General features: G+C 60.9%; 109 protein-coding genes and 1 riboswitch (2 of these 110 running past the window's edge). Of the genes, 45 read left to right on the top strand and 64 right to left on the bottom strand.

Annotated features, from left to right (window positions below):
- Positions 1 to 377: the beginning of a SpoIIE family protein phosphatase gene (locus BUS06_RS24705; protein ID WP_167379428.1), read on the bottom strand. It extends 856 nt beyond the left edge of the window; the window shows 377 of its 1,233 coding nt (coding positions 1–377); its start codon is at positions 375 to 377; the stop codon falls past the left edge of the window.
- Positions 378 to 632: 255 nt separating this feature from the next.
- On the opposite strand from BUS06_RS24705, the gene BUS06_RS24700 reads away from it, so the two are divergent.
- From BUS06_RS24700 to BUS06_RS24685, 4 genes are all read left to right on the top strand, one after another.
- A complete protein-coding gene (locus BUS06_RS24700; protein WP_074267042.1) occupies positions 633 to 1,574 on the top strand; it encodes an aldo/keto reductase in 942 nt (313 codons plus the stop codon).
- Positions 1,575 to 1,709: 135 nt separating this feature from the next.
- Positions 1,710 to 2,525 (top strand): helix-turn-helix transcriptional regulator, encoded by an 816-nt coding sequence (locus BUS06_RS24695; protein ID WP_074267041.1) that lies wholly within the window; start codon positions 1,710 to 1,712, stop codon positions 2,523 to 2,525.
- Positions 2,526 to 2,640: 115 nt separating this feature from the next.
- Positions 2,641 to 3,717 carry a threonine aldolase family protein gene (locus tag BUS06_RS24690; RefSeq protein ID WP_074267040.1) on the top strand — a complete coding sequence of 359 codons (1,077 nt, stop codon included), beginning with the start codon at positions 2,641 to 2,643 and terminating at the stop codon, positions 3,715 to 3,717.
- A 353-nt stretch (positions 3,718 to 4,070) separates the two neighbouring features.
- Entirely contained in the window at positions 4,071 to 4,703 is a 633-nt protein-coding gene (locus tag BUS06_RS24685) for a nucleotidyltransferase domain-containing protein (protein WP_074267039.1), read from the top strand.
- Between the two features lie 25 nt (positions 4,704 to 4,728).
- Here BUS06_RS24685 and BUS06_RS38340 read toward each other — a convergent pair whose 3' ends face one another.
- The 3 genes from BUS06_RS38340 to BUS06_RS24670 form a co-directional block, all read right to left on the bottom strand.
- Positions 4,729 to 5,712, bottom strand: a complete 984-nt coding sequence (locus BUS06_RS38340; protein ID WP_167379427.1) for a tetratricopeptide repeat protein — start codon at positions 5,710 to 5,712, stop codon at positions 4,729 to 4,731.
- 67 nt (positions 5,713 to 5,779) lie between these two features.
- Positions 5,780 to 6,361, bottom strand: coding sequence for a nucleotidyltransferase family protein (locus tag BUS06_RS24675; RefSeq protein ID WP_074267037.1), 582 nt, complete (start codon positions 6,359 to 6,361; stop codon positions 5,780 to 5,782).
- Positions 6,358 to 6,939: a GNAT family N-acetyltransferase gene (locus BUS06_RS24670; protein ID WP_083611582.1), complete on the bottom strand. Its 582-nt coding sequence runs from the start codon at positions 6,937 to 6,939 to the stop codon at positions 6,358 to 6,360. The genes BUS06_RS24675 and BUS06_RS24670 overlap by 4 nt, the downstream gene beginning before the upstream one ends.
- A gap of 14 nt (positions 6,940 to 6,953) precedes the next feature.
- Here BUS06_RS24670 and BUS06_RS24665 point away from each other — a divergent pair, with 14 nt between their 5' ends.
- Complete coding sequence (locus tag BUS06_RS24665; protein WP_074267035.1) at positions 6,954 to 7,856, top strand: DMT family transporter; 903 nt, start codon at positions 6,954 to 6,956, stop codon at positions 7,854 to 7,856.
- Between the two features lie 22 nt (positions 7,857 to 7,878).
- Here the strand turns inward: BUS06_RS24665 and BUS06_RS24660 are convergent, their stop codons facing one another.
- Positions 7,879 to 8,583 (bottom strand): alpha/beta fold hydrolase, encoded by a 705-nt coding sequence (locus BUS06_RS24660; protein ID WP_074267034.1) that lies wholly within the window; start codon positions 8,581 to 8,583, stop codon positions 7,879 to 7,881.
- Positions 8,584 to 8,714: 131 nt separating this feature from the next.
- Between BUS06_RS24660 and BUS06_RS24655 the strand changes: the two genes are divergently transcribed.
- Complete coding sequence (locus BUS06_RS24655) at positions 8,715 to 9,257, top strand: GNAT family N-acetyltransferase (RefSeq protein WP_074267033.1); 543 nt, start codon at positions 8,715 to 8,717, stop codon at positions 9,255 to 9,257.
- A gap of 44 nt (positions 9,258 to 9,301) precedes the next feature.
- Complete coding sequence (locus tag BUS06_RS24650; protein ID WP_074267032.1) at positions 9,302 to 9,817, top strand: P-loop nucleotide/nucleoside kinase family protein; 516 nt, start codon at positions 9,302 to 9,304, stop codon at positions 9,815 to 9,817.
- Between the two features lie 45 nt (positions 9,818 to 9,862).
- On the opposite strand, the gene BUS06_RS24645 is transcribed toward BUS06_RS24650, so the two are convergent.
- The gene (locus BUS06_RS24645; protein ID WP_074267031.1) at positions 9,863 to 10,888 is read right to left on the bottom strand and encodes an AraC family transcriptional regulator; all 1,026 of its coding nucleotides are present in this window, start codon (positions 10,886 to 10,888) and stop codon (positions 9,863 to 9,865) included.
- Between the two features lie 136 nt (positions 10,889 to 11,024).
- On the opposite strand from BUS06_RS24645, the gene BUS06_RS24640 reads away from it, so the two are divergent.
- The 3 genes from BUS06_RS24640 (at position 11,025) to BUS06_RS24630 (ending at position 14,287) form a co-directional block, all read left to right on the top strand.
- Positions 11,025 to 11,957: a 3,5-dioxohexanoate:acetyl-CoA acetone transferase gene (locus tag BUS06_RS24640; protein WP_074267030.1), complete on the top strand. Its 933-nt coding sequence runs from the start codon at positions 11,025 to 11,027 to the stop codon at positions 11,955 to 11,957.
- 118 nt (positions 11,958 to 12,075) lie between these two features.
- Positions 12,076 to 13,419, top strand: coding sequence for an MFS transporter (locus BUS06_RS24635; RefSeq protein ID WP_074267029.1), 1,344 nt, complete (start codon positions 12,076 to 12,078; stop codon positions 13,417 to 13,419).
- Between the two features lie 76 nt (positions 13,420 to 13,495).
- Positions 13,496 to 14,287, top strand: a complete 792-nt coding sequence (locus tag BUS06_RS24630; RefSeq protein WP_074267028.1) for an SDR family oxidoreductase — start codon at positions 13,496 to 13,498, stop codon at positions 14,285 to 14,287.
- Positions 14,288 to 14,312: 25 nt separating this feature from the next.
- Here BUS06_RS24630 and BUS06_RS24625 read toward each other — a convergent pair whose 3' ends face one another.
- From BUS06_RS24625 to BUS06_RS24615, 3 genes are all read right to left on the bottom strand, one after another.
- Complete coding sequence (locus BUS06_RS24625) at positions 14,313 to 14,846, bottom strand: cytochrome b (RefSeq protein ID WP_074267027.1); 534 nt, start codon at positions 14,844 to 14,846, stop codon at positions 14,313 to 14,315.
- Positions 14,843 to 15,904 carry a catalase family peroxidase gene (locus BUS06_RS24620; protein ID WP_074267026.1) on the bottom strand — a complete coding sequence of 354 codons (1,062 nt, stop codon included), beginning with the start codon at positions 15,902 to 15,904 and terminating at the stop codon, positions 14,843 to 14,845. The genes BUS06_RS24625 and BUS06_RS24620 overlap by 4 nt, the downstream gene beginning before the upstream one ends.
- Positions 15,905 to 16,143: 239 nt before the next feature.
- Positions 16,144 to 18,741, bottom strand: a complete 2,598-nt coding sequence (locus tag BUS06_RS24615) for a DNA-binding protein (RefSeq protein WP_074267025.1) — start codon at positions 18,739 to 18,741, stop codon at positions 16,144 to 16,146.
- Between the two features lie 504 nt (positions 18,742 to 19,245).
- Between BUS06_RS24615 and BUS06_RS24610 the strand changes: the two genes are divergently transcribed.
- The 3 genes from BUS06_RS24610 (at position 19,246) to BUS06_RS24600 (ending at position 24,257) form a co-directional block, all read left to right on the top strand.
- A complete protein-coding gene (locus BUS06_RS24610; protein WP_074267024.1) occupies positions 19,246 to 20,568 on the top strand; it encodes an MFS transporter in 1,323 nt (440 codons plus the stop codon).
- A 55-nt stretch (positions 20,569 to 20,623) separates the two neighbouring features.
- Positions 20,624 to 21,511, top strand: coding sequence for an isocitrate lyase/PEP mutase family protein (locus tag BUS06_RS24605; protein ID WP_074267023.1), 888 nt, complete (start codon positions 20,624 to 20,626; stop codon positions 21,509 to 21,511).
- Positions 21,512 to 21,776: 265 nt separating this feature from the next.
- The gene (locus BUS06_RS24600; RefSeq protein WP_074267022.1) at positions 21,777 to 24,257 is read left to right on the top strand and encodes a penicillin acylase family protein; all 2,481 of its coding nucleotides are present in this window, start codon (positions 21,777 to 21,779) and stop codon (positions 24,255 to 24,257) included.
- A gap of 45 nt (positions 24,258 to 24,302) precedes the next feature.
- Here the strand turns inward: BUS06_RS24600 and BUS06_RS24595 are convergent, their stop codons facing one another.
- Together BUS06_RS24595 and BUS06_RS24590 are read right to left on the bottom strand one after the other, a co-directional pair.
- On the bottom strand, positions 24,303 to 25,355 hold the full coding sequence (locus BUS06_RS24595) for a glycoside hydrolase family 191 protein (RefSeq protein ID WP_074267021.1): 1,053 nt from the start codon (positions 25,353 to 25,355) through the stop codon (positions 24,303 to 24,305).
- A 100-nt stretch (positions 25,356 to 25,455) separates the two neighbouring features.
- Entirely contained in the window at positions 25,456 to 26,616 is a 1,161-nt protein-coding gene (locus BUS06_RS24590) for an iron-containing alcohol dehydrogenase (protein WP_074267020.1), read from the bottom strand.
- A 53-nt stretch (positions 26,617 to 26,669) separates the two neighbouring features.
- Here BUS06_RS24590 and BUS06_RS24585 point away from each other — a divergent pair, with 53 nt between their 5' ends.
- Positions 26,670 to 26,954, top strand: a complete 285-nt coding sequence (locus BUS06_RS24585) for a hypothetical protein (RefSeq protein WP_074267019.1) — start codon at positions 26,670 to 26,672, stop codon at positions 26,952 to 26,954.
- Positions 26,955 to 27,013: 59 nt separating this feature from the next.
- Here the strand turns inward: BUS06_RS24585 and BUS06_RS24580 are convergent, their stop codons facing one another.
- The 6 genes from BUS06_RS24580 to BUS06_RS24555 form a co-directional block, all read right to left on the bottom strand.
- Positions 27,014 to 27,721, bottom strand: coding sequence for a YceH family protein (locus BUS06_RS24580; RefSeq protein ID WP_074267018.1), 708 nt, complete (start codon positions 27,719 to 27,721; stop codon positions 27,014 to 27,016).
- Positions 27,722 to 27,937: 216 nt separating this feature from the next.
- Positions 27,938 to 28,996, bottom strand: a complete 1,059-nt coding sequence (locus BUS06_RS24575; RefSeq protein WP_143787651.1) for a YncE family protein — start codon at positions 28,994 to 28,996, stop codon at positions 27,938 to 27,940.
- Between the two features lie 63 nt (positions 28,997 to 29,059).
- The gene (locus tag BUS06_RS38580) at positions 29,060 to 29,782 is read right to left on the bottom strand and encodes a TonB family protein (protein WP_083611581.1); all 723 of its coding nucleotides are present in this window, start codon (positions 29,780 to 29,782) and stop codon (positions 29,060 to 29,062) included.
- 1 nt (position 29,783) lies between these two features.
- Positions 29,784 to 30,182, bottom strand: a complete 399-nt coding sequence (locus BUS06_RS24565; protein WP_074267016.1) for an ExbD/TolR family protein — start codon at positions 30,180 to 30,182, stop codon at positions 29,784 to 29,786.
- A 2-nt stretch (positions 30,183 to 30,184) separates the two neighbouring features.
- Positions 30,185 to 30,874 (bottom strand): MotA/TolQ/ExbB proton channel family protein, encoded by a 690-nt coding sequence (locus BUS06_RS24560; protein WP_074267015.1) that lies wholly within the window; start codon positions 30,872 to 30,874, stop codon positions 30,185 to 30,187.
- 12 nt (positions 30,875 to 30,886) lie between these two features.
- A complete protein-coding gene (locus BUS06_RS24555; RefSeq protein WP_074267014.1) occupies positions 30,887 to 33,058 on the bottom strand; it encodes a TonB-dependent receptor in 2,172 nt (723 codons plus the stop codon).
- Between the two features lie 283 nt (positions 33,059 to 33,341).
- Here BUS06_RS24555 and BUS06_RS24550 point away from each other — a divergent pair, with 283 nt between their 5' ends.
- From BUS06_RS24550 to BUS06_RS24525, 6 genes are all read left to right on the top strand, one after another.
- A complete protein-coding gene (locus BUS06_RS24550) occupies positions 33,342 to 34,064 on the top strand; it encodes a response regulator transcription factor (RefSeq protein WP_074267013.1) in 723 nt (240 codons plus the stop codon).
- A 13-nt stretch (positions 34,065 to 34,077) separates the two neighbouring features.
- Positions 34,078 to 35,424, top strand: a complete 1,347-nt coding sequence (locus BUS06_RS24545) for a sensor histidine kinase (RefSeq protein WP_074267012.1) — start codon at positions 34,078 to 34,080, stop codon at positions 35,422 to 35,424.
- Positions 35,425 to 35,503: 79 nt separating this feature from the next.
- Positions 35,504 to 36,421, top strand: coding sequence for a transcriptional regulator GcvA (gene gcvA / locus BUS06_RS24540; RefSeq protein WP_074267011.1), 918 nt, complete (start codon positions 35,504 to 35,506; stop codon positions 36,419 to 36,421).
- A gap of 106 nt (positions 36,422 to 36,527) precedes the next feature.
- Positions 36,528 to 37,001 (top strand): RidA family protein, encoded by a 474-nt coding sequence (locus BUS06_RS24535; protein WP_074267010.1) that lies wholly within the window; start codon positions 36,528 to 36,530, stop codon positions 36,999 to 37,001.
- A 31-nt stretch (positions 37,002 to 37,032) separates the two neighbouring features.
- Complete coding sequence (locus tag BUS06_RS24530) at positions 37,033 to 38,229, top strand: aminotransferase class V-fold PLP-dependent enzyme (protein WP_074267009.1); 1,197 nt, start codon at positions 37,033 to 37,035, stop codon at positions 38,227 to 38,229.
- A gap of 62 nt (positions 38,230 to 38,291) precedes the next feature.
- Entirely contained in the window at positions 38,292 to 38,786 is a 495-nt protein-coding gene (locus BUS06_RS24525; RefSeq protein WP_074267008.1) for a cupin domain-containing protein, read from the top strand.
- 33 nt (positions 38,787 to 38,819) lie between these two features.
- Here the strand turns inward: BUS06_RS24525 and BUS06_RS24520 are convergent, their stop codons facing one another.
- The 5 genes from BUS06_RS24520 to BUS06_RS24500 all read right to left on the bottom strand — a co-directional run bounded on the left by BUS06_RS24520 (position 38,820) and on the right by BUS06_RS24500 (position 42,757).
- Positions 38,820 to 40,112, bottom strand: a complete 1,293-nt coding sequence (locus BUS06_RS24520; protein ID WP_074267007.1) for an EAL and HDOD domain-containing protein — start codon at positions 40,110 to 40,112, stop codon at positions 38,820 to 38,822.
- A gap of 215 nt (positions 40,113 to 40,327) precedes the next feature.
- Complete coding sequence (gene flhD / locus BUS06_RS24515) at positions 40,328 to 40,648, bottom strand: flagellar transcriptional regulator FlhD (protein WP_429287457.1); 321 nt, start codon at positions 40,646 to 40,648, stop codon at positions 40,328 to 40,330.
- Between the two features lie 352 nt (positions 40,649 to 41,000).
- Positions 41,001 to 41,585 carry a YceI family protein gene (locus BUS06_RS24510; protein ID WP_074267006.1) on the bottom strand — a complete coding sequence of 195 codons (585 nt, stop codon included), beginning with the start codon at positions 41,583 to 41,585 and terminating at the stop codon, positions 41,001 to 41,003.
- A 26-nt stretch (positions 41,586 to 41,611) separates the two neighbouring features.
- Positions 41,612 to 42,172, bottom strand: coding sequence for a YceI family protein (locus BUS06_RS24505; protein WP_074267005.1), 561 nt, complete (start codon positions 42,170 to 42,172; stop codon positions 41,612 to 41,614).
- Positions 42,173 to 42,202: 30 nt separating this feature from the next.
- On the bottom strand, positions 42,203 to 42,757 hold the full coding sequence (locus tag BUS06_RS24500; protein WP_074269266.1) for a cytochrome b: 555 nt from the start codon (positions 42,755 to 42,757) through the stop codon (positions 42,203 to 42,205).
- A 340-nt stretch (positions 42,758 to 43,097) separates the two neighbouring features.
- Here BUS06_RS24500 and BUS06_RS24495 point away from each other — a divergent pair, with 340 nt between their 5' ends.
- The 5 genes from BUS06_RS24495 (at position 43,098) to BUS06_RS24475 (ending at position 49,752) form a co-directional block, all read left to right on the top strand.
- Positions 43,098 to 44,261: a porin gene (locus tag BUS06_RS24495; protein WP_074267004.1), complete on the top strand. Its 1,164-nt coding sequence runs from the start codon at positions 43,098 to 43,100 to the stop codon at positions 44,259 to 44,261.
- Between the two features lie 261 nt (positions 44,262 to 44,522).
- Complete coding sequence (locus tag BUS06_RS24490; protein WP_083611579.1) at positions 44,523 to 45,317, top strand: MipA/OmpV family protein; 795 nt, start codon at positions 44,523 to 44,525, stop codon at positions 45,315 to 45,317.
- 210 nt (positions 45,318 to 45,527) lie between these two features.
- The gene (locus BUS06_RS24485) at positions 45,528 to 46,298 is read left to right on the top strand and encodes a DUF4118 domain-containing protein (RefSeq protein WP_074267003.1); all 771 of its coding nucleotides are present in this window, start codon (positions 45,528 to 45,530) and stop codon (positions 46,296 to 46,298) included.
- A 54-nt stretch (positions 46,299 to 46,352) separates the two neighbouring features.
- A complete protein-coding gene (locus tag BUS06_RS24480) occupies positions 46,353 to 47,180 on the top strand; it encodes an alpha/beta hydrolase (RefSeq protein ID WP_074269264.1) in 828 nt (275 codons plus the stop codon).
- Between the two features lie 109 nt (positions 47,181 to 47,289).
- Entirely contained in the window at positions 47,290 to 49,752 is a 2,463-nt protein-coding gene (locus BUS06_RS24475) for a penicillin acylase family protein (RefSeq protein ID WP_074269263.1), read from the top strand.
- A gap of 78 nt (positions 49,753 to 49,830) precedes the next feature.
- On the opposite strand, the gene BUS06_RS24470 is transcribed toward BUS06_RS24475, so the two are convergent.
- From BUS06_RS24470 to BUS06_RS24460, 3 genes are all read right to left on the bottom strand, one after another.
- Positions 49,831 to 50,661, bottom strand: coding sequence for a 4'-phosphopantetheinyl transferase family protein (locus BUS06_RS24470; RefSeq protein ID WP_074267002.1), 831 nt, complete (start codon positions 50,659 to 50,661; stop codon positions 49,831 to 49,833).
- A 199-nt stretch (positions 50,662 to 50,860) separates the two neighbouring features.
- Positions 50,861 to 51,631: a class I SAM-dependent methyltransferase gene (locus BUS06_RS24465; protein ID WP_074267001.1), complete on the bottom strand. Its 771-nt coding sequence runs from the start codon at positions 51,629 to 51,631 to the stop codon at positions 50,861 to 50,863.
- 78 nt (positions 51,632 to 51,709) lie between these two features.
- Positions 51,710 to 52,276 (bottom strand): GNAT family N-acetyltransferase, encoded by a 567-nt coding sequence (locus BUS06_RS24460; protein WP_083611577.1) that lies wholly within the window; start codon positions 52,274 to 52,276, stop codon positions 51,710 to 51,712.
- Positions 52,277 to 52,474: 198 nt separating this feature from the next.
- Between BUS06_RS24460 and BUS06_RS24455 the strand changes: the two genes are divergently transcribed.
- From BUS06_RS24455 to BUS06_RS24445, 3 genes are all read left to right on the top strand, one after another.
- Positions 52,475 to 53,026 carry a hypothetical protein gene (locus BUS06_RS24455; RefSeq protein WP_074266999.1) on the top strand — a complete coding sequence of 184 codons (552 nt, stop codon included), beginning with the start codon at positions 52,475 to 52,477 and terminating at the stop codon, positions 53,024 to 53,026.
- Positions 53,027 to 53,323: a winged helix-turn-helix domain-containing protein gene (locus tag BUS06_RS24450; RefSeq protein WP_074266998.1), complete on the top strand. Its 297-nt coding sequence runs from the start codon at positions 53,027 to 53,029 to the stop codon at positions 53,321 to 53,323.
- A 132-nt stretch (positions 53,324 to 53,455) separates the two neighbouring features.
- Positions 53,456 to 54,064, top strand: a complete 609-nt coding sequence (locus BUS06_RS24445; protein WP_143787650.1) for a hypothetical protein — start codon at positions 53,456 to 53,458, stop codon at positions 54,062 to 54,064.
- Positions 54,065 to 54,120: 56 nt separating this feature from the next.
- On the opposite strand, the gene BUS06_RS38575 is transcribed toward BUS06_RS24445, so the two are convergent.
- The 5 genes from BUS06_RS38575 to BUS06_RS24420 all read right to left on the bottom strand — a co-directional run bounded on the left by BUS06_RS38575 (position 54,121) and on the right by BUS06_RS24420 (position 56,809).
- Complete coding sequence (locus BUS06_RS38575) at positions 54,121 to 54,552, bottom strand: rubredoxin (RefSeq protein WP_074266996.1); 432 nt, start codon at positions 54,550 to 54,552, stop codon at positions 54,121 to 54,123.
- A gap of 269 nt (positions 54,553 to 54,821) precedes the next feature.
- Positions 54,822 to 55,325: an SRPBCC family protein gene (locus tag BUS06_RS24435; protein WP_074266995.1), complete on the bottom strand. Its 504-nt coding sequence runs from the start codon at positions 55,323 to 55,325 to the stop codon at positions 54,822 to 54,824.
- The gene (locus BUS06_RS24430; RefSeq protein WP_074266994.1) at positions 55,322 to 55,660 is read right to left on the bottom strand and encodes an ArsR/SmtB family transcription factor; all 339 of its coding nucleotides are present in this window, start codon (positions 55,658 to 55,660) and stop codon (positions 55,322 to 55,324) included. Before BUS06_RS24430 ends, BUS06_RS24435 begins: the two co-directional genes overlap by 4 nt.
- Before the next feature lie 4 nt (positions 55,661 to 55,664).
- Positions 55,665 to 56,126: a VOC family protein gene (locus BUS06_RS24425; RefSeq protein ID WP_074266993.1), complete on the bottom strand. Its 462-nt coding sequence runs from the start codon at positions 56,124 to 56,126 to the stop codon at positions 55,665 to 55,667.
- 107 nt (positions 56,127 to 56,233) lie between these two features.
- Complete coding sequence (locus BUS06_RS24420; RefSeq protein WP_074266992.1) at positions 56,234 to 56,809, bottom strand: helix-turn-helix domain-containing protein; 576 nt, start codon at positions 56,807 to 56,809, stop codon at positions 56,234 to 56,236.
- Between the two features lie 529 nt (positions 56,810 to 57,338).
- On the opposite strand from BUS06_RS24420, the gene BUS06_RS24415 reads away from it, so the two are divergent.
- Positions 57,339 to 58,757, top strand: a complete 1,419-nt coding sequence (locus tag BUS06_RS24415) for an aminotransferase-like domain-containing protein (protein ID WP_074266991.1) — start codon at positions 57,339 to 57,341, stop codon at positions 58,755 to 58,757.
- Between the two features lie 103 nt (positions 58,758 to 58,860).
- Positions 58,861 to 59,694 (top strand): class I SAM-dependent methyltransferase, encoded by an 834-nt coding sequence (locus BUS06_RS24410; RefSeq protein WP_074266990.1) that lies wholly within the window; start codon positions 58,861 to 58,863, stop codon positions 59,692 to 59,694.
- 78 nt (positions 59,695 to 59,772) lie between these two features.
- On the opposite strand, the gene BUS06_RS24405 is transcribed toward BUS06_RS24410, so the two are convergent.
- The 7 genes from BUS06_RS24405 to BUS06_RS24375 form a co-directional block, all read right to left on the bottom strand.
- Entirely contained in the window at positions 59,773 to 60,306 is a 534-nt protein-coding gene (locus tag BUS06_RS24405) for a GNAT family N-acetyltransferase (protein WP_074266989.1), read from the bottom strand.
- Positions 60,307 to 60,425: 119 nt separating this feature from the next.
- A complete protein-coding gene (gene pip, locus BUS06_RS24400; RefSeq protein WP_074266988.1) occupies positions 60,426 to 61,358 on the bottom strand; it encodes a prolyl aminopeptidase in 933 nt (310 codons plus the stop codon).
- A 118-nt stretch (positions 61,359 to 61,476) separates the two neighbouring features.
- Positions 61,477 to 61,848, bottom strand: a complete 372-nt coding sequence (locus tag BUS06_RS24395) for a VOC family protein (RefSeq protein ID WP_074266987.1) — start codon at positions 61,846 to 61,848, stop codon at positions 61,477 to 61,479.
- Positions 61,849 to 61,953: 105 nt separating this feature from the next.
- Positions 61,954 to 64,560: a valine--tRNA ligase gene (gene valS, locus BUS06_RS24390; RefSeq protein ID WP_074269262.1), complete on the bottom strand. Its 2,607-nt coding sequence runs from the start codon at positions 64,558 to 64,560 to the stop codon at positions 61,954 to 61,956.
- A 506-nt stretch (positions 64,561 to 65,066) separates the two neighbouring features.
- A complete protein-coding gene (locus BUS06_RS24385) occupies positions 65,067 to 66,938 on the bottom strand; it encodes a M3 family metallopeptidase (protein ID WP_074266986.1) in 1,872 nt (623 codons plus the stop codon).
- 146 nt (positions 66,939 to 67,084) lie between these two features.
- Positions 67,085 to 68,473 carry a cysteine--tRNA ligase gene (gene cysS, locus BUS06_RS24380; protein ID WP_074266985.1) on the bottom strand — a complete coding sequence of 463 codons (1,389 nt, stop codon included), beginning with the start codon at positions 68,471 to 68,473 and terminating at the stop codon, positions 67,085 to 67,087.
- A gap of 249 nt (positions 68,474 to 68,722) precedes the next feature.
- A complete protein-coding gene (locus tag BUS06_RS24375; RefSeq protein ID WP_143787649.1) occupies positions 68,723 to 69,589 on the bottom strand; it encodes a tetrahydrofolate dehydrogenase/cyclohydrolase catalytic domain-containing protein in 867 nt (288 codons plus the stop codon).
- Positions 69,590 to 69,759: 170 nt separating this feature from the next.
- Positions 69,760 to 69,842: riboswitch (ZMP/ZTP riboswitch) on the bottom strand.
- 92 nt (positions 69,843 to 69,934) lie between these two features.
- Between BUS06_RS24375 and BUS06_RS24370 the strand changes: the two genes are divergently transcribed.
- Positions 69,935 to 71,179 carry an MFS transporter gene (locus tag BUS06_RS24370; RefSeq protein ID WP_074266984.1) on the top strand — a complete coding sequence of 415 codons (1,245 nt, stop codon included), beginning with the start codon at positions 69,935 to 69,937 and terminating at the stop codon, positions 71,177 to 71,179.
- A gap of 13 nt (positions 71,180 to 71,192) precedes the next feature.
- Here the strand turns inward: BUS06_RS24370 and BUS06_RS24365 are convergent, their stop codons facing one another.
- The 4 genes from BUS06_RS24365 to BUS06_RS24350 all read right to left on the bottom strand — a co-directional run bounded on the left by BUS06_RS24365 (position 71,193) and on the right by BUS06_RS24350 (position 75,024).
- Positions 71,193 to 72,380, bottom strand: coding sequence for an aromatic ring-hydroxylating oxygenase subunit alpha (locus BUS06_RS24365; RefSeq protein WP_074266983.1), 1,188 nt, complete (start codon positions 72,378 to 72,380; stop codon positions 71,193 to 71,195).
- Between the two features lie 129 nt (positions 72,381 to 72,509).
- The gene (locus BUS06_RS24360; protein WP_074266982.1) at positions 72,510 to 73,961 is read right to left on the bottom strand and encodes a glycosyltransferase family 2 protein; all 1,452 of its coding nucleotides are present in this window, start codon (positions 73,959 to 73,961) and stop codon (positions 72,510 to 72,512) included.
- Positions 73,962 to 74,041: 80 nt separating this feature from the next.
- A complete protein-coding gene (locus BUS06_RS24355; RefSeq protein WP_074266981.1) occupies positions 74,042 to 74,644 on the bottom strand; it encodes a cytochrome b in 603 nt (200 codons plus the stop codon).
- 173 nt (positions 74,645 to 74,817) lie between these two features.
- Positions 74,818 to 75,024 (bottom strand): hypothetical protein, encoded by a 207-nt coding sequence (locus BUS06_RS24350; RefSeq protein WP_074266980.1) that lies wholly within the window; start codon positions 75,022 to 75,024, stop codon positions 74,818 to 74,820.
- Positions 75,025 to 75,051: 27 nt separating this feature from the next.
- On the opposite strand from BUS06_RS24350, the gene BUS06_RS24345 reads away from it, so the two are divergent.
- From BUS06_RS24345 to BUS06_RS24330, 4 genes are all read left to right on the top strand, one after another.
- Positions 75,052 to 75,432 (top strand): DUF2946 domain-containing protein, encoded by a 381-nt coding sequence (locus tag BUS06_RS24345; RefSeq protein ID WP_074266979.1) that lies wholly within the window; start codon positions 75,052 to 75,054, stop codon positions 75,430 to 75,432.
- A 104-nt stretch (positions 75,433 to 75,536) separates the two neighbouring features.
- A complete protein-coding gene (locus BUS06_RS24340; RefSeq protein WP_074266978.1) occupies positions 75,537 to 76,463 on the top strand; it encodes a transporter in 927 nt (308 codons plus the stop codon).
- Positions 76,464 to 76,841, top strand: coding sequence for a copper resistance CopC family protein (locus tag BUS06_RS24335; RefSeq protein WP_074266977.1), 378 nt, complete (start codon positions 76,464 to 76,466; stop codon positions 76,839 to 76,841).
- Between the two features lie 2 nt (positions 76,842 to 76,843).
- Positions 76,844 to 77,779, top strand: coding sequence for a copper resistance D family protein (locus tag BUS06_RS24330; RefSeq protein ID WP_074266976.1), 936 nt, complete (start codon positions 76,844 to 76,846; stop codon positions 77,777 to 77,779).
- A 68-nt stretch (positions 77,780 to 77,847) separates the two neighbouring features.
- Here BUS06_RS24330 and BUS06_RS24325 read toward each other — a convergent pair whose 3' ends face one another.
- Entirely contained in the window at positions 77,848 to 78,639 is a 792-nt protein-coding gene (locus tag BUS06_RS24325) for a class I SAM-dependent methyltransferase (RefSeq protein WP_074266975.1), read from the bottom strand.
- A gap of 315 nt (positions 78,640 to 78,954) precedes the next feature.
- On the opposite strand from BUS06_RS24325, the gene BUS06_RS24320 reads away from it, so the two are divergent.
- A complete protein-coding gene (locus tag BUS06_RS24320) occupies positions 78,955 to 81,108 on the top strand; it encodes a S8 family serine peptidase (RefSeq protein ID WP_143787648.1) in 2,154 nt (717 codons plus the stop codon).
- Between the two features lie 104 nt (positions 81,109 to 81,212).
- Positions 81,213 to 82,547 carry a glycosyltransferase family protein gene (locus BUS06_RS24315; protein WP_074266973.1) on the top strand — a complete coding sequence of 445 codons (1,335 nt, stop codon included), beginning with the start codon at positions 81,213 to 81,215 and terminating at the stop codon, positions 82,545 to 82,547.
- A gap of 56 nt (positions 82,548 to 82,603) precedes the next feature.
- Here BUS06_RS24315 and BUS06_RS24310 read toward each other — a convergent pair whose 3' ends face one another.
- Together BUS06_RS24310 and BUS06_RS24305 are read right to left on the bottom strand one after the other, a co-directional pair.
- Positions 82,604 to 83,656, bottom strand: a complete 1,053-nt coding sequence (locus BUS06_RS24310) for a hypothetical protein (RefSeq protein WP_074266972.1) — start codon at positions 83,654 to 83,656, stop codon at positions 82,604 to 82,606.
- 26 nt (positions 83,657 to 83,682) lie between these two features.
- Positions 83,683 to 85,020: an MFS transporter gene (locus BUS06_RS24305; RefSeq protein ID WP_438803566.1), complete on the bottom strand. Its 1,338-nt coding sequence runs from the start codon at positions 85,018 to 85,020 to the stop codon at positions 83,683 to 83,685.
- A 175-nt stretch (positions 85,021 to 85,195) separates the two neighbouring features.
- Here BUS06_RS24305 and BUS06_RS24300 point away from each other — a divergent pair, with 175 nt between their 5' ends.
- A complete protein-coding gene (locus BUS06_RS24300; protein ID WP_074266970.1) occupies positions 85,196 to 86,119 on the top strand; it encodes a LysR family transcriptional regulator in 924 nt (307 codons plus the stop codon).
- Positions 86,120 to 86,159: 40 nt separating this feature from the next.
- Here the strand turns inward: BUS06_RS24300 and BUS06_RS24295 are convergent, their stop codons facing one another.
- The 3 genes from BUS06_RS24295 to BUS06_RS24285 all read right to left on the bottom strand — a co-directional run bounded on the left by BUS06_RS24295 (position 86,160) and on the right by BUS06_RS24285 (position 88,841).
- Positions 86,160 to 87,272 (bottom strand): SAM-dependent methyltransferase, encoded by a 1,113-nt coding sequence (locus BUS06_RS24295; RefSeq protein WP_074266969.1) that lies wholly within the window; start codon positions 87,270 to 87,272, stop codon positions 86,160 to 86,162.
- An 86-nt stretch (positions 87,273 to 87,358) separates the two neighbouring features.
- Positions 87,359 to 88,147, bottom strand: a complete 789-nt coding sequence (locus BUS06_RS24290; protein WP_074266968.1) for a DUF1295 domain-containing protein — start codon at positions 88,145 to 88,147, stop codon at positions 87,359 to 87,361.
- A 97-nt stretch (positions 88,148 to 88,244) separates the two neighbouring features.
- Complete coding sequence (locus tag BUS06_RS24285) at positions 88,245 to 88,841, bottom strand: lipocalin family protein (protein WP_074266967.1); 597 nt, start codon at positions 88,839 to 88,841, stop codon at positions 88,245 to 88,247.
- Between the two features lie 141 nt (positions 88,842 to 88,982).
- Here BUS06_RS24285 and BUS06_RS24280 point away from each other — a divergent pair, with 141 nt between their 5' ends.
- The gene (locus tag BUS06_RS24280; RefSeq protein WP_074266966.1) at positions 88,983 to 89,573 is read left to right on the top strand and encodes a DUF2878 domain-containing protein; all 591 of its coding nucleotides are present in this window, start codon (positions 88,983 to 88,985) and stop codon (positions 89,571 to 89,573) included.
- A 14-nt stretch (positions 89,574 to 89,587) separates the two neighbouring features.
- Here the strand turns inward: BUS06_RS24280 and BUS06_RS24275 are convergent, their stop codons facing one another.
- The gene (locus BUS06_RS24275) at positions 89,588 to 91,201 is read right to left on the bottom strand and encodes an MFS transporter (RefSeq protein WP_083611574.1); all 1,614 of its coding nucleotides are present in this window, start codon (positions 91,199 to 91,201) and stop codon (positions 89,588 to 89,590) included.
- Between the two features lie 147 nt (positions 91,202 to 91,348).
- Between BUS06_RS24275 and BUS06_RS24270 the strand changes: the two genes are divergently transcribed.
- From BUS06_RS24270 to BUS06_RS24255, 4 genes are all read left to right on the top strand, one after another.
- Entirely contained in the window at positions 91,349 to 92,254 is a 906-nt protein-coding gene (locus tag BUS06_RS24270) for a LysR family transcriptional regulator (RefSeq protein WP_074266965.1), read from the top strand.
- 60 nt (positions 92,255 to 92,314) lie between these two features.
- Entirely contained in the window at positions 92,315 to 93,376 is a 1,062-nt protein-coding gene (locus tag BUS06_RS24265) for a DMT family transporter (protein ID WP_074266964.1), read from the top strand.
- 143 nt (positions 93,377 to 93,519) lie between these two features.
- Positions 93,520 to 93,723 carry a DUF3562 domain-containing protein gene (locus BUS06_RS24260; protein ID WP_074266963.1) on the top strand — a complete coding sequence of 68 codons (204 nt, stop codon included), beginning with the start codon at positions 93,520 to 93,522 and terminating at the stop codon, positions 93,721 to 93,723.
- Positions 93,724 to 93,981: 258 nt separating this feature from the next.
- Positions 93,982 to 94,443 (top strand): GNAT family N-acetyltransferase, encoded by a 462-nt coding sequence (locus BUS06_RS24255; RefSeq protein WP_074266962.1) that lies wholly within the window; start codon positions 93,982 to 93,984, stop codon positions 94,441 to 94,443.
- A 79-nt stretch (positions 94,444 to 94,522) separates the two neighbouring features.
- Here BUS06_RS24255 and BUS06_RS24250 read toward each other — a convergent pair whose 3' ends face one another.
- The 14 genes from BUS06_RS24250 to BUS06_RS24185 all read right to left on the bottom strand — a co-directional run bounded on the left by BUS06_RS24250 (position 94,523) and on the right by BUS06_RS24185 (position 108,015).
- On the bottom strand, positions 94,523 to 95,926 hold the full coding sequence (locus BUS06_RS24250) for an MFS transporter (RefSeq protein WP_074266961.1): 1,404 nt from the start codon (positions 95,924 to 95,926) through the stop codon (positions 94,523 to 94,525).
- Positions 95,927 to 95,950: 24 nt separating this feature from the next.
- Complete coding sequence (locus tag BUS06_RS24245; RefSeq protein ID WP_074266960.1) at positions 95,951 to 97,207, bottom strand: NAD(P)/FAD-dependent oxidoreductase; 1,257 nt, start codon at positions 97,205 to 97,207, stop codon at positions 95,951 to 95,953.
- On the bottom strand, positions 97,200 to 98,165 hold the full coding sequence (locus tag BUS06_RS24240) for a VOC family protein (RefSeq protein WP_074266959.1): 966 nt from the start codon (positions 98,163 to 98,165) through the stop codon (positions 97,200 to 97,202). Before BUS06_RS24240 ends, BUS06_RS24245 begins: the two co-directional genes overlap by 8 nt.
- A gap of 17 nt (positions 98,166 to 98,182) precedes the next feature.
- Entirely contained in the window at positions 98,183 to 99,688 is a 1,506-nt protein-coding gene (locus BUS06_RS24235; RefSeq protein WP_074269260.1) for an aldehyde dehydrogenase, read from the bottom strand.
- 27 nt (positions 99,689 to 99,715) lie between these two features.
- Positions 99,716 to 100,546, bottom strand: a complete 831-nt coding sequence (locus tag BUS06_RS24230) for an aspartate dehydrogenase (RefSeq protein WP_074266958.1) — start codon at positions 100,544 to 100,546, stop codon at positions 99,716 to 99,718.
- Positions 100,539 to 102,197: a thiamine pyrophosphate-binding protein gene (locus tag BUS06_RS24225; protein ID WP_074269259.1), complete on the bottom strand. Its 1,659-nt coding sequence runs from the start codon at positions 102,195 to 102,197 to the stop codon at positions 100,539 to 100,541. The genes BUS06_RS24230 and BUS06_RS24225 overlap by 8 nt, the downstream gene beginning before the upstream one ends.
- Positions 102,190 to 102,996 (bottom strand): SDR family oxidoreductase, encoded by an 807-nt coding sequence (locus BUS06_RS24220; protein WP_074266957.1) that lies wholly within the window; start codon positions 102,994 to 102,996, stop codon positions 102,190 to 102,192. The genes BUS06_RS24225 and BUS06_RS24220 overlap by 8 nt, the downstream gene beginning before the upstream one ends.
- Positions 102,996 to 103,868, bottom strand: a complete 873-nt coding sequence (locus tag BUS06_RS24215) for an IclR family transcriptional regulator (RefSeq protein WP_074266956.1) — start codon at positions 103,866 to 103,868, stop codon at positions 102,996 to 102,998. The genes BUS06_RS24220 and BUS06_RS24215 overlap by 1 nt, the downstream gene beginning before the upstream one ends.
- A gap of 1 nt (position 103,869) precedes the next feature.
- Positions 103,870 to 104,769: an alpha/beta fold hydrolase gene (locus BUS06_RS24210; protein ID WP_074266955.1), complete on the bottom strand. Its 900-nt coding sequence runs from the start codon at positions 104,767 to 104,769 to the stop codon at positions 103,870 to 103,872.
- Between the two features lie 137 nt (positions 104,770 to 104,906).
- Positions 104,907 to 105,434 carry a cupin domain-containing protein gene (locus BUS06_RS24205; protein WP_074266954.1) on the bottom strand — a complete coding sequence of 176 codons (528 nt, stop codon included), beginning with the start codon at positions 105,432 to 105,434 and terminating at the stop codon, positions 104,907 to 104,909.
- A 27-nt stretch (positions 105,435 to 105,461) separates the two neighbouring features.
- Positions 105,462 to 106,235, bottom strand: a complete 774-nt coding sequence (locus BUS06_RS24200) for an SDR family oxidoreductase (protein ID WP_074266953.1) — start codon at positions 106,233 to 106,235, stop codon at positions 105,462 to 105,464.
- A complete protein-coding gene (locus BUS06_RS24195; RefSeq protein WP_074266952.1) occupies positions 106,228 to 107,328 on the bottom strand; it encodes an aromatic ring-hydroxylating dioxygenase subunit alpha in 1,101 nt (366 codons plus the stop codon). The genes BUS06_RS24200 and BUS06_RS24195 overlap by 8 nt, the downstream gene beginning before the upstream one ends.
- Before the next feature lie 59 nt (positions 107,329 to 107,387).
- The gene (locus tag BUS06_RS24190) at positions 107,388 to 107,699 is read right to left on the bottom strand and encodes a recombinase-like helix-turn-helix domain-containing protein (protein ID WP_074266951.1); all 312 of its coding nucleotides are present in this window, start codon (positions 107,697 to 107,699) and stop codon (positions 107,388 to 107,390) included.
- A 1-nt stretch (position 107,700) separates the two neighbouring features.
- Positions 107,701 to 108,015 (bottom strand): non-heme iron oxygenase ferredoxin subunit, encoded by a 315-nt coding sequence (locus BUS06_RS24185; protein ID WP_074266950.1) that lies wholly within the window; start codon positions 108,013 to 108,015, stop codon positions 107,701 to 107,703.
- 377 nt (positions 108,016 to 108,392) lie between these two features.
- Between BUS06_RS24185 and BUS06_RS24180 the strand changes: the two genes are divergently transcribed.
- Complete coding sequence (locus BUS06_RS24180; protein ID WP_438803556.1) at positions 108,393 to 109,526, top strand: porin; 1,134 nt, start codon at positions 108,393 to 108,395, stop codon at positions 109,524 to 109,526.
- Positions 109,527 to 109,684: 158 nt separating this feature from the next.
- Here BUS06_RS24180 and BUS06_RS24175 read toward each other — a convergent pair whose 3' ends face one another.
- Positions 109,685 to 110,641, bottom strand: coding sequence for an IclR family transcriptional regulator (locus BUS06_RS24175; RefSeq protein WP_074266948.1), 957 nt, complete (start codon positions 110,639 to 110,641; stop codon positions 109,685 to 109,687).
- Between the two features lie 239 nt (positions 110,642 to 110,880).
- Between BUS06_RS24175 and BUS06_RS24170 the strand changes: the two genes are divergently transcribed.
- Positions 110,881 to 112,578, top strand: coding sequence for an acid phosphatase (locus BUS06_RS24170; RefSeq protein WP_074266947.1), 1,698 nt, complete (start codon positions 110,881 to 110,883; stop codon positions 112,576 to 112,578).
- Between the two features lie 125 nt (positions 112,579 to 112,703).
- On the opposite strand, the gene BUS06_RS24165 is transcribed toward BUS06_RS24170, so the two are convergent.
- A protein-coding gene (locus BUS06_RS24165) for a DUF4410 domain-containing protein (RefSeq protein ID WP_074266946.1) crosses the window boundary here: on the bottom strand, positions 112,704 to 113,135 show its 3' portion. 231 nt of this gene lie beyond the right edge of the window; 432 of the gene's 663 nt are visible here — the last part of the coding sequence; the start codon falls outside the window, past its right edge; it ends in the stop codon at positions 112,704 to 112,706.

The raw sequence follows: 113,135 nt of genomic DNA, 5'->3' as shown, positions 1-113,135 counted from the left end.
GTCACGATAAATCCATCGGAGAGCGCCTTGTTACCTACCTCGACCGTCTTGAACGTCAGCGCTTCGATGCTCATGTCCGCGTCGACAATGAGCGGATCCTTGTCCATGAACGCGATGCAGCTTTTCTTGTTGTAAAGCTCGCGGTGGAACGGCTTGCTCATCTGCGACAGGAAAATATCGCGATTGATCAGACCGATGGGGCGATCGCCCTCCAGAACGGCCAAACTGACCATGTCGCCCCGCGAATAGAAAATCTCCATTGCCAGGGAGTTCGAATCGGCCGCATCGATGGCGGGGACTTCCTGACACAGGTCGCCGGCGCAACGCGGGTTTCCTGGCACGCCGGGACGACGAAACTGCGCAAGCGCGGGGTGCATTTCACGACTACCGGTTGAACGAGAAATCAAGCACGCTAAAGGGTCTTTATGACAGTTTCGTTACGCCAGACCATTAAAGGAAACCTGCTAAAAACCCCGAAAAAACGCGAGCGGGCCGGAAGGCCCGTGGCAAACGTTTTCCTTTGGCTTTGACCGTCATTTGCTACACTTGATCGACGAAACGACTCCTGCGCCACAATTACAACAAGTGCAGGTTATACATCGCGGGATGTGAAGTTGTGCGGAGGTGTCATCATGCTCGAGTCTTCCGATTTCCGGAGCAAAAAGCTGGTGCTCAATCATGGAGGCGGCCGCATGCCCGCACTCGGATTTGGCACGCTGATTCCCGATCCCGCTGTCACTATCAGCGCTACCCGAGACGCGCTGGAAGCGGGCTATCGACACCTGGATTGTGCCGAGCGATACCGCAACGAGCGCGAGGTGGGCGAAGCGCTGCGCGCAGCGCTTGCCGCCGGCGGAATCGCACGCGAAGACATCTTCGTGACCACAAAATTGTGGAATTCCAATCATCGGCCCGAGCGAGTCGAACCAGCTTTCAACGCAAGCCTTGAAAGGCTCGGCCTCGATTACCTTGATCTCTATCTGATCCACACTCCGTTTGCATTTCGACCGGGAGATGAGCAGGACCCGCGTGATGCAAACGGTAATGTCATCTACGACAAGGGCGTGACTTTGCTGGACACATGGGGCGCGATGGAAAAGCTCGTCGACCATGGAAGATGCGGGGCTATCGGACTGTCCGACATCGGTCTGGACGAGTTACGGCCGCTCTATGAATCGGCACGAATCAAGCCAGCGGCGGTACAGGTGGAAGCACATCCGTATCTCCCGGAAACCGAACTCCTGGAGTTCAGCAAAGAGCATGGGATCGTGTTTTTGGCCTTTGCGCCACTAGGTCACGGAATCAGGCCGGGACCGCTCGAGGATCCGGTCATTTCGCAGATTGCCGCGCGAACTGGAAAGACGCCAGCCCAGGTACTGCTTGCGTGGGCAATCCAACGTGGTGGGGCTTTGCTTACCACCCCGAAAACTGCAGCACGCGCGCAAGAGAATCTGGATGTTTCCGCACTTCCCGAAGACGCGTTCGACGAGATTAACCGGATTGAGACGCGGCAGAGGTTCAACGAAGTCGTCAAGACCGGTAGCCCCGGTTTCATTCCGCGCCGCACGCAATAAACGAAGGCGACTTCCGGGTCATCGAATACGCTATTCGTACCAGCCAGATCGCGTGACGTGGCGTGGCCTCGCGGTGAGATTTGCGGCGTTATACTTTACTAACGCCCGACAACACGCGTCATCGCTCCCTTTTCCATGACTGAGTATGCCCAGTTCCAGCAAGTGTCCGAGATACCCGGCCTGGTGCTGAGTACCGCACGCTTCACGGATTTCAGTTTCGACCGCCACTTCCACCTCGATTTACATGTGGGGCTGGTGACGGACGGGGTTCAGCGCCAGAGGGTCAACGGAAAGGCTGTCCTGCACGGACCCGGGACAGTGGTTCTGATGCCGCCAGGCGAGATCCACGATGGCGTCACGGCAGATGGCAGCCAATCCACGCTCAGGACATTCCGCCTTTCACAGGAACTCCTCGCCAGCGTGGCAGAGGAGATCGGCGGCCTTCACCGCACACCGGAATTCGCAGGCGCCTTACTCGAAGACCCGCTGCTAGCTGGCCATCTCCTGCGCCTGCACAATGAGATGAGGTGGTGTAACGTTGCGAGCAGTCTTGAGATGCAGACGGAATGGCTCACGTTGCTGGAATGTCTGTTGAGCCAATCGCGCTCGATCGTGCCTGAAACGGTGCGCGGCTCGCTTTCGCGCATTCAGTGGGAACGCGTCAAAGACTACTGCTTCAACCACCTCGGCGACAAGATCACGCTGGATGAACTGGCCGCACTCTGCTCGCTCGGCAGGTTCCAGTTCCTCAAGCAATTCAAGCAGACCGTCGGGATGACGCCCCACGCGTGGTTGCTCCGTCTTCGTCTCGAGCGAGCTTGCGCGCTTTTGTCCCGAAGCTCACAGGCAATCGCAACCGTCGCTCAGGAAGTCGGATTTTACGATCAAAGCCATTTCAATCGCGCTTTCCGGCAGGCCTACGGCGCCGCGCCGTCGAACTACAGGGCCTGAAGCGTGCCCACGGCTTGACGATCGATCAATTTTTTACAAGTCCAGCGACCTCACTCGACATACGATGCGCCAATCAGGGAGGAAGTTCTCCGCCCGTCGAGTTAAGGAAACGACAATGGACAGTAGTAATCGGTCGCACGGCGCCCAGACGCCGGCTATGGGATTCACGAGCGATAACATCGCGGGCGCGTCGCCGGAGGTCATTGAAGCCATCTTGGCGAATAGCACCGGGCAAGCGAGCCCATATGGAGCAGATGAGCTCACGGCTCGCGTCGAAGATAAGTTGAGCGAAATCTTCGAGCGCGAAGTCGACGTGTTTCTGGTGCCCACCGGCACCGCCGCCAACGCGCTGTGCCTGAGCGCGATGACGCCACCGTGGGGCAACATCTATTGCCATCCGGCGAGCCATATCAACAACGACGAGTGCGGCGCGCCCGTGTTCTATGCGAATGGCGCGAAGCTGGTCGCGGTGGACGGCCCATCCGCGAAGATCGACCCCGCAAGTCTTGGTAGCGCGGCTCGCGTGAAAGTGGGTGACGTCCATTCGACGCAACCATCGTGCGTCAGCATCACACAGGCGACGGAAGAAGGAGGCGTTTACACCCTCGACGAGATCGGAGCGCTGGCGGAGGTCTGCAAGGCATCCTCCATCAAACTTCATATGGATGGCTCACGATTTGCCAATGCACTGGTCTCGCTGGGCTGCTCGCCTGCGGAAATGACATGGAAGGCTGGCGTCGATGCCTTGTCGTTCGGTGCAACCAAGAACGGCGTGTTCGCAGCGGAAGCGATCGTGCTGTTCGATGCATCCCTCGCGCCCGAAATGGGCTACCGCCGCAAACGTGCGGGCCATCTGTTCTCGAAGATGCGCTTTCTTTCGGCCCAGATAGACGCGTACTTGACCGACGATCTCTGGTTGCGCAACGCACGCCAGGCCAACGACGCTGCGCAGCGCCTGATCTGGGGACTCGCAGGGTTGAGCGGCATCGAAGTGCTCGGCGCGCCTGAGGCCAACATCGTGTTTTGCCGATTGCCGTCTGCGGTAATCGAGTCGCTACTTCAGGCAGGATTCAAGTTTTATCACGATCGTTGGGAAGCCAACGTCGTCCGCTTCGTGACGTCGTTTTCTACCACGGCTGAGGATGTCGACAACCTGCTTGCGCATGTGACACGTCATTACGCGGGTCGATGATGATTGTGCGAAGACGCCTGCCCAAAGTAATGAGCGGGCGTTGGACATTAAAGATCAACTTGCGTATCGAGCTTATTCTGAATTAGGATGCGCGAAAACCTAGCGACTCCATCTAAACGTTCCAATGTAAAACCCGTTTCCGCTGTATAGCTCTTTGCCGCCGCCATCCTCACGGGTGCGGTTGTATCTGCATGGACAACGGATTTTATCAATGGAACATAGTCTACCTGGGGTGCATAAGCACCCCTGTCTACACTCGTGCGCCCGGTCTCGCGCATCGTGCCTTTCGTCGCTGCTGGTCGATCTTGATCGCTACCCGCTAACAACGCTATTGAGCTCTGGCGAGGCGTTCTATGCTCAATAAAGACTTGCTGACGAAACTGTCTGCTGAACTTCAGACTACTTACGATTGCCATACCGCGATTCTTTACGGCTCGCGCGCACGCGATGACTGGGACGCAGCGAGCGACATCGACGTAATGGCGTTTCGTGACGCCGGAGGTCCCGAGCGTGTCGCATCGCAATGGAATGGGTTATTCCTGGACTTGTTCGTGCACGCCACAAACGACGAGGCCGATCCCAGTTGGATCCGCATTCATGCAGGTCGAGTGCTATTCCAGCGAGGCGCATTCGGTGACGACGTGCTCACGAAAGTGCATGCTCAGTACACCGCCGGGCCTGAACAGATACCCGAGGCCGAGATATCGATTCGCATGGCTTGGGCAGCGAAGATGCTAAGGCGAGCTGCTAAAGGAGATGCTGAAGGTGACTACCGGCGTCATTGGCTCTTGTTCTCACTGCTCGAGGATTACTTCGCGGCCCGAGGTCGATGGTATTTAGGCCCAAAGCAAGCCCTGCGCACCATGGAAGACATGAACGCGAAACACTGCGAAGTATTCAAAATGGCGCTAAAACCCGAGGCAAGCCTCGCCGCGATCGAACAAGCGATTGCAGCCACATTTGAGCTGACGGAAGCACGTCTATGAGTTATCAGGCACACATATTCTCCGATCACTGACTAGCATCAGGATGCGCCGCCTGATACACCTGCAGGCGACTCGCGTACACCGCGGCATTCCGTTCGTCGCCAGTGGCCCGATAGATTTCCTTGAGCTCGTCCAGAACATCTGGATTTGTTGCTCCGATAGCGTCGTATTCAGCAAGCAGTTGCTGCTGAATCGCTAGTGCTTCGGTATTCCTGCCCAAAAGGCGCAGCGTCCAACCCACCGAGCACCATGCTTGACGGGTTGCCTCTGCGTCTCCCCCACGTTCGCGCAGCGCGAGCGCAATGCGAAACTGTTCGAGTGCCTCCGCGTAGCGGCCGAGATCATTGAGCGCGTTTCCAATATTGTTGCGCAGTGACGCCTCCCAATGCTGCGCCGTGGAATCCGAGGACTGCAAGGCGAGTGTCAACGCGCGCTCGTCCCAGCGCAACTGATCCGCCGGCGCGGTATCGGTGAAGGCCATCATGTGCAGAGCATCCACCGCTAGCGCGTCGAGATGATGCTGGTTTGCTATGCGAAACGCCGCGCTATATTCATTACGCGCCTCGCGCACCATGTCCGGCGTCACCCCTCCAGGAACGGATACGGCCGAGGCAAATGTGCGGCCCCGCTCCAGGTGATAGCGCGCCTGTGCCTCTGACGAGACGTGGGCCAGTTCAGGTTTGAGACTGTCGAGGATCTGACGTGCCTGGACAAACTGACCGCGTAAGCCGTAGGTTCGCGCGATCTGGGTTTGGAGAATGAATGTCTGATCTGCATCGGCACCTGCCAGCGCGGCGCGGAAATGTTCCTCGCTCTGGGCAGGCGAATCCCAGTTCCAAAGCTGATTGATGTCTAGCGGCGCGGCGAGCAGCGGTCGAGGAAGGCTGATTGCAATAAGGAATGCGAGCGCGGCATATAGCGGGATCTGCCCACGCGATCGTCTTGACGTGTGGCTCCATCGAAGGCGATGAATGCGCAGCAAAGATTTCGTCGGTTCGATCTGCTTCATGGTCACCGGCATAAACATCCTGGGGAAAACTCGCATGCTAGCGTCAAATGACGGCGCGAAAAAAATGCTATTCCACTAACTGCCAGGACACCCGCCGAAGATACGGCCACTCGCGCTGCCAACGCGCGGCTTTCTCTTCGTACACCTCAGGTATCCAAAGTGCGTGATTGGGCCTCAATATGCCGTCGAACAGAGACGTAAGACCAAAGGGCGCATAAACTTGAAACTCCCCCTGCCGGCGCTTGACCCCAACCGCAGTCGTCGCGCACGGAAATCGATCTATGCCATCCGAAGCCCTATTTACAGGGCCAAACGGGATTCCAAACTTCTGCCCATACCAAAGTGGAACACGCGCTTGATTGCGTACCTGCACCTCAACGGGGAGGTCGGCGAATATGCGACTCGCATTGCCAATGACCTCGTTTTCCGCATCCCATGACGTATCCGGATCGTAGTAGAACAGGTCGTAATCCCGAATGCCTACATGGATATCTCGTGCGCAAGCAATATTCCAGACGGATTGCGCAATGCAGCCAGCCGTCAGCCACCAATCCTCAAAGCCGAGTTGTACCGCCCGATCAAGAATTAGCGAGTTCCATTGATTCGCTCTCGTAACCTGAATCAAACGGTGCTCCAGGGTCGCACTCATTTGATAGTTCGTTCCATGACGATGACTTCGCCGGTGAATCGCTGATTGGTCGTGCGACGGATCTCTTCAAAGCCCTCACGCCGCCAGAAAGCTAATCCACCCGGGTTCGTTGAAATGGCTGCGAGCTGCAATCTGCGGTAACCCCACTCATGCGCCATCGCGTCTATCAACGCCAATGCGCCTGTGCCGTGACCTCGACGCTGGTGCGCTTCAGAAAAGAACAGCAGCCCGATCCACGCACAGTCATCAGTCGGATACGCGCGAATCACGTCAGCACACCCGATCATCTCCGACCCAACATAGAAGCCGAACACCGATTTGTCCGCCACATCCTTGGCGTCCGGTTTGCCATAGAAGAAGTCCTCGACATCTTCTGCAGAGGGCAAACGACCTTCAACCAGTTCGGTGTACGAGGGCGATTCCAGAAAAATGCGCAGCACATTGGCGCGGTCGTCGTGCGACTCGTTGGCGAGCCGGCGGATTGTTAGCATCAGGTGAACCGTCGAAGTGAGAGCGGTAATTCTAAATGCAACAAAAGGGCGGTGCTCAGTCGTATGAGATGATACCGACACGCTCATACTTCCGTACCGCTATGCCATCGTCCAGCGCAACAGGCGCCAACCCTCTTCCGCTGAACAGCGTCGTCAGCATACTTGCTTCGATGTTCTGCTTTGCTGTGGTGGATGCATTGGCGAAGACGGTTGCGCTGCAATATCCGGCTAATGAAGTGACATTCTTCCGGATGCTGTTCGGCCTGGTGCCGGCAGTGGCGATGTGCTGCCGGGGTCGCATTTCACTAGCTGAGCGTTTGGCCAATATCGATGTCAAAGGTCAGACTCTGCGTGCGCTTACGCTTCTCGGCGCTTCAGGATTCTTCTTTGCCGGTTTGCCTTACGTTCCATTGGGCGAAGCGGTGGCGCTCGCGTATTCGGAAACGTTGATTGTCATCCTGCTCGCGCCGCTGATCTTGAAAGAGCGATGGACAGCAAGTGGAGTTGCAGCAGCGCTCGTTGGATTCTGCGGTGTGCTGCTCGTGGTGCGTCCGGGCGGCGGTCCTTCGAGCTGGCTCGGTCCGACGTTCCTGCTCCTGAGCGCCTTCTTCGGTGCGTTATCTATCGTTCAGATCAAGCGCATACGGTCTACCGACGATTCGGCGACAACGGTTCTGTTTTTCACTCTCGTTGGGACATTTGTTACGGGCTTTACCCTCGTAGTCAGCTGGCGAACGCCGTCCGTGGAGGCGCTGTTGATCATGGCACTGCTCGGCGCGTTCGCGACCGCAGGACAGCTCCTGATGACGGTCGCCTTTCGCCAGGCGGACACTGGGAAGCTTGCGCCGTATAACTATACGAGCATCGTATGGGCGGCGCTGTTCGGTTACGTCATCTGGGGTGAGACGATTCAACCGCTGTCGTTCGCGGGAATTGCGCTCATCGTCGGAAGCGCTATCGCGGTCGCGGTGCGGCGGAAAGATAAAGAGGGACCGCTGGCTTGATGAGTTCTCGGTCAGCGCGGCTTCATGAGCGATGATCGGCAATCACATCCCGCATGATGGAATTGAAAATCTCCGGGCGCTCCAAGGGCACGTAGTGTCCACATCCGGGAACAACGTAGAGACTTCCGTTTCGAGCCGAATCGGCCTGTGCGGCGCTCGTTTTTAGACCCGGCAAATTGTCATCTTCGCCGGTGACCACGATAACTGGACCGGGAAATGTAGAGAGAACCTGATCGCGACTCGGACGGCTATGAAATACGCTTACCCCTCGGGCTACCTCATGCGGTGACTGAGATAGCGCTATTCGCCTCGCTTCCCGGATCGCGTGAATGGAGACCGTGTCTGAAAGCAATGGTGCCCAAAAGAGCCGCCAGGCCTCTTCCAATCCTTGGCCCTCAAGCGTATCGAGAACGGAAGCGTGAAGCGCGGCATCTGGACGGTGCTGGGCCTTGGTTCCGATAAGAACCAACGCCGCGACACGATCAGGCACAGCGGCGGCCACTTCAAGCGCACAGGAGCCTCCAACCGAGCAACCGACCACAATCAGACGATCGCCTTTCACGAGGCGTAGGACCTCGGCCGCCCATGTTTCTATCCGATCGCCCAAGGGGTATAGCGTCGGCGCATAGGTCCGGCCTGGAAGAAGCTCCATTTGCGCGCTCCACATCGAGCCATCAAGCGGAAGCGCATGCAGAAGGAGAAGTTCAGGTTTTCCTCTTTTGGTCATGTAAGCCACTCTCGAATAGCGCTCTTGAACGGTTGTTCAAGCCATCGTGCTAAATTGATAGTCAATGAATTGTGAGCCCAAGGCCTGCGACGTCTTGGTCATTCACCGCAAGTCAATACTCGCCCGAAAAAATGGAGAACACTACTCTCGTCATCCCGACCGATCGTTGTTCACTCAGGCCGGCTACATCTTACGATTACGACGCACTGCTTGTGGGGATTGGCGCGCCTGAGTTTCCCCACGAACTTCCACTTGCTGGCTTGCTTCGGCAAGGAAGATTGAAGAGCTGGTTGGAGTCGGTCCTTGCGATGTCGGCGAGTGGGCGAGCTTATATATTCTCGATCGACCTCCAGACTGGAGAGCGTTGCATCGGCCAAATATCGCTCGTGCAAAAAGACCAATCCGAAAGCTGGAATCTGGCGTTCTGGCTGCACCCTTCCTATTGGGGCGCAGGCCTTGCCTTCGAAACAGCGGCGGCCGTCATTCGCTACGCGTTCACCGTCCTGGCGATAAAAGACGTTTGGGCAGGTGCCGCAGTTTGGAACCAACGTAGCCTCAATACACTCATCAAGCTCGGCCTGCAACCGATCGCGGAGAACGATGCCACACACACGCCGGACACTGTGTGCGCCTTTTCGATTTCGCGTGCGCATTGGTTGCAAACTTATTCGTGATCAGACACCTAGCCGCCTCGCACTAACTCACAGGGAACATCGCAATGTTGATTGCTTTCGGAGGTCTGCCGGGAACCGGAAAGACGACGATCGCGCAAGCGCTCGCCCGCAAACTCGCCGCGGTATATCTACGCATTGATACCTTGGAACAGGCACTTATCGCATCCGGGGACGCCGGCGCGGATATTGGACCTGCCGGCTATCTCGCGGCATATGCGGTCGCGGCCGACAATCTACGCCTCGGCCTGACTGTCGTCGCAGACTCGGTCAACTCGTTGCATATTACGCGTAGCGCATGGAGAAACGTTGCGCTCGAGGCAGATGTGCCGATCTTCGAGATTGAGGTAATTTGTTCGGATGCCGCGACGCACCGTCAAAGAGTCGAGGGACGAAACGCCGATATTCCCGGTCACAAGCTGCCGACATGGAAAAACGTACTTGAACGTCAATACGATCCATGGGAATCGGAACATCTCGTAGTCGACACGGCTAACGTTTCGATTGAGCAGGCTGTCGAGACCATCGTCAGTCGTCTGTCGACGCCGCCTCAGAAAATTTAAATTCCTCGTCGCACTAATAGATTCGCATTTTCGATCACGCAAGACCTATCGACGCAACTCCCCCGGCCCCTTCCCCGTCCACCGTTTCAGCGCCCGCCGAAAATTCGCAGGGTCGCTGAACCCGAGCAACATCGCGATATCGTCGGTGCTCATACTGGTCGTCTTCAGATACTCGGTCGCGAGCGAGCAACGTACGTCATCAACAATCGCCACAAACGAAGTGCCCTCAGCTTCGAGACGCCGCCGCAAGGTCCGGCTGGTCATCTTCAACGCATCCGCGACGATTTCCATGCTCGGAAACTCGCCGGGCTTACGCATCAACACCTGATAGACCTCACCCGAAACACCCACCGAAGTCTTCGCCTGGCCAATCAACCTGTCACACGTTTCCTGCAATAGCGTCGCCGTTAGCCGATGCGCTAGCTGAGGCTTTTGTTCAAGGATGCCACTGTCGTAATGAAGCTCGCATTGCGGTTGATCGAAGTAGCACGGACAACCCAGGTACTCCGAATAGATGTCCGCGTGCGCGGGCGCCGGATACGCAAAGCATGCCTTGGTCGGTGGGCAGGTGTGACCGGCAACGTCCTGTAAATGGGTCACGTGCTGCGTGAACTGTTGCTCGATCAGGAACTGACCCAGCTCGCGTGAGGGCGTGGAGATAAACGCATCGGGAAACGTCCAGATGCCCTCGTCGGCATACTCGGTCCATTCGATGGTAAGCGTAGGTGTCGCAAGCCGGTGGTACTTCACGCCAAGCCGGAAATAGTCACGCAGGGAAAGGCAGGACATCAGCGCATAGCCGTACATCCCGTAAGCGGACAGGTGCAATCGCGACCCGGTGATAAACGGCGTCGCGGAACTGCACCCCAGCAAGATCGCATTTCTGCAGACAGCAACGTATTGCCGGACCGAGGTCAACGCCGAGGCGTCGTAAATCTTGTCGGCGTCGACACCGCTGTCTTTCAGGCTCTGTTCGGGCGCAATGCCCTGCTCACTGAGCACTTCGACCAGCGCGGCGATCTTGTAAGGCGCGTAGATGCGCTCGTTCAGTAACGGCAGTTTCGATGACACCGCTTCACCTCAGAATGTCCTGCAACCACATCCAGCTGTCCGAAAATGACCTTACGGGCGCAATCGTATCCCACTAGTATCGATATCACAACAGGCCACTCCATCGATTGGCCAGCCAACGATTCTGGAGACACGCTTGCTCAATCGCAAAGTCATCATTTCATGCGCGATTACCGGTGCAACGCACACGCCGTCAATGTCCGAATACCTGCCGTTGACGCCATCGCAGATTGCATCTCAATCGATCGAGGCTGCCGAGGCCGGCGCCGCAATTCTCCATCTGCACGCGCGCGACCCCGTCGATGGCCGTCCGACGCCATCGCCCGATGTGTTCAGGCAATTCGTGCCGGCAATTGTCGAAGCGACCGATGCGGTTATCAACATCACGACCGGCGGCAGCACCAAGATGACACTCGCGGACCGGCTCGCCTATCCGCGACTCGCCAAGCCGGAGATGTGCTCGTTGAACATGGGCTCGATGAACTTCTCGATTCACCCGATCGCCGCGAGAATCTCGTCGTGGCGGTACGACTGGGAGAAGGACTACGTCGAAGGGATGGAAGACACGATCTTCCGCAATACCTTCAAGGACATCAAAAGCATCCTGCTCGAACTGGGCGAGCACGGCACGCGTTTCGAGTTCGAATGTTACGACGTCGGTCACCTGTACAACCTCGCGCATTTCGTCGATCAGGGTCTGGTCAAACCACCGCTTTTCATTCAGTCGGTGTTCGGGATTCTCGGTGGAATCGGCGCCGAGCCGGAAAACATGACGGTCATGCGCGCCACAGCAGACCGTCTTTTCGGGCGCGAAAACTACCAGTTTTCAATTCTCGGCGCAGGCCGCCATCAAATGGCTTTCGTGACGATGGGCGCGATCATGGGTGGAAACGTCCGGGTCGGCCTGGAAGATAGCGTCTTTCTTTCGAAGGGCGTGAAAGCCGAAACTAATGCTCAGCAGGTGCGCAAGATTCGACGCATTCTCGAAGAGCTTTCCTTCGAGATCGCTACACCGGCAGAAGCGCGACAAATGCTTGGTCTGAAAGGCGCTGACAAGGTCAACTTTTGAGCGCGGCCTTTTAGCAGTAGCAGTAGTTGAATGTAGCAGTGTGCCGGCGTCGGAGATCATGCCGGCCGTTCAGAGCTAACAAAAACAACGATGAACAATCATCCCCGGAGGAGACATCATGGCAACCCCAACAATGGGTGGCAGCAGTAGCGAATTACACCGCGTCGCGACGCATAAGGCGATGTTGCGGCTGATCCCGCTCATGTGCGCGATCTATTTCATGTCGTACCTCGATCGCACGAACGTGTCGCTAGCGAAGGCGCGGCTCGCTGCCGATCTGGGCATCAGTGCCGCCGCATATGGGCTGGGTGCAGGCATTTTCTTCATCGGATATGCACTGCTCGAAGTGCCAAGCAATCTTGCAGCTCACCGAGTCGGGCCGCGCCGCTGGATCGCGCGAATTGCGGTCACATGGGGCGCACTGTCCGCTGCGATGATGTTCGTGCAGGGCGAATGGTCGTTCTATACGATCCGCGTGTTGCTCGGTGTCGCCGAAGCGGGTCTGTTTCCCGCGCTGATGTACATGGTGACGCTGTGGTTCGCGCCGAAAGACCGTTCGGTGGCTGTGGGGTGGATTTACGTCGCGCCTGCTCTTGCACTGGTAATAGGCAATCCGGTGGGCGGCGCCTTCATGCAGATGGACGGCTTCGCCGGCCTGCACGGATGGCAGTGGCTATTTCTACTCGAAGGACTCCCTACGATCGTCGTCGGCGTGATTCTGTGGTTCAAGCTGCCGGAGAAACCGTCGGACGCGCGCTGGTTGTCGAATGACGAAGCGCGAATTCTCGAGGCACGCGCAATTCCGGATGCCGCACACGCCAGCATCTTTTCGGACGATTGGGTCGCAGCGTTGAAAAGCCCCGCTACCGTGCTAACCGGACTAATCTATTTCCTGAATCAGGTGGCGTTTGTCGGTCTCGTCTTCTTCACTCCGGCGATGATCCAGCAGATGCACGTGAAGTCTCCGTTAATGATTGGGGTGCTGTCGAGCAGTGTCGGCATCGGCTTTCTGCTTGGTGTCCTGATACTGCCGCGCATTCATCGCCGGGTGACCCATGATTGTATCTATCTCGCCGTTTTGACCGCCGGCCTGATTGTCAGCGCGATCCTGTTCATCTCGTCGGACTGGCTGCCGGTGCAACTTGCCCTCTTCGTCGCGACAGCTTTCTTCGCAGGCGGCGTGTTGCCTTTGTACTGGGCGATTTCGATGAAACGGCTGCACGGCATTCAGGCCGCCGCAGGATTGGCCTTTATCAACACCCTCGGATTGACTGGCGGATTCGTAGGTCCGTATCTTTTCGGACTGGCGGAAAGCGCATCCGGGAAAAGTGCGTCAGGCTTTTCGGTGATCGTCGGCGCGTCGGTTCTGGGACTTATCATCGTGCCAATGTTGGCAAAAGCGATCCAGTCCGAAGGGCGTACGGCCAGTCTGAGCGAACCCCTGTTGAATGTAGAACAATGAGCCTGGGACCCGCATCGCATCGCGTTGAAGCGATGCGCGTTACCCCGATGATCAACGCTCACCATCAAGGAAATGTATGAGGACAGCTGACCTTCTCAAACCATCCCCCGGACTTCGCGTATTGATTTCGGGCGCAGCGACTGGCATCGGCGCTGCGATCGCGCAGGCGTTTCTGGAAGTGGGTTCCAACGTCTACATTTGCGACATCGACCCCGCAGCCGTCGACAAGGCGAAAACCGACAATCCGCAACTCCATGTAGGCGTTGCTGACGTTGCAGACCGTGAACAGGTGGACCGGATCGTCGACGACGCACACGCCAAACTCGGCGGCCTGGACATCCTCATCAACAACGCGGGAATCGCCGGACCGACCGGGGCCGTGGAAGACATGGACGCGGACCAATGGGACCGCACCATCACGACGAACCTCAACAGCCAGTACTATTTCCTCAGGAAAGCGGTGCCGGTGCTAAAGAAAACGTCGTCGGACCCATGCATCATCGCGATGTCTTCGGTGGCGGGACGACTGGGCTATCCGTATCGCACGCCTTATGCGTCGACCAAATGGGCCATCGTCGGCCTGGTTAAATCTTTGGCAATCGAACTTGGGCCGAACAACGTGCGCGTCAATGCGATCCTGCCAGGCGTCGTCGAAGGGGAACGCATGAATCGCGTCATCTCCGCGCGTGCGGATGCTCTCGGCGTCAGCTTCGACACGATGAAAGGCGAATACCTCGAGAAGATCTCGCTTAGACGCATGGTGACAGTCCAGGACATCGCCGCATTGACGCTCTTCCTGGCGTCGCCCGCTGGCCGCAACATCTCGGGTCAGGCAATCAGCGTCGACGGGAACGTCGAGTATCTTTGACGCCTGATCGCCCTCGATAGACGCCTCACCGCCAGCGCGCCATCGCCTCAAAGACACCGTCACGTCTAACCAGCGCGTGCAACAGCGCCGCTGCCAGATGCAGAACGATCAGCGCAAAGAAACACAGCGCGAGGGCCCTGTGCGCGTTCCAGAGCAGTGTGTGCAAGCCGTTGCTATGCGGCAGGATCGATGGCAGACGTACCCCGAAGACCACGACGGGATAATCCGCGGCCGATAACATGCCCCATCCGATCAACGGCAGCCCGATCATCAGCAGATAGAACGCGAGATGCGAAAGGCGCGCGGCGAGTTTCATCGGTTCCGGCATCGAGGCCGGCAGCGGCGGGGCGCCATACGCCAACCTGACCACGAGACGAACCAGCGCCAGCACGAGAATCACGATACCCAGCGGCTTGTGGATGGATACCAGCGAGAGATAGTCGGGGCGGACAGTCGACACCATCCCGACACCGATAAACAGCATCGCCAGAATGCAGATTGCCATGAGCCAGTGAAGCGCGCGCTGCAACGGTGTGAAGCGATCATGGATCGGATTCATGGCGTGGCTCCTGCCGCTGGGGTGTGCGGATAGTCCTTATCCTCAGCGGTCCGCCGGTCGAACGAGACGGCATAGGCTGCTGAGCGGGCGGCCGGAAACGGATCGTCCGACACGTGCATGCCTGGCGGCAGGACGGTGGGGTCAAAGTTGAGATCGCGACACGGCCCGTCAGGTTCGGGCTCGATGGCGCTCACCACCAGCGTGCCCGCTTCCACCTTGCGTCGATCCTCCGGCCAGGCCTTGGTGGGGTCGGCGGTCGGATCGCCAGGATTGGCCACGGTGATGACAAGCGTCCATCGTTGCGGCGCGCTGTGCACCCGCTGCGTGATATCCGTGTCGAGGAAGTCATCGCCACGCGCCTTCAACTGGTCAGGGGACACAGCCTCGGGTTGCGCCGCGGGCACAAAGGACCAGCGCACGGCCTGGTCCTGTCCCGCCTCATTGGTGAAGATGAAGCTATTGAGGCTGTTGTAACGCTCTTGCGCAAAAGAACCCGTCCATGGCGCGCTGCCGGCCCACGCGACGAAATTGCCGAACTCCGGGTTCGCGGCGATAAAGTTCTTCATGGCATCCGGATCGCTCTTGTCGGCCGAAGCCTTTAGCAGACCGTAGAAGGCCTGCGGCGTGGAGACCGCGAAGAAAGGCGCGTCGATCATGGCGGTGCGCCATTCGCTACCATCCGGTGCGACGATGCGCAGACTGAGGCCGCGCACCCGCACCGTGGCGTCTGGCGCCTTGGGGTCCGCTGTAGCCAGATTGAAACGCCCGGTGACAGGGAATGAGCCGGCCGCGAGCATCGGCGCCTTGGAAAGCGCCGCGGCCGTGCCATTCGATTCGAAAGTGCCGGTAAAACAGATGCCCTTGGCATGATTGCGCCGGAAGCCGAGCGCCGCGCCGCCCGGTGGCGCCAGGGCGTTGACGATCCTGGCCGGCGTCAGGCGGTCTGGCGATAGCCAACCGGCCGTAAAGGCGAAGGCCGCGACCAGCACGACCACCACGACTGCAATCAGGACCAGCGAACGCGCCGTGGACGCGTTGGAAGTCGGTCGGTCGGCCATCGATCTCTCCGAACAGTGATTCGGCTGAGTAGAAATCTAGCAGTGCGGCGACAATAGTGCCATTGATCTGTGGACCGCGCCACGTTGGCGTGCGGGTGCCGCAGTCCGCGAACCCGCCATGAGCGGCCGGCCCGGCTAACAGACACCCCTAAGACTAGCGTCCCCGCGAAGACATCCGCATAGTATGGACAAAATTCCCGACCTTGCGTCAACCTGCGTTGACAGCATGGGCCCGTCCCTCAGCCTTCCACCTTCGACATGACCGCCGTACTCGGGTCATACCGGTAGCCCTTCTGCGCAAGTTGCTGGGCCATCGTCGCGCCGATCAGCCGTTGCTGCGCATCCCGTGCGATCAACTCGTGATCCGGCTTGAGCCGTTCCAGTTCCGACGAGAGCCGCCGTACCAGCGCAACTTCTCCGGTGCTGCGTGCATCGATGAACAAGATCTTCTCGCTAGCCTGGCCAAGCCGTTGTCGAAGCTCCTTCGCGTGCGCCACCCATTGTTCGGCATTAGTGCGCAGTTCGCTGAGCGCCTTTGCGTGGGCTTTGGCCTGGGCCGATATCTGGCGTTGCAACGCGCCAACTTCGTCCGCGCTCTCCGTGCCGTCCGATGGCGCACCGGTTGGCCGCCCAGGTTGATCGTCTCTGGCGGCAGCATCGGCCTGCTCCGCAAGACGCTGCTCCAGTTCCGCGGCATGCCGTTCGGCCGCCTCGGCGCGCTCCCGCGCGGCAGAGGCGTCCTGCGAAAGCCGGTCCAGTTCCGCGCTAGTTGCCGTTTTCGCTTCGCTCAACGCGCTGACCTGCTTGCGGGTCTCGTCGAGTTCATCGGTGATGCGCCGCAATTCGTCGATCTGAGCCGATGCCCCATCGATTCGCGCCGCAGCGTTTTCGCGTTCCGCCGCCAGTGCCGCCCGCGCCTCGTTCAGTTCCATCTCCAGCGCGGCGAGTCGCGCGAAGCTCTCGTTCGCCTGCGAGGTGGCGGCGTCAACGCGAGAAGAGGTCGCACTGAGTTCATCAGACAGCCGGTTCGCTTCGTCATACTTCGCCTGAGAAGCGGCGCTTAGCGTTGCGACCTCCTGCCGTGCTGACTCGTACTCCTGAGTGATCCGCGCTATTTCATCGTTTTTGCTGGCAATAACCGCAGTCAATTCGTCATGTGTTCTGCGTTCATCTTCGAGCGAGGCCTTGGTGGCTTCCAGATTTCTCTCTTCCACCGACACACGCTGGACAAGTTCCTCCACGCGAGCCTCGGCTGCCTGGGCGCGCGACGTGAGCGAGCCTGACTCCTGCAGCAACCGGTTCAGTTCGGATGACTGCGTTTGACACGTGTCGCGCAACGTCGCGACCTCCTGCCGCTGTGCATCGTATTCCTGACTAATCCGCGCTATTTCGTCGTTCTTGCCCGAGACAACCGCGGCCAACTCTTCACGCGCCCTGCGCTCTTCTTCAAGTGTCGTCTGTGTAGCGGCAAGGCTGGCCTCTTCCACCGACGCGCGCTGCATGAGCTCTTCGATACGCGTTTCCGCGGTTTGCGCACGCCATGCCAGTGAGCTTGACTCGTTTAGCAGCCGGTTCACTTCGTCTGACTTCGCCTGACAGGCATTGGTCAGCGTGGCAGCTTCCTGCCGCGCAGCATCGCGCTCCTGAGCAGTTTGCAAGACCTCATCGCTCTTGCTTGCGAGAGCCGCCGCCAAAGCTTCGCGTGCCTTGCGTTCTTCTTCAAGCGAAGTCCGGGTGAGTTCCAGATTCGCCTCTTCCACCGACGCCCGCTGCACAAGTTCCTCGATACGCGCCTCGGCAGCTTGCGCGCGCCACGAAGCCGCGCTCGATTCCGCTGACAGCCGGTCCACTTCGTCCGACTTCGCCTGGCACGTGGCGCTCAAAGCCGCGATCTCCTGCCGTGCGTCATCGCGTTCCTGAGTGAGCCTCGCTATGTCGTCGCTCTTGCTGGAGACAACCGCCACCAGGTCTTCGCACGCCTTGCGTTCCTCGTCGAGCGACGCCTTCGTGGCTTCGAGATTCGCCGTGTCCACCGATGCCTGCTGCACCAGCTCCGCTATACGCGCCTCAGCCGACTCGGCGCGCGCTGTGGCCTCGCTCGACTCCTGCGACCACCTTTCCGCTTCCTGCGATTTCGCCTGACAGGTCTCACCCAACGTCGCAACTTCCTGGCGCGCGGAATCACGCTCCTGGCTGATCTGCACTATCTCATCGGTCTTGTTGGCGACAACTGAGGCCAATTCCTCGCGCGCTGCGCGCTCCTCGTCGAGCGATATTTTCGTCGCTTCCAGGCTGGCCTCGTCAATCGACACACGCTGTGCGAGTTCTTCGACGCGCGCCTCAGCCGCCTCGGCGCGACTCGTCGCCGCCGCGAGTTCCGAACCCAGTTGTGCGGCGGTCTGTTCCGCAGCGCTCAGCGCATTCGTCAGGGCACCAAGCCGCTCGCGCTGCGCCTCGACTTCTTCGAACATCTTTTGGTACTCAGCGTGCGCCTCGTCCCGATCCGCGAAGGCAGAATCCAGATGCTGGCCCATTACCGTCAGGCGCTGGTTAAACGCCTGCTCTGCCGTCTCCTGGGATGCGGTCCAGATCCGGGCGGCGGCGCTCATCACGGTTTCAGCGAGGCTGCCCGGCAAGCCGGTCTGCAGTTGCAGTTCAAGGGTTTTGTCCTCGCGCGCTTCGCGCCAGCGTTGCAAAGCCGCGACGATCGCAACCAGCGATCCTCCGCGAACCTCCGACCAGATCGTTACCGGGGAGACCCGCTTGCCTTCTTCGACCATGCGGTCCGCGATTGCTGCAACCTGTTCATCGGTGATTGTGTCTGCGTCCGTGGACATAAGCGCCTCAAAAATCGATGTAAGCGGGCGAAAGATAATCCGATACGTTACTACGATCAACGACGTATCCGATGAAAGGAAATAACGTTTGCCGTGAGTTTGCCTCAAAGGCCGAAAACCTTACGAATTCCCTTCTTCTTTTCACCTGATTGCCTGGTGGCTTTTCGTCCGCCTGTGCCAGCCAGCGGCCCTGTCGAAGGGCCGACGGGCATACTTTATAGGCATACCCGCCAACCTACAAAGTCTTTTCCCTAGCCATTCCCGCCCGCCAGATCACGCATTTCTTGTCCGAAAGCGACCAAGTCGCGTGAGCGGGACCAAGGACCGGGGGCCGATAACGCAAACGGTATCGGCCCATACGGTTTGCTGATTGGAGCCAGCCGGTTTCCGTCCGTACACTGGTCGCTTTGCGCACGCGAATCCACCTCGCGTTGCACAATGCCGGAACAGACGCCGGTAACGACAATGAATGGCCGCCAAAGGCCATGCGAACGGAGACAAGCTTTGGACGAACCCAGCATTCCCGTATCCGCTGCTGCTGCAGGAACCACCCGCCTCAACTACCGTTGGCATGTCGTGATCTGGCTGCTAATCGGCGGCATCATCAACTACATGGACCGCGCGAGCCTGTCGATCGCCGCGCCCGGCATGATTCACGAACTCGGCCTGACACGCACGCAGATCGGCCTGCTCGGAAGCGTGTTCGCGTGGACGTATGCGGTGATGCAATTGCCCGCAGGCTGGGTGATCGACCGCTTCGGCGCGAAGCGCGCGTACGCGCTCGGCATGATCTGGTGGAGCGTCGCGACGTGGCTAACGGGTGTAGTAGGTTCGATGTCCGGCTTGCTGGTCATGCGCGCCTTGCTTGCCGTCGGCGAAGCACCGTGTTGGCCGACCTCCGCGAAAATCACCGCGGCATGGTTTCCGGCCAAGGAGCGCGGCTTTGCGACCGGCGTGTGGGATTCGTCGTCAAAGTGGGGACCGGCGCTTGCGCCGGCCATGCTCGTCGCGCTGATGATCGCATTCGGCTGGCGCTCGCTGTTCCACGTGACAGGCGCGTTCGGCATCGCGTTTGCCCTGTTGTTCCTGATGCTGTATCGCAACCCGGTGGACAGCCGGCGTCTCTCGAACGAAGAACGCGCCTACATCGAAGCGGGTGGCGGCGGTCATGAACGCTCGCTGACGACGTCGTCAGTCAAGTGGCGTTCGCTGTTCACGCGCCGCAGCGTCTGGGGGATGATCCTCGGCTACTTCTGCACCATCTGGCTCTGGAACATCTTTCTGGTGTTTTTACCGCTGTATCTGCTCGATCGCTTTCACATCTCGTTCGCACAACTGGGCGTGTATGCGGGCATCCCATGGGCCGGCGGCGCGGTCGGCGAGATCGCGGTCGGCTATCTGGCGAAGAAAATCGTCGATCGCCATCTCGCGGCGCCGATCGATGCCAAGCGGTTGCTGATTGCCTGCTGCGCGACAGGCGCCGCCGTGTGCGCGGTCGCGTTGCCCTTCACTCACTCCCTCAACGTGACGCTGACGTTGTTTACCGTCGGTCTCGCCTTCGTGTCTGCCGTGGTTGGCTCGGCATGGGCCCTCGCAGCCGATATCGCACCGTCGTCGATGGTCGCGTCGGTGAGCGCAATCCAGAACTTCGGTGGTTACTTTGGCGGGGCTTTTTCACCGGTCGTGGCCGGGTTTATCGTCGACCGCACCGGTTCGTATGCCCTAGCCTTCATCTCGGGCGGCATCATTGCCGGCTGTGCGGCGCTGTTCTATTGGTTCATGGCCCGCCGGCCGATTATCGATGAGGGGATCGAACCCGCTGCCTGATGCCGGATCGGCGTAAATCCTGCATACTCATTCTCCATCTTCCGGGAGATCAGCCATGTCACAATCATCCGCGGCGCGGCGCGCCGCCTTTCGCGAGGCCGTCCAGCAACGCCGCGCCCTGCTCATGCCCGGCGCCTTCAATGCGATGAGCGCACGCGTCGTCGCGGATGCCGGTTTCAGCGCGCTCTATATCACCGGCGCGGGCGTCACGAACATGTCGTTCGGCTTGCCCGACCTCGGCTTTATCGGCCTGAGTGACATTGCGGAACACACCTCGCGGATTCGCGACGCCGTGGATCTGCCGCTCGTCGTCGATGCGGACACTGGCTTTGGCAACGCGCTCAACGTGCGTCAAACGGTGCGGACGCTCGAGCGGGCCGGCGCCGACGCGATCCAGCTCGAAGATCAGGTCAGCCCCAAGAAATGCGGCCATTTCGCAGGCAAGGCCGTGATTTCGACGAGCGAGATGGTCGGCAAACTACACGCCGCTGTCGACGCGCGTGAAGATGCGAATTTCCAGATCGTTGCGCGCACCGATGCATGCGCTGTTCATGGCTTCGAGGCGGCCATCGAACGCGCGCATCGTTTTGCCGAGGCGGGTGCGGACATTCTGTTTGTCGAGGCGGTCGAGACCTTCGACGAAATCAAACGCCTGCCGACCCTGTTGAGCACGCCGCAGCTGATCAACATCGTGGTGGGTGGCAAAACCCCGGTCATGCCGCAGAGCGCACTCGCGGAGCTGGGGTTCGGCATCGTGCTGTATGCGAATGCAGCGTTGCAGAGCGCGGTGCTCGGCATGCAAAAAGCACTTGCCGTGCTGCGCGACGAAGGCAAGCTCGACGAAGACCCGACCTTGTTGGCTCCGTTCAACGAGCGCCAGCGCCTGGTCGACAAGCCGCTCTTCGATCGCCTCGACAAACAATACGCCGCAGATAACGACTGACCGTGCACGCCTAAGCCGCGTCGTTTAGCAGCTGGTCGGCAGAGACCACAGTGCAATATTCTCCATGCAGGTTCGCGAGCGATCCTCCAGACCTGTGTCAATGAACGCGTTGTTGGTGCGCCTCAGCAGACGGGTTGTTCCGAACACCCGAGTCGGGCTGCATCAAGAACCTACCACACCGAAAAACCTGCCCGTGCTATGGTCATACGCCATCGGTGCATGTGCCCGCGCCATCTAACCGCAACCACAACATTCGTCATCAGCGATGAATCGCCCGAGCCTTTCCTTCCGACAGCCGCGCGCCAACTGGTTGCTTCGCTCGCTCTACGTCCTCGTCCTGATCCTCGCCGCGATCGTACTCGCGGCCTGGCTGACGCTACGCGCCAGCCTCCCGCAACTCGACGGCACGCATAACGCAGCAGCCCTCTCCGCCGCGGTCACGGTCGAACGCGATATGCTCGGCGTACCCACCCTGCATGGCAATACACGCGCGGACGTAGCCTATGCCACCGGCTTCGTGCACGCGCAGGATCGCTTCTTCCAGATGGACCTGTTGCGCCGCGTCGCGGCAGGCGAGATGGCCGCGCTAGTCGGGGCGCCCGCGCTCGACCTCGACCGCCGCAACCGGCCGAACCGTTTCCGCGAACGCGCCCGCGCGCTGATCGACGCCATGCCCGCCGACCAGCGCACGTTGATCGACCGTTACACAGCGGGTGTCAACGACGGTCTGGCGTCGCTCGCTTCGCGTCCATTCGAATACTGGGTACTGCGTACCCAGCCGGCCGCCTGGCGGCCCGAGGATACCCTCCTCGTCGTCTACGCGATGTACTTCGACCTCCAGTCAGGCGAGGTCAGCCGCATTCTTTCGCGCGCGGCGCTGCGCCAGCGTGTACCCGCCGATCTGTTCGCGTTCCTGCTGCCAGCAACAAGCCATTGGGACGCACCGTTCGACGTCGCCAAGCCTCCCCCCGTCGACCTCGCTACACCGCCAGCCACTCGCCCCGACTGGCTCCGCGCGTCGAAGACCGCAAGCATTGCGTTGCCTGCGACCGATCTCGCCTATAGCGACCTGATGGCCGGCAATTCGATGATCGGCAGCAACGGCTGGGCGGTCGATGGCGCACACAGCGCGCAAGGCGGCGCGCTCCTTGCGAGCGACATGCACCTGGGGCTCTCGCTGCCCAACATCTGGTATCGCTTGTCGCTCACATGGCCAGGTGCGGACGGGCATCCGCGGCACATAACCGGAGTCAGCCTGCCTGGTGCGCCGCTCGTCATCGCCGGCAGCAACGGGCAGATTGCCTGGGGCTTCACCAACAGCTACGGCCGCTTCATCGACCTGATCGAACTGCAGCGCAACCCCGCTGATCCGCTGCAATACAAGACTCCCGACGGTAGCTGGCAAAGTGCAACGGTGCATCACGAACGCATCGACGTGAAGGGTGGCGCGTCGGTCGACCTGGCGGTCGCCGATACGCAATGGGGTCCCGAGATCGTGGTCGGTTCGCACACTTTTGCGTTGCGCTGGGTTGCCCACGACGCGCAGGCCGTCAACGTCAACCTGCAGCGGCTCGAAGACAGCACCAGCGTCGAGGACGCGCTGCATACGGCGCAAACCAGCGGCATTCCAACGCAGAACTTCATGGTCGCCGATTCGCACGGCAAGATAGGCTGGACGCTGGCTGGACCGCTGCCGCACTGGACCAGCGGCGCGACAGCCGCGAGCAACTCGTTCGACGATCTGCCCTTTGATTCCGCCACCTACCAGGGCTGGCAAGGCTATCTCGAACCGGCGAATTACCCCTCGCGAATCGCCCCGCCGCTTGGACGCCTGTGGACCGCGAACAACCATACGCTGCCACCCACCGAAGCGGGGCTGCTTGGCGATGCCGGCGCCGACCTCGGTGCGCGTGCGTCGCAGATTCGCGATGACCTGCTCGCGCTGCCACATGCAAACGAGCACGACATGCTGGCTATCCAGACCGACGACCGCGCGCTATGGATAGACAGTTGGCGCCGTCTCGCCCTCTCTGCGCTCGATGCCGATGCGTTGCGCGACCATCCGCAGCGCGCCGAATTCCGCAGTCAGGTGCTCGCATGGAACGGCCGCGCCGATGCAGACGCCATTGGCTACCGTCTCGTTCGCGCGTTCTATTTCTCGCTGTACGACGCATGGTTCGGCAAGCTCGACAAAGATATCCCGGCGAGCTTTGGCAATAACGCAGACAACCCGCAGACGGGCTTTCGCGCTGCAAGTTCACGCTACGAAGCGGTCATGGAAGCGCTCGCCGCCCATCAGGCATGGGTGCCGGATGGCGTCGCCAACTGGCGTGCCTTCATGCTCAACCGTGTCGACCACGCAATCGACCAGTTACCGCCGGACGTGAACGTATCGGATGCGCGTTGGGGCGATCGCAACCGCGCGGCCATCGAACATCCGTTCGCGCGGATCGTCCCAGGCTGGCTACCGTGGATACGCGGCTGGCTCGCTGCGCCACGCGATCCGCTGCCGGGCGACTTCAACATGCCGCGCGTGCAGGCACCTTCGTTCGGCGCGTCTGAGCGGATGATCGTGTCGCCGGGACGCGAGCAGGAGGGTATCTTCGAGATGCCGGGCGGGCAGTCCGGCAATCCGCTCTCACCGTACTTTCTGGCGGGACATGAGGCGTGGGTACATGGCGACACCACGCCGTTCTTGCCGGGTGCTACGGTGCACCGGCTTGAACTCGTGCCACAGGTGCATTGACCGCGCAGCAATCTTCGAGCGAACGAAGATGCGGACCGCCCAAATTTAGTTCGACGTCACTGCCGGCAAGAACGACCACCAGCAAACCTGATCAAGCGCGGAGGTGGCGATCGACGGACTGAACCCGACCGCGACGCTGGCATTCCAGCCGTTTTGCGCGTCCGTGCTGTCCGAGCAACTGCTGACGTAGTCGAGCGTTCCTGTAAAGAACGCGCTGCGCGGTAACTTTCCCTCCGTGCTCTTCCACGTCTGCAGCTCTTGCAACAGCGAACTATCCAGCGACGGCAGAAATACCTGTTCGGCGAAGTTGCCATCCACGAGCATCGGGAACGACACGCCGCCGCTTGAACCGCTGAGGGCCGAGGTCGGCGCATTGTTCAGCATGATCGTCAGGTTTGGGAATTCCGTGCGCAGCTGCGCAACCAGGTCCAGACCGCCTTGCGTGCAAGCGGCGTTGCACGGGCCCTGCGCTGCATTCGCGCCGTGGCCCACGATTTCGATGTTATCCAGCATGAATCCATCGACACCCGTCGCCGCAAGGCGCGACGCAACGTAGTTGACGATCAGGTTCTGATAGGCTGCATTGCCGACGTTCATCCAGTACTCGTCCGAGTAGCCGCTGTACTGGCCGAGCTGGGCCGCTGTATTCGCGCCGCAGGACTCGAAGCCGGCGGGCACCGTTGTCCAGTAGGTTCGCCAGGTCTCGCAGGCGCCGACGTTCAGATAGCTGAGCACCTTCGCCCCTTTTGCCTTGAGCGCGGTAATCTGCGCGGGCGTGAAGTTGGGACTGCCCGTGCCCGGATCGGCGTCGATGACGATCACGTTGAAGCTCGAAGCCAGTTGGGTAGGATTGGCTTGTGCCGCGGTGCCGTAGTACACCGCCCACACCGCAGAGGCCGGAAGGTTTCGCGCGGCCGCAATCGACACGTTGGTCGAGCCGCTCAGCGTGACCGCACTGGTGGCGCTGGAAGTCGTGCCGGCACTGCCGGTGGAACTGCCGGAAGAGCTCTGCGTGCCTCCGCCGCCACCGCACGCGCCTGACAATGCCGCGAGGAATAAAACAGCCCCAAAGAAGCAGCGAGCAAATAGTGAGCGCATGATTTATCTGGTTGGAGTTTTCTACAGCGTGGCATGCGCGGCGGGCCGCCGCGCGCTGCAAATGTAGCAGTGCGCGGGCGGCCTCAGCAACTCGGGTGAATCAGAATGCAGAAGTATAGATAGCCAATGCATCGGCCTCCGAAACGACCCGGGGATTATTGACGAGCAAGCGCGTCTGCAGCATCGCGTCGCTGGCCATCCGTTCGAGACCGCTACGTTCGATGCCCACCGCCCGCAGCGTCGCAGGTATCCCCGTCGCGGCAATCAGGTGTTCTATATGCTCGATCAAGGCCTGGGTACGGCTAGCGTCGCTACCGCTCGCTGCCGGCACGATCACACCGGCTAGTTCGGCGTACAGATGCGCCGCCGCCTCCGCGTTGAAGCGCAGCACGTGCGGCAGCACGAGTGCGTTGGAAAGACCATGCGGCACATGATAGATACCGCCGATCGGATAGGCCAACGCATGCACCGCCGCCACCGGCGAGTTGGCGAAGGCCTGACCGGCAAACGTCGCGCCGAGCAGCATCGCCTCGCGCGCCGCGCGGTCCTGGCCATTCTCGCAGGCAGGCAGCAGATTGCTCGACAGCAATTGGAGCGCTTTCACGGCAAGCATGTCCGAGATTGGGTTCTTCAGACGCACCGACGTGTACGCCTCGATGGCATGCACCATCGCATCGATGCCGGTCGCCGCGGTCGCAGCGGCAGGCAGTCCGAGCGTGAGTTCTGCGTCCAGAATGGCCAGGTCGGCGATCAGCTGCGGCGCCACGACGCCCATCTTTTTCGCTTCGCCAACGGTGACGATCGAAACCGCGGTCACCTCGGAGCCAGTGCCTGCCGTGGTAGGCATCTGCACGAGCGGCAAGCGCGCCACTTCGACCTTGTTGACGCCGTACATTTCGCCAAGCGTTTGCTGGTCTTGCGGCACCAGCACGGCCAGCAGCTTCGCCACGTCCATCGAGGAGCCGCCGCCCAGGCCCAGCACAATCTCGGCGTTTGCGTCACGCGCCCACGAAGTGGCTTCCAGCACGATATGTTCGGGCGGATCGGCGATCACATCGTCGATCACGGTGACCTGCCAGCCGTGGGCGGCGAGATCGGCCAGGGCGGGATTCAACAGACCGCTGCGATGCAGAAAGCTATCCGTGACAACACACAGGCGCGTCAGCGCCGGAAACTGCTCACGCAGCAAACTGCCGAGGCGACGTGCGGCGCCATATTCGACGACGAGCGTCGGCACGGTCTGAAAGCGGAATGTGTTCATGGTGATGTCTCCTCCGGTACCATATAGCCTGAGATTTCGAGGCGAATTTCAACATGATACGCAAGACACTCAACGCGTCCCAGCTACAGCAGGAAGTGAACCGGCGACTGCATCGTCTTCAGGAAGTCGTCGAAGACGGCGTCAAGATTCGCGTTCCTCGTCCGCAGCTGCAAGAGCCCGACAAAACCGGCTGCAATTGGGATATGAAGCACTTCGGCAACGCCGCAGGATTCGAGCGGGACATTGCAGCAGTGCTCCAGGCGGTACGCGCTGAATACAATCTGCGCACGGAAGCAAAGGAAGCGGAAAACCCCTTCGGCGACTTTCCGGGCGACTGAGTTGCGCTGAGTTGCAAATTGCAAACAATCGCAAAGAATTGACTGAGCGTCGCAGACGGTCAGGGCTCGCGCGAGAATTTATCGAGGCTGATGCCCAGTTCCGCAGCCATATGCTCGACGAGCGTCTGAAGGCGCACCAACTCCTCGCCCTGACGCTTCACTTCCGCTCGCAGTGTCTCGACCTCGGCGAATGCCGCTGGGTCTTCCGCAACGCCGCCACGCGCGGCCTCTTCGCTCACGCTGACTTCTCCGCACAACAGATGCGCCCAGCGATGCTCTCGTCCACCCGGCGCACGCGGCAGCTTCACCACGCGTGCCGGTTCGTGCGCCGCAAGTTCATCCAGAAACACTTCAACCGACGAGATATCAGCGAAGTCATGCAGGCGCGAACTGTTCAGGCGCAATTCCGCGGCCGTTTGCGGACCGCGCAGGATCAACACCGTGAGCAGTGCGGCGGACTGGCTCGGAATGCCCAGCACGCGATTCATGTTGTGCTCGAAACGCGGCACGCGGCTGCTGCTGCCTTCCAGCACGAGACTGAGGCGTTTCATACTATCGATGGCGGTGAGCACCTCGGCCTCGCTGACGTTCATCACCGGAGCGCGCGCGGTTTTCTGGTTGCAACCGGCGGTGAGCGCGTTGAGCGAAAGCGGATAGGTGTCCGGCACCGTGTGCTGTTTCTCGACGAGCACACCCAGCACGCGCGCTTCGATGGGCGTCAGGGAACGCATGGCGGGGCGCGGGATAGCGTCAGGGGTGGTATTCATAGATGACTTCGCTTCGGGCAGCGCCAGACGGGCCACCCTGATCGTGAGCCTGACGGGAATGTCGGGCGAAGATCACTATGATATCCGGCATGGGGGCGTCTGCGCGACGGGTTCGCGTCATGTATCGCGCCCCGCGTTGCACGCCAGGTTGTCGAATGAGGTGCGCCCCCAGACGACTACGACCGCCGGGCGAGGCTGCCCGGCGGTCTTCAGCCACTACTTACGCTGCGCCACCAACACTTCGAACGTCCCCGGAATCACCGCAGGACGAGGATGGGGATTGTCTGCCGTCGCCGCCTCCGCAGGGCCGAATTTAGACGACACCAGATACACGCGATGAGCCTTGGCGTCGAGGGCCATCGTCTTTGCGCCTTCCAGCGTCTGAACGTTTTGCACCACCGTATAGTGATCGGCATCGTCCTCGTGAACGATCGTCAGCGTGCCGTCCGCGCCATTCGAGCTGAACGCCAGCTTCAAGGCGGGATCGAATGCGGCGGTGTCGGGGTGACCGCCAATCGGCACTTCCGTCACGTGACGGCCTGTGGTCGAGTCGATCACCATCATGCGCTGGTTGGCGCAAACGGTGAACAGGCGCTCCTGCGTGGTGTCGATGGTGAGCCCGGTCGGTTCCTCGCACGGCGCGATGGACCAGTGCGTAAGCACTGCGCCAGCGTTGCCGTCCATCTCGACGATCTCGCCTTTGTCCTCGACGTTGACGAAGACGTGCCCGTGGTTATCCGCGGCGAGCGCCTCCGGTTTGCCGCCCACCGGCATGGTCGCGACCACCTTGCGGCTGGCCACATCGATTGCGCTCACGCTGTTGTCATGCCCGTTGCTGACGAACACCCGCTGCAGCGCCGGCACGTACAGGATGCCGTCGGGGTCGGGGCCTGCCGCCTTGATCGTGTCGATCACCTTCAGCGTATCCAGGTTGATGACAGTGATGGTGTTCGCCCGGCCGTTGGTAATGAAGCCGAGCTTGCGATCCTGTACGAATGCGAAGCCGTGCACGCCGTCGGTGTTCTCGATCTCTCCAGACAGCTTGCCGGTGCGCGTATCGACTACCTGTACATGGGTGTCGCGACTGACGAACAGATGGTGGCGCACCGGATCGTATGCCACGTAATCCCAGTGATCTGCGCCGCTTAGACCGTAGTGTTGGGTTATTTCGAACTGCGTATGAGCGCTTTCCGCGGCGACACAGGCTCCCGCCACTACCAGCATTGACGCTAGCGCGCCGGCAAGAAGGCTCTTCAGAACGTTTCCTTGTTTCACTTTCAGTCGACTCCAGTGGATTTTGTTTATGGCTGTTTCAGATAGGGCCAACCGGACGAACGATTACGAATCGTGGTCGTTGAGGTTGAAGGTGACCCATAACTGCTCGGACAGCGTTTTGCCCACAAATGCGGGCTCGGGTTTGGGATAGGCTGCATCCCGCACGGCAGCCAGCGCGGCACGATCCAGCAGCCCGATGCCGCTCGATACCACCACGCTTACATCGGACACCACGCCGTCGCGATACTGAAATGCGACCCGTGTGCGGCCGGACATGCCCGCCATGCGCGCCGACTCCGGATAACGCAGCGCCGCCTGAATCGCCGCGCGCAGCGCGCCCTCAAAGCTTGCGTTCGGCGCCGTCGCAGCGGGTGCGGCAGCCGGCGGAGGCGGACGCGGCGCGGGCGGAGCTTCGGTCGGTGTCGCGGACGGCAGCATCGGCGCCGGCGCAGGCGTCGGTGCTGGAACCGGTGCGGCCTTAGGCGGCGCAACATGCACAACGTGCTGGAGATGACGCGGCGGGACAGCCGGGCGCGTGACCTGGGGCGTCTCCGGCTTCGGAGGAGTCAGCGGTTTCGCAGCAGGTTGCGGCGTCGGGACGGGAGCAGGCGCGGGCGCCGCCAGCGTCAGCAACGTCGGCGGCCGTTCGGGTGCCGGCTGCGAGCGATGCGTCAGGAGCACAACCCCGCCGCCAAGCAGCAACACTTCCGCAAGCAGTGCGAACGCCGCAGCAGACGCGAGACGCGGCCGTTCCCGCACAACCTCAGGGGCGGAGACAGTCGCCATGTCAGTTCGCCACGGGTTGCGCAGCCAGCGCGATCTGCGAGACGCCTGCGGCACGGCAGGCGTCCATGACCGCGACGAGCTTCTGGATCTGCGCCTGTTTCGAGCCGGCAATAGTCACCACGGTGTGTGCCGCATCCGCTCGCGCCGCCAGCATTGCCGTCAGTTCAGCAGGGCTCAAAGTGCGGCCATCGACAGAGAGGCTGCCGTCGGTGGCGAGCGTGACAGTCACCTTCGGCGGCGGCAAAGACTGTGTCGTGCTGCTCGTCGGCAACTGCGTGCGCAAGCCGGCATTCGGAATCATGTGCAGCGTGATCATGATGAAAAACACCAGCAGAAAAAACATGATGTCGATCATCGGAATGATCTCGATGCGAGCCTTGCGCGCTTCGAAATACTTCATCGTCACGCTCCCTGCGACGCGAGTTTTCCGACCACGGCGCGCGGTGCTTCGCGCACGGCCTTCGAGGCTTCTTGCGACGTTCCGGCCAGGCGATTGACGAGCGCAGCCTTCACGGTCTCGAGCTGATGCACAACGCCCCGCACGCGATTGTGCAAGCCGTTAAAAAACACCAGACCGATCATCGCCACAAACAGCCCGGAGGCTGTCGCGATCAGCGCTTCGGCGACGCCGCCCGTCACCTGGGTCGGTGCGTTGCCGGGATTGGAGAGCACCTGAAACGCGTTGAACATGCCGACGATCGTGCCGAACAACCCAAGCAGCGGCGCCAAAGTGACCACCGTGTCGAGCACCCAGAGAAAGCGGTCGATACGCGGTGCTTCGCGCATGATCGCTTCCTCGAGACATGCGTCGAGGTCTTCACGTGAGGCGTGCCCGGCAAGACGGGCCGCGGTAGCGAATAGCGTGGCCGTCGGCAACGAGTGGAACTGCTCGGCGCAGGCGCCCAGCGTCGTCGCATTGAACTGGTCGAGCCGGTCGATCTGTTCGAGCGCAGCGCGGCTATTGCCGGCAGCGCGCTGTAAAAACCAGCTGCGCTCGATAATGATCGTCAGGGCAACGAACAGCATGGCAGCGATGACGTAGAGGACACCGCCCGAATTGTTCGCAAGGTGCAGCAGAGTGTCGACGGTCATGGAAAGCTCCTGTTAGAAATCGGTGGACAGGGTGCCGATAAATGCACGGCCCGGGATGGTCCAGTACAGCGGGGTATTGTCGGCAGCGGTAAAGCCTGCCAGCGCATCGATGCTGGTGCGGTTGAACAGGTTGTCGATCTGGAAGCCGATACGCGTGTCATGCATCCACGGCGCGAGGTTCTTGATCGTGTAGGCGGCCGAGAGGTTGGTCACGGTGAAACCGCCAATCGGCTGGGTGTCGCCCGTATCGCCGAACTGGTGACCGACAAACTTCGTGATCAGCGAGCCGGCCAGCGGACCATGCTCATACAGCACGCCAGCCGCGGCGGTCTGTTGCGGCGCATTCGGCATCCAGTCGCCGGTGCTCTTCTGCTTGGCCGAGTTGAACGTCAGATTGGCGTACAGGCTGAAGCCGTAGCCGAGCGAGAACGTCGCTTCCGATTCGAAGCCTTTGTAGACCGCGCCACCGGCATTGGTGAAGATCGTGTTGTCGCCCACCGTGCGGCTCGTCACGGCATTGCGGAAATTGATGTAGTACAGGTCCGCTGAAACGGTCAAACGGTTCGTCTTGAAGGTCGTGCCGATCTGATAGTTATCCGTCTGCTCCGGATCGGGCTGGCCAGAAACCGTCGGGCTTTGCACATAGAACACATTCAGGTTCGGCGCCAGAAAGCCCTGCGCGTACTGGATATACGCGCTCCAGTCCGAGGTAATCTGATCGTGTACCGTGAGCGAGGGCAACACCTTCGACCAGGTATGACCGAAGTCCACCGGAGTGCCCGAGCCCTGATTCATCGGCGAGTCGATTTGCCGGTTGAACGACACGTATTTCACGCCCGGCGTTACCGTCAAACCATACGGCAGTTGCAATGCGTACTGCAGATACGGCTCGAACGTCAGCAGCGTATCGGTCATCGTGAAGTTCTGTGACAGGAACGCGAAGTTCAGCGAGTCGTCCACATTGAAGTTGTCGCGGAAGTTGGACTGATGTGTGACCCAGGCGCCCAGCTGCAGCGTGCCTGGGCCGATCTTCCGCTCGGCGGTGAGGACGTCGCCCCACGCGCGGTAATTGTTGTTCATCTCCTGACCCGGCACGTCGTTCGGTCCGAGGCTCGTACCATTGGGGGTTTCACCGTTCGGATCGAGCCCGTTAAAGCCGTTATGGTAGTAGCCGTATGTGTACACCTTGTTATCGATCACCCATTGGGCGACTTTCGTTTTAACGTCGATGTATTCGAAGTCGGTATTGATAAGATCGACGTTGTAGCCGTAGTACGCCTGGCTCGCCGGATTGTTGTTCAGGCCGAAGTTCGGGCCAAAATCCTGGATCTGCTGGGCGGTCGCGCCAAGCGGCACGTTTTGGTGGATCTTGTTGTAGGTGGCGAAAAAGGTGACCAGCGTGTCGTCGCCAAGCGGCTTTTCGAGCTTGAAGTAGACATTTTCCCGACGTTGCGCAGAATCCGTCAGGTAGCCGTCGCTATTGGTTTGCGTATAGCCGACCATCGCACGGGCATCGCCCCATTGCTGGATGTCGCCCGTGTTCATCTCGGCACCGGCGGTCCACGTGTTCCAGCTGCCGTATGAGCCCAGCACCGAAAACGACGGCGTGAGCGACGGATCTTTCGAGTCCAGCCCAATCGTGCCGCCGAAGGTTGCGAAACCAATCTGCGAGGCGTCGCCCGGACCACGGTCGATATTGATCGAGCCCAGCACCTGATTCGAGAAGAACGACGTCGAGTGGTGCGTGAAGTCGTTGGAATCGCCAAACGGGATGCCGTCGAATGTCACGTTGTACTGACCGTCCTGAAAGCCGCGAATCGAGAGACTCTGCGATTCCATCAACCCCGCGCCGTTCGGATCGATGTTCGACACGCTCGGCGCGATCTGAATGATGTCGCTGTAGTTCGACGTAGGCGCCGTGCTGTTCTGGATATAGTGCTGGCTGATGATCGACTTCGGTTCGGTAGTCGTGAGCGAACCCTGCGAGGGCGCCTGGGCCGGCGCCGACTCCACATTCGTCGTAGCAGGCGTGCCGTTAGCGGACGACGACACGGCCGTGCTTTGTACCGAACCGAGATCGCCGGTTGCCTGCGCATGCGAGATCTGTGTTCCGGCGGCGCAGAGCGTCGCGAGAACGAATTGCGTCAGAGGCTTCTGATTGAGCTTTGAACGTACCCGTTGCATGATTCATGCATCCTTGTTTTTGAATAGAGCGGTGGGAGCGATGGAGCAGACAAGGCGGGATGCTATCGATAGCGCATTAATACCGAGTGATGGGTAACTTACGAAGTTAAAGTTCTTATTACGGATACCCAACAAGCTGTGCTGCAAACAAAACGGCGCAGACGTGCGCTTAGATTTGTAAGTTTCCGTACACTACGCATTCATTTGTCCACGTTAGGATGGGCACTTTCGTCCAGGCGCCGGTCCTCCTTCATGCCACACGATCAATCGGAAAAACGCTCTCTTGGAAAGTGATGCATCGGCCTCTTACCCGGCGGGGCGCAGACCTCGGATTCTGATCGTCGAAGATGACGAGCGTGTGCGCCTCGAAGTCGCAGCAGCACTCGAAGACTATGGCTTCGCGGCCGATAGCGTGGCGAGCGGGCACACCGGCCTGCTGCGCGCGCTAGATGGCGACTTCGACGCGGTCGTGCTCGACCGCATGCTGCCCGATATCGACGGTCTGTCGATCCTCTCCACCCTGCGCAATGTCGGCAAGGAAACGCCCGTGCTGATCCTCAGTGCACTGTCCGCGGTGGATGAGCGTGTGAGAGGTCTACGCGCCGGCGGCGACGACTATCTGACCAAACCATTCGACAGTCTCGAACTCACCGCACGCCTGAATGCGCTGCTGCGCCGCCGTTCGTCATCCAAGGAGCCGTCTGCATTGAGCGTCGGCGATCTTGTGCTCGATATGGGCACGCATCAGGTCGAACGTGCCGGTGAGGTGATCGAGCTCAAGCCGCGCGAGTACCAGTTGCTCGAATTCATGATGCGGCACGCCGGACAACCGGTCACGCGGGCGATGCTGTTCGAGTCCGTGTGGAACTACCATTTCAACGCCCAGACCAACGTGATCGACATGCATATCGGTCAGCTACGCCGCAAGATCAGTCTGAACGGGCGGCTCTCGGTGATGATTCATACGGTGCGCAATGTCGGCTATATCCTCCATGCCGGCGAGTAAGCGGCGAACACGCATGCATCTGAGCAGCGTCGGCTGGCTGCTGGCGGTGTTCATCACCTCGGCGATCGTGCTGTTCGCGATGCTTTACTGGGCGACCCACAGTTACCTCGTGCACGAGGTCGATGAGCGCCTGCTCGGCGAGGTGGCCGAGTTCCATTCCATCGGCCGCGATGAGGCAATCGCGAACATCGATGCGTTGAGCCGGCGCGATGTGGCAAGCAGTCGTCCCTATGGCGTCTTCGATACAGACGGCACGTGGCTCGCCGGTAACATCCACGTCCTGCCGCCAGCGCACGACGGTAAGCCGTTCAACTACGCGCAGATCGTGCGCGAGGGTGACCGCACCGAAACAGAACACTTTCGCGGCATCATCGTGCCCACCGTTAGCGGCGTGCGCGTCGTCGTCGGACACTCGATCGATGAGATCCGTTATTTCGATCACACGCTGCTGAAAATGCTGTGCATAGGTCTGACGCTCACGATCATCCTTGCTGTGGGTTGCGGCGCGGCGCTCAATGCAATGTCCAATCGCCGCATCCGCGCCATCAGCCTGACTGGGCGCGAGATTATGGCGGGGCAGCTAAACCGGCGCTTGCCGACCCGCGGCACGCATCACGATCTGGATCGCCTGGCGGAGATCGTCAACACGATGCTCGACGAGATCGAGCGGCTGGTTGCCGAAGTCAGAGGGGTATGTGCCGGGATCGCGCACGACCTGCGCACGCCGATGACCCATCTGCGCGCAGGGCTTGAGCGTGCACGCCGGCGCTCAAATAGCGTCGACGATTACGAAAGCGCGGTCGATGCGGCCATCGTGCAATCGGACGTCGTGCTCAATCGCTTTACCGCCCTGTTGCGAATCGCGGAGATCGAAGCCGACGGCCGGCGCGCGAGCTTTGGCGATGTGTCGCTCGACACCGTGATCCGCGACGTCGTGGATCTGTACGAGCCGGTAGCGGACGACCGCGGTCTGACGGTGTCGGTGCACGCGCCCGCGCCTGTCAAGGTGCGGGGCGATATCGATCTGCTATTCGGCGCAATCGAAAACCTGCTCGACAACGCACTGAAATTCACCCCTGGCGGCGGCTCAATCTCGGTCGAAACGAGGATGGAGGCAGGCGAACCCATCGTGCACGTGGCCGACTCAGGTCCCGGCATTGAAGCCGGCGAGCGCGAAGCCGTTCTGCGGCCGTTCTATCGCAGTCCTAGCCAGCAAGCCCAGGCGCCGGCCGGTCACGGCCTCGGTTTGAGCCTCGTGGCGGCCATTGCGCGGGTGCATGACGCCGACGTGGAGATCCACGATAACCAGCCGGGATGCAGGATGGTGCTGCGTTTCAGGGGGAATGTGCTGGCGCGGTAATCGAATCACAGGTCACCTTGCTTGCGGTCGGTTGCGAGGCGTAGCATGACGCACTCCCCTACGCCCTCTTTCGAGTCTCATGCCTTCCACGCGACCGTTGCCGCCGCTTATCGCTCTGCGTGCTTTCGAAGCCGCCGCGCGGCACTTGAGTTTCAGCCTGGCGGCGCAGGAACTGTTCGTCACGCAAAGCGCGGTTAGCCATCACATCCAGAAGCTCGAGAGCGAACTGGGAGTAACACTCTTCGAACGGCGCACGCGCGCAGTTGCACTGACCACAGCAGGGCAGGCCTACTTTGCAAAAGTGCATGCCGCATTCGAACTCCTGCGCAGCGGCACCGAGGAAACGCGTGCACCTGCAACCGCGCGGATCAAGCTAACGGTCGGCTTGCTGGCTTCGTTTGCCACGCGCTGGCTCGCGCCCCGCTTGCAGGCGTTTTCGGCAGCGCATCCCGGCATCGAACTGCAATTGCGGCCCGATATCGCGCTCGCCGACGTCCCCGGCGGCGAAGTCGACCTGGCCATCCGCTACGGCCGCGGCGGCTGGGCCGACGTACGCGCACGCAAACTCATGCCGGAACGGCTCTCGGTAGTGTGCTCTCCCACCCTGCTCGGCGGCACGCGCCGTCCCCGCAAGCCGCAAGACCTGGTGCGCTATCCGCTGCTCGCGTCACACGCCAAACTGCCCTTCGAATGGCAAGCATGGGGGACCCGCTTCGGCGTGGACCTGCGCGGTGCACAGACAGTGCATCTGCACGACTACAACATCGTCGTGGAAGCGGCCCTCGCAGGACAAGGTATTGCCATGGGCCGGCATCGCCTGATTGCTCCGCAACTGGCGAGCGGCGCACTGGTGCAGGCAGTGCCTGATGCGGTACTCGACGATCCGCGCATCGGCTGGTGGCTCGTCACGCCGCGCGCAGCGAAGGGCGAGATTGAGGCTGTAACGGTCTTCCGCGACTGGCTGACGCAGACCGCGGCGCAAGACCCGATAAACTGAACGCATTAGTTTCGCTCATGTGTGGCCGGCAAGAATTCATTCGTCAGCCGACGGCAGCCGCAATAGGATGGAACGCCCATCCACCCATTCATAGGACGCACACGACATGACCGTCTCGATCTCTGCCCGCGTAGCCGAACTCGGTATCACGCTCGAATCCGCCGCCGCGCCTGCGGCCAACTACGTCCCGTTCGTGCAGGACGGCTCGCTACTCTTCATTTCCGGTCAGATCTCGCGTAAGGACGGCAAGCCTGCCTACGTCGGCCGCCTGGGTGACAATATCTCGGACGACGAGGGCGTGCAGGCAGCACGGCTCGCCGCGCTTGGCATACTGTCGCAGCTTGCGGCGGCCACGGGCGACCGGCTCGATCGCGTGGCTCGCATCGTACGCCTCGGTGTCTTCGTCGCCAGCACGCCGGAGTTCAACCGTCAGAGCGCCATCGCCAACGGCGCCTCGGATCTGATGGTAGAAGTGTTCGGCGACGCCGGCCGCCACGCGCGTGCCGCCGTGGGTGTTGCATCGCTGCCGTCCGGCGTGGCCGTGGAAGTCGAAGCAGTCGTCTCGTTGAAGCAACCCTGAATCCATCCTGCATCACTGGAACCTTCAAGTCATGTCAGCCCCCCTCACCGACGCAACCGTAGACGGATTGCGCGCCCAGACGCCGGGCACGCAGCACACCACGCACTTCAACCACGCTGGCGCATCGCTGCCGTCCGCAGCGACGTTGGAAGCAGTCCACGCCCATCTGTGGCGCGAAGCGACCATGGGACCCATGGAAGCCGGTGTCGCAGCGCGCGCGCAAATAGAGCGTGCCCGTACCCTCGCCGCGCAGTTGTTCAACGCGCAACCGGCGGAGATCGCCGTAACGACGGGCAACTCGCAGGCCTGGGGCAGCGCATTCGCCGCGTTGGGCACATGGCAGCCCGGCGATCGCATTCTGGTTGGGCGTCACGAGTGGGGCGGCAATCTGGCCAGCATGCGCCTGTCGGCAGTGCGTGCGGGAGCATCTATCGAGGTGATCCCTTCCGATGACAGCGGCGAGGTCGATCCCGAGGCACTCGAGGCGATGCTCGACGAACGGGTGCGCCTGATCGCGCTGACGTGGATGCCGGCCAACGGCGGCCTCATCAACCCGGCCGCCGCCATCGGACAAATCGCGCGACGTCATGGCATCGCCTACTTCATCGACGCCGCGCAAGCGGTCGGACAAATACCTGTGGATGTGGAGCAACTGGGTTGCGACGTGCTGACCGGCGCAGGCCGCAAGGCGTTGCGCGGTCCGCGCGGCACAGGGTTGCTGTACGTGCGGCAGGACTTTCTGCCTCGGCTCACACCGGCCTACGTCGACACCCAAACGGCGCCCCTCGATGACGACGGCGAACCTGTCGTGCGCAGCGACGCAGCGCGGTTCGAATCTGTCGAAGTCGCGTCTGCGCTGCGCTGCGGTTTAGCCAATGCACTGCAGGAGGCGCTGGATATCGGCGTTGAAAACATCCGCACTCGCATCGACGCCGTCGCGCAGACGCTGCGCGCCGAACTCGCGCAGATCGACGGCGTGACGGTCCTCGATCAGGGACGCGAACGTTCGGGGCTGGTGGCCTTCAACGTGGCGGGCATCGATGCCAAAGAGGTGCAACGTGCGTTGGCGGCGCAAGGTGTGGCCATCGGCAGCAACGGCGTGGGCTACACACCGTTCGATATGAACGCGCGAGGTCTCACCCAGATAGCGCGTGCTTCCGTCAGTTACCTGACCACCGAGGCGGAGATAGGCAAGCTGGTGGGGAGCTTGCGCACGCTCGTCCGTTAAGGCACGCTTCACGCGACACAACGCGGCGACGCTATCACGCACGCCAATAGAAGGAGACGTCAATGGAGCGACCCGAGTTCATCCGCCACTGGAGCGAACTGGAAAACCCGGACGATGCCCACTACAAGGGCAGTACCGAGCTACTTGCCATCGGTGCGCCGCTTGCCAGGAAGCTTGGACTTCAGCGCATCGGCATTCACCATGTGCGCGTGCCGCCTGGACGTCGAACCTCGTATCCGCATGCGGAAAGTGCCGAAGAGGAATTCGCCTTCGTCATCGAGGGCACGCCGGATGTGTGGCTCGACGGTCATCTGCATCCGCTCAAGCCCGGTGACTCGGTGGCGTTCCCGGCGGGTACCGGGATTTGCCATACCTTCATCAACAACACGGATCAGGACGTGCGGTTGCTGGTGGTCGGAGAAACCGACAAGAAGGAAAACCGGATTCGTTATCCGATGCATGAGGCTCACGAAGCCACTCGCCCGGACCGTTGGGTCGACTGGCCTGTGCGTCCGATGGGTCCGCATGACGGCAAGCCGTCCGGCAGCAAGTCCTGAACGACACGCTGCCTGCGGCCACCTCGGTAGCCGTCAAAAACGGGTTCGGTCGGCCATCCAGTTGGCTGCGGCGGCGGACAGCAGCGCGACCGCCGCGGCATTGAGCGGGGCGAGATCCTCGGACATCTGCGTCACCCTTGCCGCCGCAGCCGGACTCTCCATGGCTTCCGCACACGCGAGCAGTTGACCCAACAGGCCGGCCCGCGTCTGGATGGCTTCGCGCACCGTTTGCGCCAACTGCAGTTCAGAAAACAGATCGACGGGGTTGCGCTGCAGTACGGCAGGCAACAGCGAGGTCATGCCCGTCATGAATGCGTTGTCGACGAACTCCTCGTCGTGCGGCCTAAGCCTGCGCGCGGCCAGTTCCATGAAGCGCCCCCGCGTGCCGACCAGTTGCACCAGTGCATTGGATGCGACAGACCGGCTATTGCCGTCCGTGTACAGGGCGAGCAGGGCCCAGCGGCGCAGCCAGTCGGTGCCGACCAGTTGGACCGCATCGCGGATCCGCAGGCGCCGTCGCGTCAACGCGTGATGCGCCGAACTGGCGAAGCGCAGCAGTTGCATCGTCAGTGCGGGATTGCGTTTGACCTCGTCTTCCAGGGTCGGCAGCGGCGGCTCGGCGCCCAGCATCACCAGCAGTTTGACCAGCGCCTGGCGCAGCGGCGGAATCCTGCGCACCGCGAGCAGATGGGGATGGGCGAAGTAGTAGCCCTGAAACAGGTCGCAGCCGGCCTCGTGGGTCCACCGGTAGTCGTCCGGTGTCTCGACCTTTTCCGCTACGACGCGCTTGCCGGCGCGGTGCATTGCAGCAACGAACGGCGCCAGTCGCGACGCAGTCCAGTCCGGCACATCGATCTTGACGACTTCAGCGCAGTCGAACACCTCCGCGTGGCCCAAGGCGGCCTCGCGAACATCCTCCATGGCGAAGCGGTAGCCGGATCGCGTCAGCGCCTTGATGCGTTGAACCAGTTGATCGTCGTACTGCGCGGTTGCCTGAATTTCAACGACGAAGTGAGCGGATGGCAGCAGGCTAAACATCTCGTTCATCAGCCAGTCGCGCCCCGCGTTGATGTAGCCGGCGCGGCCGGCCAATACGCTTTCCATGCCAAGTTCGCCGAGCGTCTCAATGACGATGTCGGCGGTGGCGCGCGTCTCGTCGAGCGGCGTGCCGTCGGCGGGTTCGGCGTTATCGGAGAAAGCGAACGGCCGAAACAGCAATTCGTAAGCGACGAGTTGTCCCTCGCGGTTGAGGATCGGCTGCCGTCCGAGATACGAGGTCATCGCGATCAGGGACAACGCGGCAGCATCGTGCGACATGTCATTCATGCGGGTTACCGGTTAGCGAACCTGCGCCACGCTGTCCGATCGCTGGCAAGCGGCGGCGTAGAGGCCCTAACGGTGATAACGGCTGCAAACAGGGAAAAGTTGAAGGCGGATAAGCCGGCGTAAGGCGTTTGGACATCCCGCGCGTCGCGACGACGGCGTTATTGACCCCGCCACCGGGCCGCCGCAGAAAGGTAAAGGGGCAATCGGAAGCCGGCTTAAACGAACTGTGCCGCTTTCTGACTGGCGAGCAGGATGGCCGTATGGGCGGGCGTCACGTCCACATGGCCTCCGGACTGCGTCAGGGTGGACAGGATCGTGTGGTCGTCAAAACGGCACTGACAGAGCACGTGGTCGGAGGCGGCAAGCTTGACCGTTTGCGCCAGCGTCAGGGTCGCGAGAAGCTCCGCGCTCTGCGCGGACAGCCCCAGCCGAAACATGCCGACCAGCCTGTCCTCACGAAGCATGCGTTGCGCCAGCATGATGTACGACAGATTGACTTCCCTGATGAAACCCTGCGCTTCGCCGTCGCTCATGATCTTTCGCCCTCCGGTAAACATCCACTTCATTTCTAGCCGGCAATCGTCTGGCGCGCTAAAGCCTTGTGCAGCGGGGCAGACGCACGGCCGAACTCGCTGTGATTTACCAGCAGAAACACAAAGTTACATTTTGATACGTTTGAGTGGAGTGTAGGGATGCCCTTCCACGAAGACAATGTTCGCGAAATTTTCCGAAAGGTAGATCGTCAGTCGACCATTACGCGGCCTTACGAGCCGCTAAAGAAGGCCTGCCTCGTGACGAGCAAGCGCCCAAAATGCAAACGACCCGGCCACATGGGACCGGGTCGTCACGTCGATGCAACCCGCCGTCGTCTGGCGGGGCAAAGCCTGCTTACTGCTTCACGCCTTCCGCCTGAATGTGCAGAACGGTCGCCATCTTGAAGCCGTAGGTCTTGCCGAAGTCGATACCGAAGTCCGAACGGTCGAAAGTCGCCGTCGATTCCGTGCCGCACACTTCGCGCTTGAGCATCGGGTGCTGGAAGCACTTGAACGATTCGATCTTCAGGTTCAGCGGCTTCGTCACGCCGTGCAGGGTCAGCTCGCCGATCACTTCAACCGGCACATCGCCCTTGAACTTCATCGACGTACCCTTGTAGACCGCGGTCGGGAATTGGGTCGCGTCGAAGAACTTCGAGCTCTTCAGTTCCGTGTTCAGCGTGTCGTTGCCGATGTCCACCGAAGTCATGTCGATGGTCGCCTCCAGCGTGCCCGTCTTCGCTTCACGATCGATCGTCACCGTACCGGTGGATTTCGTGAACTTGCCGCGCCAGATCGAGACGCCGCCAAAGTGGTCGGCTTCGAAGCTCGGCGAAGTGTGCGTCGGATCGAGCGTATAGGTGGTGTCGGCAGCCATCGCGCTAAACGATGCACCCACTGCCAAGGCGGCGACTGCTACGGCTAAAAGTTGCTTTTTCAAAGTGATTCTCCTGGGAGGTTTGCGGTTTATTTCTTGGCTGCAATGATGTGAAACTTGATCACGACCTCGTCGGCAACAACCGAGGTGTCTTTCCATTCACCCGTGCCGATTTCGAACTGGCTGCGTTTGATCGGCAATGCGCCGTCGAAGCTTTGGGTCGACCCTTGCTGGGTAACCTTGACCGGCACCGTGACGTTTGCGGACTTGCCCTTGATGGTCAGCGTGCCGCTAACGTTGAACTGGTTGCTGCCGGCCGGCGCAATCGCACTCGAGACGAAGGTGGCGTTCGGATAGTGCGCGGTGTCGAACCATTCCTTGCCGCGCACCTGCTGGTTGTAGCTATCGTCGCCGAGGTCGTAGCTGGCGGTGTCGATGGACAGCCTGGCGCTGCCCGCCGCCGGCTTGGCCGGATCGAAATCGAGCTGTGCCGTGAACTTCTTGAACGTCCCTTCGACAGGCACGTTCATCTGTTTCGAGGTCGCGGTTACCGTGCTCTTCGACGTATCGACCTGCGCATGCGCCACGCCGAGGAACAGCGAAGTCACTGCGGTCGCTGCGACTAACCAGCGAAGGAAAGGAGTTTTCATGTCTGCCTTCAATCTGCCTTAAACCTAAGGCTACTTGAGAAAGGGGATCATACGCGCCAGCAGGCCGTCACGATCGATGAAGTGATGCTTCAGCGCAGCCAGCGTATGAGCGGCCACGATCACGAGCAACGTGTAGTTCAACCAGATGTGGATGGACTTCAGCACGATCTTGAGCGCGGTGTCCGGCCCGATCAGCGTCGGCAGCGGCACGATACCCAGATAAACCACCTGAATTCCGGCGGCAGAGCTGTAGAGATAACCCGACGCCGGAATCACGAACATCAGCACGTACAGAATCACGTGCGCCACCTCCGCCGCCAGCTTCTGCAACGGCGGCATGCCCCGCGGCAGTTCCGGGGCGCGGTGTGTCAGGCGCCACGCCAGCCGGATTACGGCAAGCATGAACACCGTCACGCCGATCCACTTATGCCACGAAAAGTACTTGAGCTTGGTGGGCGTGAAGCCGGGAATGTCGGTCATGATCCAGCCCAGATAGAAGCCGGCCACGATCAGCAAGGCGATCAGCCAGTGAAGGCTCATCGCAGTTGCGCTGTACCGCTGCTTGAATGGAGGAACTGTCGTCATCGTCATCCCGTCTGGCGTCTTGAGGGCAGTTCGTCCACACAGGAAACGAACAGGTCATTGGGATGCGATTCTAGGAGTGCGAAATCATGCTGAATAGCGGCTTGAAAGTGAACAGATTGTTGTGCTGGCGACGTTAATCGACGACTTCCACGGCTCGAACCTGCACTTTATACAACGTTTTTATCTCCAAACCCGTAGCATCCGGTTCTCAATTATTAGACCCGACCGGCAATCGATCATTGAGTTTACGTATGCGAATTTCTCTCCGCGGCACCAAGCCCGCATTGCCGCTTCGGGCGATTGACCCTCGCAGTCCCGCGACAACACGGAGCTTAAAAGCATGAAGAAGTCTTTACTGGCACTTGCGCTGACAGGCGCATTTGCATTGACCGCCCACGCGCAAAGCAGCGTCACCCTGTACGGCGTCATCGATACGGGCCTTGTGTTCACGAACAACCAGGGCGGCCACAACAACTGGCAAGAAACCAGCGCCTCGACGGAAAACACCGTGTATGGCCTTAAAGGCTCCGAAGATCTCGGCGGCGGACTGCATGCGATCTTCAAACTGGAAAACGGTTTTAACCTCAATAGCGGCAGCCTGTTTAACGCGGGCGATGCATTCGGCGAGCAGGCGTATGTAGGCGTGCAAAGCGACCAGTTCGGCACCGTTCTGTTCGGCCGCCAGTTCGACACCGTCAACGACGTGCTCGGACCGATTTCATCTGCCGGCGGCACCTACGGCGGCAACCTCGCTGCGCATCCGTTCAACAACGACAACCTCGCTGCGGATTCGATGAGCATCAACAACGCGGTGAAGTTCACGAGTAACACCTACGCCGGCGTCACCGTCGAAGGCATGTACGGGTTTAGCAACAAGGCCGGCGAGTTCTCTAACAACCGCGTGTATGGCTTCGGCGCGACGTATGCGCACGGCCCGTTCAACCTGGCTGCGGGTTACCTGGAACTGAACAACGCAGGCGGCGGCGTCAGCGGCACGAATCAGAACGGCGCGGTGGCGCTCGATGACGGCAGCGCCGATTTCGTGGCGCAACGCCAGCGCATCTGGGGCACAGGTGGCAACTATACGTTCGGCTCGGCCACGGTTGGCCTCCTTTGGACCCATTCGCAGATCGACAACATGTCGAGCGTGTTTGCCGGCGGCGATGGTTTCGTCGCCTTGGGTGGCGGCCTGCGGCTCGACAACTATGAAGTGAACGCGCATTACGCGCTGACCCCGAGCTTGAGCATCGCCGGCGCGTACACGTTCACGGACGGCTCGTTCAGCAATGGCGGCACGAGCGCATCGCCGGAATGGAATCAGTTCACGCTGCAAACCGACTACTCGTTGAGCAAGCGCACCGACGTCTACCTCGAAGGTGTTTATCAGCACGTCCACGGTGCACCGGCTGGCTCGGTACTCAGCGACGCATCGATCAACACGCTATCGCCCTCGTCGAGCGGTACGCAAGTGGCCGTGACGGTCGGCTTGCGTCACCAGTTCTAAATAGAAGGTATTTGAAAGACGGAGGCCGCGCGGCAAGCGCGGCCTCGCTCATCGCCCACCGCTTACCTCACCTCCGACACAAACCTTCGTATTCATCCCCCCAGTTCACTGCATTCGCAGGGGACGTGCGAGATTGCTCGGCATGCCTCATAATCACGCGCGCCCAGAATATTCCGGGCTACGGAACGAGGCCCAAAGCAAAAGACCCCACCGGTTTACCGCAGCGTCCCGCCTCAGATTTCCCTTCTCTGAACTGGCTTTATGTTTTCGTCACCCCAACTCGGCGCTGGCCTGATGGCGCTTGCCGCCTTTCTGACGCCCGTCGTGTCGTTCGCGCAGCAGACCACGACTAACGCCGCGCCGACGCCAGACTGGACCGTGACGCTCGGCGCCGAAGCGCAGTGGGAACCCGCGTATCCCGGCGCAAACTTCATGCGCCTCAGGCCTTATCCAGCGTTCGATATCGAATACAAGAATCGCTTCTTTGCCAAAGAAGACATGCTGGCGGGCGTGTATCTGGTTAACAACGCGAACTGGAGCGCAGGCTTGGCGCTGCAGTACGATTTCACCGAACGCGAGACGAGTGAAGACGCCCACCTGCATGGGCTACGCAATGTGCCCACGACGCCACGAGCCAAGGTTTTCCTCAACTACACGCAATCGGCGTTCACGTGGTCGAACTCTGCGGCCCAGGATATTGGCGGGAACCGTGAAGGGCTGGTGGTCGATACCAATGCCACGGTCACGCTGCCCATCGGCAAACAGCTGTTTCTGACCGCCGGTCCCGGTGTCACGTGGACAAACGGAACGTATCAGCAGACATTTTTTGGCATCACGCAGAGTCAAAGCGCAGCTTCCGGTTTGCCGGTCTACGACGCGCGTTCCGGCGCGGCCACCGGCTACATCACCGCCGAGGCCGATTATCTGATCACCAAATCGCTGATTGCCACGGTCGAACTGAAATTCGCGCGCCTATATGGAAACTCCGCGTCGAGTCCGATCACGCGGCGTGTACAGCAAAATACGGACACCTTCGCGCTGACGTACACGTTTTGACGCGTATTCTCCACGGCGCGAATTGCTGAGTACCCCCAAACCTTTCGAATAGATGTCATACACGCGCAACAGGCAGAGAGGGATAGAGAAGAGCCAGATGTCCTGCATTTCCGCAAAAATCTCACGTGAGAGCCCATGTCCTCCGGCATCGAATGCGATACCATTGCCCCCCAATCAATAAGTTAGGCGTGCCATGAAGCACGCAGTGCTGTGAAAATTCAAAACGCCAAAAGGTGGGCCCCACGCGGTTCCCGGGCTTGGCTTGCCGCGTTTCTCGCTTTGGCGGCAGCAAGCGGAATACGCATGCTACTCAGCCCGTTCGTCGGCCCCGCGATGCCGGGCGCATTATTCTGCGTCGCCGCTGCGCTCATCGAATATTTTTTCGGGCTAGGTCCCGCCTTGACCGTCATGCTCGTCGGACTGGTCATCGCCGACTATCTGTTTGTGCCGCCGTATGCCGACTTTTCGGTTTTCGATCACAGCGACCTGATGCTCGTCGTTTCGTATCCCTGGGTGACGCTTCTCATCATCTGTCTGATCGAGCGCCTGCGCCGGGCACAGTTTCGCGCGGAGATGTTCGCGTCAGTGGCCAAATCGCGGTATGAAATGCTGCTGCGCGCGGATAACAAGCGCGCGCTGCGGCTTCGCACGATCGACGAAACGCATCGGCTGTTGCGCCATCTGCCGCACTATCACGACTCCATCATCCTGATCCAGGCGCTCGACCGGAAAGCGTCGTTGCGTCCGGACGCGGATCACGCGGCTGGCACAGTACACGCCCTGCCGCATACTTCGGCGCCAGGCAGCCGCTTTTCGGCGGTGCATCCCGCGGATATCGAACGCCTCCAGAACAGCCTTTCGCCTGGCAGTCATCGCCTGCGAATCAGGAGCGGCGACCACACGTATAAGCCTGTCGACTGCGTCGGGGAGCGTTTTACGACGCATGCCGGCGACTTTCTGGTCCTGCGAATCGAGGCTTAAGCATTGGATCAAGCCACACACATCCTCCAGGAAGGCGGTGAGCACGCCGTGCTCATGCTGCACGGCCTCTCGAGTTCGCCACTCGAAATGCGCTTTCTCGCACGTCATTTGAACACCGAAGGATTTACCACTTTCGCGCCAGTTCTGGATGGCTACAGCGCGGGCTCAACTGAACGCGACATGCAAGCCTGGGTCGACGCTGCTGTACGTGAGTTCGACTTGCTGGCCGAGCGGTATGCGCGGGTGTCGGTATGCGGCTTGTCGGTAGGCGCGGCGCTCGCGCTGGCCGTGGTCGGCAAACGGCCGACGGCCCACGCAGTCGTTCTGCTATCGGTCACCCTCTCGTACGACGGTTGGGCCATACCGTGGTACCGGTTTTTACTCGGCTGGGCCTACTACACGCCGCTGCGCAGTCGCTGGCGTTATCGCGAAGCCTCGCCGTTCGGTCTGCGCAATGAGGCTTTGCGTGCGAAGATCGCGCGCGCCATGCAGCGCAATGGCATCAGCGAGGTCGGGCCGTCTACGATCTCGCTGCCCGCGTTGCGCGAGGCGAGCCGGCTTGCAAAACGCGTTCGCGCGAGCCTCGCCGGCATCACGACCGACTGCCTGATCATTCATGCTATCGACGATGAAACGGCCAATCCGCGCAACGCGCATGACGTTGCAGCGAAAATTGCCTCGCCGTTTCTGCGCACGATCTATCTCGACGACTCGTATCACATGATCACCTCGGACAACGAGCGTGAAATCGTGGCGTCCGAAACCGCTGCGTTCCTGCGCGAGAGCGAAGCCGCCCGCGGCATTGGCAGCGGTGCGGAGTCCCAGGTCGTCTCCAAGGCGCTCGCGCGGCGGCTGCGGCAACTGGCGGCGCTGGGAAGCTGATAACGCGGTTTCGTGGTGGATTGAAAGGAATCTAAGTCACCGCAGGCTTGTAATTGCGACTCATTCGCATTAGCATGAGGTCCCGCCCTGCTACCATTCCATGCGTCCGATGCCCTCTCTCACCCGCGGCGCCCGCCTGTTGCTTGCTCTTCCCTTTGTCCTCGCGTTGCTCAGTTGCAGCACGCCTTCTACAGACATCCAGTCGCACGCCGACGCCGCCACACCGGCATACCAGGTCGAGATTCGCCGCACTGCGCTCGGCATTCCGCATCTGAAGGCAGATGACTGGGGCAGCCTCGGCTACGGATATGGCTATGTGCAGGCGCAGGACAATCTGTGCACGATGGCCGATGCCTTCGTCACCTATCGGGGCGAGCGCTCGCGCTACTTCGGCGCCAAGGCGCGGCCGTCCAACGATGACACGTTCGGCCAGCCGTCCAATCTCGACGCCGATTTCTTCTTCCGCTTCATCGACGACGGTGCAGCCGTGGCTCGATACCGCAACAGCCAGACGCCGGAAATGCGTGCGCTGATAGACGGCTTCGCGAGCGGCTATAACCGCTATGTGGATGAGCTTGCCAAGGGCGAATTCGTCGGGGCGCATGCGGCCTGCCGCTCGGCGCCGTGGGTCGGCAAGATCAGCACGGCGGATATCTACCGGCGTCTCTATACGGCTAACCTGGCAGCCGGTGCGGGCCGTTTTGTGTCCGCGATTGCTACGGCGCAGCCGCCGGGCGCTACGCCCGGCGGCGCAAAGCCGATGGCATCCGCGACTTCGCCGCAAGGCTCACCGGATTCGCAGAACCTGGCGTCCACCGCTCCGCTGATGGATTTCGGCGGCCACGCTGGCGTGGGCAGCAACGGCCTCGCGTTTGGTGCTGATGCCACTCACAATGGCAGCGCTATCCTGTTCGGTAACCCGCATTGGTTCTGGAGCGGCCCGGCCCGCTTCTACCAGGCACAACTGACCATCCCTGGTAAGCTCGATGTCAGCGGTGTGTCGTTTCTCGGTTCACCGGTGATTGAGATCGGCTTCAACCGGGACGTTGCGTGGACGCATACGGTGTCCACCGCGTCGCGGTTCGGGTTGTTTCAGTTGAGCCTGGTGCCGGGCTTGACGACGTCGTATCGGTACGACGGACAGGTGGAAGCGATGACGCCGACTCGCGTCACCGTTGAGGTCCGCTCCGACGACGGCACGGTGCATCCAGTCACCCGGACGCTCTACCGTTCGCGGTTTGGGCCAATGCTCAACCTGAGTTCGATGTCGCCGGCACTCGCATGGAACACACAGCAAGCGTTCGCCCTGCGCGACATCGACGCGGACAACTTCCGCGTCTTCGAAAACTTCCTTGACTGGAATCAGGCACGTTCACTCGATGACTTCATCCGCATCCAGAAACGGAATGCTGCGGTGCCCTGGGTCAATACGCTTGCCATTGGTCGCGGCGATCCGCGCGTCTGGTACGCGGATATCGGCGCCATCCCGAATGCGCCCGACAGTCTCGTGGAGCGCTGCACGCCGCCCGTCGGCAAGGCGTTCGCCCACGCGATTCCGGGCGTGCCCGTGCTTGACGGTACACGCAGCGATTGCGACTGGCAGCTCGACCGGGGTGCTGTGCAGCCTGGCGCGATGCCGGTCGCGCAGATGCCGAGCCTGTTGCGACGTGACTATGTGGGCAATTTCAATGGCAGCTTCTGGCTCAGCAATCCGGCTGAGCCCTTGACCGGCTACGCGCGGGTGATTGGCCCAACCGATGCGGCGCAGTCTCTGCGCACCCGCCTCGGCCACACGATTGCCGCGCAACTGCAGGCCGATCCGGCTGGCGTATCGCCGGGCGCGCTGCAACGCGCCGCACTGGACAGCCGCTCGATGTCAGCGATCCTTTTCAAGCAGCCGGTGCTCGACCGTCTTTGCGTGACAGGTAACGCAAACGATCTGCAACAGGCCTGTGCTGTTCTCGCGGCATGGAACGATACTGCCGATGCCGACGCCCGCGGCGCAACGTTGTGGAACGCTTTCTGGGAACATCTCAGGGACATCCCGGCGGCGCAGTTGTACGCCGTGCCGTTCGATCCGAAACAGCCGTTGACCACACCGGCTGGTATCGCGGTGGACCATGCGAAACTCGCGACGGCAATGCAAGCCGCCCTCGCCGACATGCACAATGCTGGCATTGCCATCGATGCACCGCGCAGCGCGGCGCTCTACGTGCAGCGCAACGACGAGCGCATTCCGCTCTTTGGCGGCTGCGACACGGAAGGGTACTTCACGGCGGCTTGCGCGCAGCATCCGTTCGATACCCGTGGCGATTCGATGAACGTCAATCCGAACGGCAACAGCTACCTGCAGGTGGTGCGGTTCGAGCAAGGAGAGGTTGTGGCCGATACGTTGCTCGCGTCATCGGAATCGGACGATCCCGCTTCGCCGCATTACGCCGACGGGACCCGCGAATACGCGAGCAAACACTGGATGCGGGTGCCGTTTAGCGAGGAAGCAATTGCGCACGATCCGGCGCTGGTCACTCAGGTGCTGACGGCGCCCGCGGCGGACCGTGCGGCGGCGCGTTGAGTCTTGCTGCGGGGAGGTTTTGCTGAAAAGTTGCAGTACCGCGGACGGTGCGAGTGAACGTTGGTGTTAGCGCGCAACTTACTCAGCGATTGCCCGGCCGTCGCGCCCCATCCAGCCGAACGCATGAACCCGCGTCACCGGTTGAGCGACCGCAGCTGCCGCGCTAATGATGCCCGGCATCGGCAAGTCGATGATCTGCCAGCGACGCGCGTCGGGCGCATCGACGAAGAAAGTAGCCGCATCTTGCTGCAGTACGTGGGCGTCGGCGTTCATCAATTGCGCGCCCATGGCATACGTGAGACTCGCATGACGCACGTGGCTTCGCGTCTCGATTGACCGGGACATTTTCTGGCGACGGGACGACGCTGTGTCGCCGTCAGGATGGCCGCTCGCAGCGTTATCAGGCAGCGTCGGCACACTCGTCGCGAGGCCGAGCGGGCTGTTGCTCACGCCGATCACGATCCAGATTCCGGCATAGGCAATGGCGATCTCGATAGGCTCGCGCTCGCCGACGTTGGCAACACGCAGTTGACCCTGCGCATCCTCTACCAGATCGACCTCCGCGGGCGCGCAGCCGATCATGTCGCCCAGAATCTCACGCATCGCGGCGCGACCCACGACAAAGCGCTTGCCCAATGCGGGATTCGGATGGCTCTTGACCCGCGCGAGTTCGGCTTGCGACAGACGGGCGTACGCCGCGTCCTTGGACACAAAGTGCCATTCCGAACGGCAACGCCACAAGAGCAGTTCGCCGTCGTTCGGATAAGCGACGTCAGCGGCCAGCCGGTAAGCGAGACGCTGGGGGATGAACTCCAGTTCCGCGGCGCGCCGAATGGTTTGAGTGGACCCGGATTGACCGGCCAACGAGGCCGCCTCGTCCACGTTTGCAATTGACGAATCAGACGGCATGCTGAGACTCGTCAGTACATGCGGATGACACGGTGCGATCGGGGTGGGCGTTTGAAACGGATGAAAGCATGCGCAAAAGAATCACGGTTGTGAAGCATGCTCAATCATCGGACAGTTTCAGCATAATTGCAAATGATTCGCATTTGCAATTATGCTGAATGGATTGAATTCGACTTGCGACGCGGGCGGTTCCTACTTTTCAGCCCGCTGGCCGCAAGGCTCGCAGTAGCAGAAAGGGCGGCCGGCGACGTTCGGCTTCCAGCATGGGGCGGTCTTTCAATGCCTCCGCAGTGGGCCCCGGCTCGCCAAGATGCTCGAGCAGCAACCCGGCGCGGATCAACGTGTTGACGTAGGTTTCAACGGTCCGGTGATACTTGATGACACCATCGACAAACCAGCGCGTGTCTCGCTTCCCTTCCTCGCGATAGTGATCGACCGGCCAATATCGCCGGTGCCCCTCGTCATCCCGAACCCAGCCTGCCGGGTAGGCGGTGCAGAGCGGATGCTCCACGGAAAATACAAAGCGGCCACCCGGTTTCAAGGCTTGAAATACACGCTCGACCACGCCGGCATAGTCTTCGACGTAATGCAACGCAAGCGAGGAGACGACAAGGTCGAATGAATCTGCTGCGGGTCGATACTGTTCGATGGGGCAGCGTTCGTAACTCACCGACGGATCGCTCGTTCGTCGGACGGCTTCTTCGAGCATTCGCGCGGAGATATCGACGCCGGTCACGGAGGCCGCTCCCCGTGCGCTTGCGAAACGCGCGAACTCGCCGAAGCCGCAACCCAGGTCGAGTACGTGCGAATTGGAAAGCTCGGGCAACAGACGATGCAACGCAGGGATTTCCAGGGCACCGTTCAAGCCGGTGTCGGTGTCGCGAAGCGCCTTGTAGCCTTGGAAGAAGGTCGTATCGTCGTAGATGTTTTGCGGCGTCAGGGCGGTAGCGGATGCCGGATCGTTGGTCACTGCGGAAACTCCTTCTTGTAGGTGGGTGCGTTGCGACCGTGGGTGCGGGTTCGGGGGCATGGTGAACAGGGCGCGTGATTAGCGCATGCGAGACGCGTCGAACGAGTAGTGATATTCATCGCTTACGGCGCCTTTGAACTCGTCTGCCTGTTCGATCAGTCGGGTGCGGACAAACCCCAGAGACTCCACTAACGCGATCGATGCCGCGTTGCGAGTATCGATCTGCGCGTCGATTCGCGTTATCTGAAATGTTGTCAGAACACTCGACAGGGCAGCGGTTACGGCCTCTGATGCAATCCCCTGTCGTTGATAGCGAGGAAAAACAAAATACGCGACAAACGCGCGCTGTTCTGCCTGACTGATCGTGAATTGAACGTAGCCGTACAGCGTCGGCTCGTCTATCGAGCCGATTACCCAATTCAGCCACACCTCTCGGCCATCGCCAGAAGCTTGACCTTCCAGGCGTCTGTAGCGCTCCTCTAACGCGGCCACGCTTGCGGGCGGCATATCGGGAATGTAGTCGTGACCGCGTACGTCACTCAATCCCTCGAACATGCGTTCCGCGTGGCCGGACGTCAGCGGAGAAAGGACAAATCGTCTCGTGTGAACCACGTTTGGGTAAGGTTGGCTTGCTGGGGAAGACATTCGATGGTCGCCAGTGGTTTAACGTGACCTCGCCACTCTATCAAATGACCTTGCAACCGACCGGCAGTGGTATGCGCCGCGCACCGACGGCGCATACCACTGATCACCACATCACCCCTACGACCCCCGCAAACGAACTACTTGCACTTTTATACTCTGCCGTATAGAGTACTCTACATAAACCCTTCTGGAGCCATCATGTCACTCTCATCTGAGCAGGCATCACAGGCCTTGCGCGAAGTCGAGGCTGTCAGCCATCGCAGCAGCCAGCTGTATAGCTATCAGAAGTTCGCGCCCATGCTGATGCTTTGGGGTGTGATCTGGTTAGTCGGCTTCGCTGTGACCCATTTTTTCCCCACACGCGCTTCGCAGATCTGGATCCCGCTGGACGTAATCGGCATAGGCGGTTGCATTTTCCTTGGCAGAAGAGGCAAGCAGGACGCATCCAATGACAAGTCGTGGCGCTGGCTCGCGTCGGCGTTGGCCGTTGTGGTGTTTTACATCGCTGTGCTTAACGTCTTTCAGCCAGCCACCGGCGAGAAGTCGGCCGTATTGATCTCGTTGATCGTCGCGTTGTTCTACTTTCTGAGCGGCCTCTGGATCGGATCGCGCCTCGCGGTCACAGGTTTGGCCCTCGCCGTGCTCACGCTCGTCGGCTACTACCTGCTTCCTGCCTACTTCCTCCTGTGGATGGCGGTGGTCGGCGGCGGCGCGTTGATACTGGCTGGTGCCTGGCTGAGGACCGCGTGAATGGATCAGCTCGACGAAACCATCCATCAACCGGTTCGGCTCAAGATCATGGCAGCGCTCAAAGCATTACCGAACCGCGAGGCGATTGAATTTGTGCGATTGCGCGCCATCGTCGATGCAACAGAAGGCAATCTCGGCGCGCATCTCGCCACTCTGGAGAAGAGTGGTTACATCGAGATCACCAAAGACTTCGTCGGCAAAAAGCCGCGCACGCGTGTGGCCATGACCACGTCAGGAAGGCGGGCATTCGAACGCTATGTGGATTATCTGCGAGGCATTCTCGACGGTACTTCTTGATGCGTTCGGTAGACACACCGGAGCAGGCAATCCAGGTTGGGCGACGCCAGCGTCGCCTTGGCTCTAATCAGTTAAGCGACGCCGCGACTTCTTTAGCGAAATTCGTGCGCACACCTTTGTCGGGGGATATTCGTGGGACACAACACCATCTACGCTCACAGAACCGGCTCGGCAGTTGGTCAGATGTTCTTTGCCGGATTTGGCACGCTGTGGATGACAGGGTGGTGCCTGCAAACACATGGAGTAGATTGGCCGATGCTCGGGCTAATCGTGCTGGCCGGAGGCACCCTCTTTCTGTGGGCTATGTGCGATTTTCGCGCGTTCCGTCCGCATGTCGACATGAATGCAGAACCCGAAGCACGCAAGGCGCGGCAGCGCGTCTTCAGGTGGGTCAACCTCGTGCAATGGCTTGCGGTCTTCGCGGTGAGTTTCATCTTGAGTGCGCTTGGGCATCCCGAATGGAGTACGCCTGCGGTGGTCCTCATCGTCGGCCTGCACCTGATTCCGCTAGCGCGAATTTTCCACGCTCCCCGGCATTACGTCACAGGTATCGCGCTTATCGTCGTAGCATTGGCCTACCCGTGGATGAACGGCGGCGGTCCCAACTACCCTTCCGGCGAGTTCGCCACTGGAGCGATCCTTTGGATCAGCGCACTCTATACTTCCCTGCGCGGCCATCTTGGCAAAAGTTCAGGCGGAGTGGTTGAACGCCAAGGAGTACTGGCGAACGAAGTTCGCTAGCGGACCTTGAAGTCTCCGAGATATTCCATCGAGTACGGGTATTCGTGCCCCTTTGCTTAAAACTCCACCAACGCAAAATCTTCCTTGCCCACGTCGCACAGTGGGCAGCGCCAGTCGGCAGGCACATCGGCCCAGCGCGTTCCAGCGGCGATGCCCTCTTCGGGCAAGCCAGCCGCTTCGTCGTAGATCCAGCCGCAAATCACACACACCCACTGCTTGAACTCATCGCGCGTCTGGGCGTCTTGAGCAGTAGCGGGCAATACAGATGCATCTTCGGATGCCACCGCGTGCATAGATTTCGAATCGTCGAGGCTCACGACGAGCGGCGGCGCGGTCCCTGCATTACTGACAGCTAGATGCGCCTGAAGCGTTTGCAGAAGCGACTGCGCTTCCGCCTGCGTCAGATCGATCCAGTAGGGATCACCAGCACCATCGTTGAGTCGCTCGGAGGAAAACTGAATCTCTAAGGCCACGCCCTTCTTATACATAACAAACGGTATCCCGGTGGCCGACCATTTTCACCAGCCCTTTGCAATTGAACGAAGCAGACACGGACGCAACGCAAGCGCGACGAACTCAGCGCTAAAGGGGTGATTCGCGCGGTCGCTGCGAGCAATCCACAGCCCTCATGGCAGACCACCATTATCGCCTTCCCCGGATAGCGCATTAGCTACACTGCAGAGATGCACTGTTTCCTCCCATTAGCTAAAAGCTCGGGACAGGCTGTGCGAAAACGCGCTTCCATGTTCGGTGAGGATCACGCGGTAGGCGGCGATGCAGCAAGAGATCCGTCGTGCTTCATCCGCGCACCGTAAGAACCCAGCAGCACTTGCCACCATTCGCCATGACGCCGCAGAAAGATGCCATCGGGGAAGTGATGACGTGCGACGTGATCTTGCGGCACCGTATCCCAGCCGCGATGCTCGACGGTGACGCGGGTCTCGTCGCCTACCGCCTCGAAGCGCACCTCGACATGAGTCTGCTGATCAGCGGAGAAGCTCGCCTGAGTCCAGCCGAACGCGAGCCGTACACCAGGCTCCCACACCGTGACGCGCCCCACTTCGAACACGCTGCCATCCGTCTGCGTCTCGATCAAACGACCATTGACACCACCCTCGAACGACAGCGTACCCGCGCCCCGCGGAGTGAACTGGAAGAGCGAATTGGGCCGCCACCACAAGGCGATGTCTCGCGTGAAGACATCGAAGGCCCGGTGCGGAGCAGCGGATACGCGGACCGACACCTGCACGCGCGAGCTCACGGCTGTGCCTCCAGATGTGCCTTGAACGCGAGCAATTGCGATGACCACAATTGCTCGGTCGCTTCGAGCCACGCTTTCAGCTCGGTCATCGGTGCGGCCCTCAGGACATAGAGACGCACGCGTGCGTCGATGCCATCGTGCGACTCCTCGATCAGCTCGCTCGAGCGCAGCACGCGCAGATGCCGGCTCATCGCTTGCGGACTCAGACCGGTGGCCTGAGCAAGTTCGCCGGCGCGCATCGGCTTCTCGCTGAGCAGATCGACCACCTGGCGCCGGCTAGGATCGGCTAGCGCGGACAGCGTCCGGTCCAGCGACGCGCTTGCAGCAAGTGCCATCGGCTCACACCCACCCGTCGATCTTGTGGCCACTCACTCGCTCAGCCTCTTCACGCGATACCTCGCGCAATGTCTGGCCGAAACTCCAGACGTGTCCTTCAGGGTCACGCGCCGCATAGACGCGGTCACCGTAGAATTGATCCGCCGGTTCACGTGTAATCACAGCGCCGGCTGCGCGTGCCCGGACGCAATGCTCGTCAATGCCATCGCGCAGTTGCACATGGACGGATTGAGTGTTCCTCCCGCCTATGGATTTCGGGCTCGCCATGTCCTCCGCCCATGCACGGCACACCATCACATAGCTGTCGCCAAACCGCATTTCCGAATGGGCGAGCTGGCCGTCGTTGTCCGTGACGACAAACTGACGTTCGAAGCCGAAGGCCTTCTCGAGCCAATCCAGCGCGGCCAGCGGATCGTCATAGTAGACCGCAGCGCCCAAGGACGGACGTGACAGTGCCTCACTCATGGCAGCCTCCTTTCATAAACTAACAGGTTAATATTTAACATATTAGTTTAGTAAATGGGGATGTCAAGGGTGACCGTTACCAGGAGGATCGACCAGACCGGACACCCCTAAAATAACTTCGGCGTACCAACCCAAAGTGCGAGAGCTTCCATACGCTGACTGTTGATCCATCCATGTGGCAACGTAGATTGATAATGGGCGCTGTCTCCGGCCTGCAAGACAAACGTCTCGCCCTCCAGGGTCAGCGACACCTCGCCGGATATCACGTACAGAAGCTCTTCCGCTGCACTGGTTGGCATATCCGTAGGTCGCCTTTGCTCGGGCGGGAATCTTACGAGGATAGCCTCGAGTTGCTGGGAAGGTGATCCACGCGTGAGTTGCGCAAACAGGTTCGGCGACTCTGCAAACCTGAAGAATTTCAGCTGATCGCCACGGCACACCGGACGTTGTTCGCCGGGTGTGTCCACGAAGTACTGCACGGCGACGCCGAGCGCGCTGGCGATCCCGTTCAGGGATGTGATTGACGGTTTGGCCAACCCACGCTCAACCTGCGAAAGAAAAGGCTTCGAAATCCCCGCCGCGCCCGCCGTGTAGTCGAGTGTGCGTTTTAGCCGCTGCCGTAACGCGCGAATTTTGCCACCCAGAACGGTGGCCGGCGTCGTTTCTTCAAGTTCGGAGAGCATAAGATGAATGCGCTTATTATTTAGTTATCCTTGAATACAGAAAAGAGGCTCGCGCAATGCCACTAGCGCCAGAGATGCCGTATCAGCCGCTGCAATCGGGCCGACCGATCGAGGCGCTCCTGAACTGAATCTTCCGGCTCTGCGTCAACCCGGTTTAAGGACGATTGCCATTGACTACGCAGGAAATGCCGGATGAGTCGCAGTAATCGGGCTGCCTGATGCAGACATTCCCGGACTGGATCTTCCAGTGTTGCGTGGTCCTGGTTTGAACAAAGTGGCTGCTGGTTCATTGTGAATATCCCCGGAAGGTGTCATGGGATCATTCTGCGCATCGGTAAGGCCGCGCGATAGGACCAGGCGTAGCAATCTGAACCGGCGCACTGCGTCGTTTTTCCTGTCTGTATCCCTTGGTCAATCGGTACAGTTGAGATGCCTGCTGGGTGACGCGCCTTACTTCGAGTCGAGGCCTGTTTTACCGGCGTTGGGCACTGTTAGAATTGGTTGTGCTTCCAAAACAGGTGGACGGCGGATGTGGGACCGAACGACTCGTTATGGCGAACTTGCCAGCCAATTGCACGCAGAAATCTGCGCAGGTGAATTTCGCCCGGGCGACAAGTTGCCATCCATCCGCGCCCTATGCTCGCGCTTCAAGGGAAGCAGCGCCACGGTCACGCATGCCCTGTACTTGCTTGAAGACGCCGGCCTGATCGCGGCGCGCCCGCGTCCAGGCTTCTACGTTCGGGAACGTCAGGCAATTGTTGGCCAGCCGTCTCAGCCTCGGCCCGAGGTGGCCACACAACCCGCACTGCCAGCGCAACGCGCCTTGCTACGAGAACTCGACCGGCTGCACGTTCACGAACAGCCCATGTTGTTTGCCGTGATAGATCCTGAGTTGTATCCGGTCGTTGCCCTGCAACGCATCATGACAGCGCAAGCCCGCCGTAATCCTTCGTTTTTTACCCTGGGAGACATGTGCGCCGAATCGCCGCTCGCTGAACAGCTGGCACGCCGGGGACGGTTGATGGGCCTCAACTGGCGGACTGAAGACATCACCATCACGTCTGGCGGGAAATTCAGCCACCGCGCGTTGTTGCGAGTGCTAATCAAACCCGGCGATACAGTGGCGATTGCTTCCCCAACCTCCATGAGGCTGTTATGGGACCTCGATGCGATGGGACTGAATGTGCTCGAAATACCGGCCCATCCGGAGCACGGTCTTTCCACCGATACACTCGATTTCGTGCTGAAAAGGGAGAAGGTGGCGGCATGTATCTTCTCCGCGAATTTTTCGCATCCCACCGGCGGACTCATGAGCGACGACGCGAAGCGCCGCACGGTCGGGTTGCTTGCAAAGTATGGCGTGCCGCTTATCGAGGACGACCACAACGGGGAGCTGTATTTCGGCAAGAGCCGTCCGTTGCCTTTCAAGGCGTTTGATCAAGACGGACTGGTTCACTACATCACGAACCTGAGCGACTTGATTAGCCCCGGCATGTCTCTGGGCTTCGCGGTGACTAACTTGCGTAGGGAGCTTGAATTTATGCCGGAGCCGGCGCCGCTGTTTCAGCACACGCTGGCTGCATTTATGGCCAGTGGTCTGTTCGAGCCGCACTTGCGACGTTTGCGTCAGACGCTGGCAGCCTATGCAAAAATGTACCGGGCAGCCGTGCAACGTCATTTTCCACCGGAAGCCTGTAGCCATGCAGTTTCGGGCGGCCATTGGCTATGGGTGGAATTGCCGCGCGGCTTCGATTCCGTCGCCTTGTTGCGCAGAGCGCTAACGGCTGGTATTGCTTTTGCGCCAGGCCAGCTTTTTTGCACCGACGGCAGTCTCAATCATTGTTTGCGGCTCAATATGGGCATGCCACTGACTGATCGTACTGAACGGAATATCGCTGCGCTGGGTCAGCTGATATCGGAAGAGCTGGCGCAACTGCGCACCGCATAATGATGGTGATCTGAAAGTCGAAGGTGGTCGATAATTGCCCACCGCTCGACCCGATCGCTTCCGTCGACCAAGCATCAAGCATATTTCCGTGGAGTCTCATCGCATGAGCGTGCTATCCCCCGTCGAGTCGTATCTGCAGGACTTCCATCAACGTCAGGCCGGCGCCACGAGCGCAGCATTCGGTCACCTTCGTGCCCGCTCGAGCGTGGCCGAATATGCATCCTCTTATGCAGCGCTTGCTGGGTGCGTGCCGGCATCGGCTGCGCCGCTGACCGTCCTCGATCTCGCTTGCGGCGATGGATATCTGCTCAAGCTGCTGTCGGACCGGCAACAGTCGTCGCTGCGGCTGATTGGCGTAGACATGAGTCAGGGCGAACTGGACGTCGCACGAGCAACGCTCCCTAAGGAAGTCGAGTTGTTAAAAGAGCGTGCGCAGGAAATGCCCATCGAAACGGGCAGTGTCGACTGCTTACTGTCGCACATGGCCATCATGCTGATGGATGACGTCGAGCAGGTTATCAAGGAGGTCCGCCGCGTGCTTCGTCCGCACGGTCAGTTTGCGACCGTAGTTGGGCGAGCGTTTCTGCTCGGTGAGGCGAATCAGGTCCTGCACAAAGTTCTGCTGCCGATTCTCAGGGAAGATTCGTCGCCGTTGCCGTTCGGCGATGCACGCACCCACACCGTAGAGGGATGGACGGAGTTGCTCTCGAGGGACTTTGAAAACCTGCAGTTCGAAGATCTGGATGTGGATTGGGAACCAAAGCCTGACGAGCTTTGGGAGTCGCTGACTGAAACCTACACTATCGACCGGCTATCCGAGCCGGCTAAGGCACGCTTTCGGGAGGAGCTTCTGGAAGCGCTAAGCGGCTTGCAACAGAGCGATGGGACCATTCGCACCGGCTGGGGGGTTCGGTTGATTCGTGCGAGGGCGAAGTAGAAAAAGTCCTGCGACTTTCTGGCTTCACTGCGCAACGGGATCAGGCAACCTGAGGCCGTTGCGCAGCGAGCGCGATCCTTAGCATTTCGGCAATCGCACGTCGTGTCCTGTTATGGCCATCTGCACAAGGTCAATCAGGCGCTCGCCCTTCTTGAATGCATCGCGCTTCACGCCTTCCACAACAAAGCCGACCGATTGGTAAAGGTGAATCGCCGACGCATTGTTCGCGGTTACCTCAAGTTCGATGCGCTCAACAGACGGAGCGCGGGCGGCCCATAGGAGCGTATGCACTAACAATGCCCGACCGATTCCCTGACCGCGATACTCCCGCGCGACGTTGAGCGCTAGCCCCACCGTGTGTTCGCGGCTCGGTTGTTCGATCCGCCCGACACCGCCCCCGCCTACCAGTCGTCCCTCGTGCCGCGCGACGTACAACACCGAATGCTCGCCCGCGCGACGCTTGATGAACTCGGCCCACTGTTGATCGCTGACGGTCGCCAACCGATCTGGCAATGTCTCCAGTTCTTCATCGAACAAATCGGTCATGAACTGCTTGTAAGCGTCTTGGTCAGCAGGACTGACGACTTGATATGAGACCCCCGATGCATTCATTCGTGCCGCTCCGCCATGTTGGATTTCCTGGTGCAGAGTGAATTTTCTGCTTACGGCCGGCTATGCACTGTCCGACGCCATCGATGGACAGCGCACACCTGCTTTCGGCTTAAGTCCGCTCAGCGTGCAAACCGGTCTGTCGCTGCGATCAACGCTTTTAGAATGCCCGGTTCATTGTAGGCATGCCCCGCATCCGGAATCAGCTGGAAGTCCGCCTTCGGCCAGGCTTTGGAGAGATCCCACGCGGTACGCGCCGGCGTCGCCACGTCATACCGCCCCTGCACAATCACGCCGGGGATGTCGGCGAGGCGATGGGCGTCCCGCAGCAACTGCCCTTCCTCCACAAACCCGTCATTGACGAAGTAATGATTTTCGATGCGCGCGAAAGCGAGCGCGTAATCGTCTTCACCGAAATGCTCCTCCAGTTCGGGGCTGGGCAGCAATGTGATCGTGCGGCCTTCCCACAAGCTCCATGCGCGCGCGGCCTCCCGTTTCGCGGCCTCATCCGTGCCGGTCAGGCGGCGACGATACGCTGCCATCAGATCGCCGCGCTCCTCGACAGGAATCGGCGCGAGGAAGCCCTCCCACAAGTCCGGGAACAACCACGACGCACCTTCCTGGTAGTACCAAAGCAGTTCGGCGCGACGCATCGTGAAGATGCCGCGTACGATCAGCGCGCTGACCCGCTGCGGATGCGTCTCCGAATACGCCAGACCGAGCGAGCTGCCCCACGATCCGCCGAACACCAGCCACTGCTCGACGCCCATCATCTCGCGCAAGCGCTCGACATCCGCGACCAGGTCCCAGGTCGTGTTGTTGTCCAGGCTCGCATGCGGCTTGGAGCGGCCGCAACCGCGTTGATCGAACAGCATCACGTTGTAGCGCGCCGGGTCGAACAGGCGACGATGTTCCGGGCTGCATCCGCCGCCGGGGCCGCCGTGAAGAAACACCGCCGGCTTGCCGTTCGGATTGCCGCACAACTCCCAATACACCTGATGACCGTCACCGGTATCGAGAAAGCCGTGCTTATAGGGTTCGATTGATGGGTACATGTTTGATTCCAGAGTGTGGATGCCAGTGCATTGCGGCGAACCGCGTGCGCATCCAATAGATTCTGCCCGATGAACTCCAACCCGGCTACTCGTTTCGGATGCGGACGCGGCTCGGCCGCTAGTCCGCCTGGGATAACTGGAACACATTTCCCTCGGGATCTTCTCCGTCGCAAAGCAAATAGGGGAAACCTTCGTACCGTTTCAGTTCGCGCATGTTGACGCCTGCTGCAACGAACTTGTCGCGCAACGCATTCAATCCCGATGGCACAGAGAAGACCATCTTGGCATTCGAGTGAACGTGCTTAGCCATCGTGTTGCGATACGGCTGACCCACAAGATGTAGCGCGAGTTCAATCGCACCCGCTTTGAGGACAACCCATTCGCCGGGAATCTCTTCAACGATGGGTAACGCGAAATGCGCTTCGTAAAAAGACTTCAGTGCTTCGACATCGTGCACGTAGAGTATTAACCGGCTCATGGAGATGTCCACGTATTTCTCCCGTTGGCTTGTTCAATGCTGCTAAAGATCGGAATCGGCGCGAGGCGGCGCAGCGTTTTTATACATAACACGACTGTACCTCTTCGCAACCCTTCGCTAGGATAGCTCCACTTTCACGCCGAATGCGGACGCTTCACTCATTTCAAATCGCTTGACCTGCCCGGCGTCGCACAAGTCGCTTTCAGTGATCTTAAGCAGCTCAAGGCAGGCCGCCGGGCCTTCCACGCAGACCCGCTCGACCTCGGCCTTCATCGACAACTTAGCCTCGGATTTTGCCTTGCGGATCGCGCTTAGCACTTCGGAAGCGGCAAAGATGAGCTCATCAAACGAATCGTCTTTCGAGCGGCTCGACGCGCCGAAGTACATATCCATCGTAGGCCACGGCGCAGTATGAACCGATCCCTCCATCCCCCACGACCAGCACTCTTCCGTGACGAATGGCAGAAACGGCGCCAACAGCCGTTGAACCACAGAAAGCGAAGCCGCCAGCGCATTGCGTGCCGACGCCGCTTGCGATCCACTGCCATAGGCCCGGCCCTTCACAAGTTCGACGTAATCGTCGCAATACCACCAGAAAAAGGCTTCGATGCGTTCGATGGCCCGGTTGTACTCGAACGCCTCCAGCGCAGCCGTCGCATCCTCAACCACAGCGGTAAGACGCAGCATCATGGCGCGGTCGAGTCCATGCGTGATGGCGCCATCCGGCTCGCCATCGAAGCCCAGCGCAAACTTCGAAACGTTCAACAGCTTGAGTGCAAGCCGACGGCCCACCTTCATCTGCTTCTCTTCGAAAGCGGTATCCGTACCCGGACCGCCCAACGCTGCCCAGTAACGCACACCATCGGAGCCGTAAGTATCGAGCAGCGACAGTGGCGTAACCACGTTACCTTTCGATTTCGACATCTTCTTGCGATCCGGATCGAGAACCCAACCGGAAAGCATCGTGTGCCGCCAAGGTCCGCTCTGCGCTTCGAAGCCGCTCCGCACCACCGTGTAGAACAGCCACGTGCGGATGATTTCATGTCCCTGGGGACGCAGGTCCATCGGGAAGATATTCGCAAAGCATCCGTCGGGCTGCTCCCAACCGCCTGCAATCTGCGGCGTCAGCGAACTGGTTGCCCATGTATCCATGATGTCCGCTTCTCCCACGAAACCGCCCGGTTGGCCGCGTTGCGCCTCGGTATAACCCGGTGGCACATGTGAGCGCGGATCGATCGGTAATGACGCCGTATCCGGACATATCGGCGTGCTGTAATCCGGTTCGCCCGCTGCATTGAGGGGATACCAAAGCGGAATCGGCACACCGAAGATCCGTTGGCGGCTAATCAACCAATCGCTATTCAGGCCTGTGACCCAGTGGCCATAGCGCGTGGCCATGTGCCCTGGATGCCAGCAGATCTGCGCGCCTCGCTCAAGGAGTTCCTCGCGCAGCATATTGTCGCGCCCGCCGCTACGCAGATACCATTGCCTCGTTGCGATGATCTCTAGCGGACGGTCCCCCTTCTCGAAGTATTTGACGCGGTGCTTAAGCGGTCGCGGCGGACCCAGCAAATCGCCGCTTTCCGTCAGCATTTCGACCATCCGGTTGCGTGCCTGCGGAACAGTTGCGCCAGCGAGGCGTGCATAAGCGTCTCGGGCGTGCGGCGATGCGAGCCAATCTGGCGTCTCGCTCTGCAGGCGACCGTCTTTGGCTATCACACAGCGTGTCGGCAAATTGAGTTCGCGCCACCAGATCACGTCGGTGACATCGCCGAACGTACAGATCATCGCCAGTCCGGTGCCTTTTTCAGGCTCAGCGAGCGGATGCGCCAGCACCGGCACTTCGATATCGAAGAGGGGCGCGCGCGCCTTGGTTCCAATGAGATGGCGATAGCGCTCGTCATCGGGATGCGCCACCAAAGCGACACAAGCCGGCAGTAACTCCGGGCGCGTCGTAGAGATGATCAACGCATTGCCTAGACCATCGACGAAACGCAGGTCGTGATACGCACCTGCAAGCTCACGGTCTTCGAGTTCAGCCTGTGCAACTGCCGTCTGGAAAGTCACGTCCCACAAACATGGTGCGTCCTGACTGTACAGCTCGCCTCGCTGCAGATTGCGCAGGAATCCCAACTGACTCGTGCGTTGCGCTCGATCGTCGATTGTGGCGTAGGTCAAACTCCAGTCGACCGAAATCCCGAGACGCACAAACAGCTCTCTGAACGCGCGTTCGTCGATGGCGGTCAGCTTATGGCAAAGTTCGATGAAGTTACGCCGGCTGATCCGCGCAAACTCCGAGCGACGCGTGGCGGGCGTAGCAGGCTCACCATAGTGCGGTTCGTACGCCGCATCCGGATCGCACGTCACGCCATAGAAGTTCTCGACGCGCCGCTCCGTGGGCAGGCCGTTGTCGTCCCATCCCATTGGATAAAACACGCTCTTGCCTGTCATGCGCCGATAACGAGCGATGATGTCGGCATGCGTATAGCTGAACACGTGCCCCACATGCAGCGAGCCGGACACCGTGGGCGGGGGAGTATCGATCGAGAACACGCCTTCGCGCGGTGTATTGCGGTCGAAGGCATAGAGCTGGTGCACTTGCCAATGCTCTGCCCAACGCGCTTCGAGTGCGTCGAGACCAGGCCGCTCGGGCACGCGTGGAGCGGCGTGCCGTCGTGTCGGACGACGACGTTCGGTGGCCGATAAGGTAGATGAAGGTTTCATCGCTGCTTCGCTGTCGATAGGAAATTCGGGTTGCAGTGCGTATCGAAGGCCACACGCGAACGCACGAATCCACGCGACCCGGACAGGGATCACGAACGAATCCAGCATACACGCGAGCGGTGCGGCCTTGGTACGTCTTTGGCCAGGCTATGTGTTTAAGCGACGTGGCTTACGAACAGCGCGATCGAGGCGGAGGAACGCCCGATGCAGGCTCACGAAAGCTCCATAGCGCGAAATGCAGCAGCGATGCTCTGGAGAACACCGAAAGGCCGACGGGCGCGGAGTGAAGCGAGGGAAAGAAGCGAGAACAGGTACGGCGAAATGCTCGAAGCAGCCGTGGCGAGCGTATGAAAAGCTGCGCGTGCTGCGAGGGGATGAGGTAAATCAGTGCGGCATTACGTTTAACGGTGACATAGCATCCTCCGCGAGTGAACGTTAGATAAGGTGTGTCCCGACTTGTGGTCGGGATATGTTTTTATAATCGATCATTGAGATTGGCACAAGTCTTATGTGACGTCGTGTGTCGCCATATCCTCGATCCACGCTTCAAATGTCGCATACATCGCCGGTAAAGATTCCTCATTGGTCGCAATGCATTGCGCACCGTGCACGATCGAAATCGATGCATCCAGATCCCCACCGGCTTCGGCCTGCGCTGCGAGTGCCCGATCCGTGCGCTCGATGGCCTCCTGCGCGAGTGCCCAAGCTTCCTGCGGTGAACGGTTGCATTCATCTGCCAGATAAGCCGACGTCAAACCCTCCCCGGTCATATTGCGCAGCGTTTGATCGAGCGTGAGACTGTTGCCGGCAGACCAGCAATGCTTCACCAGCAAGGGGCCCACTTTTGGGTTATCGACGATATAGCCGAGCGTGCGAGTCAGATAAGCGCGGGTCTGCGACGCGGCCATCTTCGCTAGCAGATAGCCATGGTAGTAGACGGCCATGTCGTGATAGATGGGGTGAGGCATACCCAGCACATAGACGGTGTTACTCGAAACACCGAGCATGCGCTGCGTCAACGAGCGCTCCAGATCAAGCACGGACTCCGTGGTGCGCTCTGCATCGTCCATGGCATAGAGGGCCTGCTCGAAGTAAGTCGGCACCAGGTCGCGCCGTTCGTTGTAAGCGAGGAAAGCCCGGTTCGACTCGACCCGGTCGCGGATCATCTCGTCAGGCATCGGTTCGCCGTCCGCGTTGCGCGCGTAGCGTCGGATCCAGCAAGGGTCACCCGGCAACGCTTCGAAGAACTTTGCCTGGGCTTCGAGGTATGCGGGTGTGGTCGGGGCAAAGCCGTGCGAAAAGCACGGCGAATTGAGCGCAACGTTCGAAAAGTGAGCGGCGTGTCCCGCTTCGTGAAACAACACGTTGATCCCCCGCAGCCCTGCGCCCGCTTGTTGCGGACGGGCCGTCGAGGTGAAGCGGACGTCGGCAGGCACCCAGCCGTTCGTGTCGTCGTGATAACTGGCTACGGGCGACGCGCAAAAGCCGGTAGTGAACTTCCCCGGCCGGTCCAGCAGATCGATTTCGATGCGTGCGCCGCGATACGAAACGCCAAGACGCCGGAACGATTCAGCCCAACGCTCCAACGCCTTGCTAAAGGGAAAGTAAGCATCCGCCTTTAGCGCGGCGCCTCCGCGAACTCTGAATGGCAGGTTGTGCGGCTGCAAGACTTCGTCGCCGTACTCGCTGACGAGGCGATCCATCGAAGCAAAATGCGTATTGCGCGTATTCCGTTCAAATTCATCGAAGATCGCAAAGAGCTGTTCCGGGCTCATACCGCTATTGGTGCGCAACCGGTAATCGAAGAAGTCGCGATATCCGAGTTCACGCGCCAATTCGTTGCGCTTCGCCACGATCTCGAGAAAGCCGTTTTCCAGCACCCAGCGTTCGAGTCCAGACAGTGCCTCGTGTGAGCTTTTGCGCGAGGCTTCGTCTGGGTTTGACGCGAGGTTTGAACGCAACGCAGCGGGCGAAGCTTCTTCAGTGCGGCCCGACGCGCCGATGTGATGCATCTTGTAGGCTTGGCGGCGCGCAAACAGATCGGCGTCCATTGCGATCAGTTCGGCAAGTAAGGTAGACGCACGCTCGCTACCCATCGCATTGCCTTCGAATGCGGCGACCCAGCCGCGCAAGCCGCTCACCAACGCATCGCGCTCAGCGGATTGCTGGGCGGCTTCAACCCTCGCAAGATGTTCTCTGGTCTGCGCGAGGAGCCGAGAGTCGGCGAGGAAGGTCTTGCGTGCAAGACCAGCCGCACGCTGCGCGTCATGTTCATCGCTCTGGCCCGTGTGGGTCAGCCAGAAAAGCTCGCCCTCCTTCCGATGAATCTGCAGATAATCCTGATTGATCTGGTCGAAGAAGGTGCGAGCGTTTTTCATGTACGAAGCATCACTAGAGGCGTTGTTTTGTGTGGCCCGGAAAAGCGGCGAGGGAGAGCGCAACGTTCGGCGTTTATCGTAGCGTAGTCGGCATACAGTTGACTTGCTAAGCGGTGTCGCGAGAGCCTGGTTTTGCGCTGCGCTCTCTAAGCGCCTTTAGCATCCAGCGGACTCAAACGCTGTCCATCCACACCGTCCTCGATCTGCCAGCCCTTCGCTCTCAATACCTCGCGCAAACGGTCCGACTCGGGCCAATCTTTGCGTGCGCGTGCCTCCCCACGCTGACGCGCCAGGTCAGCAACATCCGCTGGAATTTCGAACGTATCCGCCCGCCACTCAGCCAACTGCAACCCGAGCACCGCGTCAAAGACATCAACGGTGGCCCGACGTGTTTCATCGGGCAGCTCGCTCCTGACCAGTTCCCACAGCACGGCCAACGCCCGCGGAAGATTCAGATCCTGATTGACCTCTGCGTTAAAGCGCGCCACAAAATCCTCATCTGCAGTGCCGCTGACGGGCCAGCTTGTATAGGCTTTGCGCAGCCTGTCCAACGCCGCCTGCGCGGCCTCAAGTGCCTCATGATTGAAACGCAGCTTGCTACGGTAATGCGCACCAAGGCAAAGATAGCGGTAGGCCAAAGGATCGATCCCGCGGTCGATCAAGCTCTGCAGCCTCAAGAAGTCCCCACTCGACTTGGACATCTTGGCGGCATCCAAGGTCAGAAAGTGTCCATGCATCCAGAAGTTGGCTGAGCGCGTGCCGTGTCGAGCTTGCGTCTGCGCGATCTCATTGCTGTGATGCACGGCGATGTGATCTTCGCCACCGCAATGAATGTCAAACCAAGGCCCCAAGTACTTAGCGGACATCGCCGAGCACTCGATATGCCAACCCGGAAAACCGCGACCCCACGGGCTGTCCCATTCCATTTGCCGCGTCGATCCAGGTGGACTGAATTTCCACAACGCAAAATCCGTCGCACTGCGCTTCTCTCCTAGCGCAACGCGCTTGCCAGCCTGCAAACCGGCGTGATCGAGACGCGCCAGATAGCCATAGTCGTCCTGCCTGCTCGTGTCGAAGTACACACCGTCGTTCGTCCGATATGTGCAACCGGTGCGTTCCAGTTCGGCAACGAAAGCGATCTGCTCCGCGATGTGGTCCGTCGCGCGGCACCACAGCGTGGGTTCCAGCAGGTTGAGCGCCCGCCAGTCGCTCATGAACGCACGCGTGTAGCGTTCCGCAATCTCCCATGCAGACTCGCCCGTGCGACGGCTGCCCTTTTCCATCTTGTCTTCACCTTCATCGGCATCGGAGACAAGATGGCCGACATCAGTAATATTGACGACGTGCCGCACCTTGTAGCCGTTTAGCGCAAGAACTCGTCGCAGCACGTCTTCGAAAACATATGTCCGCAGATTGCCGATGTGCGCATGGTCGTACACCGTAGGTCCGCAGCAATACAGACCCACGTGACTGGGTTGCAGAGCTGTGAACGGCCGCACAGTGCGCGACCAGGTGTCGTACAGGGCGAGAGACATCGAAGTTTCCGTATGGTTTGGAAGGCGAAAAACAAAAAAGCCACCAGTCTTTCAACGGGTGGCCATCAGGAACCAGCTTGAACGTGACGCAAACCGACGCGCTAGACGCAAGCTCCCTCTGGCAGGCTTTGACAGCATGCGTGTTTGCAGCGGACGAGGAAGAGGGCGGAGGCGTTCATAGAATGATGCTAACGCGCGTCTATTTTTTGGTCAATCGGTTTGGCGGGCTGCGAGCTAGCCTTCGCCGCGCTAATCTTCGCCGCGCATTGCCCGCTCGGCGGCATCAACGGTCTGCGCGATCAGCGTGGCGATCGTCATCGGACCCACGCCGCCCGGCACTGGCGTCACTGCCGCGCAGCGGCTCGTAAGCCCATCGAGATCGATATCGCCGACACCGCCAGGATGGTAGCCGGCATCGATCACGACAGCACCGTCGCTAATCCAGCGACTCGGGATGAACCTCGGCTTGCCCACCGCGCCCACGACGATTTCCGCGCGGCGTACCTCGGCCTCGAGATCAAGCGTCTTCGAATGACACAAGGTGACGGTCGCGTTCGCATTCGACAGCATCAGCGCCATAGGCTTGCCGAGGATCGCGCTACGGCCCACCACGACCGCGCGCTTGCCGGCCAGCTCGATCTTGTAGTGCGCGAGCAGCCGCATGATGCCGGTTGGCGTCGCGGGGCCGAACGCCGGTTCGCCCAGCGCCATGCGGCCAAAGCCGTGGCTCGTCACGCCGTCGACGTCCTTGAGAATCGAGATGCTATCGAAACATCGGCGTTCATCGACTTGAGCGGGCACGGGATGCTGCAACAAGATCCCTTGAACGTTAGGATCGGCGTTGAGCTTTTCGATCTCGGCGAGGACCTCGTCCGTGGTGCTGCTGGCAGGCAGTTTGACCAGACGCGAATCCATCCCGACGCGCCGGCACGCGTTGCCCTTCATCTGCACATAGGTAGCGGAGGCCGGATCGTCACCGACCAGAATGGTAGCGAGTATGGGCGTCTGGGCGCCGTTGTTTGTCTTGAGGGCGGCTACGCGTGCGGACAAAGACTGTTCGCCCAAAGCGGCGAGCGCCTTGCCGTCCAGGATCACACAATTCAGAGGATTGTTCATGGCTCAGCTCCACACGATGGTCGCGCTGTAATAGCCGCTACGCTGCAAAAGATGGACGCAATACCGGGGAAATACGACGCCGCGCAGACGGTGACATGCGGGCAATAGAAATGAAGCGAGGGGAAGGGCAATACTCGGGGCAGTCATCGGAAGTCTCCTTAAGAGAACGATCAAGATGCCCAGGCGAACGGCGGTGCGACCTCTACGCTTCCCGATGGTGATCCATCTTCTCTCGCCAGTCGCGTAGGCGCCTATGATAACTCACGCTAACACCGGTTATCCTTCAGTCTGCCCGCTACGCTCCCGCCACCCCTGCGAAGCACCGTGACCAACAGGTAAAGAACCGTGCGCGTCAACCATCAGGCATTTTTCTGCTCGCTTTTCTTTGCACGGCTGGCCGACCAGATTCTGCTGTTCCTGGTACCACTAGTCGTATTCCAGACGACCCAGAAAGTGTCGTGGTCCGGTATCGCCTTTTTCGTCGAAGCGCTGCCGCGCTATCTGTTCTTCCCGCTCTTCGGCGCGTTCAGCGACCGCTTCTCCCCACTCAAGCTGATGCGTATCAGCCAGACCTACCGTGCCGTCGTCTGTATCGCAGGGGTCGTCGGTTACGCGGCCTTCGGCGGAATCGGCTGGCTGATTGCGCTCTCCGCTTGCTGCGGCATCCTGACGAGCCAAGGCTTCGTCGCCCGCGAAGTCATGCTGCCGCAAATCTTCAAAGCGCATAAGTTCGAACGCGTGCTGGCGGTCTCCCAATTGGCCGATCAGCTCGGCGTCGTACTTGGCCCAATGGCAGCGGCGCTGCTGCTCGGCTGGTGGCGCTGGGAGTTCGTCGTGGTCACCACCGGAGTGCTGTTCCTGATCGCCGACGCGTCGTTTGTGTTGTGGCAGCGCATGAGCGGTTTTCAGGCTATCGCAGCAGAACCGCCCCAAGGCCACTGGACCCAACCGCTGCGAACCGCAGTACAGCATGTCGTGCGCCTACCCGGTCTGAAGAAGGTCATTCTGCTGGCCGCCGCCGAGAACCTGGTCATCGGCGTGACGCTGGCCACATCCGCTGCCATGGTCACCGGCATCCATCATCAATCGGGACGCTTTTACGCGGTGCTGCAAACCATCGGCGCAATCGCCACCGTCTTGATTCTGGTGACGATCGCCCGCGCCTCGTTTTCGAGGAAAACGTTGGGTCTGCTGGCGTTTCTGGCAATCTGCCTGGGAGGCGTGCTGGCCGGCGCGAGCCCAGGCCCGTGGGGCTACGCGGTGGGCTTCGTGCTGATCACCGGCTTCGACAAGATGTTCAACGTCTACATTCGAAGCGCCCGGCAAAAGATCATTCCACCCCAGGACTACGGCAAAACCACGGGCGTCATCATCCTGCTGAACAACATGACCCAGCCACTGGCGGGATTGCTGGTAGGGGTGTTCGCCAGCCGCGCCCATACGGGTTTGCTGATCGTGACGCTCTCGCTGACGATGGGCGCAATCGGCGCTGTGGCGTCGATTGCGGAGCCATGGCTGCAGCGCAGACGCACAGCCCGCGCCGAGAGTGAATCAGGCTTGTCCAAGGCGGGCATCGCGGAAAGCGAATGAGCCCGCCGTCGCCTTAGGTCGTTGCTTCGGCCGGCCCAATACGCACACCTTTGAAATGGCCCGCAGCCGGCGGCGCGCCGCACTCGCGCAACAGTGCGCGCAGTTCGTTGATGACCGGAAACACCTCGTGGTTCCAGTCCGCCCCTTGGCGATCGTGCGCTTCCTGTTCACGCTCAACGATCCAGCGGTCTTCCTTGAAAATCCGCTCGGTGAACCACACTAGCAGTGGCCACGCCATATCGAGCAGGACCGGAATGCCCGGCTTGCGGATGGACAGCAGGCCGAAGGTGCGGTTGACGCGCTGCTCGCTATCGACCGGCACATACACGATCCACAGGTTCATCACGAGCGTCGAATCCGACGTGCGGATCTGCAGCGTCTGGTACGGATATTCGGTGCGGATGGTCATCACGTCCTTGTCCGCGCCTTGCGTGCCTTTACGGCTCTGGCCGAAGACCAGCGCTTCGCCGATCGGCTGCTCGCCGGCCATCCGCGCGAACGTGTAGTCCACCTCGACCCAGCCCTCGCCGCGACGCCGTCCCAGCGACCGCGCCCGCATCTGCCCCATCTGTTTGCGATGCAGGAACTGATGGTTCATGTCCATCAGGTTTTCGTGCATGAACGAATAGTGGCACTTTACTTCGCGGCCAAAGCGGCGCGTCTTGTACGCCTTGTCGCCGAGCGAGGCGAGCGGCGGCAACGGGCGCTCCTCAGCCAGCGCTGGATTGCCCGGGAACACGAAGATCAACCCTTGTTCCTCGCGGCACGGGTACGAGCGCACGCCGTTGGGCAGCCGCTCACGGCCGAGATAGGGAATATCGACACAACGGCCCGTGCAATCGTAGGTCCAGCCGTGATAACAGCAGCGGATGTTTTCGCCGTCCACCACGCCGCCGTGCAGCGGCACCTGGCGATGCGCGCAGCGGTCTTCCAGCGCAAACGTGACGCCCGACTCGGTACGCACGAGTACGATCGGCTCGCCTGCGAAGGTTACGCCGTGCGCCTTGCCCCGCTTGACCTCATGCGACCAGGCAAGCGGATACCAGTAATCGGGGTGGATCGGAACGCGACGCAAATCGCGAACAGGCGCGTCAGGGCGCGCTTCGACGAATGCCGCGGAAGATACTTCGTCAGATGCATCGGCAATAGCGTCGACAGGCGCATCGATAGTGCTGCTATCCAGCGAAGGAACTCCATGCATGGGCGACGCCTCCTTATAGTCTGAAACCTGGATGGGCCCCCAACAGGATTGGGGCCGACATGGGGAGTCAGTCTACTAGAAGGTGCGCAATTGATGTTTTTGACAATACCTGGGGTTTCCCGCCTGCCGTCAACTTTCGTCGGGTGCGACCAGTCCTGAGCGCCGCTGCACGCCCCAGACGCGGCCACCACGTAAAAAATGCAGCCATCCCAGCAGGGCGCCAGTGTGGCGGAGCAACTGGAATGTGAAGGGCTCGACTATTGCGGCGACCAGCGCCAATCCCACGCTAGAGCCGACGCGCTGACCCGTCCAGCGGCGGTACAGATCGATGGACCAGACGTAGAAAGCCAGGTCGATGGCGATTTTCGCGCCGATCACGCCAAAAATCGACAGCACCAGCGTCCCATGGCCGCCGACGAGGAAAGCGAGCAGCAACACGAAGGCCGTCAACCCGTAGATGGGCTGCATCGTGTCAATCGCCTTGACCGGCAGCATCAGCATGCCGAGGGTGCCGTAGCGCGGGTTGCCCGTCATATCGCGATTCCAGTACTGCGTCTGCAGGAAGCCCGCAAACCAGCGGCGCCGCTGCCGCAGGAAACTGCCGAGCGTTCCGGGCGCGTCGGTTCGCCCTTGTGCATCGCCGACCACGCGCACATCCCAGCCGAGCCCGTGATCGACCGAATAGCGGCGCAGCCGATGGATCAGTTCGTAGTCCTCCACCAGACATTGCGGGTCGAAGCCGCCGACCTCGACCAGCGCCTCGCGCTTGAACGAGGCAAACGCGCCGGAGATCAGCAGCAGGCTGTCGGCACGCATCCACGCAAAGCGGGCAATGAAGTTGCGCATGTACTCGTAGGTCTGGAACCACTGGAACACGCGGCCGGAAAAGGACTTGCCGCAGACCGGCACGAGGATGCCCGCTGCCGCCACCAGCTTCGGTTCGCTCGCGAAGGCCGCCCGCATGGCGTAAGTGGCGTCGTCGTCGAGCAGCGTGTCGGCGTCGACGGTCATGACCGTGTCGGTGGTCATCTCGGTGATGGCGGCGTTCAGTGCCCGCGCCTTGCCGCCGTGCGGCACGCGCAGCCAGTACAGGTTCGGATGCAGCGAGCTCGGCGCGCTCAGGTGGCCATCAGGCGCCGCCGTCAGGCCGAAGCGTCCGGTCAGGAGCGCGGCGGTGCCGTCGGTCGAGCCGTCGTCGGCAATCACGATCTGCTCCGGGCCGTGCGTTTGCCGCAGCAACGCAGCCAGCGTGATGGGCAGCACCGCTGCCTCGTTATGCGAGGCGACGATCACGCCCATGCTGGGCAAACTGCGTCGATCCGAAGCCGGATCGAGCGGTGCCAACGGCCGCATGAGCGGTAGCGTCTTGACTGCGACGAATACGAGCAGAAGGGTGTCGTAAAGCACGTACGCAATCCCCGTCGACCATGCCACCACGCCCTGCAGAAAGAACGCCCGCGCGAACAGCAGCAGCCACAGCGCCACGACACTGAGATGGATCACCGTGCTCAACAACGTGGCCGGGCGAGGCACGATACGAGGCGACGCGAGCGCCAAAGCTTGTTCCAGAGTTCTCTTCAAAATAGCGGCTGAATCTGTCGGTACTGCGTGGTTGAATGGTTGAGCTTGTGGGTCAGAGTCGTTTGGAGAAGACGCGTTCCTCAAGGGATCATGCGCTTTAGCACGGACTTGCGATCGATCCACTCATGCTTGAGCGCACCGCCTACGTGCATCGCCAGCAGGGCGTAAAGCGCGTAGCCGAGCCACGTATGCAGCGCGCCGAAGCGGTCGTGCAGCGTTTCCTTGAGCGTCGGATCGAGGTTCATCACGTAGCCGATCCGCGGCCACGGAAACAGGTTGAACAAACGCATCGGATGCGTCGCGGCGTCCTTCCATGCCGAGTCGTGCAGCCAGCCAGACAGCGGCAGGCCGATCATCAACAGGTAAAGCAGAAAGTGCGCGACATGAGCGGCGATCCGCTCCCATGCGGGAAACACGGCCGGCAACGCCGGCGGCTTGTGCGAGACGCGCCACAGAATGCGCAGCAGCACGAGGCCGAGCACGGTAATGCCGATCGACTTATGCGTGTCGACCACCGGACGCACCCAGTCGTCGGGCAGCGAATCGGCGCTCAACCCCAACACCACATTGCAGATAATCAGGATCGCGATGATCCAGTGCAGGGCCATTGCCGTGCGGGTGTAGTGAGAGACCGCCTGCACGCTGCTGGCGTCGGTTAGCGGAGAGTTTGCCTGAGTGCTCATCGGTAATTCCGTCCGAAAGGTGCGCTTATGCGAAAGCTTTTTGAAATTTAAATGGCCGTGAACCGGGCAAAAGCGCCGACGCCTGAATGCAACGTCATCGCAGCTAATAGTGCTAACGTCGCCGCGCGGCGATTTATTCCCAGAATGCCCTTATAGGCAGATTTCTGCTCGTTTCAACGGCGCTGCGCCGCTTCCCGAATCAGACGAACCGTGGTGAAAATCGCAATCTTCCTACGAAATTGCATCAGGCGTGCGGCAGCCACACATCTCGCGTGCGACGCATTGCCGCCAGCTGCCAATATGCGCAGAGTAAAGATGCCGGGCATGTGGTTTACACATAGGTTCGCGGCCGCCTGCATGGCATAATCTGCGCCAATCATCGCCCCTTCTCATGCTCGACGCACAGCATGCTTCGCCTCCGCCTTCAGAAAATCGGCAGTTTGTTGGGATTGCTTGCAATCCTGATGAGCACGCTTGCGCCGACAGTTTCGCAGGCGCTCGCGGCACACGACAGACTTGGCCAGGCGCTGGCCACTTACTGCTCGGCGGACCCGGATAACAGCCAGGTCGAGAAGACGGACAAGTCGTCGCCTTCGCCTACCTGGCATTGGCAGGCCTGTGCGTATTGCGGCATGCTGGCCCACGTGCCGGTGCTGCCCGGCACGGCTACGGTGTTCGTGGCCGAACTATCGGTTGCGCGCGCATCGGTTCCCGTCACGCGCGACGCCGTCCACGTCCCCCTCTTTTATACCGCGGCCCAGCCGCGCGCGCCTCCCGTTCTCTCCTGACGTGTTCTGTACCTGAACCGCATCCGCGCTGCGCAAGCAGTCGCGGGATGTCGCCGCACAACCACGCGGCGCAGCATCAAGACAATTAGGAGAAGAATTAGATCATGCGTACGTTTTTCAAACGACACGCGGCGCCGGCACGCGCCGCTTTGATGGCGGCTGCGGGCGCCACCTGCCTCGCCGGTTCACCGGCGGCTTCTGCTCACGCAGTAGTGGGTGACCGCGTCTTTCCCGCCACGCTGACCGTGGACGACCCCGGCGTCGGGGATGAATTCGACACCCAGTTCGGTCACATCAAGAGTCCGGACGACAACGGTGACAACATGAACGTCAATACGGTCTCGTATGAATGGGACAAGCTGATCACGAAGAACCTGGCCTTCAGCGTTTCGAGCGATTACGTCAGCCAGAACGACCCGAACGGCGGCTCGACGAAGGGTTGGGACAACGTGACCATAGGCGCGAAATATCTGCTCTACGCGAACGCGCGGCATGAATTCATGGCGTCGATCGGGCTTGAGGCGGAGATCGGCGGCACGGGCTCCAGGTCGGTTGGGAACTCGTTTTCGACGTTCACGCCGGACTTTTACTTCGGCAAGGGCTTCGGCGATCTGCCCACCTCGCTCAGCTATCTGCGGCCGTTCGCGATCACCGGCGAACTCGGACCGAACCTCACCACGGCGTCGTCCGCCAACGGGCCGAATTCATTCGGCTGGGGCTTCACGCTGCAATACAGCATTCCGTATCTGCAAAGCCAGGTGAAGGATCTCGGCATTCCGCAGCCTTTCAAGAACATGGTGCTCGTCGTCGAAGCGCCGATGAGCACTTGTACGGCGGGCGCTTGTGCCGGTCAAACCACCGGCACCATCAACCCGGGCTTTCTCTGGCTTAACCGCTACGGCCAGTTCGGCATCGAAGCGCAGATTCCGGTCAATCACCTGACCGGCAATTACGTGGGCGTGCTGTTCGATGCGCACCTGTACTTCGACGACATTTTCCCTAACTCTCTTGGCAAGCCGCTCTTCAACTAAATGAAAAACACTCTGCTGAACTCATCTCTGGCGCGTGGCCTCGTTGCCGCGCTGACGCTGACGGTCGCACAGCTCGCGCACGCTCATGCATACCCGACTCACCAGGCGCCGTCCGCCGGGTCCACCGTGACCACCTCGCAAAAGGACGTGGCGATCGATTTCGACGATGGCCTCGAACCGGCCTTCAGCGCGATCACCGTGACCGATGCGCAGGGCAAGCCCGTGACAAGCGCGAAGGCCGTGGTCGATCCGGCGAACAAGAAGCATATGTCGGTCGCGCTGAACCCGCTCACGCCGGGTGACTACACGGTCGCGTGGGTGGCGGTCGCGGAAGATGGCCACCGTACGCAGGGCCACTACACCTTCACGGTGAAGTAACGGTGGATCCGCTCGTCGTCGTACAGATCGTCGTCGAAGCTGCGCAAGACGTGCTGTTCGCGGTGGCGGTCGGGGCGCTCGTATGCAGTGCGATGCTGGCGCGGGTGGATGACACCCGCGCCATGGCGTCTGCTACCGGGCTGGGACGCTCGCGGTTGGCTGCACTCTGCGCACTCTCGCTCGCCTGCGTGCTGTACCTGTGGCTGGAGGCTGCTGTGATGAGCGGTACGCCGTTGCGTGAGGCTGGTCCCGTGATGGGCGCGGTGCTGACGCAATCGCACTTCGGGATTGCGTGGTCGGTGGGTTTTGCCGGCGTGGTGCTCGCATGTTTCGGCAGCGCGCGTCATAGCCATGCAGCGTGGTGGCTAACGGCAGCGGGTATGGTCGTCTATGTGGCGGGGAAAGCTGCAGCCAGTCACGCCGCGGACGCAGGCGATTTCACCCCGCGCGAAGCCGTGCATGTGCTGCATCTCGCGGCGACTGCGTTGTGGGCAGGTAGTGTGATTGTCGCGGCGCCGCTGTTGTGGTGTGGAGGTGCCGAAGCGGCGACAGCGGTGGCGGATGTCGCGCCTGGCAACCGCGTGAAGTTCCGCACGTACCTGTCGCATCTGGCAACCGGCGCGCTCGCAGCTGTGATCGTGACTGGCATCTATAACGCTACGCAGGACACGGCGCATCTGACTACGCCGTTGCTCGACGTGGTGTACGGACGCGTGCTGACTCTCAAGCTGATACTCGTCACGTTGGCGGTATTGCTCGGTGCCTATAACCGGATGATCCACCTACCGCGCTTGCAACACACGGTGACCGGTGCTGGACAAGCCTATCGCAATGCGCAGCGCAGCTTCGACCGGCTGCTGGCCGTCGAAGCCGTCGCAATGGTGGCGATCTTGATCGTGGCAGGCGTACTGGGCCACACGTCGCCCTCGGGCGGCTAGACCATGGTTTGCGGATGCGCTAGCGCTTCGATGGCGCGCTGGTGCATCCGTCCCTCCTCTACGCAAACTTAACGACGCGCAATCAGCGCGATCGATTCCACTCGCTCATCAAGCCAGCCCTCCGCGGCGTGCGGTTCAAGCAGAGATCGCAAACGCGTCACCAGTTCGTCGAGCCGCGCACCGAGGCGCTCCGATGACAGGCTCGACATCGACAACGCTCGCGCAATCAGAGACTCTAGCGCGACGCGACGCTTCTCGATGAACGACATGCGTTCGAGCGAAGCAAACGCCGACTTGAACAAGACGGATTCGTGACTCTCCCAGCTATCGGACTTGCGCTGCTCGCGCGCCGGATCGGTTTGCGCGTATTCGTCGAGCAACGCGCGGTAAGCGGCGAGCCATGGCGTCGACGCGTCGTTCGCGTGCGAGGTGCCGAAGAGCACCACGGCGGCCGATGGGTCGAGCAGCTTGTCCAGACGCGCAAGCGTATCGGGCCGGTCCATCCAGTGAAAAGCGCGGCCGATGACGGCGATCTGAAAACGGCCCCACTCTGGCGAGAGATCGTAGGAACTGCCCAACCGGTATTCGATGTTTGGGGCAACGCCGAGTCCGAGTCCTGAGGCGATGCGCAGCATTTCGGGTTCAGGATCGAGCGCCACGCCCGAGTCCACCCATGATGAAAATGCCAGCGAGAGTTGCCCCGGTCCGCAGCCGAGGTCGAGCAAGCGTTGCGTGCCGTCGAGCTTGCAGGCTTCGGCCACGCGGCGGATCAGGCGCGGTGAGTAGGCGGGGCGGCCGCTCAGGTAGTGAGCGGCGTTGTTCTTGAAGCGGTCGGGTATGAAGGGGATGGGTGTGGTCATGGGCGGGTTGGTGAAATCATATGAGATTGGGCCGTGGGCATCGCGCAGTTTACAAAGTATGCCGTCGAGCGGTGTTTACTGTTGGGTCGATCCTCGGCAGCGCTGCAGCAAGAGCGCATGTTTTGGCCAAATCCCTAGTTTAGCTGTACAGCTAAACTAGGGATTTCTCTTACACCATATGCAGCGAATCGCGAATCGCGCGACCTTTCCTGACATGACCGAAAAATTATCTCTCAACTAAAGCAGCGGCGTCTGCTAGTTCCCCGGTTTGTGAGGGCTTAGTCTTTCATCTTGGACTCTTACACGTGTTTCTTCGTGTTGGTATTCATTAGAACGACTTATCAAAAACTGGGGGGAGATTTGAAGATGCAGGAATACGGGTCAAAAATCAGACGGATTTGCATTCAACATACAATCGGTAAAACAGGTTACATCTGGTCCAGATTATCCACGCAGCGAATCATCGCCAGTGCGGTTGGTGTTGCGCTAACGACGGCATTAGCCGCATGCGGCGGAAGTAACAGCAGCACCACAAGTTCGCAAGCCGCGCCGACTACTCAGGAAATAGCGGAAGTGGCCGCTGCGAAAAGCGCCGCCCATTCAACAAGTGTTCCGCTTGCAACGTCCCTGAAGATGAACGCGAGCAGTATTACTTCCAACGCGCAGATCAATCGTTTCATCGTCACTTATAAAAGCGGCACTGTTGAACGAGGATCGACGCAGGCGGTCCAGTCGAAACTTGACAAGCTTGCGAGCGCCTTTCCCGCGAAAGCGCACCATTTGCGCCGCATGGGCATCGGCGCGGACTTGGTGATGACTGAGCGCAAACTAAATAGCAAGGAAGCGCTGGCATTCATGCGCGCGATCGCAACGGATCCAAATGTTGAATACGTCGAGCCGGATGTCGCAGTGCAAGGCGGTATGATCCCAAATGATCCGGACTTCGGTCGGCAATGGGCATTGAATAGTCAACCAGGTATCCGACCGGCTGGAGCATGGGACTTAACCGATGGGTCCGGTGCGATCATTGCGCTTGTGGACAATGGCGTTACGCATCACAGCGACCTGGACGCAAATTTACTGCCAGGCATGGACGTTCGAGCGGGCCATCAAGGTGGAAGCGGCTTCAATCCCGGAATCACGACAGAAACGTGTCATGTTGACTGGCACGGCACTACAGTTGCGGGCGTCCTCGCAGCGATAACCAACAATGGCAACGGTATCGCGGGAACTGCCGGGGGTGCGAAGATAGTGCCTGTTCGAGTACTCGACGCATGCGGTACCGGCTTCATCTCGGACGTTGCGGACGGAATTGTTTGGGCCGCCGGAGGGAGTCTCCCTGGAGTTCCTGACAACGCAAACCCAGCGAAAGTGGTGAATGTAAGCATCTTCGGCTTCGGCGCATGCGGCAGCGCAGTTCAACAGGCGATCAACGACGCGACGGCTCGTGGCGCTTCAATCGTCACCATTTCCGGCAACAGTGAGAACGATGCCGCGAAATATCAACCGGGCAATTGCAGGAACGTTATCACCGTCGGTAATGTCAGGGAGAATGACAGCCGCGGCGGTCTATCGAATTTTGGACCGTCAGTCGACATAGCTGCGCCAGGAACGGATATCTGGACTACGAGCAATGACGGCACCTCTGCACCAGGGCCGGAAACTTACGGCTATTTCGCGGGCACATCGTACGCAGCTCCATTTGTGTCCGGAGTCATCGCACTGGCCCAGTCGGTGACGCCAAAGCCCCTTACACCTTCGGAGATGCGCGCGCTGCTCATGCAGAATGTCCACCCGTTCGGGCCGGAATCACCTGATTTCCCGAGCGGCGCTGGCGTTCTCGACGCCACCGCAACCGTAACTGCTGCCAGATCGGGGAAGATTCCGGCGGCGGCGGATTTCACTTGCTCTCAGGGTCAAGCCGGTATGCTGGTGACGTGCACAGACCTATCAACCGCGCGAGGTGCGCCACTGACCTCCTGGGCCTGGAATTTGGGCTTTGGGGACCCGAGTGACATGGTTCGCGCACAGTCAGTGAACCCATACTACGACTATGAATATCCAGGCATTTACAACGTCACATTAGCCGTTACGGATAGCACCGGCGCTGTTAGCAGGGTGACGCGTCCGTTTCAGGTTGTTGCCCCAAACACCACTGGCCTGAGTCGCAATATACCGGTCAAGTTTTCGGCAAATGCCTACGTCATGCAATATTTCGCGCTGGCCGTTCCTGCTGGCGTGACGAGCCTGACGTTCACTCTTTCGCCCGGATCCTACAGTGATATTGGAACGCTGTTTCTTAGAGCCGGTTCGCCTACCACGCGAAATGCAGATTGTGAGTCCGTCGCAGTAAGAGGCGGTGCAGCCACCTGCACGATCTCAAACCCACCAGCTGGGACCTACTACGGCACAGTGAACCCAAATACAAGTCTCACGGGCGCTACTATTCAAGCCACTTATACACAGTGATCCAGTAGCACGCGAAGTACGTCCGTGTGAGGACGGTATGAATTACACGGACACTCCTTCGCCTCAACCCGGGAACAACGGATTAATCTACACGGTCGCTGTCGATGCAAAAAATTTCAACTACGAATACCAGTGACGCAAGCTTGCAAAACGAACTAGGTCGAGTCACCACTCTAGTCAAAACGGGCCACGAAGCTGAAGTCGAAGACGCGGTCAAGCAATTGGGCAACCGCTACGGCAACGATGTCGAAGCCCTCACACTTCTTTCCAGCGCACTGAACCAGAACGACCGTTATGCCGATGGATTCAGACTCGCCAAACAGGGGTTATCCATTGACCCCGGCAACCATTTTCTGCACTACAACGCGGCCAGGGTGTTGTGGATGTGCGGACTGCCCAGAGAATGTCTTCCGTATGCCATGGAAGCGGCTCGCCTTTGGCCTGATAACGCGGGAACGTGTGTGCAGTACTTCCTCTCATGCGTCCAGCTTGCCCTTGGTGATTTCAAAGAAGGCTGGAAGCGACATAAAATTTTCTATACGTATCCGTCGATAAGCAGCCAATTGTTCCGTCCGGATTTTCCTGAGTGGAATGGCGAGCCGCTAGTGGGTTGCGAATTTTTGTACGTACTCCATCAAGGATATGGCGACCAGATCCAGTTCCTTAGATTCGCGAAATGGCTACACCAACAAGGTGCGACGGTCGATGTACTCGTCGATCCACCACTAGCCGGAATTGCTGCTGGCATGGCGGGCGTGCGAACCGTCTATTCCTATCCCGCCGTACCAGGCGGCTCGTATGCATACTGGTCTTATATGATGAAGATACCGGCATACATGGAGTTGGAGGTATCAATGCTCCCGCTTGCAATGCCGTATCTCACGACAACACATGAGCGACGCGAACATTGGCGCGCATACGTCGAGTCGACCGCTCCGCGCCAGGAAAATGCGAAATCCAGACGCGTCGGCTTCGTCTGGAAAGGTAGTCCTAACACGGCCAATGATCGCTTCCGGTCTATTCGGCTGCACGCGCTGGGGCCATTGTTTGAATTACCCTCAATAACGTGGTTCTCTGTCCAAAAGGACGACACTGAGGCGGAACGCAAATCGTTGACCGACAATTTCGACGTGCACACCTTGGGGCCAATGATTGAGGACTTTACCGACACGCTCGCCATACTCGAGACATTGGATCTGGTTATCACTGTAGATTCGTCCGTTGCGCATCTTGCCGGCGCCGCAGGCCTGCCGGTATGGGTGCTTCTGCCCGGCTATTCTGAGTGGCGGTGGCTCGCCGACCGCACGGATAGCCCTTGGTATCCATCCATGCGCCTATTCCGTCAACGCCAGTTAGGGCAGTGGGATCCAGTTACCGAAGAGGTGCGAGACGCGTTACGGGAATGGCTGGACGAGCCGGTAGATTCGCATTGGAGGTAGCGGGGTGCGCCACACGCAGTACGGATTGCGGCGTGCCAAGCCACACCGCAACGCGCTCACTCGGCCGCACCGTCCTCGGTCGAAGGCCCTTGCCTCTCCCCCATCCCATCCGCACGCGCCTTCGCATCGAACAACGCCAGCAACCCCTCAGCCGAATTGAACATCCCCTGCCCGTTATGCCCGACACCCGGCACCTGCCAGCATCGATGCGCAAGCTGCGGATGCCGACGGCACAAGTAATCAAAGTAAGCCAGTCCACGCGCCAGCCGATGCGGCCCTTGTGCATTTGCCGCGCACGAACGGTCGAGCGCTTGATGCTGCGGATCGCAGTCGCTCTCGCCGAGCAGATAGATCACATCGCTACGAGCGTAACGTTGCTCAAGCACATCAAACGACGCATCGCCGCTCGCGTAACGCGGAGGCTGATAAATGCCGTACTTCCACGTATCGACCCCGGCGCAAGCGCTCTCATCGGCAGGACTGAATCCGCCGTCACCATCCGGCCGAAGCTTGTCGAAATACACGTACGAAGACGGATTCGCAATCACATAGCGGCAATGAACGCCCTGCTCTTCAAGCAGCGCCGCCGCGCGTCCCACTACCGCATAACGATGCGCCACCTGTGCACCGCCCGAATGCCCCGCAATCACCACCTCCCGCAGCGAGGCAAATCGCGAGCGATCCGCCACCTCTTCGACGAGACTATCAAGCACATCGAACGAACTGATCGGCGCGGGACCTGCCGCGTCATCGCCACCCATCCAGCCGGTCCAGTCCCAGTGCAGCGTTTCCGGATCGAGACCATGAGCGACGATGTCGGCGCTCGCCAGAAACTGAGGCACGATCAGCAACGTGTCGCTAGCATCCACGTCAGCCGCAGCCAAGGCCCGTTGTGCGGACAACAGATACGCATCCGCATCACGCAACCGGCCATGTAGCACGATGACGACGCGACTCACTCGCGCGTCCGACGCCTCGTCTGCCGAGCGATAAACCGGCATCGTGCCGGAGCCACGCGCCGTCGTAACACGCAAGCGTGCGCCGGCCACCTCGCGCACTGGGTATTCATTGCGCGGTCGTACCCGTTCGCCGGGACCTGGAGACGTCATGTTCGAATCAAAGTGAAGGAATGAAATTATTCTTGCGGAACGGCATCGGGATCGCGCCACAAGTGTCTTCCGGACCGGCTCAAGCCCACCATCAACAGCGAGACGATCGCCGCAAAAATCAGGAAGTAGGCCGGCACCAGGTTCGAGCCAGTGAAGCTGATGAGTGTCGTCACGATCAACGGCGCGAGGCCGCCGAACAGCGTGACCGCAATGTTGTACGACAGCGCCACCCCGGTAGAACGCGTCGAGGTCGGAAAAAGTTGTGTCAACATCCCCGGATGCGGGCCCGACATGATGCTCAACACCAGCGTGGCGATCATCTGCGCGGTGAAGAGGCGCTCTGGCGTCGGCTGCGCGACCACCCACGCGAACAGCGGATACGCGATCAAGGCCCAGAGCACCACCACCGGGAAGAACACTCGCCATGCGCCGACACGGTCCGCGAGTTTGCCTGCCAGCGGATACGCAATGATGCTGATCAGACCAGACACGGCGGTACCCAGCAACGCGTTCTTCAACGGCAAATGCAGTTGGCGCTCGACATATAGCGGCAAAAACGAGTGCCACAGATAGTTGGTCGCCGCGCCGACGATGATCACGCCCATCGCACACATACATGCATCGCTACGCTCGCGCAGAAACTGGCGGATCGACTGACGCGGTGCATGGCCGAGCCGTTCGCGCATCTCGACGAATTCGGGTGACTCGGCCACCTTGTGCCGAATGTAAAAGCCGATCGGCCCGATCAGCGCGCCGAGCAGGAACGGCAGGCGCCAACCCCACGTTTCCAGCGACGCGCGGTCGAGATGCGTCGTCAGCAGATAGCCGCACGCCGACGACAGCAGCAACGCAAACGCCTGCGACGTCATCTGGAAACTGCCGTAAAACATCTTTTTGCCACGCGGCGCGTATTCCGACAACATCGCCGCTGCGGTGGCGAACTCGCCGCCCACCGACAGACCTTGCAGCACGCGCGATAGCAGCACCAGCAGCGGCGCGGCAATGCCGATGCTGCTGTAACCCGGTGTCAGGCCCATCAGCAGCGTGCTGGCAGCCATCAGCAGAATCAGCAGCGATAAGGTACGGCGGCGTCCCACCCGGTCGGCGTACGCGCCCAACACGATGCCGCCAATCGGCCTCACGATGAAGCCGATCGCAAAGGTCGCCAGCGTCAGCACCGTGGACAGCAGCACGTTGCCCACCGGAAAGAACACATGCGCGATGGTCTTGGCGAAATAACCGTAGATCAGAAAATCGAACCACTCGAGACCGTTGCCGATCACCGAGGCGATCACGGCACGCCGCACCTGCGCGGCCGCCGGTACGGCGGCTGGTCGGGCGGGGGTCGCCGCGCCGGAAAGCATCGAGTCCATGGGTCTCCTGAGACGTATATGTGTCGACCAGAGTTGGCTCTTTGGTGCTTACTCTGGTCCGTGCAATGTAGTTGCGCTTATGCCTCAAGCGTACGGAGTATCGCGGTAAATGTAAAATACCAATCAAATACCCCTGCCATACGTTTCACATATATGAGGCATTGCGATGGAATTGCGGCATCTGCGTTACTTCCTGGCGGTGGCCGACGAGCGGCAATTCACTCGTGCTGCCGCCAAACTGCATATCCAGCAACCGCCGCTGTCGCAGCAGATTCAGGCGCTCGAAAGTGAAATCGGCTTTCCGCTGTTCACGCGGGTAGCACGCGGCGTCGAACTGACCTCGGCGGGTGCGTCCTTCGCCGACGATGCGCGCGCCCTGCTGCAGGCGCTGGATCAGGCTGTCGTCAAAGGCAAAGGCATCGCGGACGGCAGGATTGGTTCGGTGCGGATCGCCCTGACCAGCTCATCGGCATTTCACCCGTTGGCACCGGCTGCGATTCGCGCGTTCCGTGACGCCTGTCCGGACATCGCCATCGATCTCAACGAAATCAACGCGGCGGAAATTATCGAGCGGATGGTGAGCGGCCGCATCGACGCGGCCATCCTCCGCAAACCGAGCGACACGCCCGACGAGTTGCGCTTCGATCTGCTGCTCGAAGAAAGCATGGTGCTGGTGCTGCCGTTAGGACATCGCCTGCTGCAAGGACGCGCCAAGTCGGGCCGGATGCGTCCCGTCGCACTCGATTCGCTGGCTGATCAACCGTTTATTTTTGTGCGCCGACCCGGTGCGCGCGGCATGTATTCGGATTTCATCGACGCCTGCGAAGCAGCAGGCTTCACGCCGCGCGTCGCCAGCGAGGTGCCGCGCATGCTGAGCGCGATCAATCTCGTAGCAGCCGGTACGGGCGTGACGCTGGTGCCCGCGTCGATGCAGCGCTATCAGCAGGAGAGCGTGGTGTATTGCCCGATTGATAGCGACGCGGCCATCACGGCGCCGTTGCATCTGGTCACGCACCGCGATGCCGGCAATCCGGCGGCGGTGCGTTTCGCGCAGACGGTGATTGAATTTGCGCAGGCGCAGGAAGTTTAGACAACGCCTCGCCCACTGCGTCGCTAGTGCCTACCGCTGCTCAGCGCTTTTCGAAGCGATAGTGCCCGACGCCCCACTCGTTGCCGTTCGCATAGCCAAACAGCTCCGCTACAGCCATGTAGAACATGCGCCAGCGCTGCAGCCAGATAGCGGCATCGCGCGCGCCGTAGGTATCGACGAGCATGGGCATCACACGGTCTTTCGCGGCATCGAGCGCGGTCAGCCAGTGGTTTGCAGTGCGCTCATAATGCGTGCCGCTTACCCACCATTGCCGCTCCACGCGCAGATCGTCCTGGAAATTGAGCAGCAGATTCTCCGATGGCATCGTGCCGCCAGTGAAGAAGTATTTCGACATCCAGTCACTGCCATCCTCTACCTGGAAATGGTAGGCAAGCGTGCGGTGCACGAAAATATGCACGAACAGTTTCGCGGAGTCGCGCATCCAGCGCGCAATCTTGGCGAGTAGCAGTCCGTAATTCTTCATGTGCTCGAACATTTCGATCGACAATACGCGATCGAAACCGCCCGCCAGTTGCGCTTCGGAAAACTCGAAGTCAACGATATTGCCCGTGATGACCTTGAGGTTTGTCAGGCCGCGTTCCGCCGCGCGGCTTTCAATGAACAGACGCTGGCCGAGCGAGTTCGAGAGCGCGACGATCTGCGAATTCGGGTAACGCGCCGCGAGCCACAGCGACAGGGAACCCCATCCGCAGCCCAGATCGAGCACACGCTGACCATCGGTCAGTTCGGCGCGGGTTGCATAGAGTTCGAGCATTGCGGTTTCGGCCTGAGCGAGCGTCTCCTTACCCTCTGGATAGAGACAGCAAGAGTACTTCAGATGCGGGCCGAGATGCGCGTGAAAGAACGACGCGGGTACTTCGTAGTGCTGCGTGTTGGCGGCCTGGGTTTCGATGGCGATTGGACTCGTCCGCAGGTCATCGAGCAGACGGTTGAGCCGGCGTGCCCGCAACTCGCCGTCGTTGATGGCTTCGTCGCGCAGACGTTGGCCCATCAGTTGACGCATGCCAAGGCGGATCAGCGGATCGGGCAGCCAGCGGCGCTCGCAGCAACGGATCAGCCAGCCGTCATCGGGGGCTGCGGGAGCCGAAGCCGGCGGCTGCGGCAGGGCGGGGTCAAGGGTTGAGAGGCTCATATCGGCTGGCTCCTTTTGCGGTCACGACGTCGACGCGAACGGCGACTCGTCGGTCTTGTTGTGGTGTCATCGAATCCGTCACGCAGTTAGTCCCGCGGCGCGCGCCGCGGCGGCCATGGGATCAGCGCATTGGTCGTGCGCATGTACTCCGCGTAACCGGCGCGGGTTTTAGCGAGACTCGCCTCGAGCAAGGGAATCCCGGACAGCTTGAGTAACAGCCACGCCATCAGGATCGGCGGCAAAAGCGTCAGCCAGACCCACGGCGAGCCGATCGACAGCAGGATGTACGACACCCAGTGCACGCATTCAAAAAAGTAGTTCGGATGTCGCGAATAATTCCAGAGTCCAACGCGGCACACCTTGCCGTGGCTCGATGAATCGCTCTTGAAACGCCGAAGTTGCCGGTCCGCGATCGCCTCCCCCACAACCGAAGCGATCCACACCGCCACGGCCAGAATGAGCCAGACGGTCGACGGTTCGCTCGTGCGGTAAGCGGGCACCAGAAACGCCAGGGAAAGCAACATCGAGATCACGACCTGCAACTGGAAAAACCAGAACATCCGGCGCGGCGCGGCATCGCCCCATTCCTCGCGAAAGCGCCGGTAACGTGCATCTTCCGGCTGCCCGAAGTTGCGGCGCCATAGGTGTGTGCCGAGTCGCACACCCCACACGAGGCCGCCGAGCGCCGCGAGCACGCGGGTCGACGAATCACCCGTACCCAGCACGGCATACAAAACCGCGACTGCGCCGAGCGAATACGCCCAGACCGGATCGACCATGCCCGCGTTTTCCGACTTCAGCTGCCACGCCCAGACGGCGGAAAACACCAGCACAAGCCCGATCAATGCAATCACGGCGGCGACGACAGGCGGCATGACATCCTCATTCATTGGCAATGCAGATTTATACGCAGACAAATGCCCAGTGGATGCGGCTCCGCGTCCCGAGCACGCCGCATCCACGAAGGCAGTGCTAGTTCTTGTCGCCGGGCGACCAAAAGCCCGGCATACCAATCTGCTCCGGCCGCTGCGGCACACGCCTGAAACGCGAAGTGTCGTAGCCCATCTCGTCGAGCTTGGCCAGCATGGCGTGATAGGTCTCGTCGCTCATGTCCGGGTCGCGCGAAAAGATCCAGCCGAGGTTCTTGCCCGGATAACCGAGAATCGTGTAGCGGTAGTCGGGGTCGACATACAACGTGAGCTGCTTGAATCGCACCGGCCAGAACACCTGAACGCTCCATTCACCGCCGCCGCTACCGGGCACCGGCGTATCCAGGAACTGGTAGTGCTTGAGCGGGGCGTCGAAGCTGCCTTTGTGCGCGAGGTACGAATCGTCGATCTTCCCGTCGGGCCGCAACTTCCATTCCGCATAGGCGCCCACGAAGTTACGCTCGGCAAAATAGGGAATGTTGGCGATGATGTACCAGCGGCCCATATAGCGCGGCAGATCGACCGGCACGGTCTGAAGCGGCACACTGGCGCGCGGGTTGGGATTGGACGGCTCGCCGGAACAGCCGTTCAGCATGAACAGCAGAAAGACGGCGGCGGCAGCGCAGGCAAAGCGGCGCATGGTGACCTCGGGTGTCGTGGCGATATAGGTATTACGTTCGACGCGCTCCGCTGGATGCGCTTACCGCTCCCTCCCGTCTGAATCCAACCGGCGCCCTGCCACGTAAGCAGAGATATGAGACCACGTGGACGGTGCCATCGCATGTCATCTGGAGATCTTCACCGGGCCGCCAACGCTAACGCCGACGCCAGAACTCCGCGCGCTGGCGCGCCAAAGGCGTGGCTGTATTTCATCGTCTGTCAGGCCGGCTGGATGGTCTGCGTGATGAGCGCGGCGCACGGGCTGGCGTGGATCGGCGTGCTGTTCGTGATGGCCACGGTCGTCTGGCACGCCAGCCAGGTGCCCGCGCCTGCGCGGGAACTCAAGCTGGTGGCTGCGGCCGTGCTGATCGGGGTGGTCTGGGAAAGTGTCCTCGTCGCGACGGGGCTGCTCGTCTATCCGAACGGCGTGCTGATTCCCGGCACCGCGCCGTGGTGGCTCCTCGCGCTATGGGCTCTGTTCGCGGTCCAGTTCAACGTCGTGTTCGGCTGGCTGAAACATCGCCCGCTGCTGGCTGCCCTGTTGGGCGCGCTGGCCGGACCGCTGTCGTTTCGTGCCGGCGCAGCGCTGGGCGCGGTGCGCTTTCCCGACCCGATGCTTGCGTTCGCCGCGCTCGGGGCAGGATGGGCGGTGTTGATGCCGCTGATGCTGGGGCTAGCGCGGCGTTGGGATGGCGTGCACGTCGCGGATTGAACGACCGTGGTGAATCAGCGCGCGTCGTCGCAGGTCGCGGTGGTTGCAGTGGCCGCGGTGGTCGCGACCGACGCCCCCTGCCGATCGCCCAGGCCGAGGTAGCGCAATGTCGCCAGCGCCGCCAATACCGTGATGGCAGCTAACCCATACGTCAACAGATGAAACGCATCTGCATAGTGCTGACGGAGCATCGCTAGTGAGACCCCAGGCAATAGCGTCGACGCGCCGCTCAGGTCACCGGTGGCAAGCCGTTGGGCTGCCAGATCAATCGCCGTGCGCGGCGCACCGCCACCAGCGGCCATTAACTTGTGGCCAGGTGCAAGGGGCGCCAACGCGGCAACAACCGGCGTAAGGCGCGCCGCCACGATGCCAGCCAGCGCCGCGCTGACCATCGCCAGAGCAAGTCCTTCGCCGGCCACGCGCGTCGTGCTGAAGATGCCGGTTGCCATGCCGGCACGCTCCTTCGGCACCACGCTGACTGACAAACCGTCCATCAATCCCCATGGCAACCCCGTACCAATGCCGATCACACCCATTGGCACCAACAGCGCAGCGGGTTCCGCGCCTACCGGTACGCCGCCGAGCCAAACCAGTCCCGCTGCTGCAATCAGCAGACCCAAGCTGGAGATCAGCCCCGGCGATGCGTGCCGGGTCAGGCGCACGGCGAGTGCGGGCATGACCAGCATCGGCGCCGAAAGCGCGATCATCATCAAGCCGGCATTAAGTGGCGCGTATCCTTCGATGCCGACAAAGCGGATCGGCAAGATCACCAGCAGCACCACGAAGCAGTAGCACGTCGCGATCGGCAGCAACTGCACGCCCACGAAACGGCGATAGCGGAACAACGAGAGGTCGAGCATCGGCCGCGCGGTATGCCGCTCGATCAGCACGAATGCCACAAGCGACCCGGCTGCGACCGCCAGCAGCGAACCGACCGCCGGATGGCCCCAGCCGATATCCGGCGCCTCCAGAATCGCGACCGTGAACAACCCGAGCGCCGCCGTAAAGCTCGCCATGCCGGGCCAGTCCACGCCGGACGCGTGCGGATCGCGCGTCTCCGGCATGCCGGGTGCCGCAAGCAGCAGCGACATCGCGCCGAGCAGCGCGGTCGAAACAAACACCGCGCGCCAGCCAAACAGTTCGATCAGGCCGCCGGCCAGCACCGGTCCGAACGCAAGGCCAACGCCGAAGGTGGTGCCGAGCAGACTGAACGCGCGGGTCCGGGCGTGGCCGTCGAACTCCTGCGCGAGCGCCGCCGAGCCGCCCGCCAGCGCAGCGGCGGCGCCCACCCCTTGCGCTGCCCGCAGCAGATCGACCCAGACGATGCCAGGAGCAAGCGCGAGGAGCATCGACATCAGCGAGAACACGCTCACCCCGCAGAGAAACACGCGGCGACGGCCGAAGCGATCGGCAAGCGTGCCCGCCGCCATCAGACAACTGCCGAATGCGAGCATGAACGCATTGGTAATCCAGTTCAGCGCTACCGGACCGCCACCGAGAGCGCGGCCGATTGCCGGTGTCGCGATGGCGCCCGCCGAGAAACTGAGCGGCAGGATAACCGCCGCGACGCAAACCGCGGCAAGCACGGCGGCGCCTCGCGAGGCGGTGTGATCGATCGAGTCAGACATGAAGCTTCCTTTGGATAGACAGGGCACCGAGGACTGGCGATTTCCGACGCACACGGAAAACGGGTCAGGCAAGTCTAGTTACGGACTCGAACGTGATAAATACTGCTAAAGTCAGATCAATCCGGACAAAAATTCTCGAATGAGGCCATGGAAAACCTGACCGGCATGATCGCGTTCGTGCGAACTGCGGAGGCTTCGAGCTTTGTCGGCGCCGCGCAGCGGCTCGGCGTGTCTGCGTCGGCGGTAGGCAAAAGCGTGGCGCGCCTCGAGCAGCATCTTGGCGTGCGACTCCTGCAGCGAAGCACGCGGCGCGTCAGCCTGACGGACGACGGCGAGCGCTTCTACGAGCGCTGCCGTCAGATTCTCGAGGCCGTGCACGACGCCGAAACGATGATGCTGCAAGCCACGGCGACCCCGCGCGGCCGTCTGCGGGTGAGCCTGCCGACCATCGGCTACCGTTTTTTGCTGCCGATCGTGCCGGAGTTCGCGGCGCGCTATCCGGAGATCAATCTCGAACTGGACTTCAACGACCGTCTGGTCGATGTAATCGAAGGCGGTTTCGATGCCGCAATCCGCAGCGGGCCGCTCGACGATTCGCAACTGATGGCCAAGCGGCTGGGGCCGTTCTGTTTTGTGCTGTGCGCGTCGCCGACGTATCTACAGCGGCGCGGCGTGCCGCAGGTGCCGGCCGATCTGGCGCAGCATGCCTGCCTGCGGTTTCGTTTTCCGACTTCGGGAAAACTGGAGCCGTGGCGCTTTCGCGATCTGCCGGAAGACACGGTCACACGCTTTCCGACCGCGCTGACCTGCAACAACATGGAGGCGCTCCGGGCAGCGGCAGAGTTGGGGCTTGGCATCGCCTATATGCCCGAGTTTCTCGCGCGCGACGCCTTGCAAAGCGGCGCGTTGCAATCGGTCATGGCGGACCACCTCGCGCAGGCCGGACAATTCTCGGTATTGTGGCCATCGAGCCGGCAGTTGTCGCCCAAACTGCGGGTCTGGGTCGATTTTCTTTCCGAGCGCCTGTTTCCCGAACCAGCCAGAACTGCTTAGCACTCGACGCGGCGCCGCCAGCACCTTAAGCTGATTGCCTGATTCATCGCGACAAAAGCCATGTCAGCACGTTTGAACGCACCGTTCACCGCCCTTCTCGCTGCCGCCTTGTTCGGTGCGACGACACCTTTTGCCAAGGCGCTGCTCGGCACCCTGTCGCCGTTTATGGTGGCGGGACTCTTCTACCTCGGCAGCGGCGTTGGCCTGGCTATCACGATCCTCGTACGCAAGCTGAGACTGAGCAACGACCAGCGAGCCAACGAAGGACAGATCCATTTGCGCGAAGTCCCGTGGCTGCTCGGCGCCATCGTCACGGGCGGCGTCGCGGGACCCGCTCTGTTGATGCTCGGCCTGAACGCGACGCCGGCAGCCACGAGTTCGTTGCTGCTGAATCTGGAAGGTGTTTTCACCGCGCTGATCGCATGGATCGTGTTTCGCGAGAACGTCGATGCCCAGGTGTTTCTTGGCATGGTGGCGATCGTGGCGGGTGGTGTGGCCTTGTCATGGCACCCCGGCGCGACAAGCGTGCCGCTCGGCGCCCTGCTGGTGGCCGCGGCGTGCGCGTGCTGGGCAATCGACAACAATCTCACGCGCAAGGTCTCCACCAACGATGCGATGGTCATCGCCTGTCTGAAAGGGCTGACCGCAGGGTCGGTGAATTTCGTCATTGCATTGCTGCTGGGCGCTCAACTCCCACATGCCGGAATCATGGCGGCCGCGATGGTGACCGGGTTCGCCGGTTACGGGGTCAGTCTGGTGCTGTTCGTGGTCGCGCTGCGCAATCTCGGTACGGCGCGCACCGGCGCATATTTTTCAGTGGCGCCGCTGTTCGGCGTGACGATCTCGCTGATCCTGTGGCCCGAAATGCCGCCGCTGCTGTTCTGGGTCGCCGCGGCATTGATGGCTCTCGGCATCTGGCTGCATATCCGCGAGCGGCACGACCATCCGCATACGCACCAGGTGCTGGAGCATAACCACCGGCACCGTCATGACGAACATCATCAGCACGAACACGATTTCGAATGGGACGGCGAGGAGCCGCATGTGCATCCGCACCGGCATGCACCAATCACGCACACGCATGCGCATTTCCCAGATATTCATCATCGGCACTCACATTGAGCATAGCGATCGCGATTTGCGATCGCTCCCTTTCCTGATCCGAAAGCGCGATAGGACGATTCAATTGGCATCCTGGCCAAGCTCGTCCTGTAATGGAACTCCTGCCGTTTGCACTTCCCCCCTGCCAAACCCGGAGAACCTCAATGGCTCAGCCCCAGCCCAACGTTGACGAAGTTGTACAGGCCATCGCCGCGGAAACCAATACCCCCACGGAAACGGTCTCGAAGATCTACGCCGATACTTTGGCCAACTATAAGACTGATGCTCGAGTGTTCGATTACATGCCGCTGCTGGTCGCCAAGAAGGTGCGCGACACGCTGCGACATTCAGGAAGCCGGAAGAACTAACACCAACGCCGCGGTTCGCGCGGGCTTCTTCGCTCGATTGATCGTTCCGCCGTTCATGTCGTGCGTTCGCGTGCGACGTGCCTAGGCGCATGCGGGCGCAGCACAAGCTCCGGAAATCTCACGTTAGCGGGCCTCAGTGCAAGTGCGTGGCTCCAGGTTATTGCTGAACCGTGGAGCTAACAATAGTGCCGCAAAGTTCTTAAGCTGACGGTGGTCGTGAAGCTTTGTTTCACGACGCCTAGCCGAGGAGCTTTGCGCATGACTCAATCAATCCAGATCCGTCCAGTAACCAACGTCGATTTTTCGGCATGGCTGCCGCTGTGGGATGCCTATAACGCCTTCTACGGACGTTCCGGCGAGACAGCGTTGCCCCGCGAAATAACACTTCTCACGTGGTCGCGCTTCTTTGACGGTTATGAACCCATGCATGCGATGGTCGCCGAGCGCGACGGTCAGCTGCTCGGTCTCGTGCATTATCTCTATCATCGACACACCACGATGGCCGGACCCATCTGCTATCTGCAGGATCTCTACACGCTCGAGAGCGAGCGCGGCAAAGGCGTCGGGCGAGCGCTGATCGAAGCCGTCTACGAACACGCGAAAGCGGCGGGTTCAAGTCGCGTTTATTGGCAAACGCATGAGACGAATCAGACGGCGATGAAGCTGTATGACCGTGTCGCTGACCGGTCGGGGTTTGTGGTGTACAGAAAGGCTTTGTAACGAGAGAGCGCATCGCACGGCTTCTTGCCGGAACGATGCGCGCTTCCCGTTACGCTAGCGCGCCGAGCTACAAGAGCCGCTAAGCCTCCAGTTGCTCCAACACCTTCCCCTTCGTCTCAATTCCAAGGAAATGCACCGTGAGCGCGGCGAGGAACGGCACGGCCGCGAGAATGTAAAACGCGACGTCGAGATGACCACCCACCATCGTCTTCGAAACGATCGCCGGCGCGAAGATCGCCGCCACCTTTAGCCAGGCACCGCCAACTCCACAGCCAAACGCACGGATGCTAGTGGGATACAACTCCGGCGTATAGACATACGCCGTGATAAACCCGCACGCGAGGAAGCCCAGCGCAAATGCACAACACGTCGCCACCACATACACCGACGAATCGTGGAACACACCGGCCAGCGCCAGCGAAATCGCACACAACACAAACGACAGATTGATGATCGGCTTGCGCCCCACCTTGTCGACGAGCAATGCGCAGGTCAGCGACCCAATCACACCGAGTACGGAAGCCGCCACCGCAAGGTTCAGCGCCAGTTGCAACGGCGCGTGATAAACCGTGCGATAGATCGTGGGCAGCCAAGTGGAAAGCCCGTACTGAATAAATCCGCACGTCACCCATAGCATCGCCACCGCCAACGTGCGCTTCAGATAAGCCGGCCCAAACAGATCGCCGATACGGCGCTTAGGATGCCGACTCGCCATCGCTTCGAATTCGACTGCATGCTCAACCGGCGCCAGCGGTCCCTTGGTCGCGCGTTCGAAGGCCAGCACCGCTGCATCCGCATCGGCCATGCGTTCGCGCTCAGCTAGCCAGCGCGGCGATTCCGGCACCAGTCTGCGCAGCACGAAAAACAGGATCAACGGCAAGCCGCCGATGAAATACATGGCCTGCCAGCCAACGCGCGGCACGATCCACGCACCCAACGCATTCGACGCCAGCAAACCCACCGGAAACACGATCTCATACAGCAGCACAAAGCGCCCACGGCCATGCGCGCGGCTGATCTCGTTGATATACGTCGCCGCCACCGGCAACTCGCCACCCAGGCCCAGGCCCTGGACAATCCTCAGCACAACGAACGCAACAAACGTCGGCGCGAATCCGCACGCAATACTCGTCACGCCGATGATCCCGGAGCTCAACGCAATCGCGCGCACGCGCCCCTTACGCTCGGCGTACCAAGGAAACACGAACGCGCCCAACAGTTGCCCTATAGATCCCGACGCGATCAGAAAACCGATCTCCCAAGGCGTGAGCCCCCATTTCTGGATCAGGATCGGCAACGTAGCAGCGATGGCGATTACATCGAACCCGTCGAAGAACGTCGCGAGTCCAATCAGGATTCGCGCGCGAACCTGCATCGCATTGCCCGGCAAGCGTTCCAGACGCGCAATGATCGAGCCCCGGGTCACAGGGCCTGAGACACCGGCGCTGCTGCGGTCCCCCATGGTGTTGTCGATGGTTCTCATGCCGTTGTCGCCGTCCGAAAAGAGTTACGCGAGCGCCGTGCTGGCGTCAGTGAGAGTTGCAAGGTCGACCGTGCGGCCCTGGTTCATCCATTTGCGCGCGAGTTTCAGATCGCGCGGCGTGTTGATCGCAATCGCCCCGCGAATCGCACCGTTTTCCACGTAGAAGAGCGTGGCGCGTTTGCCTGGCAGATCGCCGCGTACGACGAGTTGCGCGTCGTTGGGAATGTCGCCAAGGATCTGTAGGTTCACGTCGTACTGATCGGACCAGAACCACGGAATGTCAGCATACGGCTCGAACTTGCCAAGCAAGGCTTTCGCCGTGGAGATAGCCTGGTTTTGCGCGTTCGCCCAGGATTCGAGCCGTACGCGGCGCTTTAGCCACGCGCTCGGATGGTTCGCCACGTCGCCGCATGCAAAGACGCGCGGGTCGGAGGTTGCGCCAAAGTGATCGACCACGATACCGTCGGCAATCGCAAGGCGTGCTGCTTGTGCGAGCGCCGTATGCGGCGTGAGACCGATACCCGCGACGGCGAAATCGGCATCAAGCGTTGTGCCGTCGGCCAGTGTGGCACGCACGCCGTGGGGGTTGTCGGGGTGATCGTCGAGCGATACAAGGCCTGAATCGAGGCGCACGTCCACGCCATTGGCCCGATGCAGTTCAGCCAGGAAATCGGAAATAGCCGGCGGCACCGAGCGGGCGCACAGGCGCGGCGCACCTTCGACGACAGTTGCCGCAACACCAAGCTTGCGTGCAGTTGCCGCCACTTCCAGCCCAATCCAGCCGCCGCCAATCACCAGCACGTGCTGGCTCGCGCGCAACCGTTCGCCGAGGGCGACCGCTTCATCGAGCGTGCGCAGGTAAGCGATGTTGAAAGTCTTCACCAGCGCATCGGGCAAGCGTCGCGCGGCCCCACCCGTGGCAATCACCAAGCGATCGTATTGCACCTCGCGGCCCGACAGCGTACGCACGATGCGCTGCTCACGATCAATCGACGTAGCCGTATCCGGCTGCCACGCTTCGATGTTCAGGGCGTCGAAGTCGTCCGGCTTGACGAGGCGCACGGTGTCGATATCCGCTTCCCCCGCCAGCACCGCCTTCGACAGCGGTGGACGCTCATACGGCAAGTGGATCTCATCAGCGATCATCACGAGGCGACCGTCGAAACCCTCCTTGCGCAAGGTCTTCACGACCCATCCGGCCGCCTGGCCACCGCCGATCACGACGATCGTGCGTGGTGCCTCCAGGCTCGCGTGTGCGCTTGATGCAGCGGCGTCAGTCATGTTTGCGCTTCGTCATGAACTTGCCCTCCGGCGCTTTCGCATTCTTCTGACGACGCGTGTTGCCGTCGATGCCGCCATCGATCGCCCATTCGGCGAACACGGTCGGCCCCGGCTCGAAATCGCGCGGTTGCCACTCGGGCGTCAGTTGGTCCTCATCCGCGTAGTACTCGATGAGCGCGCCAGCCGGATTCTGGAAATACCAGAAGTAAGCAGACGACACCGGATGGCGCCCCGGCCCAAGTTGCGTGTCCCAGCCGCAGCGGCTGATATGCATGCCGCCGCCGAACACTTCGTGAATATCGCGCACGGTGAAGGCCACGTGATTCAGGCCACGTTTGCCGTTCGGCAACGCCAGCAGGAACAGGTCATGATGTCCGCCATGCGGCGCGCAGCGCAGAAACGCGCCACGTCCCGGGTAACGGTCTGACATCTCGAAGCCGAGCAGTTCCTGATAGAACTTCTCCGTTTCGGCAAGGTTGTTGGTGAAGAACACCACATGCCCCACTTCCACCGGTTCAGCTCGCTCATAGATCGGCGACGGTTGATTCACGCGTAACGTCTGGCCCCACACGTTTGAAGGTGAGCCATGCGTTTCGACGTCGCGCTTGCGGGTGACTTCCACACGAATCGCCATGCCGTTCGGGTCGATGCAACCCACCGCGTCGTCGTTTTCGAAGTGTCCAGGCTGACCTGCAAAGCGGCCGCGCAACGCGTCGAGTTCGGCGCGCGTCGCTACACCCCACGTCACCTCACGCAGCGTCGAACCTTCTTCGAAAGCGGGCGGCAGCGACGGATCGTTCGAATCCACGGCCAGAATCGTGCAGCCGTTCAGCGATTCGAAGCGGGCGCGGGTTTCGTCGTGCGCAGTCTCTTTCAAACCCCAGTCGGCAAAAAAGCGCCGGCAGGTTTCGAGGTCCGTCACACCGTAGGTAATCTGTTCAATGCCGAGAATCGTCATGTCGTGCCTCTTGTTCCTCAATTCGTCTGGGGCGCATTGGCCCAGGCCAAAGGTGCGTCGTTCAAGCCCCAGTACAGGCTCTTTTGCTGCATGTACTCGCGAATGCCGAGACGCCCTTTCTCGCGACCCATCCCGCTCTCTTTCCAGCCGGAGAACGGCGTCGAGATCGAGAACAGCTTGTAGGTGTTGATCCACACGGTGCCCGCTTCGAGCGCGCGGGCCACGCGCCAGGCGCGTTTGTAGTCGCGCGTCCAGATGCCGGCAGCGAGGCCAAACACGCTATCGTTGGCCTGCTTGATTAGCGAGGCTTCGTCATCGAATGGCATGGCGACCAGCACCGGTCCGAAAATTTCTTCCTGGCAGATACGGGCGCTGTTCGACAGGCCTTCGAGAATCGTGGGCTGATAGAAGTTGCCTTGTTCGCGTCCGTCGCCGACGGGACGCTCGCCACCGCACAACAGGCGTCCACCTTCTTCCAGGCCCAAAGCGACATAACGCTCCACCGATTCGCGATGCGCTGGCGTAATCAACGGGCCCATCTGTGTTTCCGGGCTCGAAGGGTCGCCCACGCGCAACCTGCGTGCGCCTTCCGCCAGGCGCTTCATGAACGTGTCGTAGATCGGGCGATGCACGAACAAACGCGAGCCCGCGATGCATGCCTCGCCCGACGAACTGAAAATGCCGTACAGCACGCCGTTCACCGCGTGATCGATATCCGCGTCTTCGAAGACGATGGTTGGCGACTTGCCACCCAGTTCCAGCGACACCGGCATCAGCTTGTCCGCGGCGATGCGCGCGATGCCACGACCCACTTCGGTCCCGCCAGTGAACGACACTTTCTTCACGAGCGGATGACGCACCAGCACATCGCCGATTACCGAACCTTTACCGGGCAACACGCTCAATACGCCCTTCGGTACGCCCGCTTCTTCGCAGATGCGCGCCAACGCGAGCGAGACCAGCGGCGTCACTTCAGCGGGCTTCAACACCACCGCGTTGCCACCCGCAAGCGCAGGAGCAAGCTTTTGCGCATCCGATGCGATCGGCGAGTTCCACGGCGTGATAGCCGCGATCACGCCAATCGGCTCGTACACGCTCATGGTCATGTAGTCGCCACGCGACGGCGTGAGCTCTTCCTCAAGCGTTTCGAGGCACGCGGCGAAATAGCGGAACGTGTTGGCAGCGCTCGCCACCAGTACGCGTGTTTCGCCGATCGGCTTGCCGTTATCGCGCCGCTGCAGATGCGCCAGTGCTTCGTGACGCGCCATGATCAGATCGGCGATACGGTACAGAACCAGGGCACGCTGATGCGGCTTCAGACCGGCCCAATCCGCTTTGCGCCATGCAATGTCCGCGGCTTCGACCGCATCGCGCGCATCGTCGGCGCTGGCCGTCGAGATTTCCATGTTGACCGACTGATCTGCCGGATACAGGCTTTTGTACGGGTTGCCACGCCCTTGCCGCCATTCGCCGCCGATGAAAATATCGCCGGTGGGCACGAGGCTGGTATCGAAGTGAGTCATGTCGGTCATCCGCTCAGTTACTTCTCATCAAATCACGCAACGCGCCGCGCGATTGCGCAGGGCACGGATCGCGCTGAACGCGGTCAGCGCGGACGTCTTGGGGTTGTCCGGCAACGGCTTGCCGCACATTTCGAGCGACATCTCGCCGAATGCGCCGCGCGCCAGGATGCGGTGCACGTTGCGCGTCACAGCGGGGTCTGCGATCAGACGCACAATGGTCTGATCGAGGCCGAGACCTGCCAGCGCAATCGTCGCCGCCACGTTGGCATTCCTCGGATAAAGCCGCGCCGCTTCACGGGCGCTACCTTCGAAAATGATCCGCTCTTCCGTCAGGCTCTGCAGATCGCATATCTCTTCGGCGGGTGTGCCGAGCCAGCCCTGCGGCGGCTTGCGACCCGTGTACAGCACTTCGTCGAGGCCACCCAGTTTCGCCGCGGCCAAAGCGTCTACGCCGCCAATGGCGCCGGACAACAGCGTCAGCGTGGCATCGCCTTCATCCGCAGCAGCCGAGAGAGCGTCGAGCAGCAGCACGTCCGAGAGAGCTCCGATAGAAGCCACCGCGCAATCGGTGCCCGCTTTCAACAACGGAACAACGTGGTCGACCAACGCACTGTGGCCCGCGCATTCCAGCGCGAACTGCGGGCGGCTGCTCAGCGCAGCCACCGACGACACCACATCTACCGACGCGCCCACCACCTCTCGCACCGACGCCGCATGCCGCTCGGGCACGATCACATGCGACACGCGCACTTGCGGATCCGCTACAACGGAGCGATACACCGCCTGGCCGATCGCCCCGAAGCCGATCATCGCAACGTCGACGGGCGCATGATGTCCCGCGTGGCGAAGATCATGCATGTTCTGGCTCCTGCTTCTTGACCGGCGGCCCAGCAAACGCGGTGGCAAACGAGCCGACCGACAGCATGTCCACTTCAACCAGCACCGGGCCCGTCTTCGCCAGACCTTCGCGGATAATCTCGTCCGCGTCGTCGAGCGACTTGATGCGGTAATGGGTGAGCTTCAGGCTCTCGCAAAACTGCGCGAAGTCCGGTTGATGCAGATCGACGAAGCAGCGGCGGCCGCCATACTGCGCGTCCTGGATGTTGCGGATCACGCCATAGCATTGGTCGTTCATCAGTACGATCATGACGTTGGCGTTTTCCTGCACGGCCGTCGCCAGTTCACCGACGTTCACCATCAGGCCACCGTCGCCGACGAGGCACACCGTCTTCGCCGCTGTTCCCGCCAGCGCCGCACCGATTGCCATCTGCATCCCTTGACCGATACCACCGCCCAAGGCGTGCACCCCCGCACGCGGCGTGAAAATCTGCAGCAGGCGGTTACCCCACGTGCTGTTCGAGATCGTCACATCGCGCACCCAGTTATAGTCCGTGCCCACCGAACGTTGCAGTGCATCGACGAGGCGCTTGTACGGTCCGAGACCCTTGCCTACATCCGCTACGGCGATCTCCCGGGCAGCGGCCAGATCGGCAGCGAACTTCGGATCCACCTTGAGACGGCCTTCGAGCAGCGTCGCGAGTTCTTCCAGAACCGCAGCGGAGTCGCCATGCACAAACAGATCGTTGCGATAGCCGCGGTTGTCGGCGAGTGCGTCCGCATCGATGCGGTACAGCGGTTGCGGCAGCGCAAGCTTGTACTTCAACGTTTCATTGCCACGCAGACGCGAACCGACCACGAGGACCGCATCGCAAGTCTTGTAGAAGCTCTCCACCGACGCGTGCACGTTGAACGCACCGAGCGTCGCCGGATGATCTTCCGGCAGGATGCCGCGGCCCTGCACGCTGGTCACGACGCCAAAGCCCAGCGCCACCAGGCGCTCAACCGCCGTCCGCGCGTGACGCGTGCCGCCGCCAAGCCACAGCAGCGGACGCGCGGCCTTGGCCAGCGCATCGGCGAGTTGCACGACGCGCTTGCTGTCGTGCGTGAGCGTCGTCACGTGCGGCGCGCTGAGGTCAGCGGGCCATTCGATTTCTGCCGCCTGAATGTCAATCGGAATCTCGACACTCACCGGGCCGCTCGGCGCGGTCTGCGCGACCCGCACCGCTTCGCGGATCGTCGGGAGTGCAGTCTCGGCAGTGCGGACGCGGTAGGCGGCCTTCGAGATCGACGACAACATCGACAACTGGTCCGGCGCTTCGTGGATATACGCGAGGTCCTTGTCGAGGTATTCGGTTTCGATCTGGCCAGTGATATGCAGCAGCGACGTGCCAGCGGTCAGCGCTTCGACCATCGCGCCTGCTGCGTTGCCGGCTGCAGTACCCGTGCTGGTGAACGCGACGCCAAGGCCACCGGACACACGTGCCAGACCATCGGCCATGTTGACCGCACCGGCTTCGCCGCGTGCACCGACATAACGGATCTTGCCGCGGTTGTTGATCGCGTCGAGGATCGGCATGTTGTGGATCGAAATCACGCCGAACGTCGTGCGAACGCCGCATTGCTCGAGAAAGGCGGCAATCAGCTCGCCGACGGTGGTTTTATTAGACATGTCGTGCATTGCCTCCAGAGACATCGATATGACTGCCTGTCGTGTAGGACGACAGATTAGTAGCCAGATAAAAGAGTGCCTGTGCGGCCTCTTCGGGACGGCCGAAGCGGCCAAGCGGAATGTTCTTCTTGCGTGCGAGTTCTGCCGTCCAGTCTTCCCAACTCTGGCCCGGCGCGGCTTGCGTCTCGAAGCGGCGGCGCCATTGGCCCGATTCGACGATGCCGATCAGAATCGAATTCACGCGAATACGCTGCGGCGCGAGTTCTACCGCTAGTGACTTGATGAGACTCAGCAAACCCGCGCGTGCCGAGGAAGTCGCCACCATATGCGGCTCCGGCTGCAGCGCGAGCAGCGAATTCACGCAGACGATCGACGCGTTGCCCATGCCCGCCGCGTCGCGCAGCATTGGCAGAAACGCGCGAGTCGGGCGGATCACGCTGAAATACTTCAGGTCGAGTTCTTCGCGCCAGGCGTCGTCGGTGGTGTCGGCGAAAGTCGAAACGCGGCCTTGGCCAGCGTTGTTCACCAGCATGTCAGTGCGACCGAAGCGGCGCTGCACGTCTTGCGCGAAGCCTTTGACTTCCTCTGCGTCGAGCACATCGCAGCGTGTGGCGAGCAGTTGCGCGGACGGGAATTGCGTCTTCAGCGCCGTCTCCGCATGCGCCAGGCGTTCGGCGTCGCGTCCGCAGATGGCGACCGATGCACCCGCACGCAAAAACAGTTCGGCGGTCGCGAGGCCGATGCCGGACGAGCCGCCCGTCACCACCGCTACCTGACCGGTCAAATCGATCTGGATCATTAGAGCCCCAATGCCTTCATGTACTTGCTGCCCGCGGCCGGCCCGTTCTTGGGACGGTAGTTCAGGCGTTGCGAGAGTTCGTCAGCCGCGCCGCGCACCTTGTCGATCAGACCGCTGTCGAGCAGCGCTGCATCGATCTCCGGCCGCGGAATCGTCGTGGTGATCACTGCAACGATGCGGCCCGTGTCGTTACGCACCGGCGCCGTCACGACCGAAATGCCGCGTTCGAACGACGATTCGCTGATCGCGAAACCGCGCTGCGCGTCATCGCGAATTCGTTCGTACAACTCTTCGACCGTTTCAGGTGTGAGTTTGGTAAAGCGATGCAACTTCGGCTCGGGGTACAGCGCGCGTAAGTCGTTGAGCGTCAGATCGCCCATCAGCACCTGGCCGTGCGTCGTCGCATGTGCGGGCAGGCGTGTGCCGACGTTGACCTTCACCGAACTGAAAATCGGCGTGTGACTTTGCGCCTTGGCGACGAACACCACGTCGCGTCCGTCGCGGATCAGGATGTGGCTTGTCAGACCGGTGTCGTTGCGCAAGGCCTCGATGATCGGCAAGCCGAGATCCGTCAGTTCGAGCGAGCTCAGATATTCGAAGCCGAGGCGCAGCACCGCAACGCCCAGGCGATAGTTGCGGTCCTTATCGGCTCGCTCGAGAAAGCCGAGCGATTCGAGCGTCTGCAGCAGACGGAAGACCGTCGTGCGGGGAATCTTCAGGCGCCGGGATAATTCCGGTGCGCCCAATACCGGCTCGCGTGGCGAGAACTCAGTCAGAATCTTCAGACCGCGTTCGAGACCGGGCACTTTGTAGCCGGGTTCGGCGTTGTCGTCGTCTGTTGCGCGCTCGGCGTTGATCGTGTCGGGCGTCATTTCAGTGGCTCCGTGGTGCCGCGCTCGCGCGGCAGAACGTGTCGATGATCGCGGTGTACGCGTCAGCGGCTTCGATATATCCGGCGTGACCGGCGCGCAGCACGATCTGCAAGGACGTACGAGCCGCGAGGGCCAGCCGTTCGCATGCGGACGGCGGCGTGATGGTGTCTTCGGCGCCTACAGCAATGTTGACCAGTCCGTGGAAGCGCGAGAGGTCGGCGGCAAGATCGGCGTTGGCGAGCAGATGTGTGGCTTGCGCGTAGCCTTGCGGCACGATGCGCGCCATGTTCCAGCGTACCCACGCACGGGCTGTCTCGTCGGCGTGTGCAGACACCATGTTTGTACTGCGCTTTTCGGCAAGACCTACGGGGCCGAGTTCGGCGAGCATCGCAAGACGCTGGTCGCGTTTTGTTTCGCGTACGTCTGTTGTGGCCGCGCCGTAACCGCCAGCAGGCGACAGCAGCAAAAGGCCTGCGACACGCTGCGGATTTGCAGCAGCAAATGCGCCAGCGACGATCGCGCCCAGCGAATGCCCTACCAGCACGCAACGCGCGATGCCGAGCGCGTCGAGCCAGCCGCGCAGAACGTCGGCGTAGTCCGCCGCTTGGGGCGAAGCTGGGACGACCGGTGTCGATACGCCGTATCCCGGCGCATCCCAGGCAAGCACCTTCCGCGTCGCACCGAGCGCTTCAAACTGCTGCACCCACGACGCTGCTCCCGAGCCAATGCCGTGCAGCAGCACGAGCGGCAACGCCTCGTCGCGCACAGAAGCCAGCTCTCGCGCTTCGCGATAACCCACCGTCTGCGTCGCCGCGGTAACGGCCTGCTGCAGCGGAAAGCGCGCAAGACGCGCTTCCAGCGAGGCGGCGAGATCGGCAGTAACAGACGGGACAGCGGACATGGTTTCTATCTGCAAGTGCAAAGTAAGGTGACGTCAGTGCGGCGACGGTGCGGTGCACAGGGTTGTCGCGTGGGTATGGCTAGTGCAAAGCGTCGAACGGGCAACCACCCTGCGCTTCGCACCCAAGTGCTTGTCGCCTATCGCTTCAGCTTGGCAAGCGGCGAATCCGGCGGATAAGTCGGCGTGATCGGCTTCGGAGAACCGAGCATCACGCACATCAGCGCATCCTCTTCGCCGATATTCACTTCCGTGCGATACACGCCCGGTGGCACCGAAATCAGGTCGCGCTCGCCGAGCACCGATTCCCAGGTCTCGCCGTCGCGTTCGCAGATCACTTTCATCTTGCCGCGCAGCACGAAGAAAATTTCTTCGACATCCATATGAATATGGCTCGGCCCGATATTGCCGGCCGGGATCACCATGGTCGAGAACGTGAAGCCGCCTGCAGGCACCGTGTTGACATCCTTCGCGACACCCGTGCCGCCCGTGCCGACATAGCGCATTTGCGCCCGGCGATACTTCGGGTCGTAATCGGCCTGAAACTTCAGCGCGTCCCAGTCGTAGCGACGGGTTTCAAGACGTGCAACGCGTGTGTCCATCCATTGCGCAAAACTGGCTTCCGCGGGTTGATCCCACGACTTACGTTCGAAATCGGTGTCCGCCATCTCTTTCTCCTTTCGGTCAAGACAAGATCAATTCATCACAAAGCCGCCGTTCACCGGCAGCAACTGGCCGGTCACGAAGCGTGCGGCATCGGACAACAGGAACAGGACCGGCCCCGTCACATCGTCGGGAACCTGGGCGCGGGTCAGCGCACGGCCTTTCAGGTAATACTCGTGACGTTCGGCCGGCACGTAGGCGGTGGCCTCGACTTCGGTCAGCCCCGGTGCGATCGCGTTGACCGTGACGCCGTCGGCGCCGAATTCACGCGCCAGCGAACGCGTCATCGCGATCACGGCGCCTTTACTGGCGACATAAGCCAGCAGTTTCGGCGCGCCCCACAGCGCCGTATCCGAAGCGATATTGACGATGCTGCCGCGGCCCGAGTCGCGCAGATGCGGCAGCGCCGCGGTACTCATTAGCCACGTGCCGCGCACGTTGACGTTCATCACCGCATCCCACGTATCGACCGCCAGTTCGCCGGCCAGCTTGCCGCCGGAGTTGGTGATTGCCGCGTTGTTGATGAGCGCATCGAGGCCTCCGAGCTGCTTCACCGCCTGGACGACGAAGCTCTGGATGTTCGATGGATCGGCGAGGTCCAGTGGCAGGAATTGCGCCCCGTGACCTTCGCTTTGCAGCGTCTCGGCGAGCGCACGACCTTCGTCGTGCAAAACATCGCCGAACACGATTTGCGCGCCGGCCTGCACCAGCGAGCGCACAAACGCCGCGCCAAGACCGCGCGCGCCGCCCGTGACGATCACGCGCCGGCCGGTGAGTGCCGCGGGCGCAGCGTTGGCGTTATGCATGGCTATGCCCTGCTGCTGTACCCGTCGTGGCAGTGGCCGCTTGCGCACGGTGCGCGGCGAGTGCATCGAAATCCTGCTGCGCGCGCTGCCGCAACATACGACGCACGCGCGTCATGCCGACGTCATGCTGATAAAGGAATTCGTGTTTGCGTGCATCCGGCGCCATGCTTTCGAGGACATAGCGGTCCTGCTCCAGCACGTCCCAATGGAGACCTTCGAGGCGGTTGCGGTACATGAAACGCCATGCGTCGCGCTGCCATCCCGATACCTTGCGCGTGCGCCAGAAGTAAACCTGGCAGTTGCTCTCATCGACGGGAACGGCAAAGCCGATGATCCCAAAGTTGCCGCCCGGGCCAAACTTCTTCCTGTAGGGAATCGCGAGGCGCATCCACAGGCAACCGGTTTCGCCGAGCTCCACCCAGTCGAAATTGACGTCGCGCTGGCCGACCTTTTCGAACATCAAACCGGTATCGGTCTTGCGCACGCGCATGTCGGCCTGCTTGTCGCCTTCGGCCATCGAGTGCGAGGTCGCATGCAGATAGGCGCCGTGCATCGGATCCATCACGTTGTCAATCGCGTACTGGTAATTGCACTTCCAGTTCGACATGCACAGAAAGCTCGCGTACTCCTCGTTCACCAGTTCTTCCGGCAAAACGAGTGGCGCGGGTTCCTTGTGAGCGTCGTCGCCGAACCACAGGAAGATAGCCCCCGCATGTTCTTGCACGGGATACGACTTCACGCACTTCTGGCCTTCGAGCGGGCAGTTCGACACGGCCGGGACTTTGGTAACCGTGCCGCCGCCGTCGATTTCAATGCCGTGGTACCAGCACGCGACGCTGCCACCAAGATTCCAGCCCAACGATAGACGCGCACCGCGATGCGGGCAGCGGTCTTCGAGTGCATGGACACGGCCTTCCTGATCGCGCCACAGGACGATCTGATCGCCGAGGCGCGTCAGGCCGATGGGCGCATTGCCGACTTGCCAGCTCGGGGCGACCGGATACCAGTAATTGCGCAGACCGAGGTCGAGGTAAGCCTGAAGCGGATCGGCCGTGCCGTGGTCCGTGGTGGGATGGGGTGTGGGGGACGTCATGAAAAGACTCCAGATGCGTAGGCGGTGCGACGGTTTCGCAAGGTTGTCTGGGTACGCGCCTATTCGGCGAGCAGGCGGAATTCGGCGGTCAGGCGTTCGGCGGTCCACGCCGCGCCTTCCGGGGTCCGGAAGCCGATGCGGTTCAAGCCGTCGACAACGTCCTGCAACTCCACCGCACCCGCATCGAACACCTTCTCGAGCGCATCGCCGAAGTCGTTCTCGTATTGCGTCGGTTCGGCCTTGCGGGTTTGCCACACGAGGTTTTGCGCCTCGCCCGGCTTTTCGATGACGCCTTTGCCTGCCACGTTGTTCGGCTGCGGCGCGAGCCACGGCTTCAGGGAGGGATTGAATTTCACGGCTTGCTCTCGCATGTCATTCCACCTTGATCTGGATTTCTTCACCGGCGAGACGAACCGCATACACCTTCAGGTCGCGGCCGCCCGGCTCTTTCAAGCACTTGCCAGTCGGGATATGGAACACGGCTTCGTGCAACGGGCATTCGACGGTATCGCCGTCGACAAATCCCTGCGTCAGCAACGCGTACGCGTGGGGACAGACGTTTTCCAGCGCGTACAGCGCATCGCCCACCTTGTAGATGCCGATCTCCGTGCCTTCGAGCTTGTACTCGAGCGGCGCGTCTTCGGACAGGTCGCCGGCATGTCCGGCGCAACGCCATTCTTCAGTCATGTGCTACCTTCTCCTGAATCCCGAATGTTCCATACAAGGAACATCAGTTCGTGTATGGACAATTATAGGAGCCGTCTAAGCGAGAAAAAATAAAAATCTGCGGCGTTAGGGGAAAACACTGATGTGGCGGAGGAAAGACACCGTTCCCTTCCTCACCTGACCACGAACGTCGGCCTACGTGCCTATTCCGTAAGGCTTTTTTGTTCACGACCGAAACCGTCCCTCCCGCGGCATTCGGGTTTCCTCGGGGCTCGAAAATTTATTTTGACCACTTCTGGAGACCCTATACTTTCCATAGGCGATACACATGCCCATAGGTGGAACAAATAAAAAGCAGAGTTTTGGCGCATAAACCAGGACCAACGCTCCCTCACTCAATGCACTACGGACGGCGGAATGGGATCCAGCCATTCGTCACACGATTAGGAGAACCAACGGTGAAAAGAATCATTGCAGTCGCACTCACAGCGATGTGCGCCACGACAGGGGCGTGGGCACAAAGCAGTGTCACGCTTTACGGTAGTCTCGATGCCGGAGTCGCGTACATCAGCAATGCCGGCGGAAGTTCGAAATGGATCGCAGAGCAGGGCAACATGCAGCCTGACCGTTGGGGTCTGAGGGGAGTAGAGGATCTGGGTGGCGGTCTGCACGCCATCTTCCAGTTGGAAAATGGCTTCTATACGACGACTGGGACAATGGCTTCGCCCGGAACATTGTGGAATCGTCAGGCGTATGTCGGTTTGAGTTCCGATCAGATCGGAACGCTGACGCTCGGTCACCAAACGCCGTTTAACTTCGATGTGCTGGGTCCGTTGAGCACGGGTTATCTCGCCGCGAGCTGGTATGCATTCCACCCGGGCAATATCGATGAGCTGGCAGATACGAGTGTCGTGCCGTTCAACAACTCGGTGAAGTTCCGCTCAACCAGCTTTGCCGGCTTCACGGTCGGCGCGATGATGGGGCTGGGCAATACGACGAACTTCGCGACCGGTCGCACCTTGAGCTTCGAGGCCAGCTACAAAAACGGGCCGTTCAATGCCGGCGCGGTTTACTCGAATGAACATGACCGCACGCCGTCGATCGTCACGACCGGCATCACGAACTTCCAGGGTGTCGCGGCCACGGCATACACGGCCGACAATGTCGAGAACATGGGTGCAGGTGCGTCCTACCAGTTCGGCAACCTGCTGGTGCATGGTCTGTACACGCGTGTGAAGCTGGAATCGCCCGGCTACTCGAGCACGTATCAGAGCTACGATGCGGGCGCGAACTATCAGTTCACGCCGTTTAACAGCGTAGCGGGTGGCGCGGCGACGACGAGCTTCGATGGTCATCGCTGGACGCAGTTTGAGATCGGCGATATCTATGCGCTGTCGAAGTCGACGCAGATTTATGTGAATGCGCTGTATGAGCGTGCGGGGTCGAATACGGATGCGGCGTTCTTCACGGCAGGCGTCTCGGATAGCCGTAATCAGACGGTGTTTCTGACGGGCATTCACCACTCGTTCTGAGTGCTACCGGATTTGTCACTACGTGGCAGGTCCGCCGATGTGGTCGAGAAAATCTGGGGCGGCCGGGCGTTTTCTTTAGAGAGTTGAGTAAGCGGCCGGTTGCCCTGCAGCCGGCCACATCGCTTTGCGGCGTCGCTTGCCCGGTTCGCCCGGTTGGCCTAGCTAGCCGCGATAGTCCTGCGGCGTGCCTCTACCGCGGTCGGATCGTCTGCGGGCGGACGGTAATTGAGGCGTGTCGACAACTCAACAGCCGCGTTGCACACCGCTGCGATCAACGGTTCGCGTTCGCTGGCGTCACCAATATCCGAGCGCGGCACCGTCACCGTCAAGGCCGCCACGATGCGGCCAGTCTGGTCGCGCACCGGCGCCGTCACCACCGAAATGCCTCGCTCGAACGAAGCTTCGCTCACCGCATAGCCCTGCGCCGCGCTTTCGCGCACCCGCTCGTTGAGTTCTTCCACAGTGGCCGGCGTGCGATCGGTAAAACGCTCGAGTTGCGGCTCCGGATAAAGCTGGCGCAGTTCGTCGTAACTAAGATCGCCCATCAACACCTGGCCATGCACAGTCGCATGCGCCGGCAGACGTGTGCCGACATGCACCTTGACCGAGCTGAACATCGGATCGTGCGCCTGGGCTTTCGCAACGAATACCACGTCGCGCTGATCGCGGATCAGAAGATGCGCGCTGAGTCCCGTCGCGTCACGCAAGCGCTCGAGCAGCGGCGTACCCACGTCCGTCAGTTCGAGCGAACTCAGATATTCGAAGCCCAGCCGCAACACCGCCACGCTCAGCCGGAAATGACGGTCGCCGTTCACGCGTTCGAGAAACCCAAGCGCTTCCAGCGTCTGCAGCAAACGAAAGGTGGTGGTACGCGGAATGCCGATGCGCTTCGATAACTCCGGCGCACCCAGCACCGGTTCACGCGCGCTGAACTCCGCAAGAATGCGCAACCCGCGCTCCAGACCCGGGACGAGGTAGGTCGAGCCGCCGGCGCTCTCGTCGTCGGCGGTGTCGGTCAGGTCGACGGGTGCTGCGGCCTCTTCGTGCGGGGCTGGCGCATCGCTGCGCGGCCTGGCCTGTTTGCGTCCCGCTCCTGTCATGTTTTCTTTTGCCATGTCCGGCTGTGGTTCGTGCTGATCGTCTATAGGACAGCATGATAGCGCGAAGCGTCACGGGCGAATTTGGCCGGATGAAGCGAATTCTGGCATCGTACGATGTCGCCGAAGTCGAACCGCTATCTGCAGCCGTGTCTTTCGTTTGACACACAAAATGACGACGTCGCGAGCGATCATTGCGGATCGTCGACGTGTGCGAACGGCACGCGAGAGCGAACCAGACCTGAGGAGCCATACCAATGAACGAAAAAGACGATTTGCCCCTGCCGCATGCGAACGCGGAGTTTGCCGGCGACGACAGCCCTGACAACCCCGAGCGGCGCCGGGTCCTCACCGGCATCGCGGCGGTGGGGCTGGGACTCGCCCTCGCCGGCTGCACCACGGAAGAGCAGGCAGCCGCCACCCCGCGCAGTGCCGCCGACCTGCGGCTCGACGCCGCGTTGCACGATCAGGTAAAGCAGATCGTGGTGATTTACGCCGAGAACCGCAGCTTCGCCAATCTGTATGGCAATTTCCCGGGCGTGCAGCATCCGCTCGATGCCGTACCGGCCGAGCGCTACGTGCAACTCGATCGCGACGGCAAGACGCCGTTGCCGCAACTGCCGAAAATCTGGGGCGGCCTCGTGCCGCAAGCGCAGGAGGTGGACGGCAAGCGCTACATGATTGGCGAGCATGACATCGCCGGTCTGAACAACAAGCCATTCCGCATCACCGATGCACAGGGCGCGCCTTTGCCAAACGGCGTGATCACGCGCGACCTGTGGCACCGCTTTTATCAGAACCAGATGCAGATCAACGCCGGGCGCAACAACCAGTTCGTCGCCTGGGCTGACTCGGGCGGTCTGGTGATGGGGCATTACCGCAGTTCCGCCGAAACGTTGCGGATCTGGAATCTCGCGCAGCAGTACACGCTGTGCGACAACTTCTTTATGGCGGCCTTCGGCGGCTCGTGGCTGAACCACATCTTCCTGATTTCCGCCCAGGCGCCGCTCGTGCCGGATGTGCATAACAGCGCGGCGAAGCAGTTTGTCTCGGTGGTCGAAGGGGATGATCCGGCCGGCACAGCGCTCAAGGTGGCGGCGCACTCGCCTGCTTCCGCGCTCGATGGGCCGCCGAAGTTCGTCAACGACGGCCTGTTCACGCCCGATGGTTACGCTGTCAACACGATGGCGCCGCCGTATCAGCCGAGCTTTGTGCCGCCCGCGCCGGGCGGCGACAAGTCGATGGCCGATCTGTCCAATCCGCGCGTGCTGCCGCCGCAGAACTACGCGACGATTGGCGATCGTCTGTCGGATAAGGGCGTCGACTGGGCGTGGTACGCGGGCGCCTGGCAGTACGCGATGGATCATCACGATACCGGCGATGTGCCCGACTTTCAGTATCACCATCAACCGTTCAACTACTTCGTCAGCTACGCGCCAGGAACCGAGGCGCGCCGCCAGCATCTGCGCGACGCGGGCGTGGGCGACGACGCGTCGACCAATCGCCTGCTCGCCGATATCGACGCGGGGCGTTTGCCGGCCGTCACGTTCTATAAGCCGCAAGGCAATCTGAACATGCACGCGGGCTATGCGGACGTCGAATCGGGCGACCGCCATATCGCCACGGTGATCGACCATCTGCAGCGCAGCCCGCAGTGGGACAACATGGTGGTGATCGTCACCGTCGACGAAAACGGCGGCTGGTGGGATCCGGTGTCGCCGCCGAAGGGCGACCGCTGGGGTCCGGGCTCACGGATTCCGGCGCTGGTCGTCTCGCCGCTCGCAAAGAAGGGCTATGTGGATCACACCGTCTATGACACCAATTCGATCCTGCGCTTCATCACGCGGGTGCACGGACTGAGGCCGCTCGACGGGGTGGTGGCGCGCGATCGTGCGTTCGCGCAAAACGGCTTGGCGCCGCTGGGCGATATGACGAGGACGCTGAATCTAGCCTGATTGGCAAAGGTGTGCGGCGGTCCTGCCAGTGCTGGTGGTGGGACCGTCGAGCGGCCCGTCTGACGTAAGTAGGCACTCACCTCGGAGGCTGCAGCCGCGTGCCTTCGCGACACCCCGTTCCGCCCTTACTGCGCTTTGGCCTTCAACTTCTCCACCACCGAGTCCGAAATCTGCTGTGCGGTATTTTTGATCGTGGATTTCTCGTCCTGGCCGGCCATCACGAACTTCGCGGCAATCACGTACGGATTGAGCTTGATGACGGCGCCGGGTTTATCTTTGCTCGAGCCTTGTTCGGTGCTCTCGTAGAGCGGTGGGAGAGTGGGCGTCGACAGATCGTCGAGCGAAACGGCCACCTGAAAGTCAGTCTGGCCCGCACCGAAACCTACCATCGCGCGACGCAAGCGGTTACCGTCGTCGACGCTCAGAAACACGCCGCGCACTTGCCAGCCCGTAGCCGGCAACGCCGCGCCGGGTGACATCCGGCGCGCGTCGATCCCGGCTTTGTTCAGATCATCCGTGAGGTTCTCCGCCATTTCGGCGACGATCTCTTTGGCATG

Origin of the sequence: Paraburkholderia phenazinium (assembly GCF_900141745.1) — a bacterium.
Lineage (GTDB): Bacteria > Pseudomonadota > Gammaproteobacteria > Burkholderiales > Burkholderiaceae > Paraburkholderia > Paraburkholderia phenazinium_B.
The sequence above is the reverse complement of the archived record's forward strand: the minus strand, read 5'-3'. Positions and strand labels throughout refer to the sequence as shown.

What these genes read in the sequence shown, in the direction of transcription:
- BUS06_RS24335 (WP_074266977.1), top strand. Translation starts at nt 76,464, where the DNA reads ATGAAAAACACTCTGCTGAACTCATCTCTGGCGCGTGGCCTCGTTGCC.
- BUS06_RS24560 (WP_074267015.1), bottom strand. Translation starts at nt 30,874, where the DNA reads ATGACCGTCGACACTCTGCTGCACCTTGCGAACAATTCGGGCGGTGTC.
- BUS06_RS24600 (WP_074267022.1), top strand. Translation starts at nt 21,777, where the DNA reads ATGAATCGCCCGAGCCTTTCCTTCCGACAGCCGCGCGCCAACTGGTTG.
- BUS06_RS24470 (WP_074267002.1), bottom strand. Translation starts at nt 50,661, where the DNA reads ATGCCGTCTGATTCGTCAATTGCAAACGTGGACGAGGCGGCCTCGTTG.
- BUS06_RS24280 (WP_074266966.1), top strand. Translation starts at nt 88,983, where the DNA reads ATGTCATCTGGAGATCTTCACCGGGCCGCCAACGCTAACGCCGACGCC.
- BUS06_RS24545 (WP_074267012.1), top strand. Translation starts at nt 34,078, where the DNA reads ATGCATCTGAGCAGCGTCGGCTGGCTGCTGGCGGTGTTCATCACCTCG.
- BUS06_RS24475 (WP_074269263.1), top strand. Translation starts at nt 47,290, where the DNA reads ATGCCCTCTCTCACCCGCGGCGCCCGCCTGTTGCTTGCTCTTCCCTTT.
- BUS06_RS24190 (WP_074266951.1), bottom strand. Translation starts at nt 107,699, where the DNA reads ATGCGAGAGCAAGCCGTGAAATTCAATCCCTCCCTGAAGCCGTGGCTC.
- BUS06_RS38340 (WP_167379427.1), bottom strand. Translation starts at nt 5,712, where the DNA reads ATGAAGCAGATCGAACCGACGAAATCTTTGCTGCGCATTCATCGCCTT.
- BUS06_RS24655 (WP_074267033.1), top strand. Translation starts at nt 8,715, where the DNA reads ATGGAGAACACTACTCTCGTCATCCCGACCGATCGTTGTTCACTCAGG.
- BUS06_RS24325 (WP_074266975.1), bottom strand. Translation starts at nt 78,639, where the DNA reads ATGACCACACCCATCCCCTTCATACCCGACCGCTTCAAGAACAACGCC.
- BUS06_RS24695 (WP_074267041.1), top strand. Translation starts at nt 1,710, where the DNA reads ATGACTGAGTATGCCCAGTTCCAGCAAGTGTCCGAGATACCCGGCCTG.
- BUS06_RS24365 (WP_074266983.1), bottom strand. Translation starts at nt 72,380, where the DNA reads ATGCATGGAGTTCCTTCGCTGGATAGCAGCACTATCGATGCGCCTGTC.
- BUS06_RS24300 (WP_074266970.1), top strand. Translation starts at nt 85,196, where the DNA reads ATGGAATTGCGGCATCTGCGTTACTTCCTGGCGGTGGCCGACGAGCGG.
- BUS06_RS24245 (WP_074266960.1), bottom strand. Translation starts at nt 97,207, where the DNA reads ATGACTGACGCCGCTGCATCAAGCGCACACGCGAGCCTGGAGGCACCA.
- gcvA (WP_074267011.1), top strand. Translation starts at nt 35,504, where the DNA reads ATGCCTTCCACGCGACCGTTGCCGCCGCTTATCGCTCTGCGTGCTTTC.
- BUS06_RS24535 (WP_074267010.1), top strand. Translation starts at nt 36,528, where the DNA reads ATGACCGTCTCGATCTCTGCCCGCGTAGCCGAACTCGGTATCACGCTC.
- BUS06_RS24530 (WP_074267009.1), top strand. Translation starts at nt 37,033, where the DNA reads ATGTCAGCCCCCCTCACCGACGCAACCGTAGACGGATTGCGCGCCCAG.
- BUS06_RS24495 (WP_074267004.1), top strand. Translation starts at nt 43,098, where the DNA reads ATGAAGAAGTCTTTACTGGCACTTGCGCTGACAGGCGCATTTGCATTG.
- BUS06_RS24635 (WP_074267029.1), top strand. Translation starts at nt 12,076, where the DNA reads ATGGCAACCCCAACAATGGGTGGCAGCAGTAGCGAATTACACCGCGTC.
- BUS06_RS24625 (WP_074267027.1), bottom strand. Translation starts at nt 14,846, where the DNA reads ATGAATCCGATCCATGATCGCTTCACACCGTTGCAGCGCGCGCTTCAC.
- BUS06_RS24660 (WP_074267034.1), bottom strand. Translation starts at nt 8,583, where the DNA reads ATGACCAAAAGAGGAAAACCTGAACTTCTCCTTCTGCATGCGCTTCCG.
- BUS06_RS24315 (WP_074266973.1), top strand. Translation starts at nt 81,213, where the DNA reads ATGCAAAAAATTTCAACTACGAATACCAGTGACGCAAGCTTGCAAAAC.
- BUS06_RS24340 (WP_074266978.1), top strand. Translation starts at nt 75,537, where the DNA reads ATGCGTACGTTTTTCAAACGACACGCGGCGCCGGCACGCGCCGCTTTG.
- BUS06_RS24585 (WP_074267019.1), top strand. Translation starts at nt 26,670, where the DNA reads ATGATACGCAAGACACTCAACGCGTCCCAGCTACAGCAGGAAGTGAAC.
- BUS06_RS24605 (WP_074267023.1), top strand. Translation starts at nt 20,624, where the DNA reads ATGTCACAATCATCCGCGGCGCGGCGCGCCGCCTTTCGCGAGGCCGTC.
- BUS06_RS24385 (WP_074266986.1), bottom strand. Translation starts at nt 66,938, where the DNA reads ATGAAAAACGCTCGCACCTTCTTCGACCAGATCAATCAGGATTATCTG.
- pip (WP_074266988.1), bottom strand. Translation starts at nt 61,358, where the DNA reads ATGTACCCATCAATCGAACCCTATAAGCACGGCTTTCTCGATACCGGT.
- BUS06_RS24670 (WP_083611582.1), bottom strand. Translation starts at nt 6,939, where the DNA reads ATGAGCGTGTCGGTATCATCTCATACGACTGAGCACCGCCCTTTTGTT.
- BUS06_RS24500 (WP_074269266.1), bottom strand. Translation starts at nt 42,757, where the DNA reads ATGACGACAGTTCCTCCATTCAAGCAGCGGTACAGCGCAACTGCGATG.
- BUS06_RS24505 (WP_074267005.1), bottom strand. Translation starts at nt 42,172, where the DNA reads ATGAAAACTCCTTTCCTTCGCTGGTTAGTCGCAGCGACCGCAGTGACT.
- BUS06_RS24305 (WP_438803566.1), bottom strand. Translation starts at nt 85,020, where the DNA reads ATGCTTTCCGGCGCGGCGACCCCCGCCCGACCAGCCGCCGTACCGGCG.
- BUS06_RS24675 (WP_074267037.1), bottom strand. Translation starts at nt 6,361, where the DNA reads ATGAGTGCGACCCTGGAGCACCGTTTGATTCAGGTTACGAGAGCGAAT.
- BUS06_RS24175 (WP_074266948.1), bottom strand. Translation starts at nt 110,641, where the DNA reads ATGGCAAAAGAAAACATGACAGGAGCGGGACGCAAACAGGCCAGGCCG.
- BUS06_RS24415 (WP_074266991.1), top strand. Translation starts at nt 57,339, where the DNA reads ATGTGGGACCGAACGACTCGTTATGGCGAACTTGCCAGCCAATTGCAC.
- BUS06_RS24650 (WP_074267032.1), top strand. Translation starts at nt 9,302, where the DNA reads ATGTTGATTGCTTTCGGAGGTCTGCCGGGAACCGGAAAGACGACGATC.
- BUS06_RS24185 (WP_074266950.1), bottom strand. Translation starts at nt 108,015, where the DNA reads ATGACTGAAGAATGGCGTTGCGCCGGACATGCCGGCGACCTGTCCGAA.
- BUS06_RS24630 (WP_074267028.1), top strand. Translation starts at nt 13,496, where the DNA reads ATGAGGACAGCTGACCTTCTCAAACCATCCCCCGGACTTCGCGTATTG.
- BUS06_RS24210 (WP_074266955.1), bottom strand. Translation starts at nt 104,769, where the DNA reads ATGTCCGCTGTCCCGTCTGTTACTGCCGATCTCGCCGCCTCGCTGGAA.
- BUS06_RS24620 (WP_074267026.1), bottom strand. Translation starts at nt 15,904, where the DNA reads ATGGCCGACCGACCGACTTCCAACGCGTCCACGGCGCGTTCGCTGGTC.
- BUS06_RS24350 (WP_074266980.1), bottom strand. Translation starts at nt 75,024, where the DNA reads ATGATTGGCGCAGATTATGCCATGCAGGCGGCCGCGAACCTATGTGTA.
- BUS06_RS24590 (WP_074267020.1), bottom strand. Translation starts at nt 26,616, where the DNA reads ATGAACACATTCCGCTTTCAGACCGTGCCGACGCTCGTCGTCGAATAT.
- BUS06_RS24295 (WP_074266969.1), bottom strand. Translation starts at nt 87,272, where the DNA reads ATGAGCCTCTCAACCCTTGACCCCGCCCTGCCGCAGCCGCCGGCTTCG.
- cysS (WP_074266985.1), bottom strand. Translation starts at nt 68,473, where the DNA reads ATGTCTCTCGCCCTGTACGACACCTGGTCGCGCACTGTGCGGCCGTTC.
- BUS06_RS24250 (WP_074266961.1), bottom strand. Translation starts at nt 95,926, where the DNA reads ATGAGAACCATCGACAACACCATGGGGGACCGCAGCAGCGCCGGTGTC.
- BUS06_RS24355 (WP_074266981.1), bottom strand. Translation starts at nt 74,644, where the DNA reads ATGAGCACTCAGGCAAACTCTCCGCTAACCGACGCCAGCAGCGTGCAG.
- BUS06_RS24255 (WP_074266962.1), top strand. Translation starts at nt 93,982, where the DNA reads ATGACTCAATCAATCCAGATCCGTCCAGTAACCAACGTCGATTTTTCG.
- BUS06_RS24480 (WP_074269264.1), top strand. Translation starts at nt 46,353, where the DNA reads ATGCTGCACGGCCTCTCGAGTTCGCCACTCGAAATGCGCTTTCTCGCA.
- BUS06_RS24290 (WP_074266968.1), bottom strand. Translation starts at nt 88,147, where the DNA reads ATGCCGCCTGTCGTCGCCGCCGTGATTGCATTGATCGGGCTTGTGCTG.
- BUS06_RS24700 (WP_074267042.1), top strand. Translation starts at nt 633, where the DNA reads ATGCTCGAGTCTTCCGATTTCCGGAGCAAAAAGCTGGTGCTCAATCAT.
- BUS06_RS24180 (WP_438803556.1), top strand. Translation starts at nt 108,393, where the DNA reads ATGCACTACGGACGGCGGAATGGGATCCAGCCATTCGTCACACGATTA.
- BUS06_RS24450 (WP_074266998.1), top strand. Translation starts at nt 53,027, where the DNA reads ATGGATCAGCTCGACGAAACCATCCATCAACCGGTTCGGCTCAAGATC.
- BUS06_RS24420 (WP_074266992.1), bottom strand. Translation starts at nt 56,809, where the DNA reads ATGCTCTCCGAACTTGAAGAAACGACGCCGGCCACCGTTCTGGGTGGC.
- BUS06_RS24665 (WP_074267035.1), top strand. Translation starts at nt 6,954, where the DNA reads ATGCCATCGTCCAGCGCAACAGGCGCCAACCCTCTTCCGCTGAACAGC.
- BUS06_RS24410 (WP_074266990.1), top strand. Translation starts at nt 58,861, where the DNA reads ATGAGCGTGCTATCCCCCGTCGAGTCGTATCTGCAGGACTTCCATCAA.
- BUS06_RS24275 (WP_083611574.1), bottom strand. Translation starts at nt 91,201, where the DNA reads ATGTCTGACTCGATCGATCACACCGCCTCGCGAGGCGCCGCCGTGCTT.
- BUS06_RS24565 (WP_074267016.1), bottom strand. Translation starts at nt 30,182, where the DNA reads ATGAAGTATTTCGAAGCGCGCAAGGCTCGCATCGAGATCATTCCGATG.
- BUS06_RS24170 (WP_074266947.1), top strand. Translation starts at nt 110,881, where the DNA reads ATGAACGAAAAAGACGATTTGCCCCTGCCGCATGCGAACGCGGAGTTT.
- BUS06_RS24685 (WP_074267039.1), top strand. Translation starts at nt 4,071, where the DNA reads ATGCTCAATAAAGACTTGCTGACGAAACTGTCTGCTGAACTTCAGACT.
- BUS06_RS24200 (WP_074266953.1), bottom strand. Translation starts at nt 106,235, where the DNA reads ATGCATAACGCCAACGCTGCGCCCGCGGCACTCACCGGCCGGCGCGTG.
- BUS06_RS24580 (WP_074267018.1), bottom strand. Translation starts at nt 27,721, where the DNA reads ATGAATACCACCCCTGACGCTATCCCGCGCCCCGCCATGCGTTCCCTG.
- BUS06_RS24220 (WP_074266957.1), bottom strand. Translation starts at nt 102,996, where the DNA reads ATGATCCAGATCGATTTGACCGGTCAGGTAGCGGTGGTGACGGGCGGC.
- BUS06_RS24195 (WP_074266952.1), bottom strand. Translation starts at nt 107,328, where the DNA reads ATGACGTCCCCCACACCCCATCCCACCACGGACCACGGCACGGCCGAT.
- BUS06_RS38575 (WP_074266996.1), bottom strand. Translation starts at nt 54,552, where the DNA reads ATGTATAAGAAGGGCGTGGCCTTAGAGATTCAGTTTTCCTCCGAGCGA.
- BUS06_RS24690 (WP_074267040.1), top strand. Translation starts at nt 2,641, where the DNA reads ATGGACAGTAGTAATCGGTCGCACGGCGCCCAGACGCCGGCTATGGGA.
- BUS06_RS24260 (WP_074266963.1), top strand. Translation starts at nt 93,520, where the DNA reads ATGGCTCAGCCCCAGCCCAACGTTGACGAAGTTGTACAGGCCATCGCC.
- BUS06_RS24615 (WP_074267025.1), bottom strand. Translation starts at nt 18,741, where the DNA reads ATGTCCACGGACGCAGACACAATCACCGATGAACAGGTTGCAGCAATC.
- BUS06_RS24285 (WP_074266967.1), bottom strand. Translation starts at nt 88,841, where the DNA reads ATGCGCCGCTTTGCCTGCGCTGCCGCCGCCGTCTTTCTGCTGTTCATG.
- BUS06_RS24240 (WP_074266959.1), bottom strand. Translation starts at nt 98,165, where the DNA reads ATGACGATTCTCGGCATTGAACAGATTACCTACGGTGTGACGGACCTC.
- BUS06_RS24555 (WP_074267014.1), bottom strand. Translation starts at nt 33,058, where the DNA reads ATGCAACGGGTACGTTCAAAGCTCAATCAGAAGCCTCTGACGCAATTC.
- BUS06_RS24525 (WP_074267008.1), top strand. Translation starts at nt 38,292, where the DNA reads ATGGAGCGACCCGAGTTCATCCGCCACTGGAGCGAACTGGAAAACCCG.
- BUS06_RS24225 (WP_074269259.1), bottom strand. Translation starts at nt 102,197, where the DNA reads ATGTCTAATAAAACCACCGTCGGCGAGCTGATTGCCGCCTTTCTCGAG.
- BUS06_RS24235 (WP_074269260.1), bottom strand. Translation starts at nt 99,688, where the DNA reads ATGACTCACTTCGATACCAGCCTCGTGCCCACCGGCGATATTTTCATC.
- valS (WP_074269262.1), bottom strand. Translation starts at nt 64,560, where the DNA reads ATGAAACCTTCATCTACCTTATCGGCCACCGAACGTCGTCGTCCGACA.
- BUS06_RS24425 (WP_074266993.1), bottom strand. Translation starts at nt 56,126, where the DNA reads ATGAGTGAGGCACTGTCACGTCCGTCCTTGGGCGCTGCGGTCTACTAT.
- BUS06_RS24405 (WP_074266989.1), bottom strand. Translation starts at nt 60,306, where the DNA reads ATGAATGCATCGGGGGTCTCATATCAAGTCGTCAGTCCTGCTGACCAA.
- BUS06_RS24205 (WP_074266954.1), bottom strand. Translation starts at nt 105,434, where the DNA reads ATGGCGGACACCGATTTCGAACGTAAGTCGTGGGATCAACCCGCGGAA.
- BUS06_RS24455 (WP_074266999.1), top strand. Translation starts at nt 52,475, where the DNA reads ATGTCACTCTCATCTGAGCAGGCATCACAGGCCTTGCGCGAAGTCGAG.
- BUS06_RS24490 (WP_083611579.1), top strand. Translation starts at nt 44,523, where the DNA reads ATGTTTTCGTCACCCCAACTCGGCGCTGGCCTGATGGCGCTTGCCGCC.
- BUS06_RS24595 (WP_074267021.1), bottom strand. Translation starts at nt 25,355, where the DNA reads ATGCGCTCACTATTTGCTCGCTGCTTCTTTGGGGCTGTTTTATTCCTC.
- BUS06_RS24520 (WP_074267007.1), bottom strand. Translation starts at nt 40,112, where the DNA reads ATGAATGACATGTCGCACGATGCTGCCGCGTTGTCCCTGATCGCGATG.
- BUS06_RS24215 (WP_074266956.1), bottom strand. Translation starts at nt 103,868, where the DNA reads ATGACGCCCGACACGATCAACGCCGAGCGCGCAACAGACGACGACAAC.
- BUS06_RS24270 (WP_074266965.1), top strand. Translation starts at nt 91,349, where the DNA reads ATGGAAAACCTGACCGGCATGATCGCGTTCGTGCGAACTGCGGAGGCT.
- BUS06_RS24310 (WP_074266972.1), bottom strand. Translation starts at nt 83,656, where the DNA reads ATGACGTCTCCAGGTCCCGGCGAACGGGTACGACCGCGCAATGAATAC.
- BUS06_RS24430 (WP_074266994.1), bottom strand. Translation starts at nt 55,660, where the DNA reads ATGGCACTTGCTGCAAGCGCGTCGCTGGACCGGACGCTGTCCGCGCTA.
- BUS06_RS24460 (WP_083611577.1), bottom strand. Translation starts at nt 52,276, where the DNA reads ATGTCTTCCCCAGCAAGCCAACCTTACCCAAACGTGGTTCACACGAGA.
- BUS06_RS38580 (WP_083611581.1), bottom strand. Translation starts at nt 29,782, where the DNA reads ATGGCGACTGTCTCCGCCCCTGAGGTTGTGCGGGAACGGCCGCGTCTC.
- BUS06_RS24265 (WP_074266964.1), top strand. Translation starts at nt 92,315, where the DNA reads ATGTCAGCACGTTTGAACGCACCGTTCACCGCCCTTCTCGCTGCCGCC.
- BUS06_RS24345 (WP_074266979.1), top strand. Translation starts at nt 75,052, where the DNA reads ATGCTTCGCCTCCGCCTTCAGAAAATCGGCAGTTTGTTGGGATTGCTT.
- BUS06_RS24230 (WP_074266958.1), bottom strand. Translation starts at nt 100,546, where the DNA reads ATGCATGATCTTCGCCACGCGGGACATCATGCGCCCGTCGACGTTGCG.
- BUS06_RS24375 (WP_143787649.1), bottom strand. Translation starts at nt 69,589, where the DNA reads ATGAACAATCCTCTGAATTGTGTGATCCTGGACGGCAAGGCGCTCGCC.